The sequence below is a fragment of the Desulfosporosinus sp. FKA genome, assembly GCF_002196785.1.
In the GTDB taxonomy this organism is placed as follows: Bacteria; Bacillota; Desulfitobacteriia; order Desulfitobacteriales; family Desulfitobacteriaceae; genus Desulfosporosinus; species Desulfosporosinus acididurans.
The window spans coordinates 57672-173014 of record NZ_NAHZ01000032.1; the positions used below are offsets into that span (position 1 = coordinate 57672).

112 protein-coding genes, 10 tRNA genes, 1 other RNA gene, 1 pseudogene and 1 riboswitch (2 of these 125 cut by a window edge) are annotated in these 115343 nt (G+C 41.9%); of the genes and pseudogenes, 91 read left to right on the forward strand and 33 right to left on the reverse strand.

Annotation, left to right across the window (positions count from 1 at the left end; all coding sequences use genetic code 11):
* The 29 genes from B5771_RS17180 to dnaA all read right to left on the reverse strand — a co-directional run.
* Positions 1-1365 carry the 5' portion of an amino acid decarboxylase gene (locus B5771_RS17180; RefSeq protein WP_088188645.1) on the reverse strand. The gene continues 75 nt to the left of window position 1, outside the view, so the window shows 1365 of its 1440 coding nt (coding positions 1-1365); its start codon is at positions 1363-1365; its stop codon lies beyond the left edge, outside the window.
* A 141-nt stretch (positions 1366-1506) separates the two neighbouring features.
* Entirely contained in the window at positions 1507-1770 is a 264-nt protein-coding gene (locus B5771_RS17185; RefSeq protein WP_088188646.1) for a sigma factor G inhibitor Gin, read from the reverse strand.
* Between the two features lie 58 nt (positions 1771-1828).
* Entirely contained in the window at positions 1829-3037 is a 1209-nt protein-coding gene (locus B5771_RS17190) for a Ger(x)C family spore germination protein (protein WP_172408305.1), read from the reverse strand.
* Positions 3027-4127, reverse strand: a complete 1101-nt coding sequence (locus tag B5771_RS17195) for a GerAB/ArcD/ProY family transporter (protein WP_088188647.1) — start codon at positions 4125-4127, stop codon at positions 3027-3029. The genes B5771_RS17190 and B5771_RS17195 overlap by 11 nt, the downstream gene beginning before the upstream one ends.
* A gap of 2 nt (positions 4128-4129) precedes the next feature.
* Positions 4130-5704 carry a spore germination protein gene (locus B5771_RS17200; RefSeq protein WP_088188648.1) on the reverse strand — a complete coding sequence of 525 codons (1575 nt, stop codon included), beginning with the start codon at positions 5702-5704 and terminating at the stop codon, positions 4130-4132.
* A 117-nt stretch (positions 5705-5821) separates the two neighbouring features.
* On the reverse strand, positions 5822-6316 hold the full coding sequence (locus B5771_RS17205) for a CBO0543 family protein (protein WP_088188649.1): 495 nt from the start codon (positions 6314-6316) through the stop codon (positions 5822-5824).
* A 158-nt stretch (positions 6317-6474) separates the two neighbouring features.
* Entirely contained in the window at positions 6475-7479 is a 1005-nt protein-coding gene (locus tag B5771_RS17210) for a DUF2935 domain-containing protein (RefSeq protein WP_242966873.1), read from the reverse strand.
* 94 nt (positions 7480-7573) lie between these two features.
* Positions 7574-11101, reverse strand: a complete 3528-nt coding sequence (gene nifJ, locus B5771_RS17215; protein ID WP_088188651.1) for a pyruvate:ferredoxin (flavodoxin) oxidoreductase — start codon at positions 11099-11101, stop codon at positions 7574-7576.
* A 263-nt stretch (positions 11102-11364) separates the two neighbouring features.
* Positions 11365-11619 (reverse strand): pro-sigmaK processing inhibitor BofA family protein, encoded by a 255-nt coding sequence (locus B5771_RS17220; protein ID WP_047808981.1) that lies wholly within the window; start codon positions 11617-11619, stop codon positions 11365-11367.
* Positions 11620-11827: 208 nt separating this feature from the next.
* A complete protein-coding gene (gene recR, locus B5771_RS17225; protein WP_088188652.1) occupies positions 11828-12424 on the reverse strand; it encodes a recombination mediator RecR in 597 nt (198 codons plus the stop codon).
* 7 nt (positions 12425-12431) lie between these two features.
* Positions 12432-12776, reverse strand: coding sequence for a YbaB/EbfC family nucleoid-associated protein (locus tag B5771_RS17230; protein WP_047808979.1), 345 nt, complete (start codon positions 12774-12776; stop codon positions 12432-12434).
* A 42-nt stretch (positions 12777-12818) separates the two neighbouring features.
* Positions 12819-14489, reverse strand: a complete 1671-nt coding sequence (gene dnaX / locus B5771_RS17235; protein WP_088188653.1) for a DNA polymerase III subunit gamma/tau — start codon at positions 14487-14489, stop codon at positions 12819-12821.
* 106 nt (positions 14490-14595) lie between these two features.
* Positions 14596-14861, reverse strand: an RNA gene (gene ffs / locus B5771_RS17240) — signal recognition particle sRNA large type.
* A gap of 60 nt (positions 14862-14921) precedes the next feature.
* Positions 14922-15013, reverse strand: a tRNA-Ser gene (locus B5771_RS17245).
* A 221-nt stretch (positions 15014-15234) separates the two neighbouring features.
* Positions 15235-15999 (reverse strand): stage II sporulation protein R, encoded by a 765-nt coding sequence (gene spoIIR / locus B5771_RS17250; protein WP_242966897.1) that lies wholly within the window; start codon positions 15997-15999, stop codon positions 15235-15237.
* A 228-nt stretch (positions 16000-16227) separates the two neighbouring features.
* Positions 16228-16318, reverse strand: a tRNA-Ser gene (locus tag B5771_RS17255).
* 102 nt (positions 16319-16420) lie between these two features.
* On the reverse strand, positions 16421-16867 hold the full coding sequence (tadA, locus tag B5771_RS17260; RefSeq protein WP_088188654.1) for a tRNA adenosine(34) deaminase TadA: 447 nt from the start codon (positions 16865-16867) through the stop codon (positions 16421-16423).
* 13 nt (positions 16868-16880) lie between these two features.
* Positions 16881-16958: transfer RNA gene (locus B5771_RS17265), tRNA-Arg, on the reverse strand.
* Positions 16959-17076: 118 nt separating this feature from the next.
* Positions 17077-17153, reverse strand: a tRNA-Arg gene (locus B5771_RS17270).
* A 78-nt stretch (positions 17154-17231) separates the two neighbouring features.
* Positions 17232-17321: transfer RNA gene (locus B5771_RS17275), tRNA-Ser, on the reverse strand.
* Between the two features lie 109 nt (positions 17322-17430).
* Positions 17431-18696 (reverse strand): serine--tRNA ligase, encoded by a 1266-nt coding sequence (serS, locus tag B5771_RS17280; protein ID WP_088188655.1) that lies wholly within the window; start codon positions 18694-18696, stop codon positions 17431-17433.
* 28 nt (positions 18697-18724) lie between these two features.
* The gene (gene pdxT, locus B5771_RS17285; protein ID WP_047808975.1) at positions 18725-19312 is read right to left on the reverse strand and encodes a pyridoxal 5'-phosphate synthase glutaminase subunit PdxT; all 588 of its coding nucleotides are present in this window, start codon (positions 19310-19312) and stop codon (positions 18725-18727) included.
* A 2-nt stretch (positions 19313-19314) separates the two neighbouring features.
* The gene (gene pdxS, locus B5771_RS17290; protein ID WP_088188656.1) at positions 19315-20199 is read right to left on the reverse strand and encodes a pyridoxal 5'-phosphate synthase lyase subunit PdxS; all 885 of its coding nucleotides are present in this window, start codon (positions 20197-20199) and stop codon (positions 19315-19317) included.
* A gap of 111 nt (positions 20200-20310) precedes the next feature.
* Positions 20311-22779: a DNA gyrase subunit A gene (gyrA, locus tag B5771_RS17295; protein ID WP_088188657.1), complete on the reverse strand. Its 2469-nt coding sequence runs from the start codon at positions 22777-22779 to the stop codon at positions 20311-20313.
* Between the two features lie 14 nt (positions 22780-22793).
* Complete coding sequence (gyrB, locus tag B5771_RS17300; RefSeq protein ID WP_088188658.1) at positions 22794-24728, reverse strand: DNA topoisomerase (ATP-hydrolyzing) subunit B; 1935 nt, start codon at positions 24726-24728, stop codon at positions 22794-22796.
* 151 nt (positions 24729-24879) lie between these two features.
* Positions 24880-25131 carry a DUF370 domain-containing protein gene (locus B5771_RS17305; protein WP_088188659.1) on the reverse strand — a complete coding sequence of 84 codons (252 nt, stop codon included), beginning with the start codon at positions 25129-25131 and terminating at the stop codon, positions 24880-24882.
* Positions 25132-26226, reverse strand: coding sequence for a DNA replication/repair protein RecF (recF, locus tag B5771_RS17310; RefSeq protein ID WP_088188660.1), 1095 nt, complete (start codon positions 26224-26226; stop codon positions 25132-25134).
* Between the two features lie 7 nt (positions 26227-26233).
* On the reverse strand, positions 26234-27337 hold the full coding sequence (dnaN, locus tag B5771_RS17315) for a DNA polymerase III subunit beta (protein WP_088188661.1): 1104 nt from the start codon (positions 27335-27337) through the stop codon (positions 26234-26236).
* A 253-nt stretch (positions 27338-27590) separates the two neighbouring features.
* Entirely contained in the window at positions 27591-28952 is a 1362-nt protein-coding gene (dnaA, locus tag B5771_RS17320; protein ID WP_088188662.1) for a chromosomal replication initiator protein DnaA, read from the reverse strand.
* 357 nt (positions 28953-29309) lie between these two features.
* Here dnaA and rpmH point away from each other — a divergent pair, with 357 nt between their 5' ends.
* The 15 genes from rpmH to B5771_RS17400 all read left to right on the forward strand — a co-directional run bounded on the left by rpmH (position 29310) and on the right by B5771_RS17400 (position 43475).
* Positions 29310-29444 carry a 50S ribosomal protein L34 gene (gene rpmH / locus B5771_RS17325; RefSeq protein WP_007777819.1) on the forward strand — a complete coding sequence of 45 codons (135 nt, stop codon included), beginning with the start codon at positions 29310-29312 and terminating at the stop codon, positions 29442-29444.
* A gap of 240 nt (positions 29445-29684) precedes the next feature.
* A complete protein-coding gene (gene rnpA, locus B5771_RS17330; protein ID WP_047808967.1) occupies positions 29685-30026 on the forward strand; it encodes a ribonuclease P protein component in 342 nt (113 codons plus the stop codon).
* Between the two features lie 7 nt (positions 30027-30033).
* Positions 30034-30243: a membrane protein insertion efficiency factor YidD gene (yidD, locus tag B5771_RS17335; RefSeq protein ID WP_083995911.1), complete on the forward strand. Its 210-nt coding sequence runs from the start codon at positions 30034-30036 to the stop codon at positions 30241-30243.
* Between the two features lie 11 nt (positions 30244-30254).
* Positions 30255-30929, forward strand: a complete 675-nt coding sequence (locus tag B5771_RS17340; RefSeq protein ID WP_047808965.1) for a YidC/Oxa1 family membrane protein insertase — start codon at positions 30255-30257, stop codon at positions 30927-30929.
* Positions 30930-30960: 31 nt separating this feature from the next.
* Entirely contained in the window at positions 30961-31587 is a 627-nt protein-coding gene (jag, locus tag B5771_RS17345) for an RNA-binding cell elongation regulator Jag/EloR (RefSeq protein WP_088188663.1), read from the forward strand.
* Between the two features lie 172 nt (positions 31588-31759).
* The gene (gene mnmE / locus B5771_RS17350) at positions 31760-33118 is read left to right on the forward strand and encodes a tRNA uridine-5-carboxymethylaminomethyl(34) synthesis GTPase MnmE (protein WP_088188664.1); all 1359 of its coding nucleotides are present in this window, start codon (positions 31760-31762) and stop codon (positions 33116-33118) included.
* Positions 33119-33126: 8 nt separating this feature from the next.
* Positions 33127-35028 (forward strand): tRNA uridine-5-carboxymethylaminomethyl(34) synthesis enzyme MnmG, encoded by a 1902-nt coding sequence (gene mnmG, locus B5771_RS17355; RefSeq protein WP_088188665.1) that lies wholly within the window; start codon positions 33127-33129, stop codon positions 35026-35028.
* 3 nt (positions 35029-35031) lie between these two features.
* A complete protein-coding gene (gene rsmG, locus B5771_RS17360) occupies positions 35032-35751 on the forward strand; it encodes a 16S rRNA (guanine(527)-N(7))-methyltransferase RsmG (protein WP_088188666.1) in 720 nt (239 codons plus the stop codon).
* A 158-nt stretch (positions 35752-35909) separates the two neighbouring features.
* On the forward strand, positions 35910-37355 hold the full coding sequence (locus tag B5771_RS17365; protein ID WP_242966874.1) for a VanW family protein: 1446 nt from the start codon (positions 35910-35912) through the stop codon (positions 37353-37355).
* A gap of 154 nt (positions 37356-37509) precedes the next feature.
* A complete protein-coding gene (locus tag B5771_RS17370) occupies positions 37510-38271 on the forward strand; it encodes an AAA family ATPase (RefSeq protein ID WP_172408315.1) in 762 nt (253 codons plus the stop codon).
* Entirely contained in the window at positions 38264-39118 is an 855-nt protein-coding gene (locus tag B5771_RS17375; RefSeq protein WP_088188668.1) for a ParB/RepB/Spo0J family partition protein, read from the forward strand. Before B5771_RS17370 ends, B5771_RS17375 begins: the two co-directional genes overlap by 8 nt.
* A 1131-nt stretch (positions 39119-40249) precedes the next feature.
* A complete protein-coding gene (gene tnpA, locus B5771_RS17385; RefSeq protein WP_088188670.1) occupies positions 40250-40648 on the forward strand; it encodes an IS200/IS605 family transposase in 399 nt (132 codons plus the stop codon).
* A 4-nt stretch (positions 40649-40652) separates the two neighbouring features.
* Positions 40653-41750 carry an RNA-guided endonuclease TnpB family protein gene (locus tag B5771_RS17390; protein ID WP_088188671.1) on the forward strand — a complete coding sequence of 366 codons (1098 nt, stop codon included), beginning with the start codon at positions 40653-40655 and terminating at the stop codon, positions 41748-41750.
* A 490-nt stretch (positions 41751-42240) separates the two neighbouring features.
* Positions 42241-42942 (forward strand): DUF554 domain-containing protein, encoded by a 702-nt coding sequence (locus B5771_RS17395; protein WP_088188672.1) that lies wholly within the window; start codon positions 42241-42243, stop codon positions 42940-42942.
* Positions 42943-42971: 29 nt separating this feature from the next.
* The gene (locus tag B5771_RS17400; protein ID WP_088188673.1) at positions 42972-43475 is read left to right on the forward strand and encodes a DUF4446 family protein; all 504 of its coding nucleotides are present in this window, start codon (positions 42972-42974) and stop codon (positions 43473-43475) included.
* Position 43476: 1 nt separating this feature from the next.
* Here the strand turns inward: B5771_RS17400 and yyaC are convergent, their stop codons facing one another.
* Entirely contained in the window at positions 43477-44046 is a 570-nt protein-coding gene (gene yyaC, locus B5771_RS17405) for a spore protease YyaC (protein ID WP_088188674.1), read from the reverse strand.
* Positions 44047-44162: 116 nt separating this feature from the next.
* Here yyaC and B5771_RS17410 point away from each other — a divergent pair, with 116 nt between their 5' ends.
* The 24 genes from B5771_RS17410 to B5771_RS17520 all read left to right on the forward strand — a co-directional run bounded on the left by B5771_RS17410 (position 44163) and on the right by B5771_RS17520 (position 66316).
* Complete coding sequence (locus B5771_RS17410) at positions 44163-45197, forward strand: hypothetical protein (protein ID WP_088188675.1); 1035 nt, start codon at positions 44163-44165, stop codon at positions 45195-45197.
* A 30-nt stretch (positions 45198-45227) separates the two neighbouring features.
* Positions 45228-47123 (forward strand): selenocysteine-specific translation elongation factor, encoded by a 1896-nt coding sequence (selB, locus tag B5771_RS17415; RefSeq protein ID WP_088188676.1) that lies wholly within the window; start codon positions 45228-45230, stop codon positions 47121-47123.
* A gap of 227 nt (positions 47124-47350) precedes the next feature.
* The gene (locus B5771_RS17420) at positions 47351-47974 is read left to right on the forward strand and encodes a CBS domain-containing protein (protein ID WP_088188677.1); all 624 of its coding nucleotides are present in this window, start codon (positions 47351-47353) and stop codon (positions 47972-47974) included.
* A gap of 179 nt (positions 47975-48153) precedes the next feature.
* Positions 48154-48251: transfer RNA gene (locus tag B5771_RS24375), tRNA-Sec, on the forward strand.
* A 237-nt stretch (positions 48252-48488) separates the two neighbouring features.
* A complete protein-coding gene (locus tag B5771_RS17425) occupies positions 48489-49226 on the forward strand; it encodes a CvpA family protein (RefSeq protein WP_088188678.1) in 738 nt (245 codons plus the stop codon).
* A gap of 100 nt (positions 49227-49326) precedes the next feature.
* Positions 49327-50700 carry an aminopeptidase gene (locus tag B5771_RS17430; protein WP_088188679.1) on the forward strand — a complete coding sequence of 458 codons (1374 nt, stop codon included), beginning with the start codon at positions 49327-49329 and terminating at the stop codon, positions 50698-50700.
* Between the two features lie 146 nt (positions 50701-50846).
* The gene (locus tag B5771_RS17435) at positions 50847-51722 is read left to right on the forward strand and encodes a mechanosensitive ion channel family protein (protein ID WP_088188680.1); all 876 of its coding nucleotides are present in this window, start codon (positions 50847-50849) and stop codon (positions 51720-51722) included.
* 90 nt (positions 51723-51812) lie between these two features.
* Entirely contained in the window at positions 51813-52019 is a 207-nt protein-coding gene (locus B5771_RS17440; RefSeq protein WP_088188681.1) for a DUF951 domain-containing protein, read from the forward strand.
* Between the two features lie 2 nt (positions 52020-52021).
* A complete protein-coding gene (gene ychF, locus B5771_RS17445) occupies positions 52022-53122 on the forward strand; it encodes a redox-regulated ATPase YchF (RefSeq protein ID WP_088188682.1) in 1101 nt (366 codons plus the stop codon).
* Between the two features lie 118 nt (positions 53123-53240).
* On the forward strand, positions 53241-53528 hold the full coding sequence (rpsF, locus tag B5771_RS17450) for a 30S ribosomal protein S6 (RefSeq protein ID WP_047808949.1): 288 nt from the start codon (positions 53241-53243) through the stop codon (positions 53526-53528).
* Between the two features lie 18 nt (positions 53529-53546).
* Complete coding sequence (gene ssb, locus B5771_RS17455) at positions 53547-53951, forward strand: single-stranded DNA-binding protein (protein ID WP_047808948.1); 405 nt, start codon at positions 53547-53549, stop codon at positions 53949-53951.
* Positions 53952-53971: 20 nt separating this feature from the next.
* Positions 53972-54202, forward strand: a complete 231-nt coding sequence (gene rpsR, locus B5771_RS17460) for a 30S ribosomal protein S18 (RefSeq protein ID WP_014829502.1) — start codon at positions 53972-53974, stop codon at positions 54200-54202.
* Positions 54203-54346: 144 nt separating this feature from the next.
* Entirely contained in the window at positions 54347-54649 is a 303-nt protein-coding gene (locus B5771_RS17465) for a MazG-like family protein (RefSeq protein ID WP_047809067.1), read from the forward strand.
* A 22-nt stretch (positions 54650-54671) separates the two neighbouring features.
* The gene (locus B5771_RS17470; protein WP_088188683.1) at positions 54672-55601 is read left to right on the forward strand and encodes a DUF2232 domain-containing protein; all 930 of its coding nucleotides are present in this window, start codon (positions 54672-54674) and stop codon (positions 55599-55601) included.
* A gap of 12 nt (positions 55602-55613) precedes the next feature.
* Positions 55614-56060 (forward strand): 50S ribosomal protein L9, encoded by a 447-nt coding sequence (rplI, locus tag B5771_RS17475; protein WP_047808946.1) that lies wholly within the window; start codon positions 55614-55616, stop codon positions 56058-56060.
* 120 nt (positions 56061-56180) lie between these two features.
* Entirely contained in the window at positions 56181-58079 is a 1899-nt protein-coding gene (gene lonC / locus B5771_RS17480) for a Lon family ATP-dependent protease (protein WP_088188684.1), read from the forward strand.
* Between the two features lie 38 nt (positions 58080-58117).
* Positions 58118-59452 carry a replicative DNA helicase gene (dnaB, locus tag B5771_RS17485; protein ID WP_088188685.1) on the forward strand — a complete coding sequence of 445 codons (1335 nt, stop codon included), beginning with the start codon at positions 58118-58120 and terminating at the stop codon, positions 59450-59452.
* Positions 59453-59676: 224 nt separating this feature from the next.
* Positions 59677-61089 (forward strand): FAD-dependent protein, encoded by a 1413-nt coding sequence (locus tag B5771_RS17490; protein WP_047808943.1) that lies wholly within the window; start codon positions 59677-59679, stop codon positions 61087-61089.
* Between the two features lie 170 nt (positions 61090-61259).
* The gene (purB, locus tag B5771_RS17495; RefSeq protein WP_088188686.1) at positions 61260-62555 is read left to right on the forward strand and encodes an adenylosuccinate lyase; all 1296 of its coding nucleotides are present in this window, start codon (positions 61260-61262) and stop codon (positions 62553-62555) included.
* A gap of 64 nt (positions 62556-62619) precedes the next feature.
* Positions 62620-63903 carry an adenylosuccinate synthase gene (locus B5771_RS17500; RefSeq protein ID WP_088188687.1) on the forward strand — a complete coding sequence of 428 codons (1284 nt, stop codon included), beginning with the start codon at positions 62620-62622 and terminating at the stop codon, positions 63901-63903.
* A gap of 72 nt (positions 63904-63975) precedes the next feature.
* Positions 63976-64051, forward strand: a tRNA-Lys gene (locus B5771_RS17505).
* Between the two features lie 97 nt (positions 64052-64148).
* A riboswitch (cyclic di-GMP riboswitch) is annotated at positions 64149-64230 on the forward strand.
* A gap of 81 nt (positions 64231-64311) precedes the next feature.
* Positions 64312-66081: a methyl-accepting chemotaxis protein gene (locus B5771_RS17510; protein WP_088188688.1), complete on the forward strand. Its 1770-nt coding sequence runs from the start codon at positions 64312-64314 to the stop codon at positions 66079-66081.
* Positions 66082-66158: 77 nt separating this feature from the next.
* A tRNA-Glu gene (locus B5771_RS17515) sits at positions 66159-66234 on the forward strand.
* 6 nt (positions 66235-66240) lie between these two features.
* A tRNA-Phe gene (locus tag B5771_RS17520) sits at positions 66241-66316 on the forward strand.
* A gap of 223 nt (positions 66317-66539) precedes the next feature.
* Here B5771_RS17520 and B5771_RS17525 read toward each other — a convergent pair.
* Positions 66540-66614: transfer RNA gene (locus tag B5771_RS17525), tRNA-Gly, on the reverse strand.
* Between the two features lie 222 nt (positions 66615-66836).
* Here B5771_RS17525 and B5771_RS17530 point away from each other — a divergent pair.
* The 11 genes from B5771_RS17530 to B5771_RS17580 all read left to right on the forward strand — a co-directional run bounded on the left by B5771_RS17530 (position 66837) and on the right by B5771_RS17580 (position 78001).
* Positions 66837-67226, forward strand: a complete 390-nt coding sequence (locus tag B5771_RS17530; protein WP_088188689.1) for a hypothetical protein — start codon at positions 66837-66839, stop codon at positions 67224-67226.
* 265 nt (positions 67227-67491) lie between these two features.
* Positions 67492-68508, forward strand: coding sequence for a metallophosphoesterase (locus B5771_RS17535; RefSeq protein WP_088188690.1), 1017 nt, complete (start codon positions 67492-67494; stop codon positions 68506-68508).
* Positions 68509-68651: 143 nt separating this feature from the next.
* On the forward strand, positions 68652-69101 hold the full coding sequence (locus B5771_RS17540; RefSeq protein WP_053006284.1) for a MarR family transcriptional regulator: 450 nt from the start codon (positions 68652-68654) through the stop codon (positions 69099-69101).
* Positions 69102-69170: 69 nt separating this feature from the next.
* On the forward strand, positions 69171-69383 hold the full coding sequence (locus tag B5771_RS17545; RefSeq protein WP_242966875.1) for an aspartyl-phosphate phosphatase Spo0E family protein: 213 nt from the start codon (positions 69171-69173) through the stop codon (positions 69381-69383).
* A gap of 157 nt (positions 69384-69540) precedes the next feature.
* The gene (gene scfA, locus B5771_RS17550) at positions 69541-69681 is read left to right on the forward strand and encodes a six-cysteine ranthipeptide SCIFF (protein WP_083995903.1); all 141 of its coding nucleotides are present in this window, start codon (positions 69541-69543) and stop codon (positions 69679-69681) included.
* A 101-nt stretch (positions 69682-69782) separates the two neighbouring features.
* Positions 69783-71249 carry a thioether cross-link-forming SCIFF peptide maturase gene (gene scfB, locus B5771_RS17555; protein ID WP_088188691.1) on the forward strand — a complete coding sequence of 489 codons (1467 nt, stop codon included), beginning with the start codon at positions 69783-69785 and terminating at the stop codon, positions 71247-71249.
* A gap of 49 nt (positions 71250-71298) precedes the next feature.
* Positions 71299-73272, forward strand: a complete 1974-nt coding sequence (locus tag B5771_RS17560) for a molybdopterin-dependent oxidoreductase (RefSeq protein ID WP_088188692.1) — start codon at positions 71299-71301, stop codon at positions 73270-73272.
* A gap of 66 nt (positions 73273-73338) precedes the next feature.
* Positions 73339-74043: a tetratricopeptide repeat protein gene (locus B5771_RS17565; protein ID WP_088188693.1), complete on the forward strand. Its 705-nt coding sequence runs from the start codon at positions 73339-73341 to the stop codon at positions 74041-74043.
* 45 nt (positions 74044-74088) lie between these two features.
* Positions 74089-74898: an MBL fold metallo-hydrolase gene (locus B5771_RS17570; protein WP_088188694.1), complete on the forward strand. Its 810-nt coding sequence runs from the start codon at positions 74089-74091 to the stop codon at positions 74896-74898.
* A 20-nt stretch (positions 74899-74918) separates the two neighbouring features.
* Positions 74919-76073, forward strand: a complete 1155-nt coding sequence (locus tag B5771_RS17575) for a trypsin-like peptidase domain-containing protein (RefSeq protein WP_088188695.1) — start codon at positions 74919-74921, stop codon at positions 76071-76073.
* 272 nt (positions 76074-76345) lie between these two features.
* A complete protein-coding gene (locus B5771_RS17580) occupies positions 76346-78001 on the forward strand; it encodes a glutamine--tRNA ligase/YqeY domain fusion protein (RefSeq protein WP_088188696.1) in 1656 nt (551 codons plus the stop codon).
* A gap of 52 nt (positions 78002-78053) precedes the next feature.
* Here B5771_RS17580 and ybaK read toward each other — a convergent pair whose 3' ends face one another.
* Positions 78054-78536: a Cys-tRNA(Pro) deacylase gene (gene ybaK / locus B5771_RS17585; protein ID WP_088188697.1), complete on the reverse strand. Its 483-nt coding sequence runs from the start codon at positions 78534-78536 to the stop codon at positions 78054-78056.
* 170 nt (positions 78537-78706) lie between these two features.
* Here ybaK and B5771_RS17590 point away from each other — a divergent pair, with 170 nt between their 5' ends.
* Positions 78707-79858 (forward strand): glycosyltransferase, encoded by a 1152-nt coding sequence (locus B5771_RS17590; RefSeq protein WP_088188698.1) that lies wholly within the window; start codon positions 78707-78709, stop codon positions 79856-79858.
* 40 nt (positions 79859-79898) lie between these two features.
* Here the strand turns inward: B5771_RS17590 and B5771_RS17595 are convergent, their stop codons facing one another.
* Positions 79899-80774 (reverse strand): radical SAM protein, encoded by an 876-nt coding sequence (locus tag B5771_RS17595; RefSeq protein WP_088188699.1) that lies wholly within the window; start codon positions 80772-80774, stop codon positions 79899-79901.
* 327 nt (positions 80775-81101) lie between these two features.
* Between B5771_RS17595 and sleB the strand changes: the two genes are divergently transcribed.
* From sleB to B5771_RS17790, 40 genes and pseudogenes are all read left to right on the forward strand, one after another.
* The gene (sleB, locus tag B5771_RS17600) at positions 81102-81794 is read left to right on the forward strand and encodes a spore cortex-lytic enzyme (RefSeq protein WP_088188700.1); all 693 of its coding nucleotides are present in this window, start codon (positions 81102-81104) and stop codon (positions 81792-81794) included.
* Between the two features lie 11 nt (positions 81795-81805).
* Complete coding sequence (locus tag B5771_RS17605; RefSeq protein ID WP_088188701.1) at positions 81806-83170, forward strand: PepSY1/2 domain-containing protein; 1365 nt, start codon at positions 81806-81808, stop codon at positions 83168-83170.
* A 227-nt stretch (positions 83171-83397) separates the two neighbouring features.
* Positions 83398-83841, forward strand: a complete 444-nt coding sequence (locus tag B5771_RS17610) for a DUF1934 domain-containing protein (RefSeq protein ID WP_088188702.1) — start codon at positions 83398-83400, stop codon at positions 83839-83841.
* Positions 83828-85507, forward strand: coding sequence for an arginine--tRNA ligase (gene argS, locus B5771_RS17615; protein ID WP_088188703.1), 1680 nt, complete (start codon positions 83828-83830; stop codon positions 85505-85507). The genes B5771_RS17610 and argS overlap by 14 nt, the downstream gene beginning before the upstream one ends.
* A 71-nt stretch (positions 85508-85578) precedes the next feature.
* Complete coding sequence (gene rpoE, locus B5771_RS17620) at positions 85579-86025, forward strand: DNA-directed RNA polymerase subunit delta (protein WP_047808926.1); 447 nt, start codon at positions 85579-85581, stop codon at positions 86023-86025.
* A 239-nt stretch (positions 86026-86264) separates the two neighbouring features.
* Complete coding sequence (locus tag B5771_RS17625; RefSeq protein WP_088188704.1) at positions 86265-87857, forward strand: CTP synthase; 1593 nt, start codon at positions 86265-86267, stop codon at positions 87855-87857.
* Positions 87858-88200: 343 nt separating this feature from the next.
* Positions 88201-88326: pseudogene (locus B5771_RS24840) on the forward strand (methicillin resistance protein); the annotation flags it as partial.
* A 4-nt stretch (positions 88327-88330) separates the two neighbouring features.
* Positions 88331-89542 carry an alanine racemase gene (gene alr, locus B5771_RS17630; RefSeq protein WP_088188705.1) on the forward strand — a complete coding sequence of 404 codons (1212 nt, stop codon included), beginning with the start codon at positions 88331-88333 and terminating at the stop codon, positions 89540-89542.
* A gap of 19 nt (positions 89543-89561) precedes the next feature.
* A complete protein-coding gene (locus B5771_RS17635; RefSeq protein WP_088188706.1) occupies positions 89562-89924 on the forward strand; it encodes a response regulator in 363 nt (120 codons plus the stop codon).
* A 204-nt stretch (positions 89925-90128) separates the two neighbouring features.
* A complete protein-coding gene (locus B5771_RS17640; RefSeq protein WP_047808922.1) occupies positions 90129-90815 on the forward strand; it encodes a hypothetical protein in 687 nt (228 codons plus the stop codon).
* Between the two features lie 80 nt (positions 90816-90895).
* Positions 90896-91540, forward strand: a complete 645-nt coding sequence (gene fsa / locus B5771_RS17645) for a fructose-6-phosphate aldolase (protein ID WP_088188707.1) — start codon at positions 90896-90898, stop codon at positions 91538-91540.
* Between the two features lie 270 nt (positions 91541-91810).
* Positions 91811-92797, forward strand: a complete 987-nt coding sequence (gene glpX / locus B5771_RS17650; RefSeq protein WP_088188708.1) for a class II fructose-bisphosphatase — start codon at positions 91811-91813, stop codon at positions 92795-92797.
* A 72-nt stretch (positions 92798-92869) separates the two neighbouring features.
* On the forward strand, positions 92870-93550 hold the full coding sequence (locus tag B5771_RS17655) for a M23 family metallopeptidase (protein ID WP_207652714.1): 681 nt from the start codon (positions 92870-92872) through the stop codon (positions 93548-93550).
* A gap of 176 nt (positions 93551-93726) precedes the next feature.
* Positions 93727-93924, forward strand: a complete 198-nt coding sequence (gene rpmE, locus B5771_RS17660) for a 50S ribosomal protein L31 (protein WP_047809061.1) — start codon at positions 93727-93729, stop codon at positions 93922-93924.
* A gap of 195 nt (positions 93925-94119) precedes the next feature.
* Positions 94120-95007: a DUF1385 domain-containing protein gene (locus B5771_RS17665; protein WP_088188709.1), complete on the forward strand. Its 888-nt coding sequence runs from the start codon at positions 94120-94122 to the stop codon at positions 95005-95007.
* An 18-nt stretch (positions 95008-95025) separates the two neighbouring features.
* Complete coding sequence (prfA, locus tag B5771_RS17670) at positions 95026-96096, forward strand: peptide chain release factor 1 (RefSeq protein ID WP_088188710.1); 1071 nt, start codon at positions 95026-95028, stop codon at positions 96094-96096.
* Positions 96097-96126: 30 nt separating this feature from the next.
* Complete coding sequence (prmC, locus tag B5771_RS17675) at positions 96127-96969, forward strand: peptide chain release factor N(5)-glutamine methyltransferase (protein WP_088188711.1); 843 nt, start codon at positions 96127-96129, stop codon at positions 96967-96969.
* A 6-nt stretch (positions 96970-96975) separates the two neighbouring features.
* Positions 96976-98022, forward strand: coding sequence for an L-threonylcarbamoyladenylate synthase (locus B5771_RS17680; RefSeq protein ID WP_088188712.1), 1047 nt, complete (start codon positions 96976-96978; stop codon positions 98020-98022).
* A gap of 66 nt (positions 98023-98088) precedes the next feature.
* Positions 98089-98673, forward strand: a complete 585-nt coding sequence (locus B5771_RS17685; protein ID WP_088188713.1) for a manganese efflux pump MntP family protein — start codon at positions 98089-98091, stop codon at positions 98671-98673.
* Positions 98674-98685: 12 nt separating this feature from the next.
* The gene (locus tag B5771_RS17690) at positions 98686-99150 is read left to right on the forward strand and encodes a low molecular weight protein arginine phosphatase (protein ID WP_088188714.1); all 465 of its coding nucleotides are present in this window, start codon (positions 98686-98688) and stop codon (positions 99148-99150) included.
* Positions 99151-99280: 130 nt separating this feature from the next.
* The gene (gene rpiB / locus B5771_RS17695; protein ID WP_088188715.1) at positions 99281-99730 is read left to right on the forward strand and encodes a ribose 5-phosphate isomerase B; all 450 of its coding nucleotides are present in this window, start codon (positions 99281-99283) and stop codon (positions 99728-99730) included.
* Between the two features lie 30 nt (positions 99731-99760).
* The gene (locus B5771_RS17700) at positions 99761-100321 is read left to right on the forward strand and encodes a TIGR01440 family protein (RefSeq protein ID WP_088188716.1); all 561 of its coding nucleotides are present in this window, start codon (positions 99761-99763) and stop codon (positions 100319-100321) included.
* A gap of 63 nt (positions 100322-100384) precedes the next feature.
* A complete protein-coding gene (gene glyA, locus B5771_RS17705; protein WP_047808911.1) occupies positions 100385-101641 on the forward strand; it encodes a serine hydroxymethyltransferase in 1257 nt (418 codons plus the stop codon).
* Between the two features lie 16 nt (positions 101642-101657).
* Positions 101658-102287 (forward strand): uracil phosphoribosyltransferase, encoded by a 630-nt coding sequence (upp, locus tag B5771_RS17710; protein WP_088188717.1) that lies wholly within the window; start codon positions 101658-101660, stop codon positions 102285-102287.
* Positions 102287-102757, forward strand: coding sequence for a cytidine/deoxycytidylate deaminase family protein (locus tag B5771_RS17715; protein ID WP_088188718.1), 471 nt, complete (start codon positions 102287-102289; stop codon positions 102755-102757). The genes upp and B5771_RS17715 overlap by 1 nt, the downstream gene beginning before the upstream one ends.
* 58 nt (positions 102758-102815) lie before the next feature.
* Positions 102816-103937, forward strand: coding sequence for a UDP-N-acetylglucosamine 2-epimerase (non-hydrolyzing) (gene wecB / locus B5771_RS17720; RefSeq protein WP_172408306.1), 1122 nt, complete (start codon positions 102816-102818; stop codon positions 103935-103937).
* A 210-nt stretch (positions 103938-104147) separates the two neighbouring features.
* The gene (locus B5771_RS17725; RefSeq protein ID WP_088188719.1) at positions 104148-104372 is read left to right on the forward strand and encodes an AtpZ/AtpI family protein; all 225 of its coding nucleotides are present in this window, start codon (positions 104148-104150) and stop codon (positions 104370-104372) included.
* Complete coding sequence (locus tag B5771_RS17730; RefSeq protein WP_088188720.1) at positions 104362-104730, forward strand: hypothetical protein; 369 nt, start codon at positions 104362-104364, stop codon at positions 104728-104730. The genes B5771_RS17725 and B5771_RS17730 overlap by 11 nt, the downstream gene beginning before the upstream one ends.
* Positions 104723-105481: a F0F1 ATP synthase subunit A gene (gene atpB, locus B5771_RS17735; RefSeq protein WP_088188721.1), complete on the forward strand. Its 759-nt coding sequence runs from the start codon at positions 104723-104725 to the stop codon at positions 105479-105481. The genes B5771_RS17730 and atpB overlap by 8 nt, the downstream gene beginning before the upstream one ends.
* A 108-nt stretch (positions 105482-105589) precedes the next feature.
* The gene (gene atpE, locus B5771_RS17740; RefSeq protein ID WP_047808904.1) at positions 105590-105823 is read left to right on the forward strand and encodes a F0F1 ATP synthase subunit C; all 234 of its coding nucleotides are present in this window, start codon (positions 105590-105592) and stop codon (positions 105821-105823) included.
* A 111-nt stretch (positions 105824-105934) separates the two neighbouring features.
* Positions 105935-106432, forward strand: a complete 498-nt coding sequence (gene atpF, locus B5771_RS17745) for a F0F1 ATP synthase subunit B (protein ID WP_088188722.1) — start codon at positions 105935-105937, stop codon at positions 106430-106432.
* Positions 106429-106995, forward strand: coding sequence for a F0F1 ATP synthase subunit delta (locus B5771_RS17750; protein WP_047808902.1), 567 nt, complete (start codon positions 106429-106431; stop codon positions 106993-106995). The genes atpF and B5771_RS17750 overlap by 4 nt, the downstream gene beginning before the upstream one ends.
* 4 nt (positions 106996-106999) lie before the next feature.
* Complete coding sequence (gene atpA / locus B5771_RS17755; RefSeq protein ID WP_088188723.1) at positions 107000-108508, forward strand: F0F1 ATP synthase subunit alpha; 1509 nt, start codon at positions 107000-107002, stop codon at positions 108506-108508.
* Positions 108509-108532: 24 nt separating this feature from the next.
* The gene (gene atpG, locus B5771_RS17760; protein WP_088188724.1) at positions 108533-109375 is read left to right on the forward strand and encodes an ATP synthase F1 subunit gamma; all 843 of its coding nucleotides are present in this window, start codon (positions 108533-108535) and stop codon (positions 109373-109375) included.
* A 36-nt stretch (positions 109376-109411) separates the two neighbouring features.
* Positions 109412-110809, forward strand: a complete 1398-nt coding sequence (atpD, locus tag B5771_RS17765) for a F0F1 ATP synthase subunit beta (protein ID WP_088188725.1) — start codon at positions 109412-109414, stop codon at positions 110807-110809.
* Between the two features lie 3 nt (positions 110810-110812).
* A complete protein-coding gene (locus B5771_RS17770) occupies positions 110813-111220 on the forward strand; it encodes a F0F1 ATP synthase subunit epsilon (protein ID WP_088188726.1) in 408 nt (135 codons plus the stop codon).
* 260 nt (positions 111221-111480) lie between these two features.
* Positions 111481-112137, forward strand: coding sequence for a YwmB family TATA-box binding protein (locus B5771_RS17775; RefSeq protein ID WP_088188727.1), 657 nt, complete (start codon positions 111481-111483; stop codon positions 112135-112137).
* A 110-nt stretch (positions 112138-112247) separates the two neighbouring features.
* Positions 112248-113498 carry a UDP-N-acetylglucosamine 1-carboxyvinyltransferase gene (murA, locus tag B5771_RS17780; protein WP_088188728.1) on the forward strand — a complete coding sequence of 417 codons (1251 nt, stop codon included), beginning with the start codon at positions 112248-112250 and terminating at the stop codon, positions 113496-113498.
* A 155-nt stretch (positions 113499-113653) separates the two neighbouring features.
* Positions 113654-114583: a stage II sporulation protein D gene (gene spoIID, locus B5771_RS17785; protein ID WP_088188729.1), complete on the forward strand. Its 930-nt coding sequence runs from the start codon at positions 113654-113656 to the stop codon at positions 114581-114583.
* 126 nt (positions 114584-114709) lie between these two features.
* Positions 114710-115343: the 5' portion of a M23 family metallopeptidase gene (locus tag B5771_RS17790; protein WP_172408307.1), read on the forward strand. The gene runs 8 nt beyond the window's last position; only the first 634 of its 642 coding nucleotides appear in the window; the start codon lies at positions 114710-114712; its stop codon lies beyond the right edge, outside the window.

The window sequence follows — 115343 nt, forward strand, 5'->3', positions numbered from 1 at the left end:
TTCTTCAACAACAAGCAGTGTCTCGAGAACTTCCGGGGTCATTTGTTCTCCCATGACAACGATTGGAATACCCGGCGGATATGGAGAAATAGTTTCCCCGACAATATGGCCTAAACTCTCTTTCAGAGGAACTCTCCTTTTTTTAGCAAAAAAAGCCTCTCGTGGTGTGAGAATCTGGGGAGGTAAAAGAAAACTGTCGCTTCTGTCATCTCTAGCGTTTTTTCGAAAATGTTCAGATCCTAAAGACAATAGCTGAGTACAATCAGCCAATCTTTCTAACCCCCTCGTGAGTCGCCGAATGTCCTCAGGGGTATTGCCGATTCCCAGCAAAAACAAAATATTCTCTTCGTCCCATAATTCAGGTTCCAGGCCAAATTCCCCACGCAAAAATTCAACACAGCGAGAAGCAGGCAATCCCAGCGGCCGCGTATTAATCAAGATTTTTGACCAATCCAAAGCATCTATACCATAAGTCCCAACATCGTTCTGAGAGAGTATGCGGAATTTCTCCCCAACCCTTTGCTGAAGATTTTCGACTTCTTCTTTAAGGTACTCCCACCGCCATAGATCCAGAGCATATTCCCCGGCTCGTTCCAGAGATGCTAACAATAGGTAGCTGGGGCTTGATGATTGAAGCAGTTCCAAGCTTTGTCTTAATCGAATACGGGAAACTCTCGAGCCTTGAACATGGAGCATAGCTGACTGAGTTAAAGCAGCAAGCGTCTTATGAGTACTATGTAAGACAAGATCTGCACCCAATGTTAAGGCACTCGCAGGAAACAAGAATCCCATAAAATGAGAGCCGTGCGCTTGATCGACAAACACCGGCACATCCGGTGCTAAATTTGTCCTTTTATTTAAAAGGTCTCGCAGCTCTATACACGTTCCATAATAACTAGGATAAGTAACATGACAGGCAGCGATATTTGACCAAGGAAATCGCTCAGGGCGTAAGTCCAAACCCAAGGGAAGGTTAAAATCCGGATGAATAATAGGTTTTAGATAGTCCGGTTTTAATCCGCTGAGAACCAAAGCCGACATTACAGAGCGATGGGAACTCCTTTCAATAATAACCTGATTCACCGTATTCGTAAGGGACATAAACATAGCCTGATTGCCGACAGTCCCCCCGCCGACCAAAAAAAATGTTTCATCCGCTCCAAATATTTCGGCCGAACGTTTCTGTGCTTGATCTATAATTCCCTTCGGTGAATGGAGCATATCGAGTCCCGGAAGTTCTGTTAAATCAAATCCGCAGAAATCAAAGTCATGAAAAAACTCCTGTTGCCCTTTATGGCCAGGAGTATGGAAAGAGCAAAACCCCTGTTTCTGATATTGGCTCAATCCCTCTCCTAGATCACCCACCAATGAACCTCCATTAAATGGTTTATAACGCTTTATATCAATACATCATATTCAAACTATTTTATCACATCTAAGCCAATATTTCATCTACATTTCATAACCCGAGATTTGGATCAAAATCCCGGGTTATGATAATAAGTATTAAAATAAAAGTCCTTGGATTAAAACTAAGAATTCTCGATATTCTGGAGTATCCTGGTCGGCAGAGTACAACTCCCGTTGACAATCAGAGCAGAAAAACATTCCTCTTATTCTAAATCCGTCATATAATCCATTTTTAGGAACTTGAGCACAGCGATAACAAACCGGATAGACCTTCCCTTTATTGATAACCGTTTTCTGATCCTTTATCGAGTCGGTTCCCTCACCTGGGCCCCTTAATTGAATAGTATCTGCTTTTATCATAGTTATGTTCCCCCTTAGTACTTCCTCCTACACCTATTCTTCCCCTTCTCGTACTGAATTAATCGTTAGTCGTAGAACTGCTGCTTGACATCCCTGAATGATGAACAGAAACCTGCACATTCAGATTTAGAGGAAAATCCGCAATCTTCTCTTCCCATTGGTCTTTTATGGTCTTCCAATACGAAGGGTTTCTCTCTTCAATCAGCCGCCCAACCCCTAAAAAATCAAGGCTCAATTCCCTCTCTTTTTTGATTGACAGCTCACATTCTTCTTGAATGACTTTGGCATAACTCGTTTCAGCCTGATTCATAAGATCGACCCATTCCGGTTCCGAAAGTTGTTGCTTTACACCCATTACTTCATCGACGGAAATACTTGCTTGAATCTGGTACTGAAGACCGATTACTCCGTTATTATCGAATAATTTATATCTAGTCTTAGATTTCAAAACTTGTCCGCCAAAGCTAACCTTGTCTTTATCATCCATTGTATTTATCAAACGATTTTGAACATTGTTTTCAAGCCACATGTACCCTTTGGTTTCCTTATCTGTAAGGTAATCCACTAAGCGATCTCCGCGCAAAACACCTGAACCTTGTATATGCAGTTCCTTTCCCTCCTTTGCGTTATTATATTCAATGCCATCCTCTCCTGACTTTATAGTTTCAACGACGGGAAGAATTGGAGCCGTACTCTGTGTGCCAATAATTGTTAAGTAATGTCCCAGACGAACGGTAGGAAAGGTAGAAAGATTACTGCCTTGTTCCATATGATTCTTAATGCTCATAGCCGGAAGTTCTCCATCGCGCAATTTTATATTTAAAAGAGTTTGAGCCTTTCCTTTTGTCAAAACAAGGTACATTGTCCGCCGAAACTCTGAAAATCGCTGAGCGAAATCAATGATATCGGTAAAACCGGCTTTGGCCGCGCCTTCGCCAATAACTATGACCTTTAAAGAGCCCATAAAGGGTATACGGCTGGAAATCTTATACACCATTTCTGTTGCTTCGCGAGCGCTGGCAACTTCCACACTAAAGGTTCGATCTTCGATTTTAGCTGCAGATTCTCCTCCGCCTTGTTTAGGTTTGGCTAATTGCATGGTTATCAGAAATGTTCCCGGTTTTTTGCCGAGATCAACGCCTATGCCAATCAGAGGCGCCAATTCCTCAACTTCTCGTTTTCCCCAGCATCCCGGTAAAAATAAAAGACATGCTAATAAAATTAAGACCGTAATTCGATTAACTTTTTGGTGCCTTCTAGTTTCCACGGATGTTTTTTCCCTTCTTCCAGCGCGCTGTTCCCCAAAGTCCTAGTATCCAAATAGTGGTGAATGGCAAAATAAGATAGTTATCAACGAACGATATTTCAGAAATCAATACAGATCCCCTTACATAACCAAAAGCAATCCCCATAAAGACCGCACAAACCGCAATTTGCCATTTTAGACCTTTGAAGTTCATTACAGTCTCCAGGCCCCAAACTGCAGTGAATAAAAAAGCGCTAATCTTTATGACCAAGGCCCCAAGCCAAACCCCCAAAAATAATGATTCAACACCTGCCACTGTGCGGCTTACTTCTACCATTTTCCCTAAAACTAATAAACCATACACAATCCGAGTCGTTTCGAAGGGCCCAAATACAAGGATTTGCGTGAATGCCACAAACATGTCTAAGATCCCTACCAAAAATACTGCCCGCCAAACTTCTCTCCTTAATTGTCCAATCTCCTTCATATCAGTAGGCAGGAATGCTAAAATCCCAGCCATGAAAAGTATATATTCCATAGCGAAGGGGGCTACTTTAAGACCTCCCCAGAAAAGCGGCATTACCCCTTCACTGAGAATTGGCAGCAGCACGCCCGGCTCAATTCGCGAGATTGAAAGCGTTAAGTTCAAGATTAATGCTAAGATAATCAAAGGAAAAATAACTTCTGAGAACCGGGCGAATACTTCAATTCCGGACTTACACAAATAAAAGACAAGAATTATTGTCCCTAAATAAAACAGACTTATGGGCGTCAAGGGCATAATTGAACGTTCATAAATATCACCTACTTGTCCCAGAAGCAAACCGCCAAAATAACCTGTGATTAGAATATAAAGAACACCGATGAGTTTTCCTATTCCTTTGCCAAAGACTATCTCCGAAACCTGTAATAAATTTTTATTAGGAAATTGAGACAGTAATGAAAGTACCATTAAGCCATAAGGTATCCCCAAGACAAAGGCGGGTAAAACAATCATCCAGCCGTCTCGTCCGCCAGCACTGCTGACGATAGACGCAACCGGGAGAAATGTCGTGCCCATAAGTACAGCTCCCCCTAAGGTCATGAACTGATGTGCAGAGATTCTTTCCATAGTTATTCTTTTCCCTTCCCTCCTGATTGAGGGTTCTCTATTTCCAAAAGCTGCGGTCTTCGTTTCATCGCCCACCATGGAGCTCGTACAAATGTATCCTGTAACAAAGACCGAATGCGCATTGGGGCAATAGGGCTCATGTACGGTACCCCAAAAGAACGAAGGCTTAAGAGGTGAATTAAACCTGCATAAAACCCGACAGCGACACCGAAAAAGCCAAGACTTCCGGCTAAAATCATAAGTGGAAAACGTGTAAGCCGTACCGCCAAGCTCAAATCGTAGTAGGGGATAGCATAGCTCGATACGGCAGTTATTCCTATGACAATAACCATCAACGGACTTACCAAGCTAGCCTTTACTGCAGCATCTCCTATGATTAAAGCACCGACAATACCAATAGTTTGACCAATCGGTCTCGGCAAACGCAGTCCGGCCTCTTGTAAGATCTCCAAGACTATTGTCATAAGTAAAGCCTCTAAAAGAGCTGGAAAAGGCACTCCTTCTCGTCCTGCTGAAATGCTCATCAAAAGATCAGTCGGAATAATTTCCTGATGAAAAGTAGTCACTGCAATATAAACACTTGGAGCCGTCACAGCAATAAAGGCTCCAATATAGCGAACGAAGCGAAACAATACTGCTGTCATAGCGCGTTGATAGTAATCTTCATTAACATTTAAAAATTGCGTTAAAATGGCTGGAACGACTAAAACTATTGGAGTTCCATCAACCATGATACCCACTTTTCCTTCCAAAAGCTTACCTGCCAATACATCGGGCCGTTCTGTATAAGCAATTTGAGGAAAAGGCGAATAGGGAAAGTCCTCAATCATTTCTTCGATATAGCCGCTTTCTAAAACCCCGTCCATTTTAATGGTGCTCAGCCTTCTCAATACTTCGGAAACAATATCAGGACTAGCGACCTTGTCCACATAGGTGACAACTATATCAGTATTAGTTAACTCACCAAGCTTTAATGATATCAGCCTCAAGGAGGGATGTTTGATTTTTCGTCGTAGCAGAGATGTATTTATTCTTAGTGTTTCTGTAAATCCCTCGTGAGGGCCTTTAATTACTGACTCAGCTACAGGTTCGTTAATCCCGGCATTAGCCCACCCTCTAGCTCCGATAACAATTGCTTCCTTGGACTCACCAAAAAAAATTACCGCATCACCGGACAAAATTGCGTTAATGGCGTCACTCAATTTCGAGATCTTTTTGATTTCAAGACCGGGCAGAAGATATTGAATAGTGCTGTCAACTACATTAGACAACGTCAGCTGAGCTAATTCCCGACGCCCCAGCAAATCAACCATAAGAGGCTTTAATACAAATTGATCCAAAAGGTTTTTATCAACTAGTCCATCAACCCCTGCCATTAGGCAGGGAATAGATTCCTTTCCTTGAAGATAGAATTCCCGAAAAACAATATCACTGCTCTTAGACAAGATTTCTTTTGCTTTTTGCCCCGAAATTGGCTTTGCAAGGTCTTCATCAAAGGAATAGGCAGGAGACTTTCTAACCTGATGAACCTTAGGGCGAAGGGTAAGTTCTTTGAGCATTTTCATCCAGCTGCGCAACGCTTTCTCCTCCTTATCCGCTTATTTTGTCCTGCACTACTCTGATTATGCAGAACAGCTAACAATGTCATCAGAAAAAGAGCTGCCTAAAATGTTACAGCTCTTTTTGTCTGAATTTTACAAAGAAACCTCAAAATATACCATTATAAAAATGCCGGCAGCAGCTGAAATTAACCATGCCCAGCGTGGATCCTCATAATGTATTTTAAGTAGAATAAACATGCCAAAATTAAAAATCACGGAATATTTTAAAGTCCAACCGTTAAAATGAGCAAATCTATGCATTCGTAATGCCCACCATTCAATCAACGAAAAAATGAACGTCCAAAAGCAGACATACGTAAATTGCTTCAAAAATTCCTTTCTTGGAAAATAGGGAAGAAATAGAAAAATAACGCATGGAAAAATAACAACAATCATCAGGATATTAGAGATTGATTCAGGGATAATTGTCGTAAATTTCCACAAAGGTTTTTTAAACGTAAGATAGCAATAAATCATATTACCCAAGTCCCAAAATATAATTGTAGAATAATACTGTCTCCACTGTTTCCAATCACCCCAAAACCAAGTAACTAGTACAAAACTAAACGTAAGTAAAGCGTCTTCCATGAGTTCCTCCATCATTGAAGCTTCTCAACTAGGATTCTGCCAAATTCTTATAATTTATTCAAAAATAATTGCTTAATTTAAGCAAAGCCAAAAAAGCGAACTTTGAAACCTTAACGTTTCTTTTCGCTCGCTTTAAGAAAGTATGACCTTCTGCCTTACTAACCCCGCCCAAGATAAACTAGCTTTAAAGTCTGCAAAATTCTTAAATAATAATAAGCTTCTCGCAAAGTATGATCAGTCAACAAAGGAGTAAGCATAGATCGTATTTGACAGCCCAGAAGAAGGTCTGTACTTATGGCTTTAAAATTTGCGATCGCCGTCGTGGCCTGAATATTCTCCTGTCTCAATTGTTCAAGCTGTGTTGCTCGTGCCCCCTCAGCGTTTAATTTTTGCTCTAAGCGCTTAAACTGACGATCAAAATCTTTTGCCTTACTGATAAGATTCTTCTCCGAAGGATCTAGGTAATGACTAATAACCTGAGCATGCTCTCCCATGATATCGTCCCAAAATACCTTCTGCTCATATAATTCAACTCGAGAATTTACAAATTGGTTGTTTTGTAAACGGTTGATCAGTTTTAGATAAAAAAGGGCCTCCTTATGAATGTGAAAATATTGAGATGGCAAGAGATTCGTAAACAAACAACACTTCGTCACTTGGTCTAATATCATAGCTTTGAACTCAGCAAAAGAGGTCGTTATAATTTTTGCCTTTTCATTTAAGGCCTGAACATTAGGAATAATCTCTTGGGGGATTGTCCCCGGATCGGAACTAAATTTTAACTCCTCGACCGTTAGTGAACATTCAATATAGATACCCGTCAATTCTTGAGTTTTTTGCTCTGCCCCAAGTGTTTTAGCCGTTACTAATTCTCCCGATTGCAGCACAGGTTCTGATGCCGTACAATCACTAAGCATTATAGCTTCCTTAAGGATTTCATCATACTGACATTTAAACTCCTCTGCTTGAGCGGTGTAAGTAACATCTTTAGGCAGAAATCCTATTTGCATAAACGTTGCATGTTCTTTCATAATTCGAGCCATAAATAAGTGTAAATCCAGCGATTCCCTTACGAAATCTCCAACCATTGGTATACTGCTCGTCGTAAAACACCTCCCTCTTCCTTTTGAACATATTATTCCTAAGTTTATAGTTTTGTTCACACAAACAGACCTTCCTGACAGCACAAAAAAAGAGAGCAGAAATTCTGCTCTCAAAACTGGTGACTAAATTACATTTAGAACAAACTTGGCTGAATTACTCTTCCCACTTTTGCCCTGCTAACCGTTTATAAGAATCGTAACGTACCTTAGCATATTTTTCTGCTCCGCTGAAGAGTTCTTCTGCCGTTTCGGGGAAAGTATTCAGCAAAGACGTATAGCGAACTTCGCCCATAATAAAGTCACGGAAAGGCAGAGTAGGTTCCTTGGATTCCAAGCTAAATGGGTTCTTACCTTCTTCCGCCAAATCAGGATTAAAGCGATAGAGATGCCAGTAGCCAGAATCAACGGCCTTCTTAGCTTCTTGAACGCTCTTCGTCATACTTGCTTTTAGGCCATGGTTAATGCATGGTGCATAAGCAATAATTAATGAAGGTCCTTTATAAGCTTCGGCTTCCTTAATAACTTTGATGGTTTGGTTCATATTGGCACCAAGAGCAATTTGAGCGACATAAACGTAGCCATAACTCATAGCCATCATACCAAGGTCTTTTTTACGAATCTTCTTACCTGCGGCAGCGAACTTAGCTACAGCTGCACGAGGCGTTGATTTTGAAGATTGACCGCCGGTATTGGAATATACTTCCGTATCGAGAACGAGAACATTGACATCGTCGCCGGATGCTAATACATGATCTAAACCGCCATAGCCGATGTCATAAGCCCATCCGTCTCCCCCGAGAATCCATTGAGACTTTTTAATAAGATGGTCTTTCCTGCGGAGGATCTCAGCCAATACTTTATTGTCGCCATTATAGCCTTCAAGAGATGCCTTAATTTTTGCTGCGGCTGCTTTCGAAGCATCTGCATCATTCCAACCTGCAAGCCATTCTTCAAAGGCACCTTTAAGCTCAGCGCTAATTTCCATTTCAAGCGCCTGCTTCATTAAATCAACTAATCTTTCCCGTTGCTGACGAACCCCTAAATACATTCCATAGCCAAATTCAGCATTGTCTTCGAATAAAGAGTTAGCCCAAGTCGGTCCTTTACCTTCTTGATTCGTGGTATATGGAACTGCAGGAGCACTACCGCCCCAGATTGAACTACAACCAGTGGCATTAGCAATCATCATATGATCACCAAAGAGTTGAGTCAGAAGCTTAACATAAGCAGTTTCTCCGCAACCTGGGCAAGCACCATTAAATTCGAGTAAAGGCTGTGCAAATTGGCTTCCTTTAACAGTCGTAACATCAAAGAGATTTGATTTATTCTTAAGGGAAATGGCAAATTCCCAGTTTGCCACTTGTTGCTCAAATTGTTCAGCAGCAGGTTTCATAACCAGCGCTTTTTCTTTAGCCGGGCAAACTTCCGCACAGTTTCCACAACCGGTGCAATCCAAAGTGCTCACTTGGATACGGAATTGCAGACCTGCAGCTTCTTTACCAATAGCCTTCTTACCAAAAAATGATTCCGGAGCATTTTTTGCTTCTTCTTCATTCATTAGGAAAGGACGGATTGCAGCGTGAGGGCAAACATAGGAACATTGGTTACACTGAATGCAATTGTTTATTTGCCATTCTGGAACTAAAACTCCAATACCACGTTTTTCGTAAGCCGTGGTACCAACCGGGAAGGTACCATCTTCACGACCATTGAAAGCACTGACGGGAAGATCATCTCCCTCCATAGCATTCATTGGGCGAAGAATATTTTTAACGAATTCGGGTTCATCAGCAGCAGCGGCGACTTCACCGTCTTGAGCGTTAGCCCAGGATGCAGGAATTTCTACTTTGACGAGAGCAGAAACACCTTGATCTATTGCTGCATTGTTCATGTCAACAATATTTTGGCCTTTTTTACCATAGGTCTTTAAGACGGAAGCTTTCAAATAATCAATTGCCTCTTCAACAGGAATAACATTAGCAAGCTTGAAGAAAGCAGCCTGCATAACCATGTTAATTCGTGAACCAAGACCAATTTTCCGGGCAATAGAAACCGCATCAATAATATAGAAGTTAACTTCATTACGAGCAAGTGCCTGTTTCATTGCTGCCGGAAGTTTCTCATCCAATTCTTCAGGCGTCCATTGGCAATTCAACACAAAATTACCCTTTTTCTTTAAGCCCTTTAAAAGGTCATATTGGTAAACATAGGTTTGGTTATGACATGCGATATAGTTTGCACCTGTCACATAGTAAGGGGATTTAATCGGCTTCTTGCCAAACCGAACGTGCGAAATCGTGATACCGCCGGATTTCTTACTGTCATATTGGAAGTAAGCTTGCGCATAAAGGGAAGTATGATCTCCGATAATCTTGATCGCTTGCTTGTTGGCACCAACAGTACCGTCTGCGCCAAGACCCCAGAATTTACAAGCAATAGTACCCTCTGGAGCAGTATCAATGATTTCATCTTCAGGAAGAGACTTAAAGGTTACATCATCAACGATTCCAATGGTAAATCCATTGGCTGGCTTTTCAGCCTTAAGATTTTTATAAACAGCCAATATTTGAGAAGGCGTTGTATCTTTAGATCCTAAGCCGTAACGGCCTCCGACAATAACGGGTTTTTGCTCATGATTGTAGAATACTTCTTTAATATCTAAGTAGAGAGGTTCGCCTAAAGAACCTGGTTCTTTTGTTCTTTCCAGAACTGCAATCTTTTTAACAGTTTTGGGCAGTACGTTGAAGAAATATTTGCTGGAGAAAGGATTGAAGAGGTGAACTTTGACAACTCCGACCTTTTCTCCTTTGGCCATAAGATAGTCGATGGTTTCTTCAATCGTATCACAGACTGAACCCATAGCAACAATTACATATTCGGCATCTTCGGCACCGTAATATTGGAAAGGATGATATTCACGGCCGGTTAATTTTTTATACTCTTGCATATAGTGCTCAACAATATCAGGAACCGCATCATAAAACTTATTAGATGCTTCGCGGCTTTGGAAATATACATCAGGATTTTGAGCTGTTCCGCGCAGAACAGGATGCTCTGGGTTTAAACCACGGTCACGGAATGCTTGAACCGCATCCATGTCTATTAATTTGCCAACTTCGTCATATTCCGGTATCTCGATCTTTTGAATTTCATGAGACGTACGGAATCCATCGAAGAAATGTACAAAAGGAACTCTTGCCTTAACTGTCGCTAAATGAGCAATAAAGCCCAAATCTAACGCTTCTTGGACGCTATGTGAAGAAAGCATTGCAAATCCGGTTGCACGAACAGACATTACGTCTTGATGATCACCAAAAATTGAAAGAGCATGGGTTGCTAAAGCCCGAGCACTTACATGGAATACACTTGGAAGCAGCTCACCGGCAATCTTATACATGTTAGGAATCATCAAAAGTAAGCCTTGTGAAGCTGTATACGTAGAGGTTAATGCACCAGCCTGGAGTGAACCGTGTACTGCACCTGCGGCACCTGCTTCAGATTGCATCTCAACGACTTTAACAGTTTGCCCATAAATGTTTTTCCTTCCATGAGCAGCCCATTCATCAACCAATTCGGCCATTGTCGAAGAGGGGGTGATGGGAAAGATGGTAGCGACTTCAGTAAATGCATACGATGCATGAGCCGCGGCTTCATTTCCATCCATGGTTTTCATTTTAGCCATTTTTTGTTTCCTCCTAATCATGTGATAAATTTAATTTTTCCGGGAGTTAATGAAAATACCTTTTCTATTCGTCCTCATATTTTTCAGAAAATGAACTATTAAACTTGAGGAAGAAATAGAATTTTCGTAAAACGCCCGTAAAAACAGACGTAGGGAACTACTTCGCATTTACGTCGAATAGTTCCCTTTAGCAATTTTTAGTATACCTCCAACTTGTCGAACGAGTCAAGGACTTAATTTAAAAAATCTTTGAGTAAACAGATTTAAATTCCTAATAACTGTAGGATTGATAAGGTTAATACTCCAGGAAATCCTAAAATTCCGACAATAATTACTGTAAAAAAATTAATTGGAATTGAAAACCCAAGAATACTTAAAAGAAAATTAAATAACCAAAGTCCAACAATTCCGCCCAAGCTATGAATTGTGATTTTTAGAACAATATTTGGTTTTCCGAGAATTGAACGAACCGTTAATCCTATTAATATTATAAAAAATCCTAGAAAGACCAGTGTCATATGGTTTTCCCCCTCGTCCGATGCTAGTCCATAGATATGCACTTCACGGATAAAGAAGAACAGAATTATAAATAAAAAACTGTGCTCAACCTAAGGTCAAAGTCACAGTTTAAGCAGCGTATTTAATTTTTACTATTCTATCCACTCATAAGACTCTCACTTGTAGAAGTGGAAGTGGTTGAATATTATAAGTTTACTTTAAAGTGAACTAAAGCTGGCGTCTTCCTTCCAAAGCTCGTGCGATGGTCACTTCATCAGCATATTCCAAATCTCCGCCAACAGGTAACCCATGAGCTATACGGGTCACTTTAATCCCTAACGGTTTCAGTAAACGTGCTAAATATAAAGCAGTTGCTTCGCCTTCTACCGTTGGATTGAGAGCCATAACAACTTCTTGAACACCTTCTAAACGTTTTAAAAGAAGGTTAATGGTTAATTGCTCCGGCCCAACTCCTTCCATAGGTGAGAGTACACCGTGCAAAACATGATACCGGCCTTTGAATTCTTTGGTTTTTTCTAAAGAAACCACATCTCTCGGATGCTCCACAACACAAAGTTCTGAGGAATCTCTCTGTGGGTTCTGACAAAGTGCGCAAGGGTCTTGGTCCGTGAAGTTAGAGCAAATCGAACATTTTTTAAGCGAATGATTGGCCTCCAAAATCGCCTGTGCCAAATCTTGCGAAATTTGTGGCTGCTGAAGAAGGTAAAATGCCAATCTACCTGCTGTTTTAGGACCAATCCCCGGTAAACGTGCCAATGAGCTGATAAGGTCTGCCAAAGGCTGAGGATAATTCAAAAAATCCATAGTTCACCTAGAACAAGCCGGGGATCTTTAAACCACCGGTTAATTTTCCCATTTCATTACTAGCCATTTCCTGAGCTTTTCTCAGTCCTTCATTCACTGCGGCCTTAACAAGGTCTTCCAGCATTTCTACATCCTCAGGATCAACAGCTTCAGGATTAATTTTCATTTCGACTAATTCCATTTTTCCACTGACAACAACTTGAACCATCCCGCCCCCAGAAGAGGCATCCACAGTTTTATTTTGCAATTCCTCTTGTGCTCTAGCCATGTCTTCTTGAAGCTTTTGGGCTTGCTTCAACATTTGATTCATATTTCCACCCATACCGCCGCCCATTCCTTTAAAACCTGCCATATTAACACTTCCAATCTTAATTTTATCACCTATATTTGATGTTTACTCCCGAATGGTAACAAGGTCTTCGCCAAACATATCCTTTGCTTTATCGACAAGAGCCTGTTCTTCAAGTTCTTTATTTTCTGGCTCCAAAGAATCTTTCTTTTGAAATTCGTTTTCCATAACATTGTTTATGGCAATAGGTATTCCAAATAGTTGCTGCAAAGCCTCTTCAATTGTCTGGCGATTTTCCTGCTGATTAACTTTATCTTTATGAAAAGAACATCCTTGGCGAAAAGCAATGGTTAAAACGTTTCCTTCGAGATAAACCGGTTTGCCTTCTAACAAAAAAGCTTGTGTAGATTTTTTTCGGCGTTTAACCTGATCTAAAATCTCGTTCCAGCGTTCTTGAACGGTCTCTATTGCTAAAGATTCCGTTTTTGCTGTGAACTTCCTTTCAGCAGTGGCAACTGGCTCAATTTCCAGAGCAGTTTTTGTCTGAGATTTATTATTTTCTTGCTCATCAGACCCTACTGAGGCCGGAATTTTTAATGTACTTTTCCTAGGGAGATCCTTACCCGACAAAAGATTTTGCAATTGAAGTTCAAGCGATGTCAAGCGTTTAATAATCTCATCCTGATCATTAATAACACGTTGCCCTTCATGAATTGTCTGAACTATTAAAAGTTCGGCTGCTAAGCGAGCATTCGATGCATATTTCAATTGTCCTTCGCCTTGCATTAAAAGCGAAATCCAATGTAATAAACGAGATATGGGAATTTTTCTACTTTGTTCAACTAATCGCTCTTGAATTTCGGGAGCCACAAGCGGAGTGACACCTGTAGTTAAGTTTAAGAGCATTTGACGAAGATACTCTAAAAGCTCTCGAATAATTTGCCTCGGATCTCGACCTTGCTGTATTCCTCCCGTCAGAGTTTCTAAACTCTTTCCATAATCAAGGGCAATTAATCCATCGACTAATTCTGAACTAAAAGTTTCACCGACCATTCCTAAAACCTGATAGACTTCCTTAACACCAATGGGATCATCTTGAAGCAGACATTGATCTAAGATACTTAAGGCATCGCGAAGACCGCCTTCAGATTTTTGGGCAATTACCAATAAGGCACTTTGCTGAACCTGGCGCCCTAATGATTCACAAACAACAGTTAATCGTCTTGTAATATTCTCAACCGAAATACGGTGAAATTCAAAACGTTGAACCCGAGAAAGAATTGTCAGGGGTATTTTCTGAACCTCAGTTGTCGCTAAAATAAAAACTACCTGTGAGGGCGGCTCTTCCAAAGTTTTAAGCAGGGCATTAAAAGCCTCTGTTGTCAGCATATGCACTTCATCAATAATATAAACTTTAAATTTGCCTTTTATCGAGCTTAGCTTGATGTTTTCTCGTAAATCTCGAATCTCATCAATTCCTCGATTAGACGCGGCATCAATTTCAAAAACTTCAATAGCAGAACCATGATCAATACTTGAACATGAGGAACATTGATTACAAGGTTCAACCCCATTGCGCTGTTCGCAATTCAGGGCCTTGGCTAAAATTTTGGCAGCAGTTGTCTTACCTGTACCTCTCGGCCCGCTAAACAAGTACGCATGAGCAATTTTATTTTGTTTAAGAGCATTCATCAAGGTCTGGGTAATATGTTCCTGTCCTACAATACTTTGGAAAGTTTTTGGTCTCCATTCACGGTACAATGCCAGATAAGCCATAAATTCACCCTCATAATTCGAGCGTTTTGAAAAGTAGAAACGAAGGTTATACTTTATGATAGTACAAAAAAGATGGTACCATTACCACCTTTATCTTAAATAATAGCCGTACACCTTAGATCGATCCTTCACCTCCGAACGTTACCTTGGTCGAACAGTTCGATTCAGGCAACCTTACGGCACACAAAACATTCTCCTTAGTGCTGCTTCCGTCAAGACCTGACACGGTTCGGAGTGTTCTGTTGCGTAAGACCAAAATCTCATCACCATCTACCAAAGACAGCTTCACAGGTGTGGACCTTTCGCAGGAATTCCACCTTGCTAGAGCGGACTGCAAGTTACAAGGAACCGCTACCTCCCCGTCTAGTACGGCTAAATCAATTATAGCAAAATAAAAAGCCGAAGTCGAATACTTTGGCTCTCTTTTCAATATGGCGGAGAGAGAGGGATTTGAACCCTCGACACCAGTTACCCAGTGTACCCGCTTTCCAGGCGGGCGCCTTCGACCACTCAGCCACCTCTCCGTGCTCTCTAACTCTACAAACATATTAATTTGCAAGAATTTTAGTGAACAAAAAGAATTATAGCTTATCTTAGCAAAGGAGTCAAGAATAAAGTTCTGTAAATATTTGTAATACATTTCACGCTATTGCTTTTCGATAAGTGAGGGTGGTTCTTTCGTTAACTTCAGGTGGGGCAGAGTCCAAATCTGAAGCCCTGATGTTCAAGCTTTAGCTGAACGAGTTCACTTTCTACTTATTAGCCTTTCTACAAGTTCCCAAAAATAAAATTTAACCTGAAGTGAATTCCCAGGAACAGAACTCCCAATTTTATTATTCGCCGATTTATTGGCTGAATTGACAACTCCCTTATCATTAACTTGTTTGGTTTGTTGATTTTCTGAATAAAGGGGAGCTTTATCATTAATTGGTATCCCTGGTTTTCCATCCACCTGGACGGCTGTTGAATGCTCAATATCAATAAAGCATAACGGAGGAAAAAGAACACACCACCAGTTAGATCCTTTGCCCTCACCAATAACAACTCTTAATGCTTCATAATCTCCTGCGGGCAGTATCAAAGTACCATATGATTTCGTTGGAAAACTAAAATGACCGTACTCCGTATGAACACTGTAATTCTTACCCCAAGCTTTAACTACCGCGCGTCCAATCTTCTCCATTTCCGGACGAAGCTCCGCAAGTATTTGCCGAGATTCTTGCAAAGATCTCGAAGATGCCAGTTTCGGGGAAACTTCTTTTAAGACAGCATCTCTGACAGCTCTTTTTAATGCTTGGTCTTGCTCGCTGTCTGAATTGGCAAGGACATGAAATCGAATCAATTGATCAGGAGTTTGCGCCAATTTTCCCTCATCATAGATAACATTTTCAGATACTTTTGTGGGTATATACACATTTCCCTTCCAAATCAAAGCACTAAGAGATCCGTAACCTAAAATTCCAAAAATACAGAACACCATTGATACTCCAATTATTTTTTTCCATTTGATGCTTCTGGTTTGAAGCCATAATTGAAGGCCTTGGCAGCCATTTAGCAGATTATTTATATTTTTCCCGGCTCTTTTTATTATATGATCCATTCTTGTTAAAACCTCTTTCTGAACACAGTACATGTTTATCTCTATTTCCTATACTTTGCCCAGAATGTGAAATTTTAAACAAACAGTCACAAAAAGATAAAAGAGCCCTTTTAAGAAAGGCTCTTGTTTTTATAAGTATGGCGGAGGAGGTGGGATTCGAACCCACGGACGGCTTACACCGTCAAACGATTTCGAGTCGCTCTCGTTATGACCACTTCGATACTCCTCCGTGTAATATAACTGCTAAGACACCTATAAACTTCCATCACGATATAAACTTAGCAGAGAATTTTGCAGGTGCTTAGAGGTTAACCATTTTTAGGATTTTATTCTACCTCAGAGATTTAAAAAAACGCTTTAAGATATCTGTACATTCGTCTTCTAAAATTCCAGCCAAGATATCTACTTTATGATTCCACAAGGTAAAGTCAAGCACATTAATTACTGAACCGGCAGCCCCGCCTTTTAAGTCCATCGATCCATATATGAGATTTTTCAGGCGGGACTGGAGTATAGCGCCTGCACACATGGGGCATGGCTCTAAGGTTACATACAAGGATGCCTCACTTAATCTCCAAGATCCTAACGCTTCAGCAGCACGCTGAATTGCTAAAATCTCAGCATGGGCAGTAGGATCATGGCGAAGTTCCCTTTCATTGTGTGCTTCTGCTATAACAGTGTCATTTTGAACGATTACAGCACCAATTGGTACTTCTCCCTGTTCAAAAGCCATTTGTGCTTGTAAAAGCGCTAAACGCATCCAATCTTGGTGGCGCATAAATACCTCAAAGTGGTGACCCCGGGAGGAGTCGAACCTCCGCAAGACAGGGTTTAGGAAACCCCCGCTCTATCCACTGAGCTACGAGGCCTCAGTTTTTTATTAGCCACTGAATCTAAGGTAATTGTTAATTAAGCAATGACCCGTATTATTCAGTGAATAAATGTGCGATATTCGAATATCGATTATCGCACTAAAATGGTCAATAATGGTGCGCTCGGAGGGATTCGAACCCCCGACATCCTGATTCGAAGTCAGACGCTCTATCCAGCTGAACTACGAGCGCAAAGAAAACACTTGAATCTCAAACCACCTAGGCTGTTCACTTACTCGAACATCGAGCTTCGAACATCGACATTCGATCTGGCGGAGGGGGTGGGATTCGAACCCACGGACCCCTCACGAAGTCACCGGTTTTCAAGACCGGCTCCTTAAACCGCTCGGACACCCCTCCATGTAAGACGAACAACATATAGAATAGCATAATTAGGGATGAATAGCAACTAAAAATTTCTGTAAATTTATAAATTATTTACCATGTATTTGCTTATTTATACTCAATTTTAACCAATATATTCTACACCCATATACGTCTGCAAGGCTTTGGGAATATGAATTCTACCCTTCGAATCCTGACAATTTTCCATAATAGCAGCAACTGTTCGCCCGATTGCCAAACCACTGCCATTTAGGGTATGGACAAATTCAGGTTTTTCCTTTAGCCCTCTGCGGAAGCGGATGTTTGCTCTACGTGCCTGAAAATCTTCAAAATTACTGCATGAAGAAATTTCCCGGTATGTATTAAAGCTCGGCAGCCAAACTTCTAAATCATAAGTTTTAGCGGAAGAAAATCCAAGATCCCCAGTCGATAACGTCATTACCCGATAAGGAAGCTCTAATTCCTGAAGAATACTCTCGGCATCGTTCGTTAATAACTCCAGCTCCTGGTAAGAATTCTCCGGAAGTGAAAATTTAACAAGCTCAACCTTATTAAATTGATGCTGCCGAATCAAGCCCCGAGTATCACGGCCCGCTGAGCCTGCTTCCGAGCGAAAACATGCACTGTAAGCGCAATGTCGAATAGGGAGGTTACTGCCATCTAAAATTTCATCTCGATAGAGATTCGTAACGGGTACTTCAGCAGTAGGAATCAAAAAATAATCGGTACCCATAACTTTAAAAGCATCATCTTCAAATTTCGGGAGTTGACCGGTTCCAAACATCGAAGTACGACTTACCATATAAGGCGGTAAAATCTCTGTATAGCCCTTTGCTGTATGCTTATCGAGCATAAAGGAAATGAGGGAGCGTTCCAGCCTGGCACCTAAACCTTTATAAAAGGTAAAACGTGCCCCTGTTACTTTTCCGGCCCGTGCAAAATCGAAAATATCTAAGTTTTCCCCGAGCTCATAATGTGCCTTTGGCTCAAAATCAAAGGACCTCGGAGTTCCCCAACTGCGAACTTCAATATTCGCACTTTCATCTGTGCCTACCGGCACCGAAGGATGGGGTATATTTGGAATTTCATAAAGAACTTTTTCCATCTCTTGAACAATTTCCGAAGATTTTTGTTCTAAGCTTTTAACAGTTTGGCCGACTTCACGCATTTCCAAAACGAGTGCTTCGGCGTCTTCTCCCTTTTTCTTAAGTCGTCCGACTTCTTCTGATACGGCATTACGTCGTGCCTTTAAGGTTTCGATTTCAAAAAGAAGACGACGTCTTTCTTCTTCTTGTTCTAAAAAATGATCTAAGCTAATAGAAACATGACGTTTTTGCAAAGCTTCTTTTACCAAATCAGGGTTGCTGCGGACAAACTTCAGATCTAACATACTAAATCCTCCCATACCATGAACGCTTTTACTTTACCCAATGTTCATCAATCATACCCAAAAAGTATTGATGGACCCTATGATCCGGGGTAAGCTCAGGATGAAAGGCACTGGCCAATAAATTTCCTTGTCGGGCAAAGACAATCTTTCCCTCAAACTCAGCTAAAATACCTACATTAGGAGCAACTTCCCGAAGATAAGGTGCTCTAATAAAGACAGCGCGCAAAGGATGAGTGCCCATAGCAGGCACCTGAAGATCTGTTTCAAAACTAGCTATTTGCCTGCCAAAAGCATTGCGTTCTACTGTTGTATCCATTAAATTTAATCGATACTGATCACTGTCTATAATTGTTTTACTGAGCAGAATCATACCGGCACAAGTCCCAAAGATTGGTAAGTCTTTTGCGCCCAGCTCTTTTATTTTTTCACCGAGATCATTAATCTGCAATTGTTTACCCATTGCTGTACTTTCACCACCGGGAATAATCAAGCCATGGATTCCCTCAAGGTCACTTGTTTTACGGACTTCAACAACATCGCAGCCTAATTGCTTCAAAACCTGCCGGTGCTCACGAAATGCACCTTGTAAGGCTAAAACGCCGACACGTTTTTCCATGTTTACCAACCCCGATCTTGCATACGCTGAGCATCTGTCAGAGTTGAAATTTCAATACCTGTCATAGGTTGTCCAAGGTCCTTAGACACTTCAGCTAAAATCTTGGCATCATTATAATGGGTTGTTGCCATAACAATAGCTTTAGCTCTTGCTTTAGGATTATCTGATTTAAAAATTCCGGAACCAACAAAAACTCCATCTACTCCAAGCTGCATCATGAGAGCTGCATCCGCCGGTGTTGCTATTCCGCCCGCAGCAAAGTTAACTACAGGAAGTTTTCCATGTTCTGCTACGTAAAGTACCAGCTCATAAGGTGCCCCCATAGTTTTAGCTGCCGTCATAAGCTCCTCTTTAGGCATAACCGATAAGGCGCGCATATCACTCATGACAGTTCTCATATGTCGTACAGCTTCCACAACATTTCCCGTTCCTGGTTCACCCTTGGTGCGAATCATAGCTGCACCTTCGCCAATTCTGCGCAATGCTTCGCCAAGATTACGACAGCCGCAAACAAAAGGAACTTTAAAGTCATGTTTATTAATGTGAAAGGCGTCGTCGGCTGGAGTCAGAACTTCTGATTCATCAATATAATCAACACCCAAGGATTCAAGAATTTGAGCTTCCACAAAATGACCAATTCTTGCTTTGGCCATCACTGGAATAGAAACAACGTCCATAATACTTTGAATAATAGTGGGATCTGCCATACGCGCAACCCCACCTTCTGCACGAATATCGGAAGGAACACGTTCTAAAGCCATAACGGCACATGCTCCTGCTTCTTCAGCAATAATAGCCTGTTCAGGAGTCGTCACATCCATGATGACGCCGCCTTTTAACATCTCTGCGAGCCCAGTCTTAACTTTTAATGATCCGAATTCTGCCATCTGATAATTCCTCCTAAAATTTATGTTAGTACCAGTATCATCTCTTATCTGGCTTCTAAACCCTGACTTCTGATTCCAGACATGGTAACACCTTGCAATAGTTTTGTCAATTTAATCCTCAGATTCTGACTCCTCAGAGCTGTCTTCCTCTCTCACGACAATCTTAGCCATGGCAACAACTTTACTGTCATCACCAGTTCTCATAGCCATAACCCCGTGGGCCGTCCGGCCTTGATTGGAAATACCTGAAACTTGGAGACGCAGCATAATTCCATTATTTGTAATTACCATAAGTTCATCTTCCGCTTTAACACCTTTTACACCAATGAGAAAACCGGTTTTAGTATTTAACTTCATGACAATAATCCCTTTGCCGCCCCGGCCTTGAACCCTAAATTCCTTAAGGTCTGTACGCTTAGCAAAGCCATTTTCGCTCATGGTCAAAAGTTCGCCTTCATCTCCGATGACTTCCATTCCTACAACTTCATCAGTATCTTCAAGTTTTATTCCTTTCACGCCTCGTGCTGTGCGTCCCATATATCTTACTTCATCTTCCGGGAAGCGAATCGCAATTCCTTGACGTGTCGCCAGCAAAATATCGTCTAAACCTTGGGTCAATTTTACGCCTATTAATTCGTCACCTTCATCAAGGGTTAAAGCTATTAAGCCTTCACGCCGCGACGAATCGTATTCTTGCAGAGCTGTTTTTTTCATAATACCCTTTTTCGTGGCGGTGATTAAGAAATAATCCGGACTATAATCTTTAATAGCCATCACGGCCGTAATCATTTCATTTGGGCTTAAACTTAAGAGATTAATGATAGCCGTTCCTTTTCCTGTGCGACTGGCTTCTGGTATTTCATGAGCTTTCAATCGATAAACTTTACCTTGTGACGTGAAAAAGAGAATATAATGATGAGTTGAAGTAATAAAAAGGTGTTCGACAAAATCTTCTTCTTTGGTAGCCATTCCATGAACACCTTTTCCACCACGATTTTGACTCTTATAGGTGTTTAAAGGCAAACGTTTTATATAGCCGTAATGGGTAACTGTTACAACGACTTCCTCTTCAGCAATAAGATCCTCAATATCCATCCTGCTGACATCAACAGTTATAGAAGTTCTTCGTGGATCGCCATACTTTTGCTGAATTTCCTTGATTTCGTTTTTAATAATTTCAATAACCATACTAGGTGAAGCAAGAACTGACTTAAGATAGGCTATCGTTGTCATAAGTTCATGATACTGACTTTCTAATTTGTCACGTTCTAAACCTGTTAAACGTTTCAAACGCATATCAACAATCGCTTGGGCTTGTTTCTCACTTAAACCAAAACGATTCGATAGATTTTCTCGAGCCTCTGACTCGTCAGAGGAGGAACGAATCGTTGCTATAACCTCATCAATATGATCAAGGGCAATTCTTAACCCTTCGACGATATGTGCCTCAGCTTCAGCTTTATTAAGTTCAAACCGCGTTCTACGAACAATAACATCCTTTTGGTGTTCGATGAAGTAGTGAATCATATCTTTAAGAGTCAGAACTCTTGGCTGATTATTGACAAGTGCTAACAAATTAACTCCAAACGTTTCTTCCATTTGAGTATGTTTATAAAGCTGATTCAATATAATTTGAGGATTAACGTCCCGTCTAAGCTCAATGATAATATGCATCCCTGTACGATCAGACTCATCCCGCAGATCGGTAATACCATCAAGACGTTTATCCCGGACAAGTTCAGCAATTTTTTCGATGAGTCTTGCCTTATTCACTAAAAAGGGAATTTCAGTAACAACAATTCTTGTCTTACCTGATTTCTCCATATCCTCAATATCAGCTTTAGCCCTAATTTTAATTGACCCTTTTCCTGTTGAATAGGCTGCCTTAATCCCTTCATGCCCCATAATCATTCCGCCTGTTGGAAAATCAGGACCTTTAACATAATTCATTAAATCCATAGTTGTCAGATCAGGATTATCCAACAAAGCAACCGTAGCATCAATAACTTCACTTAAATTATGGGGAGGGATATTCGTTGCCATACCTACAGCAATTCCCGAAGAACCGTTAACTAAAAGGTTGGGGAATTTAGCAGGTAAGACTGTGGGTTCGTCCTGCTTTTCATCATAGTTTGGTGTAAAATCAATAGTATCTTTATCAATATCCGCCAGCATATACGTAGCCATTTTAGCCATACGAAGTTCTGTATAACGCATAGCAGCAGCAGAATCTCCATCAATGGATCCAAAGTTTCCATGGCCGTCAATTAAGGGATAACGACTGGCAAAATCTTGAGCCATGCGCACGACGGCATCATAGATTGAACTATCTCCATGAGGATGAAATTTAGCCATACAATCCCCGACAAGCCTTGCAGATTTGCTGTATGGTTTCGTTGGGGTCATACCTAATTCATGAAGTGTGTATAAAATTCGGCGATGAACCGGTTTAAGTCCGTCTCGAACATCCGGCAAAGCCCGGCTGACAATAACACTCATAGAATAATCGATAAAGGACTTTTTCATTTCATCTGCAATTTCAACAGGAAGAACTTTTCCCCCTTGGATTTCATCCGACATGAACGAGCACTCCTTTAAGTATCCAAATTACGTACATCTTTAGCGTGCCGATGAATAAAATCTCGGCGTGGTTCCACTTTATCGCCCATTAAGATTGAGAACATATCTTCAGATCTGATGGCATCTTCGATGGTCACCTGTAAAATTGTACGTTTTGCTGGATCCATCGTGGTTTCCCATAATTGTTCAGGATTCATCTCTCCTAAACCTTTGTATCGTTGAATCTCTACTTTATCCCGGCCTATGGTATCTAAGATTTTGGTAAGTTCATCATCTGAATAAGCATATTGTATTTCTCTCCCTTTTTTGACTTTAAAAAGTGGAGGCTGCGCAATATATACATAGTGATTTTCAATTAACGGTTTCATATAGCGATAAAAAAATGTTAATAAAAGAGTCCGAATATGAGCGCCATCGACATCAGCATCTGTCATAATAATCAGCTTGTTATAACGTGCTTTGCTAATATCAAAATCATCCGAGATACCGGTTCCCATCGCCGTAATCATCGCTCGAATTTCAGCATTTGCTAATATTTTATCCAACCTTGCTTTTTCAACATTTAAGATTTTTCCACGCAAGGGCAAAATTGCTTGAAAACGCCGGTCTCGACCTTGTTTAGCCGAACCTCCTGCACTGTCTCCCTCAACGAGATACATTTCACATAAATCAGGTTCCTTCCATGAACAGTCCGCTAATTTACCCGGCAAAGATGTCCCCTCAAGAGCGCTTTTACGGCGAGTAAGCTCTCGCGCTTTACGGGCTGCATCCCGTGCCCGAGCAGCTTGAAGTGATTTTTCAATGAATTTCTTACCTAGGACTGGATTTTCTTCCAGAAAAATACTAAGCCCCTCGCCTGTCGCGGAATCCACAATTCCCCGAATTTCACTGTTGCCAAGTTTTGTCTTTGTCTGCCCTTCAAACTGGGGATCAGGTACCTTCACAGAGATAACTGCTGTCAATCCTTCCCGGATATCATCTCCGGAAAGATTGGAATCGGATGATTTTAAGATATTATTTTTGCGGGCATAATCATTAATTACCCGAGTCAGCGCTGATTTAAAGCCTGCTTCATGAGTTCCGCCTTCTTGAGTATTAATATTATTAGCATAGGAATATAGATTTTCAGTATAGCTGTCATTATACTGCATGGAAACTTCTACTTGGACTCCATCTTTACTGGTTTCAATAAAGATAGGTTGGGGATGTAAACAATCTTTTGTCTTGTTAAGATAAATAACAAAATCTTGAATACCTCCAGTATGAAAGAAAGTTTCTTGACTATCCGTTCGCTCATCCGTTAAATTTATTTTTACACTTTTATTCAAAAACGATAATTCTCTCAACCTATGAGCCAAGACATCATAATCATAAACTGTATCTTCAAAGATTTCCGGGTCTGGCATAAAAGATATTTGTGTGCCAGTCTTTTCTGTTTCCCCTAAATTTAGAAGTTCTGTAGTTGGCTTACCTTGAGCATATTCCTGATGATAAACATGCCCGCCTTTAAAAACTTCTACAGTCAGCCATTTAGACAGAGCATTAACAACACTAAGACCGACACCATGTAAACCACCGGATACTTTATAGGCACTTTCGCTGCCTCCAAATTTTCCTCCGGCATGTAATACCGTTAAACATACTTCGACAGTAGGTTTACCCATTTTCGGGTGAATATCAACAGGAATTCCCCGTCCATTATCAATAACAGTGATACTATTATCCTTTCGAATAATAACATCAATTAGATCACAGACACCAGCTAATGCTTCATCAATACTATTGTCAACAATTTCGTAAACAAGATGATGAAGGCCACGGCTGCTTGTTGATCCGATATACATTCCAGGGCGCTTACGTACAGCTTCAAGTCCTTCTAGAACTTCAATTTGCCCTGCATTATAATTATCACCTGTATCCGGAATATTAATATCTGTATTATCTTGCAAAGCTGTTTCCTCCCAAATAATACCTTCAAATTATTATTGTACACTAAATAAAACTTTGTTTCAATTTTGACTATGAACAATTGCCACTAAACGTCTTTTTTGAGATGTCATTTAGTGGCTAATTAGTTTTATAGCACCAATTTAAAAATAATTATTCATCTAGAGCAAAAAATGATCTTTTAAATAACGTTGTTGATGAAATCGGAGATAGAAAATAATTTTCTGTTGTAATAATAAGTGATTTTTCTTTACCCGGTTCAGAAATATAAATAATTTTATTATTGTCTTTTATATTAGTTAAAAACCTGTTATTCCCTTTACCTTCAGAAGCTATTTCAAGATCTATAATTGCCACAACTTTATCTTTTTTTATTAACATATCACCGCCAAGATGCAAATACATTTATCGTTCCCTCCTTATATGCCCCTGTTCAACTTGGAATAATGCCCCAGAACCAAGTTGACTCTCAGCACTTGTCATGGTGATTATCGTTTGAATATGTGAGGATTCAATAAACTCTATTAAATAGTTTCTCCTAAAACTATCCAGTTCAGACAATACATCGTCTAATAAAAGAAGAGGATACTCCCCTTTTTCTTGACGTATTAACTCCAATTCACCGAGTTTCAAACTTAAAACCAAAGATCGCTGTTGCCCTTGTGAAGCATATAGACGCGCAGGTTTATCATCTAAAAGTATCTGTAAATCATCACGGTGAGGACCAATAAGAACCATCTGTCGTTCAATTTCTTGGTCCATTTTTTGATTTAACAAATCAGGAAATTCTAACAAAGCATCCTGGATATTCTTTTTTCCTAAGGCATAATAACTGATATCAAGTTTTTCTTTTTGCGAGGTTAGATTCATGTAGATCTGATCAGCAGCCTTTTGTATTTGCTTCGTTAATTCATCGCGCTGAAGAATAATTTTTGTTCCAAGTTCCATAATTTGTGTATTCCAAAGCTGTAATTGAGAATTCTTTAGAGATTTATCGTTATACGTTTTAAGAAGAGCATTCTTTTGTTGAATTACTTTGTTATATGCATTTAACAAACTTACATAACCAGGCCGTATCTGAGCAATATGCAAATCTATGAATCTCCGGCGTTCGGATGGCCCGCCTTTGACCATAATAAGATCATCGGGTGAAAAAAAAACCACATTTATGGTACCTACAAAATCAGATAAACGTTGACAGGGAACTTGATTGACTTTTACTCTTTTTTTACTGTTTTGGTAGTGGCTCTCTAAGAATATTTTATGGTGATTTACAATAAAATCACCATAAAGATGAAAATCAGTTTTATCCCATTTTAAGAGCTCATGCTCCCTTTTTACTCTATACGACTTGCCGGTTAAAAGATAGTATATGCCTTCGATAATGTTAGTTTTCCCTTGTCCGTTATTTCCAATCAAGGTGTTAATTCCGGGAATAAATGTCACAACTTCTTTGTCATAGTTACGGAAATTTTGCAAATGAAAATCAATTATATTCATAGGGCATTTATGATATTCTGACAGGCAAAACAAGATAAAGGTAATTTGGATTATCTAAAGGGCGCATCACCCCTGGACTATAAGGGCCGGAAAGTTCAAAAATTATTTGATCTGTATCAATAACTTTTAAGGCATCAATTAAAAATTTGGCATTAAAGGCAATCATTACATCATTTCCTTGAGTAGTTACTTCAATTTGTTCAGATATTTTGCCTAATTCCGTTGTTTGATCAATTTTTAATTGCGTACTTTCGACCTTAATTCTAATAATATTTGCTCCTGTTTTATCATGGGATAATAACGATGCTCTTTCTACAGCTTCTAAAAAATTCTTTACTGACAAATTAATTTTTGTTTCACAAGTTTGTGGAATTACTTGTTTATAGTTCGGAAACATTCCGTCAATTAATCTTGATACTAAATATATTAAACCAAATTGGAAAACGACTTGTGTCTTATTAAAACTAATTTGAATCGATTCATCTTCATCTTTTAATAAACGATATATTTCCGCTAATGTCTTAGCCGGTATGATGCCATTAAAACTTGCATTTTCAGGATTTTCTACTTCTGAAATACTATAAGCCAAGCGATGGGTATCGGTTGCTACTAGTCGGAGATTTGAACCTTCAATTTGCATAAGAGTTCCATTAAAAACAGGTCTGTTTTCTTCAACTGCACAAGAAAATATAGTTTGTCTTATCATATTTTTAAAAATTAATGTAGGGATAGTATATGACATCGGGTCAATTAGATCAGGAAGTAAAGGATATTCTTCCGGATCGTAACCTCTTAAGGTTATTTCGGATTGATAATAATAAATAGTAATTGCTAAATTTTCTTCTTTAATAGTTATCATTGTATCTGGTAGTTTTCGAACGACCTCTGCAAATAATTTGGCAGGAACTACTATTGTTCCTTCCTCCTCAATCTGAGCAGGTATTTCACATCGTATTCCTAATTCAAGGTCAGTTGCTGCAAAACGTAAACTTTGTTTTTCAGCACTTATCAAGATTCCTGAAAGAACGGGCAGTGTATTCTTGACAGATACCGCGCGTTGTACAGCATTCACTCCAGAAATTAATGAATCCTTTGAACAGAAGATTTTCATCTTGGATCCTCCTATGCTATTTCCCGGTTCTAAACGACGATTATTAATAATAAGATAATATTTAGTAGTTATAGTAGTATTCCTTGTCAATGTGTGGATAACTAACGTAATTCGTTATAGTTCCTTAAGTTTAGGGTGTTGAAAAATTGGTGGACAAGAGATACTGTTTGTCCACATGTCCACATTCGATAATTTTGCTTTAGGTTATCAAGATACTATTAACAGGTTATCAACATTTAAAACTGTTAGTTTACTAATCATTTTGAATGCGTTGTATCAATTCATTAATTTTCTTTTCCAAAATAGGATCATCTTGAATTGCTTGAGAAATTTTTTCATGGGCATGCATAACCGTAGTATGGTCTCGCCCTCCAAATTCATCGCCAATTTTCGGTAATGAAGAGTCTGTTAATTGACGTGATAAGTACATAGCGATTTGCCTTGGAAATGCTACTGCACGTGTTCTTTTTTTAGCTTTAAAATCATTGGGTGAAAGGTGGTAATAATCTGCAACAGCGTTTTGGATAGTGTCAATAGTTATTGGTTTTGATGAATTGCTAGGTAAAATATCTTTTAATGCTTCCATGGCAACTTCGGCTGTTATTGGCATTGAGCTTAATGATGCGAAAGCAATAACTCGAATTAAGGCACCTTCGAGTTCCCGAATATTAGTATGAATTTTATCTGCGATATAAACCATTACTTCATTCGAAACTTGCAAGTTTTCAACTTTAGCTTTTTTTCTCAAAATAGCAATTCGTGTTTCTAAGTCCGGTGCCTGAATATCTGTGATCAGGCCCCATTCAAATCTTGAACGCAAACGATCCTCTAAGGTTGGAATTTCTTTAGGAGGCCTGTCTGAGGAGATAATTATCTGTTTGTTGGCCTCGTGTAAGGCATTAAACGTGTGGAAAAACTCCTCTTGTGTTCGTTCTTTTCCCGCCAAAAATTGAATATCATCAATTAGAAGAATATCAACATTTCGATAATGATTACGGAATTCAATGGCATTTTCATCGCGAATTGAATCAATGAGTTCATTTGTAAATTTTTCACTAGAAACATAAAGCACTCTCGTATTCGGGGAACGTTGTAATATATGATGGCCAATGGCATGCATAAGATGTGTTTTGCCTAAACCTACGCCGCCGTAAATGAATAGAGGATTATAAGATTTCGCGGGAGATTCAGCAACAGCAAGTGATGCAGCGTGCGCAAAGCGATTACTATTGCCAATAACAAAGGTATCAAAGGTATATTTTGAGTTAAGACAATTTGGTAATTGTTCATTTTGTTTGGGAGCACTTTCTGGTATAGGGGACTCTAAAATCGGGTCTTTTTTTAAAGAATCCTCTGGTGAAGGGATAACAAAGCGAAGGCTAATCGAGTGGCCTAAAATTGATTGCACGGAGGACCTTATTAAAGATGCATACCGACTTTCTAACCAATCTTTAGCAAAATCATTAGGAACACTGATTACCAAAGTATCCCCATCAATCTCAATTAGCTGAGTTGAACTTAACCAAGTCTCAAAGCTAGGTCTAGTAAGTTCATTTTTCAGTTTTTCGAGTGTTTCCTGCCACAATAAATGAGGTGTGATTGGTAGTGGTGGCATGAATGGACCTCCCTTATTTTAAGAAATTAGTAATTACGACAATAAAAAAGTTATACACAAACTTATACACATTTGTGGATAACTTGGTCAAAATTCGAACTGTGGATAATATTAACTATGATTTGCAGTAGTGCAAGATGGTGTGAAATTATAATATCAAGTTTTTTAAGGGTTATCAACAGGAAGATCTCGTGTTTTTACAAATTATTCACAAGTGGATAACTTTTTTAATCCAGATGTTATCCACATCCTTTCCAGTGTAGTTGCTTGACAGAATAAAAATTGTTAGAGTATAATCTGTTAGTAAGTCTGTTGCTTCGTAAGCTTCTTCGCTTTTATAAAGGAGGTGTCTTTAAATTGAAAAGAACATATCAACCGAAGAATCGTCGCCATAAGCGAGTTCACGGTTTTTTAAGTCGCATGAGTACGCCAACTGGGCGAAATGTTATAAAACGCCGTCGATTAAAAGGTCGTAAAAAATTATCAGTCTAAGGCCGCAATTATGTGGCCTTTTTTAGTATAACTAGGATAAATAAGCTAACGGTTTTCGCTCAAATGTAAGTGAACTCGTTTAGCTGAAGCTGAACATTGGGTCTTCGGTGGGACATTACCTCTCACCGAAGCAAAGTATTGGATAAATTTAATTCGCTCCGCAAAGCAAAGCAGGTTTAATTTTTAGCTTAAGGAGTTAAAATATGATAGGATTGTCTCTTATATAAGCCTGGAGGGTTTATGCTTAAAAAAGAATTTCGACTACGCAAAAAATCAGGCTTTAAAGTAATTTTTGATAATGGCAATAATTTTTCCGAGAAATATGCCGCTATCTATATTTTAAAAGGCAAACAACAACAACGGTTTGGTTTTATTGCATCAAAAAAGATAGGTAATTCTGTTCAGAGAAATCGTGCGAAGAGATTGCTTCGCGAAGTTGTTCGATTACATATCTCTGAAATTAAGCCAGATATTCAAATTATTTTTATTGCAAGGCCTCGGATCAGAGGAGTTTACTTCCCGGAAGTAGAAACTTCTATTATGATGATGTTGAAAAAAGCAAAGGCTTTAACCACGAAATGAGTCGTTAATGATGAAGAAACTACTAATTCTGCTCTTGCGCTTTTACCAAAAATTTATTTCTCCACTGAAAGGACAAACATGTCGTTTTTATCCGTCCTGTTCTGAATATGCGATTCAAGCGCTGCAAAAGTATGGCTTATTTCGAGGAAGCTATAAATCACTTGTGAGAATATTGAAATGCCATCCGTTTCATCCGGGAGGGCATGATCCAGTTTAAGGAGGGCTTTTGTGAGTATCATTGTGCAATGGATGACCTATTTATTAAATATTTTTTACAATTTATCATCTGCTTTGGGTCTTCCTAATTATGGTGTAGCCATTATCTTATTAACAATTTTGATTAAAACTATTATTTATCCTCTAACCTACAAACAAATGGCTTCGATGCGTAAAACTGTTGATTTACAGCCCAAGATTAAAGCAATTCAAACAAAACATAAAAATGATAAAGAAAAAGCTAATGCCGAAATAATGGAGTTGTATAAAGAGAACCAAGTAAATCCTATGGGTGGTTGTTTACCTATTGTAATTCAATTGCCAATCTTTTGGGGTTTGTACAGTACTCTGCGGAATTTTCCTTATGGGGCTTCTGCTAATGCAGCACATTGGTTTCTTGGATTTGATTTAACAAAAATTTATGGTTTTAGTTTAAGTTATCATATTATTTTACCCCTTTTTGCCGCTGCTACGACCTATTTGCAAACAAAGGTCACGAATCCTAATGCTTCATCAGATCCGACACAGAAAACAATGTTGTACATAATGCCTATATTTTTTGCCTATATTAGTGCTACGGTGCCGTCAGGTTTAGCCTTATATTGGGTTACGATGAATTGTGTTTCAATTCTGCAGCAGCTTTATATTAATCGTAAATTGACAAATCAAAAGAAAAGCGTTGCCTAGATAACGGGGAAGACGTGAGGAGGGATCGTTCATGAGAGTTGTAGAGAAAACCGGCAAAACGGTTGAAGAAGCGATCGCCACGGGGGTTCAAGAATTAGCTGTTGACAGAAAATATGTTCAGGTTGAAATCCTTGAGGAACCTACGAAAAAAGGATTATTTGGTCTTTTCGGTACAAAACTTGCAAAAGTTAGAGTTACTTATGAAGATGATCCAGGACTTCTGGCAACTGGATTTATTCAAAATATTTGTCAAGCTATGGGAGTCAAGGCAGAAACTCAGGTAACTAAGAATTCTGAAAATTGGCATGTTAATATCACTGGACCCGAACTGGGAATTTTAATTGGCCGTCGAGGGGATACCCTTGATGCTTTGCAATATTTAACCAACTTATCAGTATCCAAAAAATTATCTGATCGTGTTCGCATTATTGTTGATGTGGAAGGATATCGGTCTCGTCGTGAAGAAACTCTTATTCGCTTAGCTAAACGCTTGTCTGATAAAGTGAAAAGAACAGGTGTTAGAATTGTTTTGGAACCTATGAATCCTCATGAACGCAGAATTATTCATACTTCTTTACAAGATGACAGTAGGATTTCTACGTTTAGTGAAGGTGATGATCCTAATCGTCGTGTTGTGATTGCTCTAAAAAGAGGTTAAAAGGGTATTACTTTTTAGCTGCCTTAAACTTAATGAAATATGAAGCAAGATATTAGTTGAGTTGAGGGGGAATAACCCCTCTTTTTTATATTAGATACATCCAGACTTCGGTGGGGGACTTTAGCTCCATCCGTTTTATGATAGGATAAATAGTTGCTTTGGAGATGATTAAGTGGAAGATACAATTGTTGCTTTGGCTACTGCTATGGGAGAAGCAAGTATCCATATAGTTAGGCTAAGTGGCCCAGAGTCAAGACGAATTATTGATGAATGTTTTATACCTAGATCAAGAGAACGATGGTTACGTCAGGATAATTTCACACTTACTCTTGGTGTTTTCCAAGACGAGGATCGTGTCCTTGATGAGGTTCTGATTGGCAGGATGTCTGCTCCTAACTCTTTTACAGGAGAAGATGTTTATGAGATCAATTGTCATGGCGGACCTTTTGTTGCGCAGCGAATTCTCCATACCTGTCTCCGCTATGGTGCTCACCCTGCTGAACCGGGCGAGTTTTCTAAAAGAGCTTTTTTAAATGGGAAATTAGATTTAATACAGGCTGAGGCGATTATTGATTTAATTACGTCTAAGACTGAGACTTCTGCTAATTTGGCTTTATCACAACTTAGCGGTGGATTAACAAAAATAATAATGGATCTTAGAGAAAAAATATTGGAAACTTTAGCCTTTATTGAAGCGAGTATTGATTTTCCAGAGGATGATGTTGAAACTTTAGATCGAGAATCATTAGCGAACCGATTGGAAGAAGCTCTGGCAATAGCGAGGGATTTATTAGAAGGAAGTAAGACCGGTAAAATTTTACGCGAAGGACTTCTTACTGTTATCGTTGGACGACCCAATGTTGGCAAATCAAGTTTATTAAATGCTTTATTAAAAGAAGACCGTGCTATAGTAACTGACATTCCAGGTACGACGCGAGATGAGATTAGGGAATATGTCAGCGTGGGAGGAATTCTTCTCCAACTGGTAGACACTGCTGGAATTTGGGAAAGTCAGGATATTGTAGAACGTTTGGGAATTGAAAGAACATGGAATGCCTTAAAAAATGCCGATCTTATTATTCTAGTCATTGAAGCTAATGTTCAACTATCTGAGGATGAATTATATATTTTAAAGACATATTCTGATAAAATAATTGTTTTAGTCAATAAAATTGATTTACTAGAGAATGAAAAAATTGATATACCTAATATTGATCACTGGATTTCTTTTTCAGTTCTTTTACACAAAGGCTTTGATGATTTAGAGAAGGAGATAAAAAGAAGAGTTTACCAAGGGGAGATAATTAATTCAGCTGATCCTCTGCTCTCCAATACTCGTCAAATCTCTTCTTTAGAACATTGTTATGCTGCTCTTCAACAGGCTAAGATTAGCTTTAATTCAACTATGCCATGGGATATCCTTTCTATAGATATACGTCAAGCACTTCAATACATTTCTGAGCTGACTGGACATCATGTTCAAGATTCTTTGCTCGATGATATTTTTTCACGATTTTGCATTGGAAAGTAGGTTTAGTTTTGGAATACTTCGCTGGTAATTATGATGTTATTGTTGTTGGAGCCGGGCATGCAGGATGTGAAGCAGCTTTAGCTGCCGCAAGGCTTGGCTGTGAGACCTTGTTAATTACTTTAAACCTTGATACGATTGCCCATATGCCTTGTAATCCTTCAATTGGCGGACCCGCGAAAGGGCATTTAGTTCGTGAAATTGATGCTCTTGGAGGGCAGATGGGTATAAATGCAGATGAAACATCCTTACAAGTTAAGATGTTAAATACCGGTAAGGGCCCGGCTGTTTATGCCTTAAGAGTTCAATCGGATAAACAAGCGTATCAAAATCGGATGCGCGCAGTCTTGTTTAATCAGCCTAATTTGACAGTTGTTCAGGGTTTAGCGGAACGATTGGTTATCGATCAATATCAAGTAACAGGTGTTGTGACCAGGACCGGCGCTCGCTTCGAATCTAAAAATATTGTCTTAACGAGCGGTACATATCTACGTGGACGAATAATCATTGGTGATTCTATGTACGAGGGCGGACCAAATGGACAAATGCCCGCTATGTCTCTCTCTCAATCTCTGAAGGAGATTGGTATAGAATTAGGAAGATTCAAGACCGGAACTCCGCCAAGGATTCATCGCCATTCCGTTGACTATTCTCAGCTTAAACTCCAACCTGGAGATGACTCTTTATGGACTTTTTCATTTCTTCCCACAGAGAGTATTTTTTGGCATAAGGACCCTTCCCAACAAGTTCCCTGTTGGCTTGGCTATACTTCATCCAAAACTCATGAAATTATTCGTGATAATCTTTATCGTGCACCTCTTTATTCAGGAAAAATTGAGGGAGTTGGCCCAAGGTATTGTCCTTCGATCGAAGATAAAGTTGTTCGTTTTGCTGAACGTGATGCTCATCAAATTTTTCTCGAACCTGAAGGATGGAATACCGATGAACTTTACGTTGCCGGTTTATCGACCAGTATGCCTGAAGAAGTACAGACTGAAATTCTCCAAAGTATTCCTGGTTTAGATCATGTAAAAATGATGCGACCTGGTTATGCTATAGAATATGATTATGTTTATCCCCACCAGTTGTCTTTAAGTCTTGAGGTTCGTCAGTTGTCTGGTTTATTTACTGCTGGTCAGTTAAATGGCACCTCAGGATATGAAGAAGCTGCAGCTCAGGGGTTAATGGCCGGTATCAATGCTGCTTTACGATGCTTGGAGCGAGAACCTTTTGTGCTGCGTCGATCTGATGGATATTTAGGTGTTATGATTGATGATTTAGTTACCAAAGGTGTCAAGGAACCCTATCGGTTATTAACATCTAGGGCTGAGTATCGATTAGTTCTGAGACAGGATAATGCCGATCTCCGACTTACTGAAAAAGGGCGTCTTATCGGTTTAGTTGATGATGAGCGCTGGTTACGATTTCAACATAAAAAACAGGATTTTTATGAAATAAAAAATCTTTGGAAGTCAACGGTTTTTTCTCCCTCAAATCAGGAATTGAAAAACATAATGGCTGAAGTAAATTCTACTCCGCTGCGTGGAGGAATTAATGCTTCTGATTTAATTCGCAGACCCGAAATTACTTTAAATCATATGCTTGAATTAATTCCTGAATTAAAGGGTTATTCCCAAGAAGTGTTAGAAGAAGCAGTTATAGAAACAAAATATGCTGGTTACATTGATAAACAATGGGCTGATATTGAAAAGTTTGCCAAGATGGAAGATAGAATATTAGCAGATGACTTTAACTATGGCGAGTTAAAAGGTTTATCTACCGAAGGCAGACAACGGCTGATGGAAGTGCGGCCTCTTAATGTGGGTCAAGCTTCTCGAATTACGGGTGTTACGCCGGCTGATATTTCAGTTTTACTTGTTTTCCTAGAACAACGGCATCGAGGGAGAAAATAAGTAATGTTTAATGTGTTTGCTTCACAACTTAAAGATCTGACGTTATTAAATTTAGGTTATAAATTATCGGACGAACAGGTTAACCAATTTTGTGCATATGGAGATCTTTTACTTGAATGGAATCAGAAGTTAAATCTGACAAGAATTATTGAACCATTAGATATTATTCTAAAGCACTTTGTTGATTCTATGGCAATTGAAAAATATCTAAAAGGTAATAAATTAGCGGACATAGGTACAGGTGCCGGTTTTCCAGGCCTACCAATTAAAATATTACGGCCTGAATTGGAGGTAAACTTAGTTGATTCATTGAAAAAACGTTTAGATTTCCTTGATGTTGTGATTTCAAAATTGAATTTAAAGAACACAAGAACAGTTCATGCTCGTGCCGAGGACTTTGGTCGAAATGCGCAGTATCGGGGTACATTTGATTGCGTTAGTTCTCGAGCAGTGGCCCGTCTTCCAATCCTGCTGGAGTACTCCCTTCCTATATTAAAGAAAAATGGGCTATTTATTTCTCTCAAAGGATTACAGGCTCAAGAAGAGCTTAAAGAATCTCAAGCTGCTTTGAATGTTTTAGGTGGAAATGTAGAATGCGTTGAAACCTATAATTTCGGTGAAACTGCGGAACATCGAGCTATTATTGTCATAAAAAAGGTTAAGGAAACACCTTCAACATTTCCTCGTAAGGCAGGTATACCTGCAAAGTCGCCGATTCATTAAATCAAAAAAAATATATAGTTGACGAGAATCAAAGCTCAATTGTCCTGCTTTACTACAATATTTGGTAAAGCTCTTTTTAACGTTAATGAAGGGAATATGATTTTAACGTCGAATAAATAGGATTAATATCGTTTTAGTTAACAATGAGGAGGTGCGATTTGGACGAGTCAATAGAACAGAGAATTAATAGTCAGACTGAAATGATATCGACCGAGACATTACCTAAGGCATCTAAATCTATTCGAAACCGTCGGATAAGAAGAAATCGCACATCTAAAAGAAAGATATTTTATATAGTTGCTGGGGTGGTTGTGTTTTTATTTGTTGCTTGTGGTTCCTTCATTGGTTACTACACTTGGGATCAGCATACTATTGTTGACGGTGTAAAAATTTCTGGAATTAATGTCAGTAATATGACTCAATCACAGGCTAAAAGCGCTGCTAACAAGGAAATTGATCTTTTGCTAAATCAAACGGTTAAACTATCTGACGGTCAGCATAGTAATGACGTTAAATTAAGTGATTTAGGGCTCTCGATTTCAGCCGATAAGGCCTTACAAGATGCCTATGATCTTAGTAGAACTGGTTCAATATATCATAGAATTGTTGCTAAAATGGATGCTGCCAAAGGGGTTAGTTTTAAGTTCTCTTCGCAGTGGGATGATAAAAAAATGCAAGAGAGCTTAGATAAGTTATTTGGACAATATAATAAGCCTGCTATTGATGCCACCTATAAAATTACTAATGCAAATACGATGCTTATAGAACATGAACAAACTGGATCAATTTATGATGTTGATGGCTTGAAATCTCAAATCAAAGCAATCAATTACTTAAATCCTGTATCTGAGCTTAAAGTTAATTTTAAAGAGCAACAACCAAAGGTTACTGCCGCACAACTCGAGGGAGAAAAAATTACCGGTCTTTTAGCGTCTTACACAACTCATTTTGATCCTTCTCAGACTGCACGTACCGAAAACGTTCAGCTTGCTGCAAAATCTCTTGATATGGCGGTTATTAAACCTGGTGATATTCTTTCCTTCAATAATATTGTAGGGGAGAGGACAGTCGCAGGCGGGTATAAGGATGCTTACATTATTGTTAATGGTAAATTTATTCCCGGTTTAGCTGGAGGGATCTGTCAGGTTTCCAGCACGTTATATAATACTGGTCTGTTAGCAGATCTTTCTGTTGTTCAAAGAACGAATCATGATCTTGCTATTACGTATGCACCTCTTGGCCAAGATGCAACCGTTGCATATCCTGATTTAGACCTTAAATTTAGGAATAATACCGGTGGTTATGTGTTAGTACGGACAAGGACAACGTCAAATACCTTAACCATTGATCTCTATGGAAAAGTTAAACCTGGCCAGGAAGTTGCGATTACGGATACAACTGAATCGGTAGTTCAACCTGATGAACAGCGGGTTGTCGATAAAACGTTAAAACATGGTGAGACGGTTGTTAAACAACAGGGTCAACCGGGATATGTCGTCAATTCCATACGAACGGTTAAGTTGAATGGAAAAGTGGTTAGTTCCGAGCCTCTGCAAAAAAGTGTTTATAAGGCTCTCCCAAAAATTATTAATATTGGGCCTTGATATTATTTACTTTGCATTATGGAAATAAATATTTTTGAAACTCTAAAAAAAGCGTTCGAAAACGCTTTTTTTATTACTATTGGTTTGATAGTATTTAAAGTATATGTAAACCTTTCAGAGTGGCAGTTAGATAAAAAGGAAGTGTATGTTATTGATATCGAAAGTGATCGCAATTGCTAATCAAAAAGGCGGTGTGGCTAAAACCACTACGGCTATAAATTTGAGTGCTTGTCTGGCGGAACTGGGATATAACGTTCTACTTATCGACTTAGACCCACAGGGGAATGCTACGAGTGGGTTGGGAATTGCGAAGAATAAGTTAGTACGTTGTGTTTATGATGTTCTAATCAACGATGTTACCATTGAACAAGTGATTCAGAAGTGCGATCAGAAAAACTTAAAAGTAGTGCCGGCTAGAATTCTTTTAGCAGGTGCGGAAATCGAGTTGGTTTCTCAAGAGTATCGCGAGACCAAGCTCAAACTTTCATTAAACAATGTCCTTGCCAATTACGATTTTGTTTTTATTGATTGTCCTCCTTCTTTGGGACTTTTGACTATTAATGCTTTGGCAGCAGCAACGGACGTTTTAATTCCTATCCAATGTGAATATTACGCTTTGGAGGGGTTAACTCTCCTGATGAATACTCTAGAAAGAGTTCGCAAACATATTAATCCTAATCTTAATATTTTAGGTGCTTTATTAACAATGTTTGATGCGCGAACAAATCTAGCAATACAGGTTGTTGATGAAGTAAAAAAGTATTTCCCCCAGAAGGTCTTTCGAACAATAATATCGCGTAATGTTCGGCTAAGTGAAGCGCCGAGCCATGGAAAATCAATTAATATTTACGATAGCCGCTCGAGAGGAGCAGAAGTATACAGGGAGCTGGCGAAGGAGGTCTTAGAACGTGTCTAAAAAGGGTTTAGGTCGTGGCCTTCAAGCACTTCTATCTGACGAGATGGATGAAAATCCCGTAATTAAGGAAATTCCCCTTTCAGAAATCGAACCAAATCCTGAACAACCTCGACGGGAATTTGAGCAGAATGCTCTCAATGAGTTAGCTGATTCAATCCGTGAACATGGCTTACTTCAACCTATTTTAGTGAGGCCTGTTGGTGAACGTTATATCATAATCGCTGGTGAGAGACGTTTAAGAGCTGCAAAAATTGCAGGAATCACTAAGATTAACTGTATTGTGCAATTATGTACTGATCAAGAAATGGCTGAGAGAGCAATTGTTGAAAATATTCAAAGGGCTAACTTATCTCCTTATGAAGAAGGAATGGCTTATCATCGACTTATTCAGGAATATGGTTTAACTCAAGATCAAGTTGCCCAGAAAGTTGGTAAAGCTAGAACGACCATAGCCAACTTATTGCGGATTATTCAATTACCAGATGTAATTTTAGAGATGTTAAAATCTGAAAAGCTGTCATTAGGGCATGCTAAAGTTTTATTAGGAGTTAAGGATACATCTTTACAAGTTATTGCTGCAGAGAAAACTGTAAGAGAGCAATTGTCCGTTCGTGAAACAGAGGAACTTATCAATCGTCTGTTAAAGCCTACAGAAAAGATTAAAACCGGTCCTAAAACTAATGGACAGCCTGCTGATCTTAGACATGTTGAAGATCGTCTTCGAGCCAACTTTCAAACTAAAGTACAGCTGAAAGGCAACCTAAAACGCGGAAGAATAGAAATTCAATATTTCTCAGAAGAAGAATTAAACAGACTTTTAGATATTTGGGATATTCAAGTGGAGTAAAGGCATAGGAACCACCTTCACTTGAAGAGGTGGGAGTTATACGATTAATAAAGTTTTACTGTTCCACGTGGAACAAAATTTCTAAGTATTTTTCCATTTGTTTTTAAGACTCCCACTTCTATAAGTGTGTGGGGGGAGGTCCTTCGTTAACTTCAGGTGGCAATAATAATGTCCACTGGAGATTATTGTATCTAAAGCTCTGTTAATTCACTTTTAGTTGAACGAGCTCACTGTGTATTCTAAACAGCAGTATGAATCTATTTAATGTTTGCTTTATTGTTCCACGTGGAACACTCACTTGGACTTACTGAATAGCCCTGAGGTTTAAGGAATTGCAATAATGAAAAACGGGGCAAATACCATGTTCTAAAAAGTATGACTAAGTATTGTCAATGAAGTGATCAAACATAAATAGAAGACTTTGTTTTAGCCTTAGAATGTAAAAAAAATAAGAAACATATGCCCAACATTTTAGTTCACGTAAAAGAACAGCCAAATCTCTGCGCATGGCTCCGGAACTATTATCATCAAAGAAAAATCTATTTCCGATTGTTAATCGGCTTAGAATATGCTCAAGATGATAAACCTCCCTTTGACCCATCACTCATGGTTCACTTTAGAATGCGATTAGATAAGAAACCATGATGACAATCAACGAAATAATCAGTCATTAGAAAACCAGCCGGCTAAACTTGGTATATCATTGAAAATGACGAACAGGATCCTTAAGGTCATGGGGTGCCGCCTCTTTTAGTTGGCGTTTCCGAAGATATGTTAAACAACAATCAGCAAACAAACAAGGTGAAATTACTCCTGGATGCAACGCGTACTCCGCTGATGTATGCTAGCCAACAGATCCTTCGCTGCCAAATGAAGCTAGAGAAAACAGCAGCAATCATCGACAGCTTGTATCCTGGGGATTTAACAATTCTTCTCAGTCCCCAAACAACATAAGTCTTTAACGAATACCATACGTAAAGCCATAGGTAAAAAGCTTGGATATGTAGGAAGAAACTTAATTACAGAAACGTAGCCAAAAGCCCACGGTTTCAATCGTGGGATGAAGGCGGCTCCCGTTTCGTTTCTAAATAATCCGTTGTAGTATAATTGAACAACTGATACAATAATGATATGGGACAAGACTATCGACGAACAAGCACCACTGTTTCTTTAATCAACTATCATTTTGTTTTTTGCCCACGCTACAGACGCAAGGTATTAGTAAATGACGTAGATAGAAGGTTTAGGGAGATTCTGCAAGAACTATGTGATGAACATTCTTTAATGATTGTGGCATTAGAAATAATGCCAGACCATGTTCATTTTTTCGTGAACGCTCTACCTTCTATTAGTCCATCAGACATTATGGCAAAAGTGAAAGGAGTGACATCAAGAAAACTACGGCAGGAATTCCAACACCTGCAGCACTTGCCTAGTCTGTGGACTCGTTCTTTCTTTTGCTCTACGGCTGGCAATGTATCTAGTGAAACGATTCAGCGATACATTGCTGAACAAAAAACAAGGGGGTAAGCATTTGCAAATCACCATAAAAATCAAGCTGCAGCTGACAAGTGAACAACGTCAGCTACTGAGTGAAACTACTAAAGAGTACATACGCTTGGTCAATCAGGTTGTTTCAGACTTCGTTTCAGCAGACGCGCATCTCAACTATTCAAGTAAAGACGTAGTGGCGATCCTACCCAGTGCCGTTAAAAATCAAGCCCTTCGAGAGGCCAAGAGTGTTTTCACGACGTACAAAAAAACGGTTAAAGCAAACGCCAAACTAAAACCTGAAGAACAGAAAGAAATTAAAGTCCCTATACTCAAAAAAGCGGTAGCTATCTGGAACAATCAAAACTATGCGGTTAAAGGCAATATACTCTCGTTTCCTGTAATTATTGACGGCAAATCACAGCGTCTTGAGATTGAAGCTATCCTAACGAATTATCAGCAAGAACGGCTGATCGGTAAATTGGGCAGCCTTAGAATAACGCAAAAGTCAGGTAACTATATGGCTCAAATCGCTGTCGAAGCTACTAAACAACTCAATATAGCCGATAAGGTTATGGGTGTTGATTTAGGGCTTAAAGTTCCTGCTGTGACTACAACTGAATCTGGTAAAACCAAATTCTTCGGTAATGGCAGACAAAATAAGTTTATCAAGCGTAAACATCGGTCAGTTCGTAGAAAACTTGGCAAACTGAAGAAACTCAAAGCTATACGAAAACGCCATGATAAAGAACAACGTTGGATGAACGATACTGACCATAAAGTGAGCCGACAGATCGTGAATTTCGCGAAAGAAAACGATGTGGGAGTCATTCGATTAGAAAAACTTTCTGGTATACGCCAGACGGCAAGAACAAGCCGTAAAAACGAGAAGAATCTACATACTTGGAGCTTCTATCGCCTAGCATCGTTTATCGAGTACAAGGCCTTTCTGGAAGGTATTCGAGTTGAATACGTGAATCCTAAATACACTAGCCAAACATGCCCGTCTTGTGGTAAACGTAACCATGCTAAAGACAGAAAGTATCAATGTGAATGTGGATTTAAGGCTCATCGAGATCGAGTTGGGGCGATTAATATAATCTCTGCAACTGTGGTAGCTGGTAACAGGCTATCAGCCTAGAGTACCATTGTGTACTGCTCTAGGACGGGCTAATGGCATAGCCCTGAACTTGGGGTCATACTCCGATACTAGAAATAGATTTCGGTTTAATCACCCAAGAATCCCACCGGCTTCAGCCGTGGGAGTGTCAATTCTTGTTCCACGTGGAACACTTACCGAAGTTGTTTTGCGGATCAAATCCTTGGGAGTTGCGATAACCGCTGCTACGGCATAAAGAATTGATCCAATCGTAAAAGACTCCCACTTTTAATAAGTGGGAGTGGGTAGTGTCCCCCCCAGAAGTCCCGTTGTTCGGCTTTAACTGAACGAGTTCACTTCTCATGAGTGGCCAAGGCTCAGGGAGTTGAAAGCTGCAAGTGTTCCACGTGGAACAGAGATTCTAAATTATGTTCCACGTGGAACATAATCAAAGAACTGAGTTAATGTACTTGAGATATAAGGATTATCTCATCACTATTTTTAACGTGTTACGGAAGGTGGTAAACTCAAGTTGTTAGGTACAATAGTAAACGCTATGGCAATTATCTTTGGCGGCCTTATCGGTCTATTCTTTGGACAAGCACTTTCAGAAAAGATGAAGACTACGGTGATCCAAGGAATTGGACTTGTAGTTTTACTTATTGGCATAACTATGGCCATACAAACAAAAAATACTCTGGTTGTTATTGCGAGTCTTGTATTGGGCGGAATAATAGGCGAATTGATAGATATAGAACTACGCTTAGAAAATTTTGGCCGCTGGTTGGAAAGCAAACTTGCAAGAAATGGGGAAAAATCTGGTTTTACTAAGGCATTTGTTACAGCAAGTTTAATTTATTGTGTTGGTGCAATGGCTATAATGGGTTCTCTGGAAAGCGGGCTAAAGGGTAATTATAATATACTTTTCGTTAAAGCGACGTTAGATGGAACTTCCGCAGTAGTATTTGCTTCCTCAATGGGTCTTGGCGTTTTAGCATCAGCAATTCCGGTATTTATCTATCAAGGAGCAATTACTCTAGGAGCAGGACTGCTTCAGGGAATATTATCAGGTCAAGTTGTGTCAGAAATGGGGGCTGTCGGAGGACTATTAATTGTTGGCATCGGTTTTAATATCTTAGAAATAAAAGAAGTAAAAGTGGGTAATCTATTACCGGGTATTTTTATTGCTATTCCGATAACCCTTTTGTTCACGAAATTTCATTTAGGTATGTAAAGGCTATAAATTAAAGGAGGCAATTTCCCTTGACATTATTATTAGGAACATCACCTGCTATTTGGTGGGGATTTGGAGTATTAGTTATCTTAGTAATTATCGCTTATAGTATTAGCATAATATTATTTAGACGTATGAAACGCTTCGAGGAGGCATACTTAACATTAAAAACCTTCATGTCAGGCGATGATCTGGAAAGTATACTTCATGAGTTTCAACAAAAATTAGGCGATCAAGAGACAAAGTTAGAACAATGTGCTAAACGGCTTGATCCAATTGAACTAAAATTAAAAGCAAGTGTTGATCGAGCAGCAATGGTCCGTTATCGAGCATTTGAAAATGTAGGAAGCGATTTAAGCTTTGCCTTAGCATTACTAAATCAAGATGGAGATGGAATTGTCTTAAACTCGATTCATAGTCGGGAAGATTCAAGGGTATATGCTAAACCTATCAGTGGTGGGCAATCTACTTATACCTTAGCTGATGAGGAAAAAGAAGTAATTGCAAAGGCAATGATCGGTCCTAAAATCTAATTTAATGATAGTAAGTTTTTAAATAAGAACGAGCAATAAGGGAGCTAATGTTCTCGGACATTTTCCACACCAAGTTAAGGCGAGTATTTTGCAAAACAATGAATTCCATAAATCCACCGACATTAACAATACCAGTCATATGAGCTTCTCCAACTTCAGGCAGCTTCTTATGAACTCCGGCGCCTGGTTTTAAGGGTCCATCAGCAAGAGTAATGCAGCCAATCGAATCCAGGCGCCCGAGACAAGCATCGACTGCAATAATAAAAGGCTCGTGGTATGATTCTCGGATTATTTGGAGTGTATCTCGGAGGTTAGTTGCATGGACAGGATCATCAAGAGTACCGTAAACATGAAGCTGAGGGAGCTTTAAACGAGAAAGATGAGTTCCGATCAGCGGGCCGAGAGCATCACCTGTAGAACGGTCAGTTCCAATGCAAAATATGATTGGCTGACGTTGTTTTGCCGAGATAAATAACTCCGAAAGCCTTGTTTCCAGTTTTGCTTTCGCAAAACTGTCATCAACATGGGCTTTAATTTTTTGTGGTTCATGGATTAATGAAAAGAAACTCACAAACTACCCTCCTAAATTTCCTAAGGATATTCATCTATTATATTTTCCAAAGGACAAGCCATTTATGCATGATATCCCTCTTAAGACCATAAGTATGATGGCGAGGAGGAAAGTGCATGAAATGGAAAACGTCGTTTCAAGTGGCAGCCACATATGTAGGTGCTGTTATGGGAGCAGGTTTTGCATCGGGCCAAGAAATCCAACAGTTTTTTGCCCGTTTTGGAGTATGGGGACTAGCAGGGATCGTTATAAGTTCTTTTCTGTTTTCACTATTAGGATGGTGTATGATTGATCTTCAAGAACGTTGGAAAGTTTCATCATACCCGATGTTCTTTGACCGTTTATTAAGTTCAAGATGGGGAAATTGGGCTGATGGACTTGTAAGCGTCCTATTATTTGTAGGAATGATGGCAATGATATCGGGGGGCGGTGCCTTATTCAATGAATACTTTGGTTTCTCAAGATGGTATGGGATCATTTTAACGGATTCCGTTATTGCTCTAGCCTTATGGTTTCGTGGAGAGGGAGTATTATGGATTAATACTGTATTAATTCCTTTAAAGTTTGCGTTTTGCCTGGGTATTGCAGCCTTAGCAGTTTTTTTAGCCAAACCCGGAGATGGTGAGGGAATTGTTGTTTTAGCAAATCCAATCGTAAACAATTGGGCCTTTTCTGCAGTCCTTTATGTTTCTTTTAACTTAACATTAGCTATGGTGGTTTTTGCCTCTCTGGGAAAGGATGTACAAAGGAGTGGGGCACGCTTAGGGGCAATACTTGGAGGAGCAGCTTTAGGAATATTTGCGTTTATAATCGGTGCAGCATTGCTTAGATTTCCGGAAGTCCTGGGACTAGAAATACCAATGGTTGCAGTTGCGGGAAAACTTGGTGATTGGGCGGCATTTTTTTACGTTGTTGTCCTTTGGCTAGCCATGATTACAGCCGCCATAGGGAATGGATTTAGTCTGGTGACCCGGGTTGTAGAGACAGGAAAATTAGATTATAATCGAACAACATTGATATTATTGCTTCTTCTTTTGCCAATAGCAGGCGTGAAATTCTCACAAATAGTTCAATTCATCTATCCACTATTTGGTTACCTGGGATTAGTGTTTATGCCTGCTATTTTGTATTTGTGGATGACTAAGAGATAATACAAAAAATAAATTATAAGGGGAACAGTAATGGTTGAGAGACATTATTTAGTTGGAACAGCAGGACATGTTGACCACGGAAAGACAGAGTTGATACGTGCTCTTTCAGGCATTGAAACGGATCGATTAAGAGAAGAAAAGCAGCGAGGGATTTCAATTGAGCTCGGTTTTGCGCACATGCTGCTGCCAAGCGGACGGAAAGTAGGAATAGTAGACGTTCCGGGACATGAGAAGTTTATCCGGCAAATGTTAGCTGGAGCAAGCGGTATGGATATTGTCATGTTAGTGATAGCAGCTGATGAAGGAATAATGCCTCAGACAAAGGAGCATTTGGATATTTTAACGCTGCTTGAAATTCCTCGCGGAATTGTTGTTATCAATAAGGTCGATCTCGTTGATGAGGAATGGCTTGAACTTATGGAAGAGGATGTTCGTGAAAAGCTAAAAGATACAGTTTTTCATGATGCTCCCATCTGCCGTGTATCAGCAGTAAAAGGTTTAGGAATAGATGCGTTAAAAAACGAGATCGACAATTTGCTCTCAGAAGTGGAATGCAAAAGCTCTTCAGGTCCCATTCGAATGCCGATTGACCGAGTGTTTAGTATTCAAGGATTTGGTACGGTAGTTACCGGAACGTTACAGAGCGGTACTATAAGTTTAGGGCAGGAGCTTTTAATTGAACCAGGAGAGATCGCTGCTAAAGTTCGCTCAATTCAAGTGCATAATCAAAAGGTCAAAGATTCCGGGGCCGGACAACGAGTAGCGGTTAATCTTGCAGGAGTCGAAGTTGCCGAGGTTGAGCGAGGATCAGTCCTAGTTTCTCCGAAGGTATTTCAAGTTGGAAATATTCTTGATCTATCACTGCATAATCTACCGTCCTCTGTCAAACCGATTACCCAAAGACAGAGGGTCCGGTTTCATTTAGGAACAACTGAAATATTAGGCAGAATTCACTTGCTGAATCATGACGAACTCCCTCCTGGTCAAAATGGGTTTGCTCAAATCCTTTTAGAAGAACCAGTATTGGCGGCTCCCGGTGACCGATTTGTCCTCAGGTTTTATTCACCCACCCAAACTATTGGCGGAGGTAAAGTTTTAGGAGTAGCCGATTTTAAGAAGAAGCGTTTTAAAGAAAATGTATTAGAGCAGATGAGAATAAAAGATTTAGGAGACCCTTTAGAGTTATTAGAAAAAGAAATCAATGAGCCAAGAAGTTTTGAGGAACTGTTAACTCGCTTACAGATTAATGCTGAGGAATTAGATAAACGCCTAACCACTCTGAAAAACAATAACAGGGCAGAAATATTCATGGAGGATGATACCAAGTTATTGTGGGGGACCGAAGCAGCAGAAAAGTGGCGTCGTGCCTTAATTGAGGTTGTGATGAACTATGAGAAGCAAAATCCCTTACGACTTGGAATTAGCCGAGGGGAGTTGAAGACACGTCTCGGCATACAATGGACAAACCGTCGCTGGCAGACAGTACTTGAACAAGGTGCAAAATATAATGCATATTATCTAAAGGGAAGTAAGGTCCAAACAACTGAACAAGCAATTATGCCTCCGCTAATAGCAACACGGCTTCAGGAATTAAGCAGTAGATGGGAATCATTTAAACTCATGCCGCCGGATTTACAAGCAGGGGCAGAAAATGCAGGTATTTCAAAGAATGAAGCTGTAGAATATGCTCAATATTTATGTGAGATAGGTGAGTGGATTCATATTGATCAATTGTATTATCCTCAAAAGGAAATTAAGGAAGCTCAAACGGTGTTAACAGATTTTCTTAAAAAACAGGGTGAAATTGCTGTTTCTGAGGTTAGAGAACTATTGGGAATTTCAAGAAAATATGCAGTTCCTCTGCTTGAATATTTTGACCAGCAAAAAATCACCAAGCGGATTGGTGATAAAAGAACACTTTATTAATCGTATTGTTAAACAGAATTAAACAATTGACACAATAGTGCAAGAATTATAAAATATCTATGTAAATGAGGAGAATTTATCCAATTGTAAGACTCCAGCTTCGACAAGTGTGAATGGTTCCCATACCTTGATTCAGCGGGGTAGAGTCCCTCAGCAAAACCCCGATGTTCACTTTAGCTGAACGAGTTCACTTAAAGTATATTTAAATAGAGAAGGGGTAAGGAAACATGTATGTTCGTCAATTTATGACCGCCCAAGTATTCACGATCTCTCCAAATGAGTCTATTGCTGAAGCTATGGCTCTTATGCGTGAGAAAAAGATTGACCGACTGCCTGTCGTAGAAAAGGAAAAGCTAATAGGACTTGTAACTGATGGAGATCTTAGGGAAGTATCACCTTCTCCGGCGACAACACTTAGCATCTTTGAGCTCAACTATCTTGTTGCCAAAACGACAATCCGAGAAATTGCGGTTAAAAGGGTCATTACCTGTCATCCTGATATGGGTATTGAAGATGCGGCTTTGCTCATGAGAGAACATAAAATTGGAGGCTTGCCGGTTGTAGAAAACGAGAAGCTGGTAGGAATTATAACGGGCTATGATATATTGGATGCGTTCCTGGATATTATGGGCTCGCGCAGTCCCGGAGAACGTTTTGTGATTGAACGAAAAGACGAAAAAGGTGTTTTGCTGGACATCGCAACGACGTTTAAACAATATGATACTAATGTTACAAGCCTAGCTTTCTATCATTTGCGAGAAAATAAATTTCAGTTATTGGCTCACCTTCAAGGAGAGCAACTTACTGAGGTTAAAACGTCATTAGAGGGAAAAGGCTATAATATTCGTTAAGTCAATCGCTAATATAGGATGACCATTCGACCATGAGTGGACAGTTAACAAAATATTTTGTTGCGTCCACTTTTAGTTTTGGGTATTAACTTAATTAGATTTAGCAGTTCTTTTGCTCTGATTCTTGAGGACACACTTCCATATTATAAGAGAATATGTTAAAATTACTGACGTTGAATGGGGATGGATGGTGGCTGGTGCTGCTCCCGGACTTCAAATCCGCGTGTCGGGACGCAGAACGTTCCGAGGTGTGTTCGATTCGCACGCATCCCCGCCATACTTTATTTGTAAGACTATCACGTCTCCAAGTGGGAGTGGTTCCCACACGATGCATAGTTAGGTAGTCAAGAAACAAAAGTCAAATTGTGGATATTTAAGTGATGAGACAGCGAAAAGCTGTCTTTTTAGCCATTGTGGGGTCCTTTTTTGGAAGAGAACAAGGAGAAGGATTTTCGGATTGGAGAATAGAATAGGTAACACATGGAACTAGAATTATGAACAAAGGGGGGACTGTATGAATCTAATTGACATTCTGATCTTGGGATTTATTTTGTTCGGTGCATTATCTGGTTATCGGAAAGGACTTCTAACCAGTATTATACATTTAGTGAGTTATGTAGTAGGCTTTTTGGTTGCTTCAAGGGAATATAATTCGGTTCTGTGTTGGATAGAGCAATATTTCCCTCTTCGGCAATGGCTGGAGCCTATTGTATATAAAACAATTCTCCCGCTGATTCAGACCAAAGCTTCATCTTTAGAACAACAAATATTGGGAAACATTGTTGGGTCTTTACCTGAAGAGTGGAGGAGCGTTTTTTCTTCAGTTAATATTACAGGTCAACCAATGACACAAACCATTGAGAAAGTCAGTCAGCGTTTAGCAGAAACTCTCACAGACAGACTGCTGAATCTTCTTGCCTTTGCATTAGTGTTTTATGGCCTTGTACTTTTAGTTCAATTAAGTATGACCATTTTATTAAAACCCTTAGGAATTTGGGGTAGTGCTCTTAACCGAGGGGGAGGTCTTTTTATAGGTGCTTTAAGCTCAACCATAGGGCTGGCTGTTTTGGCGGGATTAATTTCTCCCCTTTTAAAAGTTGGCTTTGGCGGCGGCTTTGCAACGCTCTTGCAGACATCAACAGCTTACCCATATTTAGTGAAAATTTTTAATGGGATAGACCAAGCTTTGGCGACTCAAATTAGTCAAAAATTAATTGACCCCCTCATTAAAGAAAAAGGACTTTGGTTTTAATACATAAATTTAGATCTGAAGAAGAAAACTTAGATTGTGATAAGAGGTTTAATATCCACCTTCACTATAAAATGCATCTTAAAAAGTAAGGAGTTTTTTTGTGAGTAAGCAAAAGAAAACGTTAGCTTGGGACGACCTTTCACTATCGGATAAGGAAGGGCAGAATGTAAACGATTATTTATCCTTCCTCAGTGAGGGAAAAACAGAAAGAGAATCTTGGAGGATAATTGAACGATATGCCGCTGCTGCTGGATTTAATCTGCTGTCTGAGGCGAGGACATTCGCAAGCGGTGAAAAAATTCGCTTAGGAGTCCGTGATAAAGCGGGCATTTTAGCTATTGCCGGCAAACGTCCCTTAAACGAGGGATTCCGTTTAATTGCCGCTCACATTGATGCACCTCGCCTTGACCTAAAACCGTGTCCTTTATACGAGGAAGAAGGACTTGCTTTTTTTAAAACTCACTATTACGGCGGAATAAAGAAATACCAATGGACAGCACTGCCTCTCGCCCTTCATGGTGTGGTTATCTTGGAAAATGGCCAGAAAGTCGACGTAGTCATTGGAGAAGACGAGAAAGATCCTATATTTACAATCAATGATTTATTGCCGCACTTAGCGAAGGATCAGTATGATAAAAAATTGCGCGAAGCCATTCCAGGGGAAGGCCTGAATCTTTTGTTGGGGCACAACCCCGCTGAAAATAAGGGAGAAGAGCGGGTTAAAGGTGCGATTCTCGATATTCTTAAGGAAAAATACGGGATGAACGAGGAAGACTTTGCCAGCGCTGAACTCGAGATTGTTCCGGCAGGGAAAGCCCGCTGGGCAGGATTAGATAAAAGTTTTATCGCCGGTTACGGGCAGGATGACCGAATTTGTTCCTTCGCCGCCTGGAAGGCAATCGAGGCTGTAGAAACTCCTGAATGGACAACAGTTGTTCTTTTTGCCGATAAAGAGGAAATTGGCAGCTCTTCTAATACGGGAATGAAAGCGTATTACTTGGAAAATTTTATTGGAGAACTCATTGCTTTACAAACCGGGGGCTATAATGGACTTTTGGTAAGACGATCGTTAGCAAATAGTAAGGCACTCTCGGCAGATGTCGCCGCTGCGTATGACCCTAATTTTGCTGAGGTTATGGACAAACGGAATGCTGCTTTCCTTGGACGAGGCATTGTTGTTTGCAAGTATACAGGAGCCAGAGGAAAGGTCGAATCGAATGATGCTAATCCTGAATTTGTAGCCGAAGTGCGCCGCATTTTTAACGAAAATAAAATTTCTTGGCAAATCGCTGAGCTGGGTAAAGTTGACCAAGGAGGCGGCGGAACTATTGCTCAGTATATGGCAGTATACGGCATGGAGGTTTTAGATTGCGGTGTTGGACTCTTAAGCATGCATGCTCCTTGGGAAGTTTCTTCAGTAGCTGATTTCATTATGTTAATGCGAGGATATCAAGCCTTTTTGCTATCTAAATAGCTTACTGTCTGTTTTACGGCGTTGGTTTTTATTCAGCTTTAGCTGAACGAGTTCACTTGTGAATCAGCATAAGTATGGCATAATATGATGTTTAAACGAGTTTAACTAGAGGCAGAAAAAGGCAGTAGAAAAAGGACGAATTAGAAATGAATGTCTCATGGCTACCCCATAATATTACTGGTTTAAATTGGCAGGATCTAGAATCCTTTGTTCTAAATAGCTTGTTGTATATTGTCGTGCTTTTGATTCTCGCTCGTCTGGCCTATGGTTTGTTGATTTACTTTTTAAGGCGGATGTTAGTTGAGCGAAAAGGCAAGATACTGTTAGAGGATCGAAAAGCGAATACCTTGTTCTCCCTTTTGCGCAGCATATCCTTTTATCTGATGACATTTTTGGTTGGCTTGCAGATACTCCAGCGTCTTTTCAATTTTCCTACGGGGACATTATTGGCTTCAGCAAGCGTTTTAGGTGTTGCCCTGGGGTTTGGATCGCAAAGCCTGGTCAAAGATATGATCAGCGGCTTTTTTATACTTTTTGAAAACCAATTTTCAGTGGGAGATTATGTGAAAATCGGTGAGTTTTCGGGTACAGTCGAAGAGACAGGTGTTCGGACAACTCACCTAAGGGCCTGGGGCGGGGAATTGCATATTATCCCAAACGGGAGTATAACAGCGGTTACTAACTTTAGCAGAGGAAAAATGTTGGCCAATGTTGAGATTCAAATACCTTATGAAGAAGATCTTGAAAAGGCAATGGATGTGATGCGGGCAGTCTGTGAGGAAGTTACCGCCGAATTTGGTGAAAAAATTGTTGAGGCACCTACTGTCCAGGGAATAACTCAATTCGGAGAACGAAATGTTGTTCTCAGAGTGATTGCTTTTACAAAGCCTGATGAACAGTGGGAATTAGAGAGAGAGTTACGGCGCAGAATTCACAGTGCATTTTTAAAAGAAGGAATACAAACACCTCGCTTTCAAAGTGTTATTATTACGGATCCTACGAAAGGTTCAGTTCGAGAGTGAAGCAAGGTTTGGGAACCAACTCCACTTGTAGAAGTGCGAGTTTTACGATTGGTTAAAAAACTGAATAGTTTTTAGGAGGAAGTCACAGACATGGTTCAATTAAATGTGGGGGATATTGTACGGCTAAGAAAACCGCACCCCTGCGGAAGTCTGGAATGGAAAATTATGAGGACCGGTATGGATTTTCGGATCCAGTGTTTGGGATGCCAACATCAAGCGTGGATTTCACGTGTAAAGCTTGAGCGCAATATCAAGGAGATTCTTCAGAGCGCTGAGGAAAATGAAAAAGGAGTGTAATCATGACATTACATGCTGGAATTGTCGGTTTGCCGAATGTCGGTAAATCAACGTTATTCAATGCTATTACCCAAGCTGGCGCGGAGGCGGCCAACTATCCCTTTTGTACGATTGATCCGAATGTTGGTATGGTAGAAGTACCGGATTCTCGCCTGCAAAAACTTGCTGAGATGGTTCATCCTAAAAAAATAGTGCCGGCGACTGTTGAGTTTGTTGATATTGCGGGGTTGGTTAAAGGGGCAAGCAAAGGAGAAGGCTTAGGAAACAAATTTCTTTCGCATATCCGTGAAGTGGACGCAATTGTACACGTTGTGCGCTGTTTTGAAGATTCAAATGTCGTTCATGTTGAAGGGTCGATTGATCCCAAACGGGATATTGAAACCATAGATCTTGAATTGATTCTTGCCGATATGGAAAGTATTGAGAGACGTTTGGAACGTTCGAGCAAACTTCTGAAAATGGGCGATAAAAAAGCGCAGGTTGAAGTTGAGCTTTTGAATCGGCTGAAAGATGTGTTCAATCAGGGTAAAGGGGCGCGCACACTGACTTTTTCAGATGAAGAGCAGGAAATTATTAAAGGGCTTTCGCTGCTGACCTTAAAGCCGGTCCTTTATGTCGCCAATGTACGAGAAGATGGCTTGGACAATACAGCAGATAATCCATACGTTCAACAAGTTCGAGAAATTGCTGCCGCGGAAGGGGCAGAAGTTGTCGTCGTCTGTGCCCAGATTGAAGCGGAAATTGCAGAACTTGAGGCGGACGAAAAAGAAGTTTTTCTTCAGGATTTAGGATTAAAGGAATCAGGACTTGACCAGCTAATTAGAGTTTCCTTTCATCTCCTCGGCCTTATGACATTTTTCACGGCAGGTCCCATGGAAGTCAAAGCGTGGACAATTTATCAAGGGACAAAAGCGCCCCAGGCAGCTGGAGTAATTCACACAGATTTTGAGCGGGGCTTTATCCGAGCCGAAGTGGTATCCTATGAGGATTTTGTTGAAAATAATGGTTTGAACGGAGCCAGAGATAAAGGTTTAGTTCGGCTTGAAGGAAAAGATTATGTAATGCGAAATGGTGATATTGTACATTTTCGCTTTAATGTATAGGCATTTTACGGCGATAATAGTTGCTTTTGAGCGGACAAAATGTTATAATTTTTAACTGGTAATAAAAATATCCCTGCTCCGTTTACGGGGCCGTTTTAGTCCGAGGGGAGGTGCAAATATGAAAGCGTACGAAATACTTTATATTATCCGGCCAGATATGGATGAGGAAGCTACGAATGCCCTTGTTGACCGTATAAGTGGACTCGCTTCCAGCAATGGCGGGCAAAATGTAACGGTTGATAAGTGGGGTAAACGTCGTTTGGCTTATGAAATCAAGGATTACAAAGAAGGCCAATATGTCCTCATGAACTTTGAAGCCGAAGGAAAAACATCCCAGGAAGTTGAAAGAAATATGAAAATTTCCGATGATGTCATTCGCTTTTTAACCGTTAAAAAAGATGATTAAGAGGGCGGTGGGGCAACCATGTTGAATCGGGTCGTTTTGATTGGCCGTTTAACTAAAGACCCCGAATTGCGTTACACTCCTACAGGAGTTGCTGTAACCAATTTTACATTGGCAATTGATCGCAATTTTAAAAATGCTCAGGGAGAACGAGATACGGATTTTATACCTTGCGTTGTTTATCGGCAGCTTGCTGAATTTACTGCGAATTATTTGGCAAAAGGAAAAATGGCTGCCGTCGACGGAAGAATTCAAGTTCGTTCCTATACAGCTCAAGATGGACAAAAACGATGGGTTACGGAAGTTATAGCGGAAAGTGTTCACCTCTTAAGTCCCAAAGACAGCGGAGGTCAGGATCTTAATGCTCAAACTGGAACTCGTTCCTTTGGACATGAAGTAAATTTGGATGATGACATCCCATTCTAATATAAGGAAGGGAGATTTGTATGAAACGTGAACGTGGACGACGCCCTCGGAAACGGGTGTGCAGTTTTTGTGTTGATAAAGTAGAATCTATGGATTACAAAGAGACACATAAACTTCGTAAGTATATTACGGAACGCGGTAAAATTTTACCTCGTCGAATTTCAGGGAACTGCGCCATGCATCAGCGCCAAGTGACCTTGGCCATTAAACGTGCTCGTAGCATTGCCTTATTACCGTATAGTGTAGAGTAGAAAGAGGGAGCGAGAGCTCCCTTTTTGATTTAATAGGTTTCTTTGGGAGTATTTTCATAGGGAAACGGGGAAGGAAATTAACAGAGTTATCACGAATTGTATTTTGAAGAAATCCAGCTTGAGGAGGGAGCGGTCCTGGAAAATATGGAAGTAGATGTTGTAAAGGGCTTAAGGGCTATCGAAGAACTCAAAGTAGGATTAATTCAGGCCCAGTGGCAAATTCAACACGGGACGCTAAGTGGATCTGAAACTGAGATGCTTCAAGGTCTGGCAGATTTGGTAGGAATGAGCTATCTAATGGCCAGAAGGTTAGGCTTTGATTTTTCCCGTCTGGACCGTGTGCTTTTACAACGTCTTGAGGATATAAAAAATGCGGACGAAATGAATCTTGAAAAGCAGTGGGGAGATTTAAGCTTACTTTTAAGTTATCTTGCACCTGAGGACTAAGTTAATAGGAGAATCAGAGGATATGTATTTACGCGATGAAGTGGCTGTTAGCTATATAGCAGAAGCCATTCTCTTATCCTTTCCTTTGCTGGGAGTTGTATGGGGTACGTGGGGGTTTTTTTGGACCGTACTCATACTGTTAGCTGTGTTTTTAGTTGGATTGCGCAAAGGGTTGCTGATTGCCTCGACTCTAACCGTGATCGGTTTTATTGTCCCATTGGTCAGCATCGGATTTCCTGCTCTGAGTCAAGTAAGTTTTGTTCCTTTGGCGGGTTTACTCGGAGTCTTTGGCTGGCAAAAATGGCCGGTTCGGGTAACGTTCTTTTGGAGTGCCGCATTGGCATCGATTCTAGGCGTAATACCCGCTCTTTTATTTGTTGGACAAGGAATTGATCCTAAGTCAGTAACGGAAATAATTAATTCCATGGTTCAACAATATCAGGCTTCCGGTTTGCTGTCTGCGATGCAGCAACAGGGAATTACAGAAATTCAGCTTCGTCAGTTAATGCAAGAGGGTATTCAGTTTTATATATTGATTCTCCCGAGTTTTGTTGTGTTGAACGCTTTGCTTGAGTATGCTTTTGTCTTTTACTTTTTTAGACGTTGGCTGAACTCGAAAGGACGTATGCCCTTCACCCATTGGCGGCTGCCCTGGTATGCGGTTTGGGGGGCTGTTCTGGGTATAGCATTTTATCTTTTAGGGGATCAGTATTCCTGGATAACTCTTCGTGCCTTGGGAATAAATTTAATGGTTATTTATGGGGCTGTGACGTTAATTCTTGGTATTGCAGTTTATTCATATTTGCTTCAATCGCCTAAAATACCGCGATTTCTAAAATGGATTTTGATAGTGGCAAGTCTTGTTTATTTCTTTTTTAGTGTTTCCAGCATTATATTATTGGGGCTTTTTGATTTAGTTTTCAACTTTCGTCGTCTACCCGAGGAATCATAAGGGGGAATTCAAATGAAGGTTATTCTTCAAGCAGATGTTAAAGGGACAGGTAAAAAAGGACAGGTTTGTGAAGTAGCTGACGGATACGCTCGGAACTTTCTGTTCCCTAAAAAATTAGCCGTAGAGGCAACTACAGGAAATATCCAGGATATTTCTCATAAGAAAGCTGCAGAAGAGCGTCGAAAAGCTAAGGAAAAAGAGGATGCCATTGTTTTAGGAAACAAACTTAATGACCTTCAGGTTGATGTTAAGATTAGGACTGGTGAGGGCGGACGAATATTTGGCTCCGTAACCAGTAAAGAGATTGCAGAAGGTTTAAAAAAACAACATGGTATTGAAATCGATAAACGGAAACTTGAATTAAAAGAACCTATCAAAGCCTTAGGAACTTATGAAATTTCGGTAAAAGTCCATCCTGATGTAACAGCCAAACTTCGTGTCTATGTTTCGGCAATTTAAGTTTGGTATGGCAAAAATAGTATTATAGATAGAGGGCCGAGTACTTCCGGCATTGCAGCATAATTAAAGACGCCAATGGCTATTATTGGCGAAGTTTGATCTCGTGAAAGGGGACCCCTAATGAAAGGGATTTTGACAAAATGGCTGAATCATACGAATTTTGGAGATCGGTTGCTTGATGAGGAAGAATGGGGCCAAGAAGTTGAGGCTCTTTATAGTCTAATTTCAAATTATTATGGAACAGATAAATTGGTCCTGAAGGCCACTAAATTAGAGGCCTTAGCCTTGATGCGTTCGCATAATCTAATTGAACGAGTCGCAGGGCTGCGAAAAATTGTGATGGATGATCCAACAGGTTATAAACTTCCGCAAAAAGAGGAGATCCCTAAACTATTAGAGGATATCGAAGACAAAATTGCGGAACTAATTGCTAAGCGTTCCATTGAAGATCGTTTAGAACAGATTGTCTCGGAAAAGATTCAAGAACGTCATGAAGATTATGTTAAAGAAATAAAGATCCAAGTTCTTCAGGAAACGGCAGGTCCTGAAAATGCCCAAACTCTTAAAAAGTTAGCAATTATCGAAAAGATGAATACAATTTCTCTCAATCGTTCGGCTGCAGAGGTACTTCGTCCTCAAACCATCGAGGAAATTATTGGTCAAGAGGGCGCTGTTCAAGCTCTTTTGGCGAAGCTGGCAACGCCTTTTCCTCAGCATATTCTAATTTATGGTCCTCCGGGAGTTGGCAAGACCTCTGCTGCTCGCGTTGCCCTGGAAACAGTTAAGAATCACTCTAATGCTCCCTTTGCTAAAGAAGCTCCATTTATTGAAGTTGATGGAACAACGTTGCGCTGGGACCCTAGAGATGTAACAAATCCCCTTATGGGATCTGTCCATGATCCTATCTACCAGGGTTCAAAACGTGATTTGGCGGACACAGGAGTACCGGAACCCAAAATGGGTTTGGTAAGTGATGCTCATGGGGGTATTCTCTTTATTGATGAAATAGGAGAAATGGATTCTTTGCTTTTAAATAAATTGCTTAAGGTTCTTGAAGATAAGCGTGTTACGTTTGATTCTTCTTATTATGATCCAAGTGATCCAATGGTACCTCAATGGATTAAAAAACTTTTCGATGAGGGGGCACCGGCGGATTTTGTACTCATAGGAGCAACCACACGTGATCCTAGGGAGCTAAATCCTGCCTTGCGTTCTCGTTGCTCTGAAGTTTTCTTCGTTCCCCTGGAACCTAAAGATGTTCAGCATATTGTCCGGCAAGCGTCTCAAAAATTGGATGTTGTTCTCGAAGACAATGTCCCTGAGATTATTAGTGAATATGTTATCGAGGGAAGAAAAGCGACAAGTATTCTTATGGATGCTTATGGCTTAGCAAGGTTTCGAAGTACAGATGGAGACACTGTTAAGATTACTTGTGCCGATGTTCAGGAAGTCTTGCATTCGGCTAGGCTTACTCCCTATGTTTTTCGTAAAGGTCGGACTGATTTTGAGATTGGTCGCATTTTGGGGCTCGGAGTTGCTGGATTTTTAGGTTCAGTTTTAGAAATTGAAGCAATAATCTTTAAAACTCTGGATGACAAGGGGACTGTACGTTTTAATGAAACTGCTGGAAGTATGGCAAGAGATGCTTTCTTTAATGCAACCTCAGTAATTCGTGAACTGACTGGAGAAAATCTTCACAATTACGATGTTCATGTTAATGTTGTAGGCGGAGCTAATATTGATGGGCCGTCAGCGGGATTAGCTACAACTTTGGCAATATACAGTGCCTTAAAACAACTGCCCATACGTCAGGATGTTGCCGTAACTGGGGAAATTTCCATACAAGGCAACGTTAAACCTGTTGGTGGTATTTATGAAAAGATTTTTGGGGCTAAGCAGGCTAGTCTTCAAAAAGTCCTCATCCCTCTGGAGAATATGGCTGATGTCCCTCAGAGCTTGCGCGGGATTGAAGTTGTAGGGGTTAGTACGATTGAAGAAGCCATAAAGCATGTCTTTTAAGCACTAATGACTGTGAGTGACTGGGAGGAGAAGTAGATATGGAACTATTAAAAGTTCCACCTCAAAACTTAGAAGCTGAACAGGCAGTCTTAGGGGCTATGATGCTTGAACCTGAGTCTGCCAGTTCTATTTTTGAATTTCTTCAGGCCGAAGATTTTTATCGAGATAATCATCGCTTAATTTTCTCAGCCATTCGGGAACTTTTTGAAAAAGGAGATCCTATCGATCTTGTCAGTGTAGCAGAAATTCTGCGCCAACAGGGTCATTTAGAGCAGGTTGGCGGGATTGCTACAATTTCGGAAATTGCTCGTTCAGTGCCTTCAGCGGCAAATGTAGATTATTATTCGAAAATTGTCAGTGAAAAAGCGCTTTTGCGTCAGCTTATTCAGGTAACCAGCAGTATTTTTGAACGCGGCTATGAACCTGGCGAAGAAGCAAAAACTCTTCTCGAAGATGCAGAAAAGCTAATTCTTGATCTTTCACGCCGACGGGTCAAAGACGGGTTTAGCGTTATTCGCGATATTCTCTTAGGTACTTTCGAAAAGATTGAATATCTATATGCTAATAAAGGTAATTTAACTGGGATTCCAACTTTTTTTACGGAATTAGATCGCATGACCTCAGGATGGCAGCCGTCGGATCTTGTGATTATTGCTGCCCGTCCGTCCATGGGAAAAACGGCTTTGGTTTTAAATATGGCTCAAAACGCGGCCGTCAGAGCCAACGTTCCGGTGGCTATTTTTAGTTTAGAAATGTCCAAAGAACAATTAGTGCAACGGATGCTCTGTGGAGAGGCAATGGTTGATCAGCAGCGAGTTAGAACCGGTGATTTATTGGATGCGGATTGGCCGAAACTGACAAGAGCTGTGGGGCCGTTGTCCGAGGCGCCTATATTTATCGATGATACCGTTGGTATTTCTTTAGCGGAATTACGCTCCAAGGCCCGTCGCTTAAAAACAGAACATGATTTAGGTATAGTTATTATTGATTACTTACAATTGTTAACTGTGGGAAAAAGAACCGAAAGCCGTCAACAAGAAGTCGCTCAGATCTCAAGATCTCTTAAAGGGCTTGCCCGCGAACTAAAAGTGCCGGTAATTGCCTTATCTCAGTTGAATCGAGGAGTAGAACAACGTCAAGATAAACGCCCGCTAATGTCGGACTTATTGGAATCAGGTGCCATTGAAGCTGATGCAGATGTTATTTCCTTTATCTATAGAGATGAGTACTATAATCAGGAATCGGAAAAAAAAGGAATTGCCGAGTTAATTATAGCAAAACATCGTAATGGTCCCGTTGGAACAGTAGAACTAGGTTTTCTCAAAGAGTTTACGAAATTTGTGAATCTCGATCGTCAACACCAAGTGCAATGATAACTTCCTCACCCTGTTTGTTTTTGAAACGAACAGGGATTGTTTTTTTTTCTTAAGACCCCCACTTCAAATTATTGTAACGGCTTATCGAATGTTAATCATGTATTCTTGATGAATGTTCGGTAATTCCATTGACAATGGGAAGGAGGATTGTTAAGATGAGAGTGTTTGCGATAAGAAGTTTCTTCTTTAAGCAAACGCAAATCTCTCTCGGAGGGGATACCTTGAAACATGAAGTTGATGTCTTAATTATCGGAGCAGGGCCTGCTGGAATATTTACGGCTTTAGAGCTATCAAAGCATAATAAAAACCTGAAAATTCTGATTGTAGATAGCGGTCGAACAATAGAAAAAAGAAAATGTCCAGCTCGAACGACAGGTGTTTGTGCAGGGTGTAACCCTTGTGCCATCACGAGAGGATGGTCCGGGGCCGGAGCGTTCAGCGATGGGAAATTGTCCCTAAGTCCTGCTGTGGGCGGCCGTTTGACAGAATATATGAAGGATGATCAAGCACAGGCCCTTATAGACTACGCAGACTCAATTTACCGACAATTTGGGGCTCAGGAAACTGTTTATGGTTTAGATACTCGCCGGGTTGAGGAGATTCAGTATGATGCATCCCGCCATAATATTCAGTTAATCCATTGTCCTGTACGTCATTTAGGAACGGAGTTAGCCTATGAAGTTTTAAAGGGCATGTATCAACATTTAATGACTGAGACGAATACTGCCTTTTGGGAACTTGCTGAAGTCAAGGATATCCTGGCTGATCCTGTCGGAGCCCAAGGAGCAATCATACAGCGTCGTGATCAAGCTGAGCTTGATGAAGTAAGGGCTAGATATGTTGTTGCAGCTCCCGGCCGTGGGGGGGCAAATTGGCTTGCGGCACAAACGGTTCGCTTAGGAGTTATTACCGAAAATAATGAGGTCGATATCGGAGTTCGTGTGGAAGTTCCCAATTCTGTTATGGATCATTTAACTAAAGAACTATATGAAGCTAAGCTGGTTTATTATTCAGACACCTATGATCTTAAAACCCGGAGCTTTTGTGTTAATCCCGGAGGAGTAGTATCCGAAGAACACTATGACGGAGGAATTGCTGTTGTAAACGGTCATAGTTACGCTGATGCGGCAAAAAAGACCAAAAACACCAATTTCGCCTTGTTAGTTTCCACTCATTTTACCGAACCCTTTAACCAGCCAATCGAATATGGACGGTATATTGCCAGATTAGCCAATATGTTGACAGGCGGGGGTGTCATGGTTCAGCGCTTAGGCGATCTTCTGCAAGGGAGAAGGACAACAGACAGTCGCCTTCGTAAGTCGACGACAGTTCCTACACTGGTGTCTGCAGTACCGGGAGATCTCAGTTATGTGTTTCCTGAGCGTTATCTTACGTCGTTAACAGAAACACTTAAGGCTTTTGATAAAATTGCTCCGGGAATGTATTCTAAGAACACCTTGCTCTATGGAGTTGAGGTAAAGTTCTATTCTTCAAAGGTAAAAGTAAAAAACAATTTTGAAACGGCCATTCCTCATTTGTATACGATTGGAGACGGAGCGGGAATTACACGTGGACTAATGCAGGCTTCCGCGACGGGAATTGTTGTAGCACGGGATATTGTATCTAAAGAATAAAATTATAGTTACAGGATTAGGACTACAGATGGGGTTAACCCATCTGTAGTTTCGCTGAGTAATCGGAACTCATGAGAATAGGCACGTCTGTCTAGCGTAAATGATAAGAAAGCTTATTACTCGGTAGTTAATGGACTAACGAAGAGTAATGGATTGGGGGCGCAAAGAAATTGCTGGATCGATACACACACCCCGAAATGGGAAAACTATGGAGAGACGGTTACGAATATGAGCGCTGGCTGGAAGTAGAACTTGCAGTTGCAGAAGTTATGACTGAACGGGGAGAAATTCCTCTTGAGGCGATGGAAGATATCAGACGTTCGGCGAAAGTAAATTCTCAGAGAGTTTTAGAAATCGAAGCTATAGTTAGGCACGATCTTATAGCCTTTTTACAAGCCGTTGTCGAGGAAATCGGAGAATCAGGAAAATACTTGCACCTCGGTTTAACCTCATCAGATGTGAAGGATACTGCCTTAAGTCTGGTCCTGCGAGATTCAGGGAAACTGCTCAAGAAGGACCTTCATGGTTTGAGAGACGCTTTGTCTCAAAGAGCTTTGGAAAGCAAATATACGGTCATGGTGGGTCGGACCCATGGGATTCACGCTGAACCTTTGACGTTTGGTTTAAAACTTGCCTTATGGATTGCCGAACTGGATCGTCAGGAGGAACGCTTGGATCAAGCAATATCATCGGTGAGCGTGGGCAAAATATCTGGGGCAGTCGGAACTTATGCAAATGTTTCCCCGGAAGTCGAAGGTGCAGTGTGTAAGCATTTAGGCCTAACGAGTGCTTTAGTCAGTAACCAGATATTACAGCGGGATCGGCATGCTCATTTTATGACTACCCTTGCCCTAATTGGCGGTTCATTGGAAAAGATAGCAACCGAAATTCGCAATCTGCAGCGAACAGATATCCTTGAGGTGCAGGAACCCTTTGCCGAGGGGCAGAAAGGCTCTTCAGCGATGCCTCATAAGCGCAATCCGATTGTCTGCGAACAGGTGAGCGGAATGGCAAGACTATTGAGGGGCAATGCCTTAGCGTCTATGGAGAACATAGCTCTCTGGCATGAAAGGGATATGACCCATAGTTCGGTGGAAAGAATAATTTTGCCGGACAGCTGCCTGCTCCTAGACCATATGCTCAGGCAAATGACCCGCATTATCTCCGGCTTGAAAATTCAAGAAGAACAGATGAAGCGAAATCTGCAGAAAACCTATGGCTTAACGTCGTCACAGCGCATTCTTTTGGCGTTAGTGGAACATGGATGTATGCGGGAAGAAGCTTATGCCTGGGTTCAGCAGGATGCGTTTCAAGCCTGGGATCAAGGAAAGGATTTTATCGAGGTTGTTGCTAAAGATACGCGAATAGGCAATTATTTAACGGAAAAGGATTTGCGCAGTCTTTTTGATTTGGGCTATCATCTCCAACATGTTGATGATATTTTTAAACGGTTGGGTTTAGAGTAGAATGTTTTGATCTGGGAACTTTAGTTAAAAGGGATGTTAGATTGAAAGACGGGGGGAATTATTGATGGCTGGAGTTATATTAATTGGATCTCAATGGGGAGACGAAGGAAAAGGTAAGATCACAGATTTCCTGGCGGAAAAGGCGAATATGGTTGTTAGATACCAGGGCGGCAATAACGCAGGACACACCGTTGTTGCTGATGGAGAGGAATTTAAGCTGCACCTTATCCCCTCCGGAATCCTCTATCAAGATAAGACTTGTGTTATTGGCAATGGCGTAGTCATTGATCCTAAAGTTTTATTGGAAGAACTTAGTTATTTAGAAAAGCGAGGAATTAAAACCGGGAAGCTCCTAATTAGCAGCAATGCTCACGTAATTATGCCTTACCACCTGGTATTAGACGGCCTGGAAGAAGAGGCCCGCGGGGACCATAAAATTGGAACAACGAAACGAGGAATCGGTCCTGCTTATATGGATAAGGCCTCACGAGTCGGAATCCGGGTGATTGATCTTCTTGACAAAGAAGAGTTTGCTGAGAAATTACGTCGAAATTTAGAAGAAAAGAATAATCTTTTTGTTAAAGTTTATGGTAAGGCAGCCATGAAATTTGAAGATATCTATGACACTTACTTAGGATATGCTGAGCAGCTTCGCCCGATGGTCACAGATAGTTCATTAGCCATAGACGAATGCCTCAAAGGTGGGGAAAAAGTGCTTTTTGAAGGTGCTCAAGGTACTTTACTGGACATAGATCATGGAACATATCCCTTTGTAACCTCATCCAATCCGATCGCCGGGGGAGCCTGTGTCGGCGCAGGAGTTGGGCCAACGCGCATTGATCATGTTGTTGGGGTTGTTAAAGCCTATACCACACGTGTTGGGGAAGGCCCCTTCCCTACAGAACTTCTCGATGAGATAGGAGAAGAAATGCGGGCTAATGGACACGAATTCGGAACGACAACTGGCCGTCCCCGCCGTTGCGGCTGGTTTGATGCTTTGATTGCTCGCTATGCAGCACGTGTCAGCGGGATTTCAGATTTTGCAGTCACAAAACTTGATGTTCTTACAGGATTAAAAACCCTAAAAATTTGTGTTGGCTATCGGGTCAATGATGAAGTTATCTACGAATTTCCTCAAAGTCAAAAGATCTTTAAACTATGTCAACCAGTGTATGAAGAACTGCCGGGATGGCAGGAAGATCTGACCCAGGTTCGCCGCTTTGAAGACCTGCCTCAAGCCGCCCAACACTACATTAAGCGGATTGAAGAATTAACAGGTGTTACGGCAACGTTAATTGCGGTTGGCCCAGGCCGGGAACAAACTATTGTACGGGGATCAATATTTTAAATAATAAGAGTTTGTTGTAAAAAATTGAATCTTGACACATTTGCAACTTTCCTGTAAGATTTAGACCGGTAAGAGCCATTAGCTCAGTCGGTAGAGCACCTGACTTTTAATCAGGGTGTCCCGCGTTCGAGTCGCGGATGGCTCACCATCCTTCTTTGGAAACCCATGGGGTGTTTTGAACGAAAAGGCGGGTTAACTGGATTAGCATAGTGAAACCTGGATTTACATAATGAAACATAGAGATCATTTGAAAAAGGCAAACCCAGTGAGAACTGGGGACGCAAAGCTACGGGTCTTCCATATAAGGATGATGGCCGAGTTACCAAATAAGACTCAGTCGCTGTCCCCTGCGGACGGCGATTTTGTTTTAAGTAAATCAATCTATTTCAGAAGGGAAGGGTATCAAGGTTGAAAAAAATTAAATATCGGATTCTACTGCTCTTATTGATCACTACCTTAATTATGGCTTTAATTCTCGGTGGGTATAATATTTATACTACTATTACATCAGAACAAGCTAATATAGCTCAATATCAAACAACGTTGTATGAACAATTCGACAGACAAATCAAGTTGGAAGTTCAAACTGCTTATAGTCTAGTTCAAAATGTTTATAATCGTCAGCAAAAAGGAGAATTGACACCTGAGCAAGCCAAAACCATGGCGGCTGATTTAGTTAGGAACCTTCGCTATGACCAAGAAAATTATTTCTGGATTGATACAACAGAAGGGGTCAATGTTGTCCTGCTTGGCAGAACTGCCAATGAAGGCAAATCACGTCTTAATGCTCAAGACTCTCATGGTAAATATTACGTTAAAGATTTTATTTCTAATGGATTGAAACCCGACGGCGGTTATACAGACTATACGTTCGCTAAACCGAATCAGACGGTACTTCTGCCCAAAAGAAGCTATACACTGCTTTTTAAGCCCTATAACTGGGTTATTGGGACAGGCAACTGGGTTGATGATATGGATAAGCTTGTGGCAGTTAAACAGCAACAGGTTCTGAAGGCTGGACAGAAAAGTGTTATCTATACCATTTTGTCTCTGATCTTAGCATTTGGAGTTGCTTTAGTCTTGGGAACGCTTCTGAGTAATAAACTTTCGAAACAGATCAGGGACGTGGCGGATACCGCCGCAGAAATTGCCAAAGGGAATTTAAATATTAATAAACTAGAGATAGACACAGATGATGAACTAGGCCAATTAGGAAAAGCCTTTAATACTATGACAGATAACCTAAGACAGCTGGTTCAGCAAGTATCATCCTCGGCAGCACAGGTTGCTGCCTCATCAGAAGAACTTAGTGCGGGAGCTGATCAATCTGCTCAAGCATCCAGCCAAGTAGCTTCTTCCATCATGGAAGTTGCCAAAGGGGCCGAAAAACAGCTGAATGCTATGAATGAATCATCTGCTATTGTTGAGGAGATGTCAGCTGGGATTCAGCAAATGGTGGAAAATGCTAAGGTTGTCGTACAGTCTTCTGAAAAAACGGCCCTTTCTGCTTCAGAAGGCAGCGCGGCCATTGATAAAACGATTCAGCAAATGGCGACCATTGATCAAACTGTAACCGGTTCGGCAGAAGTGGTTATGACATTAGGAGAACGGTCCAAAGAGATTGGTCAAATCGTTGATACTATATCAGGGATTGCCGAACAAACGAATTTGCTTGCCCTGAATGCGGCCATTGAGGCAGCTCGTGCCGGGGATCAGGGCAGAGGTTTTGCTGTGGTAGCTGATGAGGTTCGTAAACTGGCTGAACAATCCCAAGTGGCATCACAACAGATTGCTTCATTAATCCATGAAATTCAGCAGGATACTCAGAAGGCTGTCTTATCAATTAATGAAGGAACACATCAGGTAAAACTGGGCACTGAGGTAGCTGAAACTGCGGGATCAGCCTTTAGCCAGATTTCCTCCTTAATTGTAGCCGTTTCGAAACAAGTCGAAGAAATTTCCGAAGAGATCCAACAAATGGCCTTGGGTAACGAACGAATAGTCGCCTCGGTTTCAGAAGTCTTTGAGACAAGCCGGAGTATTACGGATCAAACTCAGACCGTATCTGCAGCCACAGAGGAACAAACCGCCTCCGTTCAGGAAATCGCTTCCTCCAGTAAAGTTCTGTCTTCTATGGCTGATGAATTGCAAGCAGCTTTAAATAAGTTTAGTGTTTAACCTCCTTTTCTAAGAGTACTTGACACACGGCGAGCTTTCCTGTAAAATTCATATCTGTGAGCTAGGTTTTGAGAAGAGGCCCGTTGGTCAAGCGGTCTAAGACATCGCCCTTTCACGGCGGCTACACGGGTTCGAATCCCGTACGGGTCACCATAAAATGCCTCGGTAGCTCAGTCGGTAGAGCAGAGGACTGAAAATCCTCGTGTCGGCGGTTCGATTCCGTCCTGAGGCACCATTTACTGTTTATTATGACAATCTTATAAACGATATCACAAAAATGAGAGTTCTAATTCTTTCCTTTGGGAAAGAATTAGAACTCTTTTTATTTACTCGCTGAAGCCCCGATGGTCAGCCTTAGCTGAACGAGTTCACTGCTCGTTCTTATGGTGCGCAGTCAGGAAGATTTATAATTTAAAAATAATAAAGCCACTGCTTTATGCAGTGACTAATAAGCAATATGGAGCGGACGACGAGATTCGAACTCGCGATCCTCGGCTTGGGAAGCCAATGCTCTACCGCTGAGCCACGTCCGCTTAATAGATTACCAATTTGCGTTTGAACAATATATACTAGTTCATCCGACAAAGAAAATTATAAGCGTTATGATTAAATATGTCAACTTATTGTGAAAGAGAGTATCCGCGGCAGCGGATGAACAAATTAATGGGGGTTAAGTTTGACATCTTAAGACAAACCGTATAGAATTCATTATTAACTATCGAAATATAATAGAAATAATATTCGGGGTGATTTTAGTGGGTAAACTTCTTTCGCGAGTATTTGGTACTAAAAATGATAATCAAGATAGCAATCAAGATAGCAATCATGGTAAAAAAGATTCAGCAAAAATTAAAATACCATATACAAAAGAATTTCCCTATCTTCCGTCATATCACTGGGTACAAGCCTTTGAGTTCACTCCGGCGACCTCTGAGGAACCTTTGGCTAAGGCAAAATATCTTGTTCATAAATCAAAGGATACTGTAGTCTATGAGGCTTATAAAGCTATTTTAGTTGAAGATGGATGGACTATTATCGAGGAAACTAAAGTTATAAATTTTGTCGCTCAAAAAGACAACCATATTGCAAATATTTCCTTTTCTATTTCCGAAGAAAATGTTTTATTGACGATTTTGGCAAACTAAAACTAAAAGATAATATATACCGGGGGGGTGTCGTAAACTATTTTTTAAGTAGTAAATGACGCTCCCCATTTCTTTCGTTCCATGAATCACAACGCAGCGCTTTTAGCGTAAATTACGATGGAAGGATTAACAAAAAAAGGACATAGAATTGTGTCGATACTTGTGATATTATGGGCAATAAAAACAAGTTTTATAAAACGCATGACCAAACACCTACGCTTTAGTCATAATTAACAGAATAGTAGGAAAGTTAGGAGCTAAAACTATGCCAACAAGAAGGGATTTCTTGAAATGTTTGGCGGGGTTAGGAGTTGGAACATTACTATCTTGGAATGTTATGCTGCCGAAAGCAGCAATTTCAAAATCATTAGGAACTGAAGAATGGACTGATAATCAAAACACCAAATTATCGTTTGTTGTCGTCAGTGATATACACATTGGCCGCATGAACGCTATAAATCATTTCTCTGCCTTACTTGAGGATAATTTTAATTCCAAACCAGATGCAATGGTTGTTGTTGGTGATCTGGGGGATGGTGTACCATGGGATTATCGGCTGCTAAGCAGCGAACTCTCCAGGCATAAACTGGAAATTAATTACCCGATCTATTGGACAATTGGCAACCATGAATTTTACGGAAGTTTTTATCGAAATGGCCACTGGTCACCGAGAACATTTCCTAATAGAGAAACTGATGCTCAGGCGATCAATCGGTTTCTAACCTTTGCCAAGAGGGATAAAGTTTATGGAGATACTTGGATTAAAGACTATCATTTTATTTTTTTAGGAACTGAAAGATCCCGTATGAGTAATAGAAGATACATGGATTCGGCATATTTATCAGATGCTCAGCTAGATTGGCTCGAGAATACACTTAAGCTTGATCGAACACCTAATAAACCTGTTTTTGTCTTTCTCCATCAACCAATTCCCTATGCAACATTAGGAGGATTTCAGCGCGGTTATGTCTTACAGTGGCAAAGGCTGAACGATATTTTAGCGCAATACCCGGGGGTGATTCTATTTAATGGGCATACTCATTATAAAATTGACTATAATACTATGGTTAGTGAAGCAAATTATGCAATTGTCAACAGTTCATCCCTGGCCTATCCGATTGACAGAAACAGGCGACATATTTTAAAATCTGCTCCAGGCTTAGTTGTAGAGGTATATGCTGAAAAGGTAGTCATTAAAGGCAGAGAATATTTAAAGCCTGATTGGATAGAAGGAGCAGAAATTACTGTTGCTGAAAATACCACCCCCCCAAAGATCGTTTGATAAAGAATGACCAATGGACAGAAATTCAAGTCTCTTTGGAAGATGTACATGTTTCTTAGCCCCGGGGACGATTTCTTGACAAATATAAACGCATATTAGATAATTTACTAACTAATGAGATCGTTGAGATTAGGTGGTAAAAGGTGAAACTTGATAAAAATGAGGCTATTGTGGCGGAATTAGAGCGGACTATGGCCCAATTTAGGAGGTTTGGTGGTCAGATTAAATCTTCACATGCCATAAGACCTAGTGAATTCACATTGCTTCATACAATAATTCAGTGTACGGAACGTGATCCCAAAGGAATCAAAGTTTCAGACTTAAGTTTCCAATTGCAAATAACACCTGCTGGGGTTACTCATATTATTAATACCTTAGAAGAACGAGGATACATGGAACGCCTTGCTGACCCAACGGATCGGCGTGTTGTACTGGTAAGAGCTACGGAAAAAGGTAAAGAAATAGTTCAAGCAATGAGAATAGAACACTTTGATTTTTTAAAGGGTTTAACAAATTATCTTGGAGAGCATGACAGTAAGGAATTAATCCGCATTCTATCGGCAGCATTGAGCTATCTTAAAAATCGAGGATAATAATAGCGCTTGCTTTTTTAAACACAATATACTAAAATATACCAGTAAAGGAATTAACTAGGAAGTTAGTTGATTTTTTTTACGGTTTTATTGAAAAAAAGAGGTGCGATTGTCAAAATGGATGCCTTGATATCCTTAATTGAAGATGCTCGTAGAAAGCTAAATGATTCTGCTAAAAGTAAGAGCCTGACTGATCCGGAAATTGTTAATATGAGTCAATGTTTGGATAGGCTGCTCAATGAGTATTATTTAATGAAAGAATTAGGCAGTTTGGCTTCGTAGGACTCCCACTTCTATAAGTGGGAGTGGGTCCCTCGTACTCTGCTTCGGCGGGAGTAGAGTACAGCACCCCTTTCGCCAGAAGTTTTGCCTTTTCTCTTATCCATATGATATAATCAAAAATGGATTATTACCAATGATTCGAGAGGAGGGTGTTTGAATGGCAAAACACATTCAGACGGTTGTGAAAGCAAACCTAAGTGCTACGGTTAAAACTGGAGGTTGTGGAAATTGTCAAACCTCTTGCCAATCAGCATGCAAGACGTCTTGCACGGTTGGTAACCAAGTTTGTGTTAAATAATGTAGCTCTGAATTTGTACATGATCTCAGAACCCAATCCATTCCGGGCTGGGTTCTGTTCTATTTTTAACGATCTACTAAGAAGTGAGAGAGAGGACACCAATGCTGAATTTTAAGGAACTAGAAGGCTATAATTTTCAAAAGAATGTTCATTGCTTCCAACAGGGAGATTTATTGATCGGTTACGATGTTAATTCAGGTTCAATTCATCTGCTGGATGAGGAAACCTTTACGATTTTAAAAACTTTGGAGAGCCTGAACTCAACGGAGGGGCATCTTTCTCAGGAAGCTTTGGCAAGAGAGCTTAGATTAGCCGGGAACCTTTCCAATAACGAAACGGTCTCCGAAATTTTAGCAGAACTAGAAGAGCTTCGTCAGGAAGGGACATTGTTCTCCAGAGAACCGGAAAAGATTGCAGCGGTTTATCCTGAGAAACCCATTGTCAAAGCAATTTGCCTCCATGTTGCTCATGACTGTAACTTACGCTGTGAGTACTGCTTCGCCGGAACCGGGGCTTTTGGGGGCAGCAGAACCTTAATGGATTTGGAGACCGGTAAACGGGGAATCGACTTTGTTTTAGCAGCTTCAAGACATAGAAATCATTGTGAAGTGGATTTCTTCGGAGGAGAACCGCTGATAAATTTCGGTGTGGTCAAAGCCTTAGTCGACTATGGGAAAAAAGCAGCACGAGCTCAAAACAAAACCATTAAATTTACGTTAACGACCAATGGTGTCTTATTAAATGAAGAGGTTCAGAATTTCCTGGAGGAAGAGGAAATCAGTGTGGTGCTGAGTCTTGACGGACGACCGGAGATTCACGACCGAATGCGCCCTCATGCTGATGGCCGCGGAAGTTACGGGGAAGTTGTGCCAAGAATTCAACAATTTACTTCCCTGAGACCGAAAACGTCGCCCTATGCTATAGGTACCTATTATTACGTACGGGGTACGTATACCCATTTTAACTGTGACTTTGACCGTGATGTTTTACACATGGCGGATTTAGGAATTAGGCAAATTTCCGTTGAGCCTGTTGTAGCGGGGCCGCAAGATCCCTATGCTTTCCAAGAGGAAGATTTGACTAAAATCTATGAAGCCTATGATCGCTTGGGCGAGGAAATCCTTGAGCGGCAGGCTCAGGGACGAGGCTTTAATTTCTTTCACTTTAATGTTGCCCTTGATAAGGGACCCTGTCTGCCTAAAAGGTTGTCGGGTTGTGGAGCAGGTCACGAATATGTGGCTATTTCCCCTGAGGGTGATCTTTATCCTTGTCATCAATTTGTTGGGCAAGAGGCTTTTAAACTTGGTTCCCTTTATAATCAAGACCCCTTAGAGCTTAAAGCGGATTTAGTTCAGGAATTCCGGGCAGCGAATATATATGCTAAATCAGCCTGTCAAGATTGCTGGGCTCGTTTCTCCTGCAGCGGAGGATGTCATGCTGCTAACACAGCCTTTACTCAGAAACTGACCGAAGTATATGAACTTGGATGTCAATTACAAAGAAAACGTTTAGAAGTGGCTCTATACGTTAAGATTAAGGAAATCCAACAAAATCGAGATGAACTATAATTTTCGGATATCCGGTTTTTAAGGCAGATATATTGGGGAGGAACGAGTAATGACACTGGTACGTTCTGCGTGTCCGTTGAATTGTCCTGACGGATGTGCCTTTCTCGTAGAGATGACAAAAAACGGTCTTCGAGTTAAGGGTGACCCTTTAAATAGTATTACGAAAGGATTTGTCTGCTCCAAAGGACAGGCTCTAGCAAAACGTGTCTTTTCCCCGGATAGACTGAGATATCCCCTATTAAGACAAGGGCAAGGATGGCAAAGGCTGAGCTGGAATCAAGCCTATGATCTTCTGACGGAAAAGATAAAAGAGACTCTGTCTGATGTCGGACCCTGGGGGATTTTCCATCATTACGATTATGGAAATAACGGCGTCCTTCGAGAGCTGGACCAGAGGCTTTTTCAAGCTCTGGGAGGTGTCACAGAACCACGAGGGAGCATGTGCTGGGGAGCGGGGTATCGGGCTCAAGAATTAGATTTTGGCGGAGTCTTTTCAAATTCCCGTGAGGATTTAGAGGATGCTCGGACTATTGTCCTTTGGGGAAGAGACCCGGCGGTGACGAACGTCCATCTTATACCCCATCTCTTAGCGGCCAAGAAACGGGGAGCCCGTGTTCTGGTAATTAACCCCATTCGTGTTAAAAGTGCGGAGTTTGCCGATGCTTTTTACCAGGTAAAACCTGGCACAGATGGAGCTTTAGCCTTAGGACTTAGTCATATTATTTTACGGGAGCGCTGGCAGGATACACGTTTTATTCAAGACTATGTTCATGGTTTTGAGGAATTTGCCAGAAGAAGCAAAGAATTTTCTCCGGAGAAAGTAGAAGCCATAACCGGTGTGAGTGTCAAGCAAATAACCGAACTTGCCAGATCTTTAAGCCACTCTCGTCCGGTATCCTTTATCTTGGGTTATGGGCTTCAACGTTATGTGAGCGGCGGTAATACAGTTCGTGCTATTGACGGCTTGGCTGCTATCAGCGGAAATATTGGCTGGGCAGGCGCAGGAGTTCATTATGCCCATCAGTACCATCGCGGCAAAATGAATTCCTTGCTGCTGCCTCCTGAACGCTATCAGTCAAGAACTTACCCCCATCCGATTCTTGCAGAAGAACTCCTTAAAGCCAATCCCCCTGTTCAATTAGCGGTTGTGACTCGTTCCAATCCCTTAGTTCAGCAGCCAAATACACTGCTCTGGAGAGAGCTTTGGCGAAAGATCCCCTTTAAAGTCGTTTTAGATACGGTTCTGACAGAAACAGCCAGGCAGTCGGATTTAGTTTTACCTGTGGCGACGATTTTCGAAGAGGAGGAATTAGTGAGGACCTCATGGAGTCCCCTCATTCATTATGCTCAAAAAGTTCTTGAACCCCAGGGAGAGGCTCAAGCAGAACCAATGATTTTTACCGAATTGGCGAAAAGATTGGGGTTAGAAAAAGACTTTCCTTATGCTGCGGCAAGAGAATGGCTGGAATTTGTCCTTGGGCCTTTGACTGAAGCATATGGGACAACTCTTGATACACTCGCCCAAGGGCCGATCTATGCACCTTATATCCCTAAGGTAGCTTGGGAAGACAAAGACTTTAGAACGCCCAGCGGAAAAATTGAACTCTCTTCAGAACTTGCCCGCGAAGAACTGGGGGAAGCGCTGGCGACATATATTCCGACAGAGGATCGGGAGGATAAGGCTGAATTTCCCTGGCACTTGATTACTCCCCATCCAGGGAATGCTCTGCATTCTCAGTTCCATCAGGATGACGGTTTCACAATGTTTCTCCATCCGGAGTTAGCGGATAAATATCGTCTCAATCATGGAGACCGGGCAATTATAGAGACTGTGTACGGACAGCTCGTTGCTTCCGTGGTTTTATCTGAAGACATCCATCCTGAAACGGTAGTTCTCCCTGAAGGGACGACGGCTGAAGGGCTGGGGGTTAATCAACTGATCCTTGGTAAATGCTCTGATATTGGAGAAAGTACTTCCTACTACGATATGCGATGTCAGATACGTAAATGGTGTTTAGATTAAATGTGGGTTGGGCAGATAAAGCAAGTGTGTTACAATAATTGGAAAACAGAATAGGAGGCGGGAGGTTTGAGGAGAGGTAAATACCGTGTTTTCGCTATCATTCTTGTGAGCCTTATAATTATTGCTATGGTAGGTTCGGGATTCGCTTTGTTTTTCAGCGGCAGCGGAATTCAGGTCCCGAACCAAAACTCAGCAACGAATTCTGTGAACACTGCTGCGGATTATCAGGCCAAGAAGGCACGGTTGGCTGATTTGGCCGCAAGGGCCAAGAAGGATCCGAACAACGTTGCTCTGCAAAAGGATCTCGGCGACGAATATTACGATGCGGGTTCGGAGGCGGAAACGGCAGCGCCTTCTGAAGCGGCAGAAAATTATAAGCAGGCAGTAGCAGCTTATCAAAACGTCTTAAAGGTCAACAAGGATCCCAATGTCATGGTGGATATGGCAACTTCAGCCTTTAAGAGCGGCCAATATGATTTAGCCGAGAAAACATATCAAGAAGCTTTAAGCATCAAGCCGGACTTTGTTAATGGTTTAGTGAATTATGGTATATTTCTTGCCTATGCGAAAAATGATTTATCCGGAGCTATTGTCCAGTGGCAGAAAGCGGAGAAAGCAGTTCCTACGGGTACGGTAAAGGATCAAATTGCTGCCATGATCAGCCAGGCCCAAAATCAGCTCAAAGGATCTAACGCATCATCAAGTGGTATATCCAACCCCAATCCGGCTCTGAATAAGGGGACATCAACTCCTGCGCCGACAGGTAAGTAACTCACTCACAGAGAATTAGAGAACATCAGATGGAGGAGACGTATCTTGCATTTTACAACGTTGGCAAGCGGAAGTTCGGGAAATGCAATCCTTGTCGGTGAAGGACACAGGCATCTGCTCGTGGATTGCGGGGTAAGCGGCAAGAGTTTATTAACTAATCTCGCTCAGCTCAATATTGCGGAATCGGAGATTGAAGGAATTATTGTTACTCATGAACATATTGATCATATTCGGGGAGTCGGCATTCTGGCTCGAAAGTTGAAAATTCCTGTTTATGCAACTGCCGGTTTATGGAAGGCTATGGGCCGTTCCTTAGGAAAACTTGCGGGGAATCAGTGTGTCGAAGTTAGTACGTCCTTCACCTGCGCGGGTCTTGAAGTGTTGCTCTATCCCACGTCTCATGACAGCTGCGAAAGTTATGGCTTGCAAATCTTGCGGCCCGGAAAAGGGGGCAAGAGCCGCTTAATGGTGGGAATTGCTACTGACAGCGGCAGAATAACCGATGAAATGAACCGCTATTTAAAGGGTTGTGATGGATTTGTTGTGGAGGCAAATTACGATGATGAAAAGCTGCATAACGGTCCATATCCGGCGTATTTAAAGAAACGCATCAGCGGACATTTCGGACACCTGGAAAATTCTCAGTTGGCAAGAGGATTAACGGAGTGGATTCAAGAGAATGCCCAACGGGTCGTGCTGGCCCATCTGAGTGAGGAGAACAACACTCCTGAAATCGCCTTGTCAACAGTGATGAATATCCTCAGGGAATCGAAGGTTTCTCAAACGTGTCCTGAGGTAAAAGTACATGTAGCTCCACGCCATACCCCGCATGAACTAATTATTTTGCGGGAATAATTAAGGTAAGGAGGGTATCTATGAGTTATTATAATGACCAAAATGATTACTCAAAGAAAAGAAGGCCAAGTTTCCTTTCAACCTTGGTAATTGCCGTAGTCAGCGCAGTGATAGGCGGAATTATTGCAGTTGCCTTAATTCCTTCCGTATATGGAAATAAACAGGCGGCTCCGATGAATCGAGTCATTTTAAACGGACCGGGAACAACCCCGACCATTAATACCGGAAGTAATGATAATTTCCCAGTTGTACAGATCGCCAAAGCCGTCGGTCCTGCTGTTGTGGGAATTGCCAATTTTCAATCCCAAGGATCTTTGTTCGGCGGCGGCGGTCTAACAGAAGCAGGCAGTGGTTCAGGCTTTATTATCGATGCCCAGCACGGTTATATTGTTACTAATAATCACGTAGTGACCGGGGCAGAGAAACTGGTTGTCAGTCTGGCTGATGGGCGTAATCTCAATGCAAAGTTAGTAGGTGCTGATGATCGCACGGATTTAGCTGTAGTACAGATAAGCGATACCAGTAAATTAACGGCAACTCAAGAAGGAGATTCTACCAAACTTCAAGTTGGAGAACCTGTAGTTGCCATTGGTAATCCGGGAGGTCAGGAATTTGCTCGTTCTGTTACGACAGGCGTAGTATCAGCAACGAACCGGATCTTGGATATTCCCGGTGAATCGAGTTTCAACCTTATCCAAACAGATGCTGCTATTAATCCGGGAAACAGCGGAGGCCCTCTTGTTAATTATCAAGGCCAGGTTATCGGCATTAATTCAGCCAAAAACCAGGAACAGGGCTTTGAGGGAATGGGGTTTGCCATCCCCATCTCGGATGCTTTGCCGACGATTGAACAATTAATCGCGAAAGGGTACGCCAGTCATGCAGGCTTAAATGTGCAAATTGATCCGCGCTACACAGCAGAGTACGCCAGTCAAAGAGGTTGGCCTGCCGGGGCCTACGTTTCCAAAGTCGTTTTGGGAGGGCCGGCCCAGAGAGCCGGTATTACAGCCGGGGATATTATTACAAAAATTAATGGCAAAGATATTAAGAGCTCTTTGGAGTTGACGCATGAATTGTTCAAATATAAGTCAGGGGATAAAGTAACTGTTACAGTATTTCGTAATAGTAAGACTTTAGAGATGTCTGTGACATTGACGGAGATTAAATCGCAGTGAACTCGGGAATTACTCTCACTTGGAGAAGTGGGAGTCTTACGATTGGATAAACTGTAGAAAAAATGTATATTCACAGTAGAGTGCATAGAATTGCTTGTGTCAGAGATTATTTTCGAAGATGCAAGCTTTTCTGAGTATAGCGGAACATTTAGTGGTTTAGCAACATATAGTTTAAAACATAAAGTTGAACTCTTTTCAGGTATAATGTATTATTTAATATTAAGGATAAATAAGCACGAACAGGATCACACGATTTAGAAAGGTTGATCACGATGGAACATAAATCCTCATCGAATTTTTTGAGAAACATCATTCTTGAAGATCTTAAATCAGGTAAAGCTGACCATGTTGTTACCCGTTTCCCACCGGAGCCTAACGGCTATTTACATATAGGGCATGCAAAATCTATTATTCTAAATTTTGAATTAGCCGATGAATTTAAGGGAAAAACTCATTTGCGTTTCGATGATACAAACCCTGCTAAAGAAGATACAGAATATGTCGAGTCCATTAAAGAAGATGTTCAGTGGCTGGGATATCAGTGGGATGAATTGTTTTTCGCTTCTAACTATTTTGAGGAAATGTATAATCGTGCCCTATTGTTAATTAAAAAGGGGAAAGCCTATGTCTGCGATTTGAATGCAGAGGAAATTAGGAAAACAAGAGGGTCTCTGACGGAACCAGGACAGCCTAGTCCCTGGCGAGAGCGATCTGTTTCAGAAAATCTGGAACTCTTCGAGGAAATGCGGAGCGGAGCTTTTAAAGACGGGGAAAAGGTATTACGGGCTAAAATTGACATGGCCTCTCCGAACATCAATTTGCGCGATCCTGTCCTTTATAGAATAGCTCACGCATCCCACCATAATACCGGAGATAAATGGTGCATTTATCCCATGTATGATTTTGCCCATCCTTTGGAAGATGCAATTGAAGGTGTTACTCATTCGATCTGTACCTTAGAATTTGAAGACCACCGTCCTTTGTATGACTGGATAGTGCGGGAATGTGAAATGGAAAATGTACCGCACCAATATGAATTTGCCCGCTTAAATCTTACAAATACGGTTATGAGTAAGCGTAAGCTTAAACAGCTTGTTGAAGAAAAGATTGTTGATGGCTGGAATGATCCGCGGATGCCGACGATTTCCGGACTTCGACGAAGAGGGTATACTCCTGAGGCTATGCGTAATTTTGCCCGGGAAATAGGAGTTGCCAAAGCCGACAGCGTGGTTGACACTAAAATGTTGGAACATTTCATTCGAGAAGATTTGAAACTTAAAGCACCGCGCACTATGGCTGTTCTGAAGCCGTTAAAGGTAGTCATCACCAATTATCCGGAAGATCAAGCTGAGATGCTGGAAGCGGAAAACAATCCTGAAAATCCGGAGATGGGTGTTCGCATGATTCCTTTTTCCCGGGAGATTTATATTGAACAGGATGACTTTGCAGAGAACCCGCCGCCAAAATATCACAGACTTTATCTTGGCAACGAAGTACGTTTGAAAAATGCCTATTTCATTAAATGTAATGGAATTGTAAAAGATGAATCTGGGAAGGTAATAGAACTTCATTGCACCTACGATCCGGAAACTAAGAGCGGTACAGGGTTTACAGGAAGGAAAGTTAAAGGTACGATTCACTGGGTAGATGCCCGACAGGCTGCCCCGGCAGAATTTCGTTTATATGAACCTCTGATTTTAGAAAATGAGACTGATGATGGAACGTCCTTTTTAGAGCATATTAATCCCCATTCTTTGGAGATTGCCCATGGCTTTGTAGAACCAACTATGAAAACGTCAAAATCTCAAGATAAATTCCAATTCTTTAGGCATGGCTATTTTAATGTTGATCCTTTGCATTCTTCAGCGGATCATCTCGTGTTCAATCGTATTGTATCTCTGAAAAGTTCCTTTGAACTGCCAAAGTAAGGCGTGGAAATTGCTCCCATTCGCAGAAGTGGGAGCCTTACCACTGGCTAAATTAACTGGGTTCGGTTGTGATTTTGCCAATTTGGGCTTTTGTGGCCTTAATTAAGTCCGATGAGGGCAAGAAGATTTGAAGTCCACGCAGACCGGCGCTGACAGCAACCTTTTCTTGGACAGTAACTGCAGAATCAATAAAGGTGGGGTAGGCCTTCTTCATACCAAGCGGCGATACACCGCCCCGAATATATCCAGTGAGAGGTTGGACTTCTTTGAGAGGGACAACCTCTACTTTTTTGTTTCCGCTCAGAGCAGCAAGAGACTTCAGATGGAGTTCAAGATCACCCTGGATACAGGCTACAATGACCCCGGTTTTATCGCCGCGGGCGACTAGGGTTTTATAAACTTGTTCGATAGGAAGGCCTACTTTTTGGGCAACAGAAATTGCCGATAAGTCTGATTCATCGACAGGGTATTCTTTAAGCTCATAAGCTAGTTTCAATTGATCGAGGATACGTGCAGCATTGGTTTTACGCATGATTTTTATGCTCCTTTGTTAGTTGCTGGTTCTTCCTGACGGTTGTTATGAGAATGCTTTTATTTTACTGATACGTTTAATCTTCTTTCTTTTTTGAAAGGTAATCCCTATAATATAAACAGAACGACAAAGATAGATTGGATCAGGCTAGTCTATGAGAGGGAGGGCCGACTTTGAAAGAACTTAGGGTTCTCGTATTTTCTGCCTCGTTTGGCAATGGACATTTAAGAGCGGCTGAAGCCGTTATTGAAGGAATAAAGCTGAAAGTGCCTTCTGCTGAAATTATTCATTTGGATTTCGGCGCGTTTTTAAATATAAGAGTTAACTCAATCATAAAAGATTTTTATAGCGGGCTTCTCAGAAGAGCCCCAAAACTTTGGGGCCGTTTTTATTATAAAACGGGCAAGAAGCAGCCGCAATCGATGAGTCAACGCTTGTTAAACCAAATTGGACGGAGCAATTTTCTCAATTACATTCAGCAAGTTAAACCGGATTTAATCGTTTGTACTTACCCGACTGTATCTTCGATTCTCGCCCAATTAAGAGTTAAACAGATTCTGCTTGTCCCGGTGGCTACGGTAATCACAGATTATACGGCCCACAGCCATTGGGTTCACCCAGGAGTTGATTGCTATATAGTAGCTTGTGCCAAAGTTAAGGATCTGTTGATGTCTTGGGGAATACAAGCTCAAAATATTCATGTAACAGGTATTCCTGTTAGTCCGAAATTTGAATTTAAGGCGGATCGCTTGTCTATTTGTAAAACATTGGGGTTAATGCCAGACCTTCCGACCGTCTTATTCATGGGCAGTTCTTATGGAGTATGTGAAAGCACCAAAAGAATTTGTCAGAAGCTGGCTGATTCTCAAGACCCTGTTCAATGTCTTGTCGTATGTGGCCATAATGACAAACTTTATAATTCTTTAGACGAAGTAATCGCACAGGCCCGAAATCCCTTGCTGCGCTATAAATTTGTAGATAATGTTGAAGAATTGATGTCCGTCTCTGACTTGATTATTACGAAAGCAGGGGGATTAACGGTATCAGAAGCTTTGACGAAACACTTGCCTCTGGTGATTTTCAGGCCGATTCCTGGACAAGAGGAAGAAAATGCACAGTATATCAAAGAGGTTGGGGTCGGATGCATCGCTGAAAGTGAGGAAGAGTTAGATCAAAGACTGTGTTACTTTTTAGAACATCCAGAGGAGATCGAAAGGATGCGTACTCAAGCGGCGATGGTCTCTGAAGGCCATTCCGCGGAACGAGCGGTTGAAGAAATGCTGCAATTGGTGTTAACGTCAAGCAGAAGGCAAAGAATCGGTTAAAATGATTCTTTGCCTTTTAATTTACTTTAGGCAATTTCTCTTAAAATCCTCGCCAATAATCCGGACGCAATTCGCCAGGGTCAGAGGTTTCTAAAACTCTATCAAGGGTTTTTAGAATTGAGGTGCGGTCCTCGGGCAGTGCAGCGCGAAGAGGCAGGTAATTGGAAGCATGATTACTCCGAAAAATACAGTGAGACACATCGAGGTTCTCCAGCATAGATCTAAGTTCAATTAAAGATTCCCAGGGATTAAGAAGTTGAAATTCACCTCGTTGAATAACTTCGTACAAAGGGGCCTCCGGTTCTACCATCAAGGTCAAAGCACCTAGATATTGAGGATCTATCTCACTGATGACCCGGGCAGTGTCGCGGGCATGAGCCTGGGTTAAGGCTTTTCCGCCTAAACCAATAATCACTGTACACGAGATAATCAGGCCGCTGGCTCTGAGCTTCTGACCGGCATTAATCATTTGTTCCGGGTTAACCCCCTTACGGACAAAGTTTAACACTTCAGAATTTCCGCTTTCGACACCTAAATAAACGATGGTTAGTCCATGTGCTTTAAGGGCGGCGAACTCTTCAGGTGTTTTAGCAAGAATATCCTTGGGTCCTCCGTAAATCCCGACTCGTTGAAGGCAGGTGAAGCTTGCATAAAGTTGATCAAGAATTTCAAGAAGCAGAGAGGTGTCAACAGCAAGAGCATCCCCATCCGCTAAAAAAATTCGCTCTGCCCTTGGGTTCTGGATTAAGCCTTCAGCGATCATTGCCTTAATTTCTGTACGTGATTTTATGCGAAAGGTTTTTTCTTTATACATGGTGCAAAAAGTACAGGCATTGTGCCGACAGCCAACGGTAATCTGGAGAATAAGGCTTCTGGCTTCACTGGGCGGACGATAGAGAATTCCTTCATAATGCACAGTATCCCCTCCAATAATTGTTTTGTTTGGCTTCTCTTCTTTTCTTTTCTACAAGCTTTAAAGAAGTACCTGCCAGTAAATTTAATCAATAGCAGTTTATTCAGGAGAAAGACTCCTGCTTTTGTAAGCATGAGCAGCCCCCCTCTGCTATTCTTCAGTAATGGTAGACTACCCAGCCGAAGTCTCGTTATTCAGCTCAGGCTGAATGAGTTCGCTTGGCTGACTACAGAGATTTTCTCTGCTGGAGACCGAAGATTCCAAGCATATGCTGGATAATTTTTTTACTCTTTTGCCACACTAATGATTATTAAAAAGTGAGGTGAGGGTATGATTTTGCGTTTTCGATCTCGGTGGATTGTTCTCATCGTGGGAGTGATTCTTAGTATTGCCCTGGCAGGAATTGCTCATGGGGCTTTAGGTGAGCGCTTACTGGGCAGAGGGAGCAGTGGCTCAGATGTTCAAGAAATGCAAAGGAGGCTGGTACAGTTAGGTTATGTTGTCGGCCCCATTGATGGGAAATTCGGTCCCAAAACTGAGGCAGCTATACGTAACTTTCAGAAAGATCGCGGCATAAAGGTTGATGGTTTGGCAGGGACTAAAACCATCAGCGAACTAAAACGTTTAACAGGACAGAGTACGAACGCTTCGGGGAAGGCTATTGGTTATAAGAACGTTGATATTAATCTCTTAGCCCATGCGGTAAATGGTGAGGCACGAGGTGAACCTTATCTCGGACAGGTTGCGGTTGCTGCGGTTATCCTTAACCGCATAGCAGATCCTGTCTTTCCCAAGACAATTGCCGACATTATTTATCAGCCGGGTGCCTTTTCGAGTGTTAGTGATGGGCAAATTAATTTGACGCCGACAGCTTCTTCCCTTCGCGCAGCTCGAGAGGCGGCAAGCGGGGTTGATCCTTCGAAAGGCGCTCTCTTCTTTTTCAACCCGGCAAAAACAACCAATAAATTTATTTGGTCCCGGCCTGAGCTCGTCAAAATTGGAAATCATATTTTTACGAAGTAGGAGGAAGAGTCATGCATAAAAGATTATGGATAGGAACTTTAGCTGTTGCTCTTTTGATCTCCTTAGGCTGGGGAATTAATGAATATCGGCTGGCTGGGGATTATCGTCTTGCTTCGGAAAATAACAGCCGCAGGGCATTCAGCGATTTTGCGAGTCATCTCGATCAAATGGAGACGGTTATGGCGAAGGGCAACGTAGCCAATACTCCTAACCAACAGATATATTACTTAAGTGAGGTATCGAGTAAAAGTGAAGGTGCCCTAAAAGATTTTTCGCAGCTTCCTGCAGATCAAGCGGGATTGAGTTACATTGGACAGTTTTTAACGCAGTCGGGTGATTTTGCGAGAACTTTAGCACAGAAAGTGGCAGGGGGAGGGACAATTACAGCAGATGATACGAAAACACTTCAAACGATGCACAATCAATTGATACCTGTTGATCAAAAGGTTCAAACCCTTATGTCGAGAATCGATACAGAGAATTTAGCCTGGACAGATCCTGGTCCCTCTCTGAGACAAAGGTTAGGTTTGGGTGGGCCGCAAATTGCAGAAGCAGCAGCCGACGGCTCGGAAGCATCGTCTAAATCCGTTAGGTCGGGATTAGATCAGTTAGATGCAAGCCTGCAAAAATTGCCGCCTTTCACCTATACAGGCGAGTACTCAGCGCGAGTTGTGCAGAAACCACTAGGTCTTCCGTCGGCACAGGTCAACAAAGCACAGTCTCAAAATGCAGCACGGAGCTTTTTAACTAAAGTGGGGTATGCCGATGCGACTCTAAGCTTTGCCGGAGATACTAATGGCGATTTTAAAGGATATTCATGGAAATACAAGGATGCTTACCTTGAGATCAGCCGTCAGGGCGGTGTCGTAACCCTTTACCGGGATCAACGTTCTCTTAATCCACGTACCTTAAGTATTGACAATGCTATTCAAAGGACTAAAAAGATTTTGACAACTCTTGGCTGGAATCTTGTGATTACTTCAAGTGAGGACTTCGGATCCTATGTGGAATTTGATGCTGTTGCTGAGCAGAATGGGGTAAGACTTTATCCGGATAAAGTCCGATTAATGGTAGCTTTAGATAACGGACAGCTTGTTGGACTCGATGCAACGCCTTATTATGCCTTCCATCATACAAGAACTTTTCCGGCAAAGATTACTATGAACCAGGCTGTGCAAAAACTACGCACCAATTTTAAAATACAAGAGAGCCGTCTGGCGGTTATTACCAAAAGCGGTAATCAGGAAATTTATGCGTATGAGTTTCGGGGACGATATCAGGGTGAAGATTATCTCGTTTATCTTAACGCCCAAAATGGTACGGAGGAAAAAATTCAGCGAATTATTAAGACACCACGTGGAGAGTATCTGCAGTGAGTGAATTACGGGGGACCCACTCCCACTTAAAGAAGTGGGAGTCTTACGCTTGGATAAAAACAAATCAGCGAGAGGGACGGTCCCCTCTCGCTCTTCAATATTAAGAATAAAAGAACAGGTTATTTAGGATTTTGTAATTTAAGTGAGAATTTAAACGTTTATGAAGGAGTTTTTTAGCGTAAGCGCGAATAGGCATTATAATTTTTAATAGATAGGGGTTAACTCATTTGCAAAAGAATGTGACCGTTCAAATCTTGGGCAGACAAAAGTACTCTGAGGGCCACGAAGATCAGCAAGAACTGTCTGTGCCGGGAACGTTTTACGAAAGGAACAACGCCTTCACTGTTGTCTATAAAGAGCCGGAAAGTGTCAGTGGATTTGCAGGAGTAACGACATTTTTGACCGCTAAAAAGGGTTGTGTAACGTTAAATCGTAAAGGTTCTGTCGATTTACTGCAAGAGTTTCGAGTTGGTGCTCGAAGCATCAGCAAGTATTCTACACCATTCGGGAAACTGTGGCTGAGCGTTTTGCCACAACGTGTTGAGAGTGACTTGACAGCGCAGAGGGGACGTATTAGTCTAGAATATGACCTTTTTGTCGATGATAATTTTGTAAGTCATAATTTGCTGTGGGTAACCATAAAGGAGGATAACCCTCATGAGTCTCTATGAGGATATTAAAACAGAAATAATTAGTCATTTGGAACAGGCTGCAAACAGTGCTAAAGAAAAAGGGGAACTAAACTTCGAGGAGCTCCCTAACTTCGTTTTAGAAGAGCCAAGGGAACGGCAGCACGGAGACCTTGCCACGAATTTAGCCTTAGTTATGGCTAAACAAGCGAAACGTTCTCCTCGGGACATCGCTGCGACGCTCATTCAACATCTGGATAAAAAAGGCACTTGGATTGAAGCCTCTGAAATTGCCGGGGCTGGTTTTATTAACTTACGTTTAAATCCATTATGGCTTACGGGTGTAATAAAAGAAGTACTTCAGGCAGGGGATCGCTACGGACAGGTCAATATGGGTAAGGGCCAGAAAGTTCAGGTTGAGTTTGTGAGTGCCAACCCGACAGGATTATTACACATGGGTAATGCTCGCGGGGCAGCTCTTGGTGACAGTCTCGCCTCCTTACTCGCTATGGCCGGCTATGAAGTTTCCCGTGAGTTTTACATTAACGATGCCGGAAACCAAATTCAAAACTTCGCCTTATCCTTAGAAGCTCGTTATTTACAACAATTGGGCCAAGACGCTCCTTTCCCGGAAGGCGGCTATCACGGAGAAGATTTGATTACGACGGTGAAAGGTTTAATTTCTAAAGTTGGAGATAAATATCTCTCCGTGGAACCCGGCTTGAGGCGGGAGTTTCTAGTAAGGTATGCTCTTGATGAAAAGATGCGGAATATCCGGGAGACCCTGGAGGATTTTGGTGTCAACTATGATGTCTGGTTTAGTGAACAATCGCTTCATGATTCCGGGGCCGTGCGTTCAGCCTTGGAAGACCTTCAAAAGAAAGACTATATTTATGAAAAAGAAGGGGCGCTTTGGCTGAAATCGACTTTGTTTGGGGATGAGAAAGACGAAGTAGTTGTCCGGAGTAATGGAACTCCAACCTATTTCGCGGCAGACATTGCTTACCACAGCAATAAATTTGATCGTGGTTTTGATCAAGTTATCAATGTTTGGGGTGCTGATCATCATGGACACGTTGCGCGAATGAAGGGGGCGATGTCTGCCTTAGGGTATAATGCGGACAACTTAACCATTATATTGATGCAGCTTGTCCGCTTGATTCAGGGAGGCGAAGTCGTTAAAATGTCTAAACGTTCCGGACAGTATATTACTCTGCGGGAGCTCATGGACGAGGTCGGAAAAGATGCCGCACGATTTTTCTTTAATCTACGGGATCCGGATTCCACCGTGGATTTCGATATGGATTTGGCCAAGGCTCAATCCTCAGATAATCCTGTGTATTATGTTCAATACGCTCATGCACGTTTGTCCAGTATTTTAAGGCAAGCTCAAGAGCTCGGGAATGTCGGCAATCCATCTGAGGAAGACCTGAAATTATTAACGACTTCGGAAGAGCGAGACCTTCTCAAAAAAATGGCGGATTTGCCAACGGAGATTGCGACGGCGGCTCGATTATTGGAACCCCACCGTTTAGCCCGTTATGTGCTTGATTTGGCAGCCTTGTTCCATACATTCTATAACAGCCAAAGAGTGCTGGTTGAGGATGAGGCCTTGCGCAGAGCCCGCCTCAGCTTGGTTCGTGCTGTGAAACAAATTATTGCTAATGTTTTAGGTATTCTAGGTGTTTCTGCCCCGGAAAAAATGTAATTTTTTCTGAGATTATTTTTATGGTTTAAAGGAGCGATTAGCAGGAAATATTTAGGGGTGGACCGAATATAGTGATATTCAAAACGACGAAGGGCGGTGGAGCTTTGAGCCACTCTTTAAGTAAAAAGAATAAACCGACAGAGGCAGATATTGCTTATGAGGTTCTAAAAGCCCATGGTAACCCTATGCATTATCAAAATTTAATTGATCAAGTCCTCCAACATTTAGGAATATCCAAGGAGGCTGTACGGATTGCCGAGGCACTGACCAAGATTAACCTTGATACTCGTTTTACATTTCTCGGGCGGGGAGAATGGGGGCTAAAGGTTTGGGAGCCGGCAAAAGCCTCGCGGCGCTCTGCTGCAATTACGTTGATGAATAAGCCTCCAGTGGATGACGATGATAAGCTGGGTGTTGATGCTGAGGATTTGGAATATGATGTCTTAGATGAAGATCCCCTTGAACTGGATGAAGGGTTTGAAGAAACAACTGAGACACAATCCGAAGAGAAATGGTAAGCTCTCATTGAGTAAGAATGGCTCCTGCCAAAGGATGTCCAGCTTGACATCCTTTGGCTTGCTAGCTAAAATAGATGAATAGGATACGAGAAAGAAACAATGTGACATGGCTTTGGTGTATACATGTCAATAAGGTCTTTCTGAGGGATAAAGTAAAGCTAGTACATTTGCAGACTAGCTTTATTTATGTGTTTGAGCACGTTCAATTATTTAAGGTCTGAAAGGAAAGGGTAAAGCGCATGACAAAATTTATTTTCGTAACAGGCGGTGTTGTATCATCATTAGGTAAGGGGATTACAGCCGCGTCCCTGGGTTGTCTTTTGAAAAACAGAGGCTTAAAAGTGGCTATTCAGAAGTTTGACCCTTATATCAATATTGACCCTGGAACGATGAGCCCTTATCAACATGGTGAGGTCTTTGTTACGGATGATGGAGCAGAGACGGATTTAGACTTAGGTCATTATGAGCGCTTTATTGATGTGCCGGTATCGCAAAACAGCAATGTTACTACAGGAAAGATTTACTGGTCCGTTCTGCGCAAAGAGCGTAAAGGTGATTATCTAGGAGGAACCGTTCAAGTTATTCCCCATGTCACTAATGAAATTAAAGAACGGGTTTATCGTGTTGCTCGAGAAAGTCATCCTGACTTTGTTATTACTGAAATCGGTGGAACGGTTGGGGATATTGAATCCTTACCTTTCCTAGAAGCAATCCGTCAGATGAAAAATGATATCGGCCTGGAGAATGTGATTTACATACACGTTACTCTGGTCCCCTATTTACCGATGTCGGGCGAATTAAAAACAAAGCCAACTCAGCACTCTGTTAAAGAGCTGAGAGGCATAGGGATTCAACCGACAATTATAATTTGCCGGACTGAAAAAGAACTCTCTAAAGAAATGAAAGAAAAATTGGCCTTGCTTTGTGATGTAGAGCAAGAGGCAATTATTCCTTGTGTAGACGCTTCAACAATCTATGAAGTACCTTTAATGCTGCAAAAAGAGGGCCTCGATGATATTGTTCTTCGCCGCTCAGGCATCAAGGCTCCTCCGGCTGATATGACTGCTTGGAAAGAGATGGTCGAAAGGATTAAATCTCCAACGTTAGAGACTGAGATCGCCATTGTAGGCAAATATGTTGAGCTGCCTGATGCCTATTTGAGTGTAGCGGAGGCTTTGCGCTCAGCGGGTACTGAGCATGGCGCCAAGGTGAAAATTCGCTGGATTAATTCAGAGAATATCGAAGAAGAATCTGCGGAAAAGTATCTTGAAGGGGTTAATGGCATTCTTGTCCCCGGCGGTTTTGGAAATCGTGGTATCGAGGGAAAAATTGAGGCAATCCGTTATGCCCGAGAGCAGAAAATTCCATTTTTGGGAATATGCCTAGGCATGCAGACGGCTATAATTGAGTTTGCCCGCAATGTTTGCGGCATGACAAATGCCAACAGTACGGAATTCGATACCGATACGGCTTATCCTGTTATTGACATTCTTCCTGAGCAAAAGGATGTTGAGGAAAAGGGCGGTACAATGCGTCTGGGAATATCTCCTGCTAAGCTCGTCGAGGGCAGTGAGGCTTTTCGGGCATATCAAGATCAGGTGATTTATGAAAGGCATCGTCATCGTTATGAGGTTAACAATCAGTTTCGCGGTGAGCTGGAAGCTGCCGGCTTGCGTTTTTCGGGAACGTCACTCGATGGACGGCTTGTTGAAATAACGGAATATCCGGATCATCCTTGGTTTGTGGCGTCTCAGTTTCATCCGGAGTTTAAATCTCGTCCCAATCGGGCCCATCCGCTGTTTAGGGAGTTTATTAGAGCGGCGCTTAAGTAGGGGACTTGTGTCACACAACGGCGTGTTGGAGGGACGGTCCTCGTGACACGCTCACGGCTTGTGTGTTAAGGGGACCGTCCCCTTGACACACCTTGACACACTCTCGTGTGACACTGCGTCCTGGTCTTGGGCCGGATTGGGTTGTTCTTTGGAGGAATAACTAAGATTTAACTTAGGAGAGTTCTGCTAGGCCTTTAAAGGGGATTGCATGAACTCTTTTTGTGTAATAGAGGCTCCTTTGATTAGCTATAGGTAACCCTGGCAAGAATGATTAAAGGTGGGATTGATGGATGGCTTATACGGCACGCTGGATTGATCAGGGTGAAAAATCCCATTTTAATATGAGTATACCGAATTTATTGGAGAATGGGACTTAGTTTATCGCCCTTTTGTCTATTTCCTGTGGAATTATTTAGAGGCTATATATAAAGGGATTATTGGCAAGCTGCGGCGAGCGCGGAGGAGATGAAAGCATGACGGGAACCTGGATTGAGGTCAATCTTGATGCTGTCGTGGCGAATTATCGTGAAATTACCAAACAGCTTCAACCGGGATCAAAATGTATGGCCGTTGTTAAAGCAGATGCTTATGGCCTGGGTGCGGCGGAAGTGGCGAAAGCCTTAGAACAGGCTGGATGTGAAGCCTTTGCCGTTACGAAAGCTGAAGAAGGATTGATACTGCGGGAGCAAGGGATTAAGGGAACTATTTTAATATTAGGGCCGACGACTAAAGAAGAATGGTATCAGGCTGTTAAAGCGGATTTACATTTGACTCTTTCAGAAATTTCTTGGATTAATGATTTGAACGAAGTGAGCGGACGGCTGGAAGCGGAAGGCTTTCCGCAAGTTAAGGTTCATCTCAAGTTAGAGACAGGTATGGGGCGAACAGGATTTTGGCCTTCAGAGCTGGAACCGTTGGCCAAGGCGTTGCTTGCAGCACCTCATATTCAAGTTGCGGGAGCCTATACTCATTTTGCCCGGGCGGCTCAAAGAGACAAGAGCTATACCGTCGAGCAGTATAATCGCTTCCGGGATTCCTTGGCTCGTCTGAAAGGCTTGGGAATTAACCCGCTTTGGCAGCATGTCTGTAACAGTGCGGCCTTTTTGGATTACCCCGAGTGGCATCATAATTTCGTGCGCATTGGGACTTTATTGGTGGGGCATTATCCTGGGGCAGGTTTTGCCGGGAAAATTAAACTGCAAGACCCCTGGACGGCAAAAAGTCAAATTGTGCAATTACGCAGAGTTCCTAAAGGAACATATGTGGGATATCAAAGTATTTATCGGACAAAAGCAGAGACACAGTTAGCCGTCATTCCTGTTGGGTACGCAGACGGCTTTGGAGTTGCCCCTCACTTTGTGCCCCAAGGATTCATAGACTTTCTTAAGATTATTATTAAGAATTTAGCAGCTTTATTTGGCGTAACTCTCGGTCAGGAACGGGTGGTGCTGAAAGGTCAGTCTGTGCGTATTGCCGGAAAAATCGGCATGCAGTTGACGGTCTTGGACATCGGAAATCTGAACTGTGCCTTAGGCGATGAAGTGGAAATTCCCTTGCGCCGTACTTTGGCAAACCCTCGAACCCTGCGAATATATCGACAAGGCCAACAAATATTGTCAAAACGCGTTATAAAAGAAGGAGTTTTACCGCTATATACAGAATATTCCTCCGTGACAGAAACTTGACGAGAAAGGGATGTAGCATGTGGCTAAAATTCTTATTGTCGATGATCAGCTCGGGGTCAGGCGACTGCTGTTCGAGACCTTTCGAGAGGATCAACATGAGGTTGAAATGGCTGCAAATGGAGTAGAAGCCCTTCGTTTGTTTGAATCCTTTGGACCTGATCTCATCTTAATGGATATGAAAATGCCTGGGATGAACGGTTTAGAAACATTAGAACGGATACGTGCCTTAAATCGCCAGGTAGGAGTCATTATGATGACAGCCTATGGAGATATTCAAAATATGGAACAAGCAAAGGACTTGGGGATACTTTGTTATATGGGGAAGCCCTTCGATTTATTTGAATTGAGAGAGCGTGTTGGAGCAATCTTGAAGGCAATCTAAGTGGCAGCATGGAGTTTAGTCAATACATTGAGCTTTTTGGATAGGAATTATTTATTTTTTATTTACTAAATCTTAGGTATTATTTTTGATTTTTTACTTTTTAGGCGGGAGTATGGGTACTCTCGCCTAACACTTTTTATTGGAGCTATGGCAGGAAAATCTTTTTATATGACGAAGTATAAGCTGTAGGAAGAGGTGGGAAATATGATTCTAACGACAAACACGACCATAGCAATTCAATGTCCCCAATGCGGGGAGCTAGAATTTCATGCCCTCTCTCTCTTTGCATTTTCTCAACAAGGACGCAAGAATCTGCGTTGTGGCTGCGGCTTACAATTAGTATCTGTTGCCAGCCGGAACCGTCAGCAGTTCAATATCAGTTATGCTTGTGCTTACTGTGGGCAGACCCATTATTTAAGGTTAAATCGTCGTGCCATTTGGGGCAAAGAGGCCCTGCCTCTTACCTGTCCTGCCGTAGAATCTTCCGTAGGATATATTGGTCCCAAGCAGAAAGTTACCCAGGCATGTCATGAACGCGAAAAATCCATTGGGGAATTGGCTGTGGAGCTGGGTTATCAAGAGGAGTTTGAAAACCCGGAGGTAATGCTTCGGATTTTAGATCATCTTCATGCTCTGGCCAAGCAAGGAGATTTGGGCTGCGCTTGCGGCAATCATCAATTGTCCTTTGAGTTATTGCCGGACCGAATCGAATTATATTGTGACTGCTGTGAGGCTGTGGGAGTTATTTATGCAGACAGTACGGATAATGTTCGTCAAGTTGAAGGGATAAACTCAATGTATTTAGAAGAAAATAAAACTTGGAGAATTAACAGTCCTTTACGTGGTCAGCCCCTTGCGAAAACCAATAAGGAGGAAGAAAAATGGCGCTAGTTCCTTGGGCAGTTATGAGATAAGGCGCCTAAAAGTCTTTAGCGGCAAAGGAAAAGTTTAAATGGAAAGTAGGCGATGATATGCAATTTTTCTTAGATTCAGCGAATCTTGACGAGATAAAAAAAGCTTGGGATATGGGTGTGATTGCCGGTCTCACCACTAACCCGAGTTTAGTGGCTAAAGAGGGAAAAGATTTTCACGAGCTGCTTAAGACAGTTACGGGAATTATCGATGGCCCCATCAGCGCTGAGGTTATCGCCCTTGATTACGAGGGTATGCTTCGGGAAGCTCGCGATCTCGCAGGAATCCATCCTAATATTGTCGTGAAAATACCTATGACCGAGGAAGGCCTTAAAACTGTTAAAACTCTGAGCTCGGAGAACATTAAAACGAACGTTACACTTATTTTTTCTGCAAACCAGGCTTTATTAGCAGCGAGAGCCGGAGCTGCTTATGTAAGTCCTTTTCTTGGTCGTCTCGATGATATTGGTGAAAACGGGCTTAACTTGGTTGCTGATCTATGTGAAATATTTCAAGTCCATAATATTGCTGCTAAGGTTATTGCCGCCAGTATTCGTAATCCTGTTCATGTTACTGAAGCGGCCAAGTTAGGTGCTGATTATGCAACGGTGCCTTTCTCCGTTTTGAGACAACTGTTCCGTCATCCCTTAACGGATGCAGGGATTGATAAGTTCCTGGCAGATTGGAAAACGTTAAAATCATAACTCTATGATTGGGATTTATCCGATATTTTTTCAATTACGAATGGTTAACTGGCATCAGCTAATCTGAGAAGGGATTGGCTGATGCCAACATTTTTGTAAAAAGTAGGCTTAATCTTCTAGTATGTAGTGGTTGAAAAGCCCCTAAAAGTATGTCACAATAAAACAGAAGAGAAGAAATGTGATACATATTTGGGAGTTTTTGAACGTGTATCAATCCTTGGATGTGAATAACTAAACAGATAATGAGGATAAATAGAAGGGGGTTCTAAATTGGAACGTGAACTTACCATGGAATTTGCTCGGGTAACTGAAGCCGCGGCTCTGGCATCGGCGCGGTGGGTAGGATTAGGAGATAAAGAGGCTGCTGATAACGCGGCTGTTGAAGCGATGCGTGCAGTATTTGACACGATTCATATGGATGGAACGGTAGTTATCGGCGAAGGGGAAATGGATGAGGCCCCTATGCTTTATATTGGAGAGCGAGTGGGTAATGGCGAAAGCCCGGAATTAGATGTTGCCGTCGACCCTTTGGAGGGCACAAATATTGTTGCCAAAGGGATAGCAGGAGCCATTGCTGTTGTGGCTATTGGCAAAAAAGGTTGTTTATTGCATGCACCAGATATGTACATGGACAAAATCGCAGTTGGCCCTGCAGCAGCAGGGAAAATTAAGTTAGATGCACCTGTAGCGGAGAATGTGTCTAATGTTGCGAAGGCTTTGGGAAAAAGTATCTGTGATATGACCGTTGTGATTTTGGATCGTCCCCGCCATCATAAATTGATTCAGGAAGTACGTAATTGCGGTGCAAGAGTTCGTCTTATTACAGATGGAGATGTTTCTCCTGCTGTAGCTTGCGCCTTTGAAGATACGGGAGTAGATATGATGATGGGAGTTGGCGGAGCACCGGAAGGAGTTCTTGCTGCAGCTGCTCTTCGTTGTATGGGGGGAGAAATGCAAGGGCGCTTGTGGCCTGAGAATGAAGTGGATGTCGCCCGGGCCCAGGCTTTGGGAATTAAAGATGTCAATAAGTTATTGACCATGGATGATTTAGTAAGCAGTGACGATGTCTTTTTTGCAGCAACGGGAATCACAGAAGGTGCTCTTTTGCGGGGAGTAACCTTTACTTCAAAAGGAGCCTTAACCCATACTGTTGTAATTCGAGGAAAGTCAGGAACTGTTCGCTTTATTGAAGCCCGGCATCGTTTTGATAAGAAGCCGCAATATGCTATGAAAGGTTGTCTTGATGGTCCAGTATAATTAATCTTAATTATGGGTAAGATACCTCGGTGTGTCTGGTAAATAATTGCGCTTCGAGGTGGTTCCGTTTCCATGGATTGTTTTCGAGATGAAGGAAAGCGGCGCATTGCCATAGTTACTGGAAGCGTCGCTTTTTTCATGGGTCTCAGTGGTTTTTTTCTGGAGGCTTCGCCTGTCAATGCTCAGGCAGTCACAGACCATATCGTTTGCTATTCAGTTTTCAGTCTGGAATCCAAGGCGGAGATGAAGGATCTTGCCGAAAGGTATCAGACGACAGTTTCGGCACTTACGAAGCAGAATCCCGCTGAATCATCAGGAAACTGCTTGAGTGTAACTTTGAAGGATAATTTTAAGAGTGCCAAAAAATGTTCAAGGGGAAAGGACATATCCTATATATGGCCGACAAATGGACCGGTAACTTCAGGATATGGTCCCCGCGCTGATGGGGATTTTCATCATGGCCTGGATATTGCTGCCTCCATTGGGACTCCTATTAAGGCAGCTGGTTCGGGTGAAGTAATTAAGACAGGTTGGTACGGAGTTTACGGCTTGACTGTGATCGTGAAGCATGAGGATGGAGTCGAGACACTTTATGGACATAACAGTAAAATCTTAGTTAAAACTGGTGATAATGTTCAGAAAGGGGAGACCATATCTTTTTCCGGAAACACCGGAAACTCAACGGGGCCTCATCTGCATTTTGAGATTCGGATGGATGGCAAAGCTGTTAATCCTAAAAAATTTCTGCCTTGAATTCCCACTAGTTCTCTTGATGTTTTATAACATTAAGTTAAAATTAAAGATAAGACTGCAAAGATCTTGACCTTGGAATAGTTTTCGTGCTAAAATAGTAAGAGTTGACTGGAATCGTGTCATCAACGGGTGCGGCAAAAAAGCGCCTCGATCCAAATGGGAAAGAAGGTGAAGACATGAAAGAAAAAATTCACCCGAAATACGAACAAACCACAGTGACATGTGCTTGCGGCGAGGTTATTCATACAGCAAGTACTAAAAAAGATATCAAAGTGGAAATCTGTTCGAAATGCCATCCCTTTTACACCGGGGTACAGCGTTTTGTCGATGCTGGCGGACGGGTTGAACGCTTTAAGAAGAAATATGGGATGTAAACAACGGCCTGCGGTCGTTGCTGAAGGAAGAGCAGAGCGCAAGCTCTGCTCTTCGCGGCATAAGCTCGGCACAAGCCGAGTTTTCTTTATACTATTAGAAAGCATAACTTTGGCATCATGAGGGTGGCACGAGTCGCTTTTACGAAGCATAATTTATTATGCCCTTAAGAAAAATAAACGTGAGGAGAGCAGTGGATGGATAGACCAGTCCAATATGGCGGTCAAGCCGTCATAGAAGGAGTTATGATGCGCGGCCCGCGGGAAAGTGCTATTGCAGTCAGGCTTCCTAACGGTGAGATTGAGGTAACCTGTATCGAAATCCATTCTTGGGCCAAAAAATCAATTTTCAAATTGCCTTTGATTCGTGGGTTTGTGGCACTGATAGATTCTTTAGTCGTTGGGACACGGGCTTTAACATTTTCGGCTAATCGTTCGCTGGGAGAAGAAGACGGTAAAGAGAGCGAAGAACTTGGCTTCTGGGAATTGGCTTTAACCATCGGCTTGGCTTTTGGTTTAGGCTTATTGTTTTTTGTTGGTTTGCCGACCGGGGTAGCGCATTTGTTTCAAAGTAAAGTGACAGGGACTCTCTGGCAAAATCTTTTAGAGGGAGCAATACGCTTAGCGATATTTTTTATCTACATTGTGATTATTTCCCGACTTAAGGACGTTCAGAGGGTTTTCCAGTACCATGGCGCTGAGCATAAGGCAATTTTCACTTATGAAGCAGGAAAAGACTTAACTGTAGAAAATGCGCGTTCTTTTTCCAGACTGCACCCGCGCTGCGGAACAAGTTTTTTGTTAATCGTAGTTGTGGTGAGCATCTTTGTTTTCGCCTTTGTCGGTTTACATCCTTTATGGTGGCGTATTGTATCCCGTGTATTACTGATGCCGTTGGTAGCCGGTCTTGCTTATGAGATCCTTAAATTCTCCGCACGGCATTTGGAATCACCACAGTTTCGCTGGCTTATTGTTCCGGGTTTGTTGCTGCAGAAATTAACAACGCGTGAACCGGATGATTCGCAGCTTGAAGTTGCCTTAGCTGCCTTGAAGGGTGTTTTGGATTCGGGTCAAGAACTAACCTAATTTTTTGGGGTGTGAATAATGCTAGAGAAACTTTATGAAATAGAACGTAAATATGATGAGCTTACAGAGCTTCTAAGCGATCCTGAGATTATTGCCAATCAGACAGAATGGCAAAAATATGCTAAAACTCAAGCAGGCATGACCAATCTTGTTACGGCTTTCCGAGAATACCAAGAGGTGACACATCAACTGGAAGAAACAGAAAAACTTCTGCAAGAAAAGCTTGATCCTGAAATGCTGGAGATGGCCGAACAAGAGCGGGATGACTTGAAAAGCCGGTCTCAGAAACTTGAGGAATCTATGAAAATCTTACTTTTGCCCAAAGACCCTAATGATGAAAAAAATGTCATTATGGAAATTCGGGGAGGAGCCGGCGGCGAAGAAGCAGCTCTTTTTGCGGGAGATCTCTATAAGATGTATACTCGTTACGCTGAGGAACAGGGCTGGAGGACAGAAGTCCTGAGTGCCAGTTACACTGATATTGGCGGATATAAAGAAATAATTTTCATTGTTGAAGGTTATGGGGCTTACAGCAAGCTGAAGTTTGAAAGTGGTGTCCATCGTGTTCAACGGATTCCAACTACAGAATCAGGGGGGAGAATTCATACCTCAACGGCTACTGTTGCAGTTTTGCCTGAAGCAGAGGAAGTGGAAGTTTCTATTAATCCCAATGACCTGAGAATTGATATTTTTTGTTCGAGCGGGCCGGGAGGTCAATGTGTAAATACTACCCAATCAGCTGTAAGAATTACACATTTACCGACAGGAATAATTGCAACGTGTCAGGATGAGAAATCTCAACTTAAAAACAAGGAAAAGGCTCTGCGCGTTTTACGCGCTCGTATTTTAGAAAAAGCTCAGGAAGAGGCTATGGGCGAACAGGCTTCTGAACGCCGAAGCCAAGTTGGCACAGGAGATCGAAGTGAGCGGATACGGACGTATAATTTTCCCCAAGGACGAGTAACTGATCATCGTATAGGTCTAACCCTCCATCGTTTGGAGACTATTCTGGCGGGAGACATGGAAGAAATCATCCAAGCCTTAATCACGTCAGATCAAGCTGAACGCTTAAAGAACGAGATAGCTTAGGAGACATTGAATCAGGAGGTTAACTTAGCTTTGAACGTACTGGAAGGGATGCGCTGGGGTGAGGCACAGCTTCTGGACAAGAATATTGATAACGCCCGCTTTGATGCAGATATGCTGCTTGCTGAAGTTCTCAAAGTTTCAAGAGACAAACTGTATTTTGACCGGGATCGCGAACTAAGCAATGAAGAAGAAAATGCTTTCAAGCATTGGATTGTCCGTCGTTCTGAGCATGAGCCTCTTCAATATATTTTAAAATCCCAGGAGTTTATGGGACTTCCCTTTTATGTCGATGAGCGAGTGCTTATCCCCCGCTCAGATAGTGAGACGTTAGTCGAGACTTGGCTGGAATTAGTTCGCCAGGAAGAAAAGCAAGGGCGAGCAGGGATAAAGGTGGCGGATCTCTGCACGGGAAGCGGAGTTCTTGCCATCTCCATGGCCTATTATTATCCAAAAGCTGAAATTGTGGGCTCTGATCTTTCCTCAGAAGCTCTCGAGGTGGCTCGAGTGAACGCTGGCAACTTAGGTGTTTCAGTGAACTGGCGGGAGGGCGATTTTGCAGCTTCCATTAGGGGGGAATGTTGGGATTGGATTATCTCTAATCCTCCCTATGTTTCAATGGCAGACTACGTTCAGTGTGCTCCCGAGATATTTCGTGAACCTTCCATGGCTTTTTTAGGCGGACAAGATGGCCTGAAATTTTATCGCCGGCTGGCAGAAGAGGCGAGAACGCTCTTAAAACCGGAAGGGAAAATTTTATTGGAAATTGGTTGGGATCAAGGTGAAGCCGTTTGCGGTATTTTTCAAAAGAAGGGTTTTGCGACTCAAGTGTTCCCGGATTTGGCAGGACGAGACCGGGTGATCTTAGCGAGGTGAACATCGGTGCAGACAAAACGAGTATATATTGACGGAGTATCTCCGGAACCTGAATTAATATCTGAAGGGGCGAATTGGCTTCGTGCAGGAGAACTTGTGGCATTTCCGACAGAAACGGTTTATGGCTTGGGGGCTAATGCCCTGAGTGCTGCTGCTTGCGCTAAAATTTTTGCCGCCAAAGGCAGACCCCAGGACAACCCTCTGATCGTACATGTTTGTAATCGGGCTATGGCCGACAGGTATGTGGACGGTTGGACAGCTGAAGCGGAACTATGTGCTCATCATTTTTGGCCTGGACCATTAACGTTAGTACTTAAAAAGAAGCCGCTTATACCGGATAATGTCACGGCCGGATTGCCTAACATAGCTCTCAGAATGCCGAGCCATCCTGTTGCTCTGCGTTTAATCGAAGAAACAGGCCTTCCTATTGCGGCACCAAGCGCCAATCAATCGGGAAAGCCCAGTCCAACTAACGGCAGCCATGTCTGGCGTGATATGAAGGGAAAAATCCCCCTGATTCTTGATGCCGGAGCATGTCCGGTGGGGCTGGAATCGACGGTTCTTGATTTAAGCGGGAATGTGCCTACGATTTTGCGCCCAGGCGGAATCACTAAGGAAAAATTAGAAGAAATTCTGGGAGAGGTTCAGGTTGATGTTCCCCAAGAGAATCAAGCCCCTAAAGCGCCGGGAATGAAGTATCGTCACTATGCTCCTCAGGGTGAAATGATTTTATTGGTGGGCTCTTCACAACGCGTTGTACAACGCATGGGAGTGGAAATCCAACGCGGCCATGCGCGGTTAAAGAAGGTTGGGATTCTTTGCACCCTTGAAAGCGCCCCGTTTTTGCACCATCTTCTTCCGGATCTTCTTTTTGTCATGGGCTCCCAAAATCGGCCCGAGGAAATTGCTGCGAGCTTGTTTGAAGGACTTCGGGTTTGTGATGAAAGAGGCATGGATTTGATTTTAGCAGAAGGAATAGAAGAGACTGGTTTAGGAAGTGCAATTATGAACCGCTTGCAGAAAGCAGCCGGGCAAAGGGTAGAATTTATATAGGTATTAACCTCGCGTCTAAGAGGCCCTTCCCTTAGCATATACATAGGGAGAACGGAGGGAAGGGTATTGAATTTAGCGTGGGTTATTGCCGTAGCAATTGCCTTAGGCACAGATGCATTCTCCTTATCACTGGCGATCGGCTTGTCCGGAATTAGGAAAGGCTTAATGTTGAAATTTATCGTTGTCGTAGCTGCTTTCCATGTGCTGATGCCTTTGGGTGGAATGGTCTTAGGTCAGGCTTTAGGAGCTATTTTAGGACAATTTGCAAGTTGGATTGGTGCCTTGATCTTGATAGGCTTGGGCGGGCATGTATTTTACAAAGTATACCATCCAACGAAAGAACAATTTTCCTTTGCTGAGGCTAAGAAAGCCTTGCGGCAGAAAAGACTGTTTGTAGACATTTCCTATAAAGGATGGAGCCTTTATGTGATGGCGGCTAGTGTCAGCTTGGATGCTTTGAGCGTAGGCTTTTCACTAGGGACGTTTGGCTTCAATATCTTGATCAGCGTTATAGCAATGGGTCTTATTGCAGGATTGATGACAGGAATGGGCCTGCTTTTAGGACGCGTAATCGGTACACGTTTGGGAGATAAGGCGGAATTATTGGGTGGCATCGCTTTGTTTTTAATTGGCGTAAAATTGTTATTCTGATGGGGTGTCGTTATGGCGTTAAAACTGCTGTTTGTCTGCACGGGCAATACTTGCCGAAGTCCGATGGCAGAAAGGCTGGCCCGGCAGATTTTGGGCAAAGAGGTTCAAGTCACTTCGGCAGGAATAGAAGCTTGGGAAGGTGAGAAGGCAAGCCTTCAGGCTTTAGAAGTTCTTAAAGAAAAGAAATTGGATCTTTCCGATCACCGGGCAAGGAAAATCAGCGCAGAACTAATGAGCGAGGCAGATTGGATTATTCCAATGACCCTAGCTCAGGAAGAACGTCTCAAATATCGTTTTCCTGAATTCGCTTCTAAAATTCGCTGTTTAGGCGGATGGGGAGAGCGGGGACGAGATATTCGCGATCCTTGGATGGGTTCAGTTGATGAGTATCGTCAGACAGCTTTAGAAATTGAGGAGCTGCTAGACTCTCTTAAGGAAGGCCTCGCGGAGGATATTGAGAAACAGAGCAAAGCATAAGATGAAATGAAGATGATTACACTAGCGACGTTGTCGCTATTTTTTTTGGGATTGCCAAGTTTTCATAGTTTGCAGGGATTTTGTAAGTATTTGTAGAACTGAATGAATAGATAGAAATGGAGGAATTAAAGTGAGAGTTGTTCTTGGAGCAGACCATGGAGGATACGAACTCAAGGAGGCCATTCGCGGTCACCTAGAGTCACAAGGATATGAGGTTTTCGACGTAGGAACTCACTCGACAGATTCAGTAGACTATCCCATGTATGGATTTGCAGTAGGTAATGCCATCCTAAAGGGTGAAGCTGATTTAGGAATTGCTGTATGTGGAACGGGACAGGGAATATCTATAGCTGCTAATAAACTTCCGGGAATTCGCTCTGCCGTTTGCACGGAGACCTTTTCGGCAAGGATGGCTCGAGAACATAATAATGCTAATGTTTTAGCCTTAGGCGGAAGAGTTGTAGGTGTTGGACTGGCGCTTGACATCGTTGATATCTTTCTGAAAACGGAGTTTTCAGGGGGAAGACATGAACGGCGCATAAATTTGATTACCGACTTTGAACTTGGCAAGAAGGTTTGATATTAGACCGTGGAAGGAGGAGCCTTGTACGTGGAAAACGATGCTTCGCAAAAACTTCAAGAATTAAAGCAAGAGTGGGAAGGAATTCTTGATGGCTTCTTTCAGCAAGTGACACTGCGTTCTCAGCAGATTCTTGTTCTAGGATGCAGCACCAGTGAGGTCGTTGGACATCGAATAGGGCAAGGAAGCAGTTTAGAGGTTGCTGAGATATTATTGCCGCCCTTGTTAAATCGAGTTCATCAAAAAGGAATTTATTTAGCAGTTCAGGGATGCGAACACATTAACCGTGCTTTAGTTGTCGAAGAGGATTGCGCAGAACATTATGGCTTAGAGATCGTTACGGTACTTCCTGCGCTCCATGCCGGAGGTGCTATGACTGTTAAAGCTTGGGATTCCTTTACGTCACCGGTCATGGTTGAGACCATCCAAGGCCATGCCGGGATAGATGTTGGAGATACTTTCATCGGTATGCACCTGCGCCCGGTCGTTATTCCTGTCCGGATTCACGTTAAAGAATTAGGTGAAGCTCATCTTACCTTGGCCCGGACTCGCCCGCGTCTCATCGGAGGTCCAAGGGCCAGATACGAATAATCTAAGCGTGAGTTGAGAAGAAGAAAAAATGTATCTTCAAATTACAGAATAGGAGCGAATAACATGGATTATATCAATCAATGGGTTAAACCACAGGACCCGGAAGTCGCTGCAGCAATGGAACAAGAGGAAAATCGACAGAGGCAGACTATTGAACTTATTGCTTCCGAGAACTTTGTAAGCAGAGCCGTCTTAGCCGCTCAAGGTTCAGTTTTAACCAACAAATATGCCGAAGGTTATCCGGGCAAACGCTACTATGGAGGCTGCGAATATGTCGATGTGGTAGAAAATTTAGCTCGGGAACGGATTAAAAAAATTTTTGGGGCCGAACATGCCAATGTTCAGCCACATTCAGGATCTCAAGCCAATATGGCAGTATATTTCGCTATGTTAAAACCTGGAGACACTGTGCTGGGAATGAATTTATCTCATGGAGGACATTTAACGCACGGCAGTCAAGTGAATATTTCCGGAACTTATTTTAACTTTGTTTCTTATGGAGTCGATAAGGAAACTGAACGTATTGATTATGAAATGGTACGCAAATTGGCCCTTGAGCATAAGCCAAAATTAATCGTTGCCGGGGCGAGTGCTTATCCGCGAATTATTGATTTTGCTAAAATGCGAGAAATAGCCGATGAAGCAAAAGCTTTATTTATGGTTGATATGGCACATTTTGCCGGTTTAGTGGCGGCAGATCTTCATCCATCTCCAGTACCTTATGCTCACTTTGTAACTTCAACAACGCATAAGACCTTGAGGGGACCGCGGGGAGGGTTAATACTCTGTAAGGAAGAATTTGCCCAAGCCATTGACAAGGCCATTTTCCCCGGGATTCAGGGAGGGCCGTTGATGCATGTTATTGCTGCCAAAGCAGTCGCCTTTGGAGAAGCTCTGCATCCGGAATTTAAAGAGTATCAAAAACGAATCGTGGAAAATGCTCAAGCACTGGCGCAGAGCCTGGTAGAAAAGGGGTTCCGACTTGTTTCCGGAGGAACGGACAATCACCTTATGCTTGTGGACGTAAAACCGAAAGGGCTAACCGGTAAAGAAGCCGAACATATTCTCCACGAAGTCGGTATTACTGTCAATAAAAATACGATTCCTTTTGAAACGGAAAGTCCTTTTGTCACCAGCGGCATTCGTATTGGCACGCCTGCGGTTACTACTCGGGGGATGAACCCTCAGGCTATGGTGCAAATCGCCGAAGCAATTGACCTTGCCTTGACCTCTCACCGTGAACCTGATAAACTAGCGAAGGCACGGGGAATTGTCAGCGCACTATGTGCTGAATATCCCTTATACGCTAATTTAAATTAGGAGTTGAGACCATAATATGGCAAAACTTCAAGTTCTTGACCACCCTCTCATTCAACATAAGTTATCCTTGATTCGCGATGAAAAAACGGGCTCTAAAGAATTTCGGGAGCTTGTTGAGGAAGTCGCAATGTTGATGGCTTATGAGGTAACCCGGGATTTTCCCCTTCAAGAAGTCGAAGTTCAAACCCCGGTAGGTTTGGCTAGAACCAAAGTAATTGCTGGTCGAAAAGTTGGGTTAGTTCCTATTCTTCGAGCGGGATTAGGTATGGTTGACGGCATGCTGCGGTTGATTCCTGCGGCTAAGGTTGGACATGTGGGTTTGTATCGGGATCCGGAGACTCTCTCTCCGGTAGAGTATTATTGCAAACTTCCCAGCGATATTGCCGAGCGGGATCTGATTGTTATCGATCCCATGCTGGCAACAGGAGGTTCGGCCTCTGCTGCTATTACATTTTTAAAAGATCGTGGAGCTAAAAATATAAAATTAATGTGCCTCATTGCAGCACCGGAAGGTATAAAAGCTGTACAAAGTGCACATGCTGATGTTGATATTTTTGTTGCTGCCGTCGACGAGCGTTTAAACGATCATGGCTATATAATCCCGGGGCTCGGTGATGCCGGGGACCGTCTGTTTGGGACAAAATGATGAAACGGGAAAAACGCCCTAGCTGGGATAGTTATTTCATGCAGCTGGCACATGTTGCAGCCGGACGTTCTACCTGTCTGCGACGTCAAGTTGGAGCTGTAATTGTTAAGGACAAACAAATCTTAACGACAGGCTATAATGGGAGTCCTTCGGGACTCCAACATTGTGAACAAATTGGGTGTCTGCGGCAGAGCTTAGGCGTTCCTTCAGGGGAGCGTCAGGAGATCTGCCGTGCTGTGCATGCGGAACAAAATGCTATAGTACAGGCAGCCAAGCATGGAGTGGCAATAACGGGGGCGGATCTTTATGTAACGCATCAGCCCTGTGTGCTCTGCACAAAACTGCTTATTAATGTCGGGATTATACGTGTGTTCTATCGTTATCCCTATCCGGATCAACTGGCCCTGGAGATGGCTAAAGAAGCGGGACTTCAGTTGATTCACTTTGAGGAAGACATTCCGAAATTGTGATTGTTTGGTCACCTCTCTATATCAAGTGAGAGGTGACTCAATCGAAGGGAGTAAGCCTGTGATCAGACGAAAAAAAGTGATGGTGGTGTTCGGTACACGGCCAGAGGCAATTAAAATGGCCCCTGTTATCCAAGCCCTTAGGCAGCAAGAAGCAATTCACTGTCAGATCACCGTGACAGCCCAACATCGCGAGATGTTAGATCAGGTTCTGGAATTGTTTAAGTTAACTCCTGATTTTGATCTTAATCTAATGAAACAAGGTCAAACTCTGACAGATATAACAACACGCGCTCTTAATGGACTCCGGGAAGTATTCCAGCAGGAATCACCTGATCTTGTATTAGTTCACGGAGATACAACGACTACCTTTGTAGCTGCTCTGGCCGCCTTCTATGCCCAAATACCTATCGGGCACGTTGAAGCGGGATTGCGTACGGGAAATAAATATTCTCCCTATCCGGAAGAAATGAATCGCAGACTGGCTGGAGTCCTGACAGATCTGCATTTTGCGCCTACGGAAAGAGCAAGAGAAAATCTCCTGCGCGAAGGGGTTGCGCAGGAAAAAGTATTTGTTACAGGTAATACTGTGATTGATGCTTTGCTGGCGACGGTAAAAGCTGATTATCTTTTCCGGGAACCCCAAATTCAAGCCATCCTTAAACAAGGTCATACATCGCGAATGGTTTTAGTTACCACCCATCGCCGAGAAAATCTTGGGGAACCGATGCGGCAAATATACCAGGCTTTAAGCAAGATGCTGGAACTATTCCCTGAAACATATGTAGTATTTCCAGTTCATAAGAATCCAAAGGTTCGAAAAGTTGTTGATGAAGTCCTTGGAAAACACTCTCGTGTCTATCTTATTGAACCAATGGATTATGAACCATTTGTAAATCTGATGGCACGGTCGTATTTAATATTGACAGATTCAGGTGGGATTCAAGAGGAAGCCCCTTCTCTCGGTAAGCCGGTTTTAGTAGTCAGAGATACTACAGAGAGGCCTGAGGCAGTGGAAGCTGGGACAGTTTCCCTTGTTGGTACGGGGTATGACAGTGTGTTATCTGAGCTTAAACGTTTGTTGAGTGATGATGATGCTTACCGAAAAATGGCAATGGCAAGCAATCCGTATGGAGACGGCCATGCAGCAGAACGAATCGTGCAAATTATTAATAAAAATTGAATTCAGCAATAGAAATATACTATGTATAAAAAAGCACAAAGTTATGGTATAGTATGTTACAATAGGATTTGGAAATAACGCAAAAGATAAAGAGCAAAAGATAATCTTAAAAATAATCTTTTGAATACTCTTTTATCGAGGATAAAAAGAAGGATTTATACATTAGTTACGCGGAAGTATTTACTAGCACATAGCAAAGGACGAGGGAATGTGGCGAGTAGTCTTAAAGGATGGCAAAAGGCACTAGCGATAGGTTCAAGTATTGCGTCCATATTGGCAGGACTCGTCGGTGGAGGATTTTTTTTGGGGCGATATCTGGATGCTCGTTGGGGAACACAGCCCTTATTCACTATTGGCCTGATGCTGGTTGGGCTAGTATTCGGAGCGAGCTATCTAATAATTACTTTAAAAGAGTGGATAGCCGATGAGAAGTAGCCGCGTTGCCTTCTGGGGCGTAACAGCATGTTTATTACTGGGATTTGCAGTGACAGGCTATCAAGGTTTCTTGGGAAGTTTAGTAGGGTATTGGGCCGGTTTCGGTTATACCATTTGGGTCTACCGTGATACGTTAATTAGTTCAGAGCTTGATATACATAACGCAATAAGACATATGCGCCGAAACTTTTTTTCTCGGTTAGGAGTAGTTACCTTAATTGTCGCCGCTGTGGGACGTTTTCAAAGGGGCTGGCTTCCAGGTTTAGCATTAGGGATTGCTGTGGGGTTGATAATTTCTTTTATCACCGTTGCAATACAAAGAAATCATTTAGAAAGGGGGGAGGAAAAGAATGGCTGACGAAACCGTATTATGGCACTTGGGAAACATGACCTTCCACGCAAGAACATTAATTAATACTTGGCTGGTAATGGCTGCTATTTTAATTTTTTGCTTAATAGGGGTTCGTAATTTAACAAGCGGCAAACCTGGTAAAATGCAGAATGTCATGGAATGGATTGTCGACTTTGTTAAGAACCTGGTATCCGATAATATGAACTACGAACAAGGACGCCCGCTCTTAGGTTATTTATTGACGTTGATTATGTTTGTTTTCTTTTCTAACATGGTCAGTGTGATCCCGAACCTAACATTTGGCCTTTTCGAGAATTTTCACATAGACTTTGCCCATTTGAATGAAATTTTTGCACGTCAAGAGTATTTTTCAGCTGCACCCACTTCAGATATTAATGTTACCATGGCTTTAGCATTATTAACAATTATTTTGGTAGTAAGCCTGGGCATAAAGACTAAAGGGGCGCATTATTTCCATCATTTTGTTGAACCTAATCCGGTATTTGCGATTATTCACCTTATTGACTTATTGGCTAAGCCATTGACGCTCGCCTTTCGTCTATTTGGAAATATCTTCGCCGGCGAGATCCTTGTCAAGGTTATTTGGATGCTTCCAGGAATTAGTGTTCTTCCAGGAGTATTGCCGCAGGTTGTTTGGCTGGCCTTTAGTATCTTTATCGGTGCCATCCAAGCATATGTATTCACGGTATTGACTACCGCGTATATATCTCAGGCGGTCACGCCCTCTGAGCACTAATTTAACCGTTTTTGTCACCATTCTTAGGTTAGTTTTCAGTGAAGTTTTGAAGTTCACTGAGGGAATAATTTTTATTAATTTTTGGAAATTAAGAAGGGAGGAAATTTAATGGAAGCGCATGCTGCAGCTGCACTTGGTGCAGGAATTGCTGCTGGTTTAGCGGCCTTTGGAGCATCACTCGGTAATGGTAATGTTATTAGCAAAACGATTGAGGGTATCGCTCGTCAACCAGAGGCTAAAGCAACATTACAATCAACCATGTTTATCGGTGTAGGCTTGGTTGAGGCTCTGCCACTCCTTAGCTGGGTCGTTGGACTGTTGTTGATGTTTACAGTGAAGTAAGTTCGTATGATGGGCTAACGGATTGCGCCTATCTTAATCAAGGGGGGACGTAAGTTCCCCCTTGAAAAAAATCATCCCGACGACAATCAGACTCGAGAGGGGGGTAGACCATTGGGTGGGAATCCTATTCAATTCGACTGGACATTAGTAGCTACAATTATATCATTCCTGCTGCTCGTTTGGCTGCTGAAGGCGAAAGCATGGGGCCCGTTAATGAAAGTAATGGAAGAACGGCGGACTCATATTGAATCCATGCTTTCCCAGGCGGAAAGTGAACGACTACAGGCTGAACAAATAAAACGTGAATACCAAGAAGAAATGCGTAAAGCTCGTCAGGAAGCTCAAGAGGTGATTGCCAAGGCCACAAAGGTGAGTGAACAACGTGCCGCTGAAATCTTGGCTGAATCCCACGAGGAAGCTGAAAAAATCAAGAAATCTGCCCTTGTAGATATTGAAAGAGAACGGGATCGCGCAATTTCTGAAGTTAAGGCACAAGTTGCGGATCTGTCAGTTCTCGTGGCTGAAAAGATTATTCGTCAAAAGCTTGACCTGAAAGGTCAAGGGGATCTCATTGAACAATTCATTCAAGAAGTAGGGGAAATGCAATGATAAATGGATCACTTGCTCGCAGATACTCTCAAGCCTTGTTTGAAATTGCCTCGGAGACATCCCTTGATTCAATTGATGCCGACTTACGTGAACTAACGAAATTGGTTGAGGGAAATGATGAGGTCAAAAAGGTTTTGCTCCACCCACATATTTCGCTTAGCGAAAAGAAGTCGGTGATGGCAAAAATTCTTAGAGACGACTTCAGTGAAACTGTCCGTCATTTCCTCTATCTTTTGATTGACCGCAAAAGAGAAAATCTCTTGCCGTTCATTCAACGTGAGTTTACTCGGCTGGCGGATGAGGCACGAAGAGTTGTGGAAGCAAAAGTGGCTAGCGCCATTGCCTTAAGTGCTTCGCAACTCGACGATCTCAAAAAGGCTATAGGCCGTATGACGGGGAAAGATGTCCGTCTAATCAGCGAAGTACGAGAAGAACTCATTGGGGGAGTTCTTATTCAAATCGGAGACCGCGTGATGGATGGGACCATTGCACACGCTTTGGCTAAAATGCGTGAGGATTTACGTAAAAGCACAGATAAACCTCAGGAAGTAGGGGTGAAATAAAAGGATGAACTTGCGTCCAGAAGAAATTAGTTCTATTATCAGACAGCAAATTGAACGCTATGAATCGGCTGTCGATACCGTAGACGTCGGGACAGTTATCCAGGTTGGAGACGGAATTGCGCGTGTCTACGGTTTAGAGAAAGCCATGGCCGGTGAACTTTTAGAGTTTCCCGGTAAAGTATATGGCATGGCCATGAACCTTGAAGAAGATAATATTGGCTGCGTTATTCTTGGACCCTTCGCAGGGATCAAAGAGGGCGATCAGGTCAAGAGAACAGGTCGGATCGTGGAGGTCCCTGTCGGCGAGGCTTTGATTGGCCGGGTTGTTAATGCCCTTGGTCAGCCTATTGACGGCAAAGGGGAAATTGTAACGGATAAATTCCGTCCTATTGAAAACCGGGCATCTGGTGTTATTTCCCGGAAATCAGTACATGAACCTGTGCAAACCGGTCTTAAATCAATTGATGCTATGGTTCCCATTGGCAGAGGTCAGCGGGAATTAATCATCGGTGACCGTGAAACAGGCAAAACTGCTGTAGCAATCGATACGATTATTAACCAAAAAGGCCAAGATATGATTTGTATCTATGTCGCTGTTGGACAAAAAGCTTCGACCGTTGCCAGCGTCGTTCAAAAATTAGAAGAAAACGATGCTATGAAATACACGATTGTCGTAGCTGCCACAGCTTCTGAATCAGCACCAATGGTTTATATTGCGCCTTATTCCGGTGCTGCCATGGGTGAAGAATTCATGTATAACGGCAAGCATGTCTTGATTATTTATGATGATCTCTCGAAACAAGCGGTTGCTTATCGTGAACTTTCACTGCTCCTGAAGCGTCCGCCAGGCCGTGAAGCGTATCCTGGGGATGTTTTCTACCTCCACTCTCGTCTCTTGGAGCGGGCTGCCAAACTTTCTGACGAACTCGGCGCCGGTTCAATGACAGCACTTCCTATTATCGAGACTCAGGCCGGTGACGTTTCGGCTTATATTCCTACAAATGTTATTTCCATTACAGACGGTCAAATCTTTTTGGAATCAGACCTCTTTTACTCCGGTTTCCGTCCGGCCATCAATGTTGGTCTCTCCGTTTCCCGGGTAGGCGGCAGCGCCCAAATCAAAGCCATGAAACAAGTAGCCGGTCAGCTCCGTTTGGATCTTGCCAGCTATCGTGAATTAGCGGCATTTGCCCAATTTGGTTCTGATTTGGATAAAGTCACCCAAATGCGTCTTAACCGCGGTAAAGTGACCATGGAAATTCTTAAACAGGCACAGTACGCAACCTTACCTGTCGAAGAAGAAGTTGTTGTAATTTACGCTGCGGTTAAAGGATTTACCGATGATATCGACATTGAGAAGATTGGAAAATTTGAGCAAGAGTACCTGCGTTTCATGCGCTCCGTTAAGGCTGACCTGTTAACTAAAATCCGCACCGAAAAGGCGCTCTCCAAGGAAATGATCGCCGATCTGGAAAAAGCGATTAACGAATTTAAACAGGGGTTTGTGGCCTAGATTAAAAAGGAGTAGGTGAATGAGGTGGCAGGAGTACGCGATATTCGTCGCCGGATCCGCAGCGTACGCAATATGCAGCAGATCACGAAGGCGATGAAAATGGTTTCCGCGGCCAAACTCAGAAAAGCCCAACAAAAACTTATCGCTGCCCGCCCGTATGCCAACCAATTGCAAGGGGTCTTGGAGCGCCTATCACAGGCTGGGGATACTGTTCATCCGCTCTTAGTCAAGCGGCCTGTGCAAAAGGTGGTTTATGTATTAATTACATCGGACCGTGGTCTCTGCGGAGGGTATAATGCTAACCTGATCCGGAAGACGACCGGTTTGATTGCCGAAACGCCGCAAGAAGTTAAGTTGGTGACGGTAGGCCGCAAAGGTCGGGATTTCTTCCGCCGCGGTAAAATTGAGTTTTTGGCTGAGTTTGTAGCGCTTGGTGATGATCCAAGTTTTAATCAAGCAAAAGAAATAGCTAAAGAAGTAATACGGCTCTATGAGCAAGGTGAAGCGGATGAGGTATATTTATTGTTTACTGAGTTCGTGAGTGCTATCACACAAAGACCTTCTCAAGTCAAATTACTTCCCATTGAAAAACCTGAAGGTAAACAAGGGAAACAATATATTTTTGAACCGTCTCCTGACGAAATCCTTGCAAGCTTATTGCCGAAGTATGTGGAAACACAGATCTTCCGCTCAATCCTTGAAGGAAAAGCTAGTGAGCAAGGTGCCAGGATGACGGCTATGAGTTCGGCAACAGATAATGCTACGGACATGATTGATCGGCTGTCTCTGGCCATGAATAGAGCTCGACAGGCGGCAATTACCAAGGAAATATCTGAAATTGTCGGTGGAGCAGCAGCATTAGAATAGGCTGCCGGAAATACCTAATAAGGAGGTTATGCGCCTGTGAAGAACGGCAAGGTATTGCAAGTCATGGGACCGGTAGTTGACGTTGCATTTGCACCCGATGAACTGCCGGAAATATATACTGCTATTAAGATCAAGGTTCCCGAAAAGAACATTGATCTAACCTTAGAAGCAGCTCAACATCTTGGGAACGACACTGTACGTTGTGTAGCTATGTCCTCAACCGATGGTTTGCAAAGAGGCATTGAGGCTATAAACACCGGTGCGCCAATTACGATTCCTGTCGGACCCGCAACCCTGGGACGGATGGTTAATGTCTTAGGAGAACAAATTGATAACGTTGGAGAGATCAGTACTGAGCATACTTATCCGATTCATCGTCCGGCTCCGGCGTTTGAAGATCAAGAACCATCAACCCGTATATTAGAAACAGGAATTAAAGTTATTGACTTACTGGCTCCTTACTCGAAGGGTGGTAAGATCGGACTCTTCGGTGGTGCTGGTGTTGGTAAGACAGTATTAATTATGGAACTCATTAATAACATCGCTAAGCAACACGGTGGTATCTCCGTATTCGCCGGTGTTGGAGAGCGAACTCGTGAAGGAAATGACCTTTATCACGAAATGAAAGAATCCGGCGTTATCGATAAGACTGCTATGGTGTTCGGTCAAATGAACGAGCCGCCTGGAGCGCGTCTGCGTGTAGGACTGACAGGCTTGACCATGGCGGAGTACTTCCGTGATGAACAAGGTCAAGACGTGTTGCTCTTTATTGATAACATCTTCCGCTTTACCCAAGCAGGATCTGAGGTTTCAGCTCTGCTTGGCCGGATGCCTTCCGCCGTTGGTTACCAGCCAACTTTAGCAACTGAGATGGGTCAATTGCAAGAGCGGATTACGTCTACTCGTACTGGATCTATTACATCGGTACAAGCTATTTATGTGCCGGCCGATGACTTAACAGACCCTGCTCCGGCCACAGCGTTTGCTCACTTGGATGCTAAAACCGTTTTGTCCCGTGCTATTGCTGAAATCGGGATTTACCCAGCCGTGGACCCGCTGGATTCAACATCACGGATTCTTTCGCCGCAAGTACTCGGTGAAGAGCATTATGCGGTTGCCCGCCAAGTTCAACAAATTCTGCAAAAATACAAAGAGCTGCAAGATATTATCGCTATTCTGGGTATGGATGAGTTATCTGAAGAAGAAAAACTTATCGTTGCACGGGCTCGTAAGATTCAGCGTTTCTTATCGCAGCCATTCTTCGTTGCCGAAAACTTTACGGGTTCACCCGGAAAGTATGTGCCCTTGAAGGATACAATTCGTGGCTTTAAAGAAATTGCGGAAGGTAAATACGATGACATTTCTGAGGCCGCCTTCCTAATGGTAGGCCCCATTGAAGAAGTCGTTGAAAAAGCCAAGAAAATGGGGGCGTAAGCCATGGCAAGCACATTCACTCTAAACATTGTCTCTCCTGAAGGTAATATTCTGAAGGAAGACGTTGAGTTCGTTGTTCTGCCCGGTGGAGCCGGTGAACTTGGTATTTTGCCTAACCACGCGCCGCTGATTGCAGGACTTGATGTCGGTGTCGCTCGTATCACAAACAATGGCACAGTCAAACGTGTAGCAGTAGCAGGAGGTTTTGTAGAAGTTGCTGACAATTCTGCGACTATTTTAGCAGATACGGCAGAGCTAAGCGAAACTATAGATCTTCAGCGTGCCATCGCTGCGAAAGAACGAGCAACCAAGCGTTTGTCATCACAAACCAGTGAAATAGATGTGAAACGGGCAGAGTACGCTCTGCGTAAAGCTTTGGCTCGTATTAGCGCATCAGAGAACAAAAAGTAAAATCATGAAGTGATTTCTTTTCACGGATTTCACGATTCCTCTGGAAGAATATATGGTTTTAAATTAAAAGGGACCCTTTGGGGTCCTTTTTCTTTTGGTTGAAATATCCAATTGGTCAACTAATTCTTGCAAGATATTTGCGTTGTCGACCAGCTGAAGTAAAAACGAAAAAATTATTTTAAAGAGTGTAGATAATATCGTTAGCTTTTGTTCGATTTGGTAAAACTAAATATAAGTCGAACGTGAGCGAGGTTTGAATTTTGAAAGACAGAGTCCTAAAACAATTTGAAAATCAGAGTCGATTCATCGGCATAATAATGATTTGTCTTTTGCTTATCACCATGGAAGCAAACACTTTAATGGCCAATAGTCAAAGAATTACGAAATATAGTCCTAATAAGACTGTACCGTTACTATTAAATTCAAAATTGGCGGATAGTACTCTCGCGACGGTTAAAGTGATCATTTGGTTTGATAATTCTAACCTTCGAATTGATCACTTATCAAAGCCTCCTTTGAAGAATTGGACGTGGTCTTCGAAATACTCTCAAGCAGGAAATGGCAGCCGAGCGTTGACAATTTCAGGGGAAGGAATCGTAAATAAAATACAAGAACTTCAAGTGTATACGTGGTATACTATAATGGTGCCGCAAATCGCTAAAGAAGGCGGAAGGATATACTTCGATGAGCGTATTCCGGAAGGCCTTGATATATCAGCCTATTTAAATTACATAAAGGCTCAGCCGGTTCAGTGGACCCTATCGAATAATTTAATATCCATTGCAGCCTATGAACAGCACCTTAACCCGAGCGTGAAGGTTGGCAAAGACTCCCTAAACCTACAAGTGCTTAGCCGGGGAACAGCAGGGAAAGGTGAAACTGTTTTAGCTATTCCTGTGTTATTAGAGGAATTTTAGATCAATTAAAGAGGAAATTCGTCGAAATCAAGCAGGAGAAAATACTAGGTAGAGAGAATAATAGTTAGCTGTGCTAATCATTAACCTAGAATAGGGGGTGTCTTCATAATTTGAGTAAGCTTATTATTACCGGCGGTAAACAGCTTGAAGGGACAATTACTGTAAGCGGAGCAAAAAATGCTGTACTGCCTATCATAGCTGCAAGTTTGCTTTGTGCTGAACCTATACGACTCGAGGATGCTCCAGATTTGCTCGATGTAAATATCATGAATCAGGTGATTTCCGCTTTGGGCGCAAAGGTTGTCCGGAAGGGTTCAACACTGGAAATACAAGCAAGTTCGATAGATTGCATTGAGGCACCATATGATCTCGTCTCTCAGATGAGAGCGTCAATTGTCACCATGGGGCCTGTTTTAGCTCGTCAAGGCCGTGTGCGAATTTCTCATCCTGGAGGGTGTGCCATAGGCTCACGTCCTATAAACTGGCATCTCAAAGGCTTGGAAGCTTTAGGCGCAGATGTTAAGATGGATCATGGGTTTCTGGATGTTACAGCGAAAGAGCTCAAAGGCGCCAGGATTTATTTGGATTATCCCAGTGTTGGCGCAACAGAAAATATTATGATGGCGGCGGCGCTGGCTCAGGGGACAACGCTGATTGAGAATGCAGCACAAGAACCGGAAATCGTAGATTTAGCAACATTTATTAATGAAATGGGTGGGAAAGTTCGGGGTGCCGGAACGAGTATAATTCATATTGAAGGTGTTCAGGAACTACATGGTACCACGCATACGGTGATACCTGACCGCATAGAAGCAGGAAGCTATATGCTGATGGCTGCTGCGACAGGCGGAAATGTTTTAGTACAGAATGTCATCGCGGATCATCTTAAACCCTTAATTGCAAAAATGGAAGAGTCTGGGATTGATATCAGCGAAGAAGGTGATGGAATTCGGGTCATTGGCGATGGCAACTATACTGCCGTTGATATCAAAACTCAAGTGCACCCCGGATTTCCGACGGATTTACAGGCGCCTTTTATGGCTTTTCTGACTCGAGCAAAAGGTACGGGGTTAATAACCGAAACTGTCTTTGAAAATCGTTTTATGCATGTCGACGAACTTAAACGCATGAGAGCAGAAATTAAGATCGAAGGACGAAGTGCCGTTGTTCAGGGGATTCAACGTTTGAATGGAGCGCCTGTGACTGCGACGGATTTAAGAGCTGGCGCTGCTCTAATACTAGCTGCTTTAACGGCAGAAGGAACGTCTGAAATACGAGGAATTCAGCATATAGATCGCGGGTATGAGAAGGTAGAAGAAAAACTTTCTCGTATTGGAGGCAATATTATTCGTTCGGAGTAATTCATAGCTGGGCTGTAAAAACAAAGATGGGGTGATAACAAACTTGCTGTTTGTTATCACCCCATCTTTGTTTTTGTCTTCTTTTACATCCCTTGCCATATTCGAAGGTCAGTCTGCATAGATTGAAGAGAAGGCTTGGACTTTGGGGGGATACAATGAAGAAAGAGTGGATGTGGCTTATTGTCATCTCGATATGTATAGGATTGTTAATTCCCTGGAGTGTGCTGCGCTGGCAAAGGGAGAACGTTGCTGCTAATGACATATTAATTAGGGTACTTATGACCAATGGGAAGGTGTCTTCAATGCCCCTTGAGGATTATCTTATAGGTGTTGTGGCGGCGGAAATGCCGGCAGATTTTCAACTCGAAGCGCTAAAGGCCCAAACCATAGCAGCTAGAACCTATGCCGTTAAACAGTACAGTGCGAGAAAATTAACTGATAAAGGTTATGATGTCGACACAACTGTTAAGACACAGGCATGGCTTTCAAATGCTCAAATCAGAAATAAATGGGGCCTCATAAATTATTGGCGGTATCGAGGGAAATTAGAAAAGGCCGTAAAAGAGACGCAAGGAATGGTACTGGTTGTCAATGGAGATTATATCGATGCCTTTTACCATAGCAGCAGCGGAAGAAAGCCAACAGAACGATCAGAGGATGTTTGGACTTCTTCTCGTTCATATTTGCAAAATGTTAGTTCTGAAGAGACAAACCCTGAACGGTATGTTAAGAGTATAAGCTTCAGCCGAGAAGATTTAGCTAAGAAACTGGGGATTTCCATTGCGCCGCAGCAATTTAATTTTCAAATCTTAAGTAAGACAACTGCAGGAAGGGCGAAGACGGTAAAGATTTTGGGTAAAGTAGTTGAAGCCACTCAGCTTAGAGTATTGCTTGGATTGCCTTCTACAGACATAGAAGGGGTTGTTCAGGGAGACCATCTAGTAATTACAGCCTATGGCAAAGGACATGCAGTTGGTATGTCGCAGTGGGGAGCTAATGATATGGCTCTCCGCAATATTAAAGCGCAGGAAATATTAACTCATTTTTATCCGGGTGCTAAAATTATGCAGATCACAATTAACTAGAGAGAGCCTGTGATGAGATCCTGCCCTAAAACTCTTAGATCCTGTTGTCTGCTGGAGGACTAAAGAAAAGAAGAATCGGCAACGATACTACTTGAGGTGAGTGCGATGATCCACTGGAGAGTATCCTTGAGTTGGATTTTAGTTTGGAGTTGTTCACTCTTGGTAGGGATTGCTATTCTTTGCTTTGGCTATTTTAATAATTCGTTAAGCCATTTCCAGCAACTTGAGCCATTAAAAATAGAACACGCGGCACAAGCAGCAGCAAAACAAGAGATATTGCCAAGACTGTATAGTTCGAAAACAGGATTAGCCTTAGAGTCCCAGGCTCAGAAAGAAAAGGGACCAAATAAGGCAACATTAACATACAAGGATTTTCCAAGCCCTGTTCAAGGAAAAATTCTCCGAGGGATTGGGAACTGCTATCTTGCGGCCATAGAAAGTTACATGTTTCATCCGGGCGAAGATTTTTTGGAACCTGAAGGGACTGTTATTCGAGCAACTCATCGAGGAAAAGTCATTTTTGCCGGTCATGATTCGCTTCTAGGAGAGAAAGTAGTCTTAGATTGTGGTCAAGGCTGGATAGTAACCTATGGCTGCTTGGAAAATCTCCGGGTCAAGACCGGACAGAATATAGAGAAACAAGGGCTTATTGGCCAAGTTGGGTTTAACCCGGGTGCAGAAGGAATTAATGAACAGCCCCAGCTTCATTATGAGGTTCGGTATGGCAATACAATCCAAAACATTGAAACGGGTGGGTCAA

Bases quoted from the DNA above. Each gene is read 5' to 3' on its own strand.
- recF (WP_088188660.1), bottom strand. From the start codon at position 26,226: ATGAATATAATTGATTTTCATTTGCAAAATTTCCGTAACTATGACAAA.
- B5771_RS17465 (WP_047809067.1), top strand. From the start codon at position 54,347: ATGGAAGTAGATGTTGTAAAGGGCTTAAGGGCTATCGAAGAACTCAAA.
- lonC (WP_088188684.1), top strand. From the start codon at position 56,181: ATGAAAGGGATTTTGACAAAATGGCTGAATCATACGAATTTTGGAGAT.
- selB (WP_088188676.1), top strand. From the start codon at position 45,228: ATGGTTGAGAGACATTATTTAGTTGGAACAGCAGGACATGTTGACCAC.
- rpsR (WP_014829502.1), top strand. From the start codon at position 53,972: ATGAAACGTGAACGTGGACGACGCCCTCGGAAACGGGTGTGCAGTTTT.
- B5771_RS17665 (WP_088188709.1), top strand. From the start codon at position 94,120: ATGGATAGACCAGTCCAATATGGCGGTCAAGCCGTCATAGAAGGAGTT.
- ychF (WP_088188682.1), top strand. From the start codon at position 52,022: ATGACATTACATGCTGGAATTGTCGGTTTGCCGAATGTCGGTAAATCA.
- atpE (WP_047808904.1), top strand. From the start codon at position 105,590: ATGGAAGCGCATGCTGCAGCTGCACTTGGTGCAGGAATTGCTGCTGGT.
- B5771_RS17440 (WP_088188681.1), top strand. From the start codon at position 51,813: ATGGTTCAATTAAATGTGGGGGATATTGTACGGCTAAGAAAACCGCAC.
- alr (WP_088188705.1), top strand. From the start codon at position 88,331: ATGACGGGAACCTGGATTGAGGTCAATCTTGATGCTGTCGTGGCGAAT.
- argS (WP_088188703.1), top strand. From the start codon at position 83,828: ATGAGTCTCTATGAGGATATTAAAACAGAAATAATTAGTCATTTGGAA.
- B5771_RS17535 (WP_088188690.1), top strand. From the start codon at position 67,492: ATGCCAACAAGAAGGGATTTCTTGAAATGTTTGGCGGGGTTAGGAGTT.
- B5771_RS17580 (WP_088188696.1), top strand. From the start codon at position 76,346: ATGGAACATAAATCCTCATCGAATTTTTTGAGAAACATCATTCTTGAA.
- spoIID (WP_088188729.1), top strand. From the start codon at position 113,654: ATGAAGAAAGAGTGGATGTGGCTTATTGTCATCTCGATATGTATAGGA.
- dnaX (WP_088188653.1), bottom strand. From the start codon at position 14,489: ATGGCTTATCTGGCATTGTACCGTGAATGGAGACCAAAAACTTTCCAA.
- pdxT (WP_047808975.1), bottom strand. From the start codon at position 19,312: ATGGAAAAACGTGTCGGCGTTTTAGCCTTACAAGGTGCATTTCGTGAG.
- B5771_RS17625 (WP_088188704.1), top strand. From the start codon at position 86,265: ATGACAAAATTTATTTTCGTAACAGGCGGTGTTGTATCATCATTAGGT.
- B5771_RS17655 (WP_207652714.1), top strand. From the start codon at position 92,870: ATGGATTGTTTTCGAGATGAAGGAAAGCGGCGCATTGCCATAGTTACT.
- ssb (WP_047808948.1), top strand. From the start codon at position 53,547: ATGTTGAATCGGGTCGTTTTGATTGGCCGTTTAACTAAAGACCCCGAA.
- tnpA (WP_088188670.1), top strand. From the start codon at position 40,250: ATGGGACAAGACTATCGACGAACAAGCACCACTGTTTCTTTAATCAAC.
- rsmG (WP_088188666.1), top strand. From the start codon at position 35,032: ATGTTTAATGTGTTTGCTTCACAACTTAAAGATCTGACGTTATTAAAT.
- B5771_RS17640 (WP_047808922.1), top strand. From the start codon at position 90,129: ATGATTCTAACGACAAACACGACCATAGCAATTCAATGTCCCCAATGC.
- nifJ (WP_088188651.1), bottom strand. From the start codon at position 11,101: ATGGCTAAAATGAAAACCATGGATGGAAATGAAGCCGCGGCTCATGCA.
- B5771_RS17575 (WP_088188695.1), top strand. From the start codon at position 74,919: ATGAGTTATTATAATGACCAAAATGATTACTCAAAGAAAAGAAGGCCA.
- B5771_RS17185 (WP_088188646.1), bottom strand. From the start codon at position 1,770: ATGATAAAAGCAGATACTATTCAATTAAGGGGCCCAGGTGAGGGAACC.
- B5771_RS17220 (WP_047808981.1), bottom strand. From the start codon at position 11,619: ATGACACTGGTCTTTCTAGGATTTTTTATAATATTAATAGGATTAACG.
- gyrA (WP_088188657.1), bottom strand. From the start codon at position 22,779: ATGTCGGATGAAATCCAAGGGGGAAAAGTTCTTCCTGTTGAAATTGCA.
- recR (WP_088188652.1), bottom strand. From the start codon at position 12,424: ATGGATTTTTTGAATTATCCTCAGCCTTTGGCAGACCTTATCAGCTCA.
- rpmE (WP_047809061.1), top strand. From the start codon at position 93,727: ATGAAAGAAAAAATTCACCCGAAATACGAACAAACCACAGTGACATGT.
- dnaA (WP_088188662.1), bottom strand. From the start codon at position 28,952: ATGCCACCACTACCAATCACACCTCATTTATTGTGGCAGGAAACACTC.
- B5771_RS17770 (WP_088188726.1), top strand. From the start codon at position 110,813: ATGGCAAGCACATTCACTCTAAACATTGTCTCTCCTGAAGGTAATATT.
- B5771_RS17730 (WP_088188720.1), top strand. From the start codon at position 104,362: ATGAGAAGTAGCCGCGTTGCCTTCTGGGGCGTAACAGCATGTTTATTA.
- B5771_RS17715 (WP_088188718.1), top strand. From the start codon at position 102,287: ATGAAACGGGAAAAACGCCCTAGCTGGGATAGTTATTTCATGCAGCTG.
- upp (WP_088188717.1), top strand. From the start codon at position 101,658: ATGGCAAAACTTCAAGTTCTTGACCACCCTCTCATTCAACATAAGTTA.
- B5771_RS17195 (WP_088188647.1), bottom strand. From the start codon at position 4,127: ATGGAAAGAATCTCTGCACATCAGTTCATGACCTTAGGGGGAGCTGTA.
- pdxS (WP_088188656.1), bottom strand. From the start codon at position 20,199: ATGGCAGAATTCGGATCATTAAAAGTTAAGACTGGGCTCGCAGAGATG.
- B5771_RS17205 (WP_088188649.1), bottom strand. From the start codon at position 6,316: ATGGAAGACGCTTTACTTACGTTTAGTTTTGTACTAGTTACTTGGTTT.
- scfA (WP_083995903.1), top strand. From the start codon at position 69,541: ATGGCAAAACACATTCAGACGGTTGTGAAAGCAAACCTAAGTGCTACG.
- prfA (WP_088188710.1), top strand. From the start codon at position 95,026: ATGCTAGAGAAACTTTATGAAATAGAACGTAAATATGATGAGCTTACA.
- B5771_RS17435 (WP_088188680.1), top strand. From the start codon at position 50,847: ATGAATGTCTCATGGCTACCCCATAATATTACTGGTTTAAATTGGCAG.
- serS (WP_088188655.1), bottom strand. From the start codon at position 18,696: ATGTTAGATCTGAAGTTTGTCCGCAGCAACCCTGATTTGGTAAAAGAA.
- sleB (WP_088188700.1), top strand. From the start codon at position 81,102: ATGATTTTGCGTTTTCGATCTCGGTGGATTGTTCTCATCGTGGGAGTG.
- B5771_RS17420 (WP_088188677.1), top strand. From the start codon at position 47,351: ATGTATGTTCGTCAATTTATGACCGCCCAAGTATTCACGATCTCTCCA.
- dnaN (WP_088188661.1), bottom strand. From the start codon at position 27,337: ATGAAAATCTTCTGTTCAAAGGATTCATTAATTTCTGGAGTGAATGCT.
- jag (WP_088188663.1), top strand. From the start codon at position 30,961: ATGAGAGTTGTAGAGAAAACCGGCAAAACGGTTGAAGAAGCGATCGCC.
- atpA (WP_088188723.1), top strand. From the start codon at position 107,000: ATGAACTTGCGTCCAGAAGAAATTAGTTCTATTATCAGACAGCAAATT.
- rplI (WP_047808946.1), top strand. From the start codon at position 55,614: ATGAAGGTTATTCTTCAAGCAGATGTTAAAGGGACAGGTAAAAAAGGA.
- B5771_RS17560 (WP_088188692.1), top strand. From the start codon at position 71,299: ATGACACTGGTACGTTCTGCGTGTCCGTTGAATTGTCCTGACGGATGT.
- atpB (WP_088188721.1), top strand. From the start codon at position 104,723: ATGGCTGACGAAACCGTATTATGGCACTTGGGAAACATGACCTTCCAC.
- B5771_RS17230 (WP_047808979.1), bottom strand. From the start codon at position 12,776: ATGGCAGGTTTTAAAGGAATGGGCGGCGGTATGGGTGGAAATATGAAT.
- rpsF (WP_047808949.1), top strand. From the start codon at position 53,241: ATGAAAGCGTACGAAATACTTTATATTATCCGGCCAGATATGGATGAG.
- B5771_RS17750 (WP_047808902.1), top strand. From the start codon at position 106,429: ATGATAAATGGATCACTTGCTCGCAGATACTCTCAAGCCTTGTTTGAA.
- fsa (WP_088188707.1), top strand. From the start codon at position 90,896: ATGCAATTTTTCTTAGATTCAGCGAATCTTGACGAGATAAAAAAAGCT.
- B5771_RS17605 (WP_088188701.1), top strand. From the start codon at position 81,806: ATGCATAAAAGATTATGGATAGGAACTTTAGCTGTTGCTCTTTTGATC.
- dnaB (WP_088188685.1), top strand. From the start codon at position 58,118: ATGGAACTATTAAAAGTTCCACCTCAAAACTTAGAAGCTGAACAGGCA.
- rnpA (WP_047808967.1), top strand. From the start codon at position 29,685: ATGCTTAAAAAAGAATTTCGACTACGCAAAAAATCAGGCTTTAAAGTA.
- B5771_RS17500 (WP_088188687.1), top strand. From the start codon at position 62,620: ATGGCTGGAGTTATATTAATTGGATCTCAATGGGGAGACGAAGGAAAA.
- B5771_RS17425 (WP_088188678.1), top strand. From the start codon at position 48,489: ATGAATCTAATTGACATTCTGATCTTGGGATTTATTTTGTTCGGTGCA.
- yidD (WP_083995911.1), top strand. From the start codon at position 30,034: ATGATGAAGAAACTACTAATTCTGCTCTTGCGCTTTTACCAAAAATTT.
- B5771_RS17470 (WP_088188683.1), top strand. From the start codon at position 54,672: ATGTATTTACGCGATGAAGTGGCTGTTAGCTATATAGCAGAAGCCATT.
- B5771_RS17690 (WP_088188714.1), top strand. From the start codon at position 98,686: ATGGCGTTAAAACTGCTGTTTGTCTGCACGGGCAATACTTGCCGAAGT.
- B5771_RS17410 (WP_088188675.1), top strand. From the start codon at position 44,163: ATGAAATGGAAAACGTCGTTTCAAGTGGCAGCCACATATGTAGGTGCT.
- tadA (WP_088188654.1), bottom strand. From the start codon at position 16,867: ATGCGCCACCAAGATTGGATGCGTTTAGCGCTTTTACAAGCACAAATG.
- glyA (WP_047808911.1), top strand. From the start codon at position 100,385: ATGGATTATATCAATCAATGGGTTAAACCACAGGACCCGGAAGTCGCT.
- scfB (WP_088188691.1), top strand. From the start codon at position 69,783: ATGCTGAATTTTAAGGAACTAGAAGGCTATAATTTTCAAAAGAATGTT.
- B5771_RS17305 (WP_088188659.1), bottom strand. From the start codon at position 25,131: ATGTATTTGCATCTTGGCGGTGATATGTTAATAAAAAAAGATAAAGTT.